A 101,541-nucleotide genomic window follows, 5' to 3' on the forward strand; every position below is an offset into this window, starting at 1 on the left:
TCGCCCTTCTCCACCACGAACGCCGAGATGCCCTTCGAACGCATCGACGGATCCGTCACCGCCATCACGGTGTAGAACTCCGACACCCCCGCGTTGGTGATCCAGCGCTTCACCCCGTTCAGCACCCAGAAGTCACCGTCCCGCACCGCACGCGTCCTCATCCCCGCCGCGTCACTGCCCGCCTCCGGCTCCGACAGGCAGTACGAGAACATCCCCTCACCCCGCGCCAGCGCCCCCAGGTACTTCGCCTTCAACTCCTCCGAACCCGACAACTGCACCGGCAGCGACCCCAGCTTGTTCACCGCCGGGATCAACGACGACGAGCCGCACACCCGCGCGACCTCCTCGATCACGATCACCGTCGCCAGCGCGTCCGCACCCGCACCCCCGTACACCTCCGGCACGTGCACCGCATGCAGATCGTTGCCCGTCAGCGCGTCCAACGCCTCCTGCGGGAACCGCCCCCGCTCATCCACCTCCGCCGCGAACGGAGCGATCTTCGCCTCGGCCAGCGAACGCACCGCCTCACGGAGCATCTGGTGCTCCTCGGAGATACGGAAGAGATCGAAGTCAGCCGCCCCTGCGCTGCCCGCCATGATGCCTGCCTCGTCGTCCAGTGACCGACGTCCGATCGACGCCTGGTCCGAGTCGAATCGCGGTTAACTACCGTTCAGTAGAGATCCTAGGGCTCCGACCTGCGACTGCCTAGCGTCCTCGGGGCCGTCCGCGGGGCGCCCCGGAAGCCCGGGCGGAATCCCTCCGGGTACGGGCGATCCCGGACGACCCGACCGGGACGGATAGCATCAGGGGCACTTCTACTGGTCGAACCCGCGACTCAAGGGGAACCCGTGACCCTCCGCATCTCCGTGATCGGCACCGGCTACCTCGGCGCCACGCATGCCGCCGCGATGGCCGAGTTCGGCTTCGAGGTGCTGGGTCTGGACATCGATCCCGAGAAGATCGCCACCCTCACCGCCGGCCGCGTCCCGATGTACGAGCCGGGCCTGTCCGAGCTGTTGCTCAAGCACGTGGCCGGGCACGAGGGCTCTACCGGGCGGCTGCGCTTCACCACCTCCGCCAAGGAGGCCGCCGAGTTCGGCGACGTCCACTTCGTGTGCGTCAACACCCCGCAGCGCAAGGGCGAGTTCGCCGCCGACATGTCGTACGTGGACACCGCGATCGACGAACTCGCGCCGCACCTGACCCGCCCGGCCCTGGTGGTCGGCAAGTCCACCGTGCCGGTCGGTTCGGCGGCCCGGCTGGCCGAGCGGCTGGCCGCGCTGGCGCCGGTCGGCGCGGAGGCCGAACTCGCCTGGAACCCGGAGTTCCTGCGCGAGGGCTTCGCCGTCCAGGACACCCTGCGGCCGGACCGGATCGTGGTCGGCGCCCAGAGCGAGCGGGCCGAGCGGCTGCTGCGCGAGGTGTACGCGGAGCCGATCGCGGCCGGGGTGCCGTTCCTGGTCACCGACTACGCGACCGCCGAGCTGGTGAAGGCCGCCGCCAACTCCTTCCTGGCCACCAAGATCTCCTTCATCAACGCGATGGCCGAGGTCTGCGAGGCGGCCGGGGCGGACGTCACGCTGCTCTCCACCGCGCTCGGCCACGACGAGCGGATCGGCCGCAAGTTCCTCAACTCGGGCCTCGGCTTCGGCGGCGGCTGCCTGCCCAAGGACATCCGCGCGTTCATGGCCCGGGCCGGCGAACTCGGCGCCGACCAGGCGCTGACCTTCCTGCGCGAGGTCGACTCGATCAACATGCGGCGCCGCTCCCGGATGGTCGAGCTGGCCCGCGAGCAGTGCGGCGGCGGCTTCCTGGGCCGCCGGGTCGCCGTCCTCGGCGCCGCCTTCAAGCCCGACTCGGACGACATCCGGGACTCCCCCGCCCTCAACGTGGCCGCCCAGATCCAGCTCCAGGGCGCCCAGGTCACCGTCTACGACCCGAAGGCCGTGGACAACGCCCGCCGGATGTTCCCCTCGCTGGCGTACGCCGACTCGGCCCTGGAGGCCGCCGAGGGCGCCCACGTGGTGCTCCACCTCACCGAGTGGGCGGAGTTCCGCAAGCTCGACCCGGCCGAGCTGGGCGCCGTGGTAGCCGAGCGCCGCCTGCTCGACGGCCGCAACGTCCTCGACGCCGACGCCTGGCGCGCGGCCGGCTGGACGTACCGCGCCCTGGGCCGCCCGAGCTGACCGGGCGGCTCCGGGCCTTCCACACCTGAGCCGCCCCGGAATCCCCGCGCCCCCGCCCGGCGTTGGCACCGAGCATGACGAACTACGGCGACGACGCGACGGTCCGCTCCATCCTCACCGGCAGCGGCGACACCTGGGCGGTGGTCGGGCTGTCCAACAACACCGCCCGGGCCGCCCACGGCGTGGCCCGGGTCCTCCAGCGCTTCGGCAAGCGGATCGTGCCGGTGCACCCGAAGGCCGAGACGGTCCTCGGCGAGCAGGGCTACGCCTCCCTGGCCGACATCCCGTTCCCGGTCAGGATGATGAGCAACCCACCTGTCACCAGTTCGCGAAGCCAAAACGGCCCGCCGGATGAACCGACGGGCCGCCATCCACAACTTCCCACGACAGCCTGACATGGCGCCGGACGCCCGACACCACCCTGGCCCGCCCTTCGGCCTTCCACGCCACCTCAGGAACTCGGGCGCTCCCAGATGACAGCGCCCGCTGACCTCACCGAAGCGGGGACGAACGGTCCATCGGACTTCACGTTCAGATGCCATCCGTTACTGAAGACCACGCGCAGTGCGCCACTCTTGAAGCCAACGGCCGACAGGACGCTTGCACCCACGACCTGCTGGATCTGCCCCTTGTCGCACTGATCGAGCGTGGCGGGACGGGCGCCCGGAGCCGTCACCGGGCCTTCTGTCCACAGAGCGTGGGAGCCAACGATGACTTCACCAGAGGGCTCAAGCGCGAAACATAGCTCATCACCCCAGGCGATATCCACCACACGATGACCCCGCAACGGGAGGATCGACCGATCCACAGGTTTACTCATTTCATTCGACATGTGCACCGCTATTCCTCGGGCAAGTGGTCAAAGACGTTCCCGATACTATCGTCCGCCGGGCTGCCGTCGGGAAGCTTCGGATACACTTCACCGGTGCTCGTATCCACGACAACGTCAGGATTCTTATTGCCACCTATACCGCGCCACTTCGAACCATTTTTTACCGCATGAATTGCGAGTTTGATGTCTTTCCGAGAATACCCCAGCTCCTCGCCAATGGCACCCTCGTTTGACTTGTAGGATCGCGGAACCCCACCACCGCCGCCACTGCCGCCACTGTCGGAGTTCATGTTGACGCGATCCGGACCAGCCGCATCCTCGGCGATGTTCGACGCGCCCATACCCATCAAGCCGACACCCGTCGCGATGGCACCTGCCGAAACCACGTTCGCGGGCACGCCAATGACGGCACCGACCCCGGTAGCATCCAGCGCAACGCCGAGCACCTCGCCGCCGGCGCCGAGGGCGGCCAGTCCAAGACCGCCGGCCATCTCTGCAACCGACCCCGGGTGGTGCACCATGGCATTGCCGACCGAGGCCAGGTCGCTCATCGCCGTCTCGCCGAAATCTTTGGCAAGATGCCCGGCATCGGAGAAGAAATCACCGATGCCGTCACCCAGCTGCGACCAGAACCCCGGTTTCGGAGGAGCCAGGTCACGTGCCTTACCTATGATGACAGCTGCGGTACTGGCAGCCCCGGCAAGTTGACTTCGGGCGTTCGCCAGCTTGTCGCGAGCGTCCTGCTGGTTCGCCTCGCCGGCGCTCCACAACCTGATGGCGTCAGTCGCCTCATTCTGCGCCCAATCCAGAGTGGACGCATAGTTGTCCAGAGCCTGAGCCGCATCATGGAAGGCGTCACCGGCCTGTAGCCATTTCCCGGGTTGGCCATGGAATACTTTATGGAAGGCATCAGCAGCCTCGCCACTCCACCCATCACTGGTGTTGATGCGACTGAGGCCTTCACCAGCGATATGAAGAAAGTCACCATACTCTCGGAGCGCCGACTCGGTGTGACCAATGGTCTCACTGTTCCCGGGTATCAGCGCCTTCGGGTCGGAGGTTTTTCCGAGATCTGCCACGGCTACTTGGCCCCCGGATCGGTCCCGTTTTGCTGCAGGATTCCGTTGAGACTGCCGTGCGCCGCCTGTTCCGCATCGTGATAGGCCTTCACGCTGGCCGATAACCTAGTCGCGATCTCCCGGCCATCTTTCGCAAGATTGTCGACACCGCGCTGCCATCGACTGAGAAAATCGCCCAATGTACCGGCCAGTTCGTGGTTGCCGATCGCCGACTCATCATGCGGGATATCGCTGACACGCTGCTTGGCGGCCTTGCCGATTGTGCCGTTCACACCTGCGGCCGCCTCCCGTAACGCATGGAGGTCAACCCGATACCCTTCAGCCATCCCCACCCCCGTGTTCGGCCGATCGAATCGTCGCACTTATCAAATCATCGACTCATCCGCCCGACAAGCACTCTGCGCACTAGACTGGTAACAGGCTTGCCGTCTGTCGAACTACGAGCACGGTCAGATCACGGCCAAGTCGGGCGGTGCCTTGAGCACTCGAGCGCCCACACCAAGTCGTGTCAGCTGGAGCGCAACTGACCCGCCCTCCACGCTCGCAACATCTAACGGAACCTGCTGGCCAGACCGAGACGGGGAATCTCGATGGCGGGGCACTTGTCCATCACCATGGCGAGCCCGGCAGCTTGCCCTCGCTCGAACGCGGCTTCGTCGATCACGCCGAGCTGGAACCAGACCGCCTTGGCGCCGATGGCGGCCGCCTCGTCCGCGACCTCACCGGCGAGGTCCGACCGGACGAAGACGTCCACGACATCGACCTTGAAGGGGATGTCCGCGAGGGACGCGTATCCCTTCTCGCCGTGCACCGTCTCCGCCTTCGGGTGCACCGGCACGATGCGCTTGCCGAAGCGCTGGAGCACCTCGGCAACGCCGTAGGCCGCCCGCCGCTGGTTGGACGAGAGGCCCACGACGGCCCAGGTGTCGCCCAGTTCGGTGAGGATCTTCCGGACCGTCTCCGGGTCGCCGTACATGCCCTGTCTCCTCGCAGCCGAGAGCCGAGAACTCACCTCACCCCAGCGCCACCGCTCCCCTGGCCATTCCCACCCGGCATCCGCGATGGTCAGCCCGCCAGGTCGATATGAAATCGAATGGCACCCGGCGTAACCGTCCCGGTCGACGTGGTGGACGTGTTCGTGAACAGCGCGCTGGCCGGGGAGGTGGCGGACCAGGCGGTGGCGGTCGGGGCGAAGGCGGTCTGGTTCCAGCTCGGGGTCGTCGACGAGGCCGCGTACGGGCGCACCCGGGACGCCGGGGTCTCGATGGTGATGGACCGGTGTCCGGCCATCGAGATCCCGCGGCTCGGCTGAGGGGCCCTGGCTCAGGCGGTGCCGTCGAGCTGGGCGATGGTCGCGATGGAGGGCCGGCGGCTGGTGCGCAGCGTGGCGGCGACCGACTCGGCGTCGCGCAGGACGCGGACGGCGTTGTGCCAGGTGAGCTTGGCCAGGTCGGCCTCCGACCAGTGGCGGCCGAGGAGTTCGGCGACCAGGTTGGGGTAGCCGGCCACCGAGTCCAGGCCGTCCGGGAGGAAGGCGGTGCCGTCGAAGTCGCCGCCGATGCCGATGTGGTCGATGCCCGCGACCTCGCGCATGTGGTCGAGGTGGTCGGCGACGGTGGCCGGGGTGGCGATCGGGCGCGGGTTGGCGGCCTCGTAGGCGTGCTGGCGCTCCATGGCCCGCGGGGTGGTGTCCAGCGGGTGGAAACCGTGGGCGCGCATGTTCTCGTCGGCGGACAGGGTCCACTCGACGGCGGCGGGGAGGATGAACTTCGGCACGAAGGTGGCCATCGCGATGCCGCCGTTGGCGGGCAACTGGGCGAGCACGTCGTCCGGGATGTTGCGCGGGTGGTCGCAGACCGCGCGCGCGGAGGAGTGCGAGAAGACCACCGGCGCCTCGGTGACCCGCAGGGCGTCCCGCATGGTGTCGGCGGAGACGTGCGAGAGGTCGACCAGCATGCCGAGCCGGTTCATCTCCCGGACGACCTCCTCGCCGAACCGGGTCAGCCCGCCGGCCACCGGCTTGTCGGTCGCGGAGTCGGCCCACGGCACGTTGTCGTTGTGGGTGAGCGTCAGGTAGCGCACCCCCAGCTCGTACAGGGCGCGCAGGGTGGCCAGCGAGCAGTCGATCGAGTGGCCGCCCTCGGCGCCCATCAGCGAGGCGATCCGGCCGTCGGCGCGGGCGGCCTCGATGTCGGCGGCGGTACGGGCCAGGCGCAGCCGGTCGGGGTAGCGCTCGACCAGGGTGTGGACGAAGTCGATCTGTTCCAGTGTGGCGCTCACCGCGTGGTCCCCGGCCAGCGCGGTCGGCACGTAGACGGACCAGAACTGCGCGCCGACCCCGCCCTCCGCGAGGCGGGCGAAGTCGGTGTGCAGGCGGCCGGCCTGGTCGGCGGTGAGGTCGAGCGCGCTGAGGTCGTAGCCGACCTGCTCGCGCATCGCCCAGGGGAGGTCGTTGTGGCCGTCCACCACGGGAGCGGTGCGCAGCAGGGCGCGGGCGCGGTCCAGCGGGGTGAGGGAGTCGGAGGTCATACGGGCTGTTCTACCCCACCCCGCCGGACGGGCTCACTTGCCGAAGCCGAAGGAGGAGGAGCCGGCCACCTTGGCCCGGAGCTTCTTGCCCTTCTCGGTGGCCTGGTTGTTCAGTTCGGCCTGGAAGTCGGTCATCTTCTCGGTGAGCTCCGGGTCGAAGGCCGCGAGCATCCGTACCGCGAGCAGGCCGGCGTTGCGCGCGCCGGCCACCGAGACGGTGGCCACCGGGACGCCGGCCGGCATCTGGACGATCGACAGCAGGCTGTCCATGCCGTCCAGGTAGCGCAGCGGCACCGGCACGCCGATGACCGGCAGCGGGGTGACGGAGGCGAGCATGCCCGGCAGGTGGGCGGCGCCGCCGGCGCCCGCGATGATCGCCTTCAGGCCGCGCCGGTGGGCGTTCTCGCCGTACGCGACCATCTCGCGGGGCATCCGGTGGGCGGAGACGACGTCCACCTCGTAGGGGATCTCGAACTCGTCCAGGGCCTGGGCGGCGGCCTCCATGACCGGCCAGTCGGAGTCCGAGCCCATCACGATGCCAACGACGGGAGAGGTCATTCGGTGATCGTTCCTCGCAGGTAGGCGGCCGCGTGGCGGGCGCGCTCGCGGACGTCGTCGAGGTCGTCCCCGAAGACGTTGACGTGGCCGACCTTGCGGCCGGGCTTCACGTCCTTCCCGTACATGTGGATCCGCAGCCCGGGGTCGCGGGCCATGCAGTGCAGGAAGGCGTGGTACATGTCCGGGTAGTCGCCGCCGAGGACGTTGACCATGACGGTCCACTTGGCGCGCGGCCGGGGGTCGCCGAGCGGGAGGTCGAGGACGGCCCGCAGGTGGTTCTCGAACTGCGAGGTGACCGCGCCGTCCTGGGTCCAGTGCCCGGAGTTGTGCGGGCGCATGGCCAGCTCGTTGACCAGGATCCGGCCGTCCCGGGTCTGGAACAGCTCGACGGCGAGGTGGCCGACGATGCCGAGGTCGCCGGCGATCCGCAGGGCGAGCTGCTGGGCCTCGTCGGACAGGGCCGGGTCGAGGTCCGGCGCGGGGGCGGTGACCTCGGCGCAGACGCCGTTCTCCTGGACGCTCTCGACCACCGGGTAGGCGACGGCCTGGCCGCTGGGCGAGCGGACCACGTTGGCGGCCAGCTCGCGGACGAAGTCGACCTTCTCCTCGGCCAGCACCGGGACGCCGGCCAGGAACGGGGCCTGGGCCTCCTGCTCGTCGTCGACGACCCAGACGCCCTTGCCGTCGTAGCCGCCGCGGACGGTCTTCAGCACGACCGGGTAGCCGGCGCCCTCGTTCGCGAAGGCGGTGACGTCGGCCGGGTCGGCGACGATCCGGTGCCGGGGGCAGGGCACCCCGATGGAGTCGAGCTTGGCCCGCATCACGCCCTTGTCCTGGGCGTTGACCAGCGCCTCCGGGCCGGGGCGGACGGCGATGCCGTCGGCCTCCAGGGCCCGCAGGTGCTCGGTGGGGACGTGCTCGTGGTCGAAGGTGATCACGTCGCAGCCGGCCGCGAAGCGGCGCAGGGTGTCGAGGTCGCGGTAGTCACCGAGGACGACGTCGGAGACCACCTGTGCGGCGGAGTCCTGGGGGGTGTCGGCGAGGAGCTTGAACCTGACCCCGAGCGGGATGCCCGCCTGGTGTGCCATGCGGGCCAGCTGCCCGCCGCCGATCATGCCCACCACTGGAAAATTCACATTGCCCGGGGAAGTCACCCCGCCAGGATATCCGGGCCGGTGGGGGGCCTTGGAGCCGCGGTGGGGCGGTGAGTAGTGGACGCGCGTAGATGTCAACCCCGGGGCAGTACGGCTGAGCCGTTCGGTGGAAGCAGGTAGCCTGGACGGCTAGGTCCTCGTCCGCGCGGTCGGATCATGTGCGTGCACGCAGGGCTCAAGGGGTGCCCCCGGCCCAGTGGGACACCCTTTTCCCGTAGGTACATGGAGGCCACCCGGTATGGCGACGACCGCAGCTTCGAACCCCTCGCTCCTGCAGAAGGTGTCGAGTGGGTTTTCCGGCGAAGTCGTGAAGTTCGGCATCGTCGGCCTGAGCGGCGTGGTGGTCAACTTCGCCGTGTTCTGGGTCTGCCTCAACGGGATGGGCCTGGCCTCACTGCGGTCCAACGTCGTCGCCACGGTGATCGCGATCGCCACCAACTACCTCGGCTACCGCTACTGGCTGTACCGGGACCGCGACGCCGCCTCCCGCAAGCGGGAGATCACGCTGTTCCTGGTGTTCAGCGGCATCGGCATGCTGATCGAGACCGGCGTGCTCGGCTTCTCCCGGTACGTGCTCGGCCTGGACACGAGCTACGAGCAGATCGGCGCCAAGGTGGTCGGCCTCGCCATCGCCACCGTGTTCCGGTTCATCTCGTACCGCACCTGGGTGTTCAAGGCCCTCCCGGAGCCCGAGCCGGCCGTCGAGGCCGCACCGACCGCCGAGGCCGCACCGACCGCCGAGGGCGCACCGGCCGTCGACGGCGCCAGCGGCCAGGAGCTGGCCGCCCAGGCCGAGCTGATGCTGGCCGCCGAGCAGATCCGCTACGCCAAGGCCGAGTAGCAGCGTTCCGGCCCGTTCGTCCGGCCGCCGCGCCCCGGTCCGCCCGGCCGCCGCATCCCCGGCCGTCAGCCGCCGCGCCCCCGGCCGTCAGTCGTCGTGGCTGCGGCCGTCAGTCGTCGTGGCTGCGGCCGAGGAAGAGCGCGAACACCGCGGGCTTCAGCGAGAGCAGCTCCAGCCGCCCGCCGTCCGCCTCCGCGAGGTCACGGGCGACGGCCAGGCCGATGCCGGTGGAGTTGCGGCCGCTGACCGCCCGCTCGAACACCCGGTTGCCGAGGTCGGCGGGCACCCCGGCGCCCTGGTCCTGGACCTCCACCACCACCGAGGTGCCGGAGGGCCGCACCCGCAGGGTGATCGTCCCGGCGCCGTGCATCAGCGAGTTCTCGATCAGGGTGGCGAGCACCTGGGCCACCGTGCCCGGGGTGCCGACCGCGGTGACCCCGTGCAGGCCCTCCAGGGACAGCACCCGGCCCCGCTCGCGCAGCGTCGGGCCCCACTCCTCCACCTGCTGCTTGATCACCTCGTCCAGGTCGAAGGCGACGGCGGTGGGACTGCGCGGGTCGCGCTGGGTGGTCAGCAGCCGCTGGACGACGTCGGTGAGCCGCTCGACCTGCTGGAGGGCGATGGTCGCCTCCTCCTTGACGGTCTCCGGCTCCTCGGCGAGGGCGGTGATCTCCTCCAGCCGCATCGACAGCGCGGTGAGCGGGGTGCGCAGCTGGTGGGAGGCGTCGGCGGCGAGCCGGCGTTCGGCGGTGAGCATCCGGGCGATCCGCTCGGCGCTGGTGTCCAGCACCTCGGCGATCCGGTCCAGTTCGGGCACCCCGTACCGGCGGTCGCGCGGGCGCGGGTCGCCGGAGCCGAGCCGTTCGGCGGTCTCGGCGAGGTCGGTGAGCGGCCGGGCGAGCCGTTTGGCCTGCCAGACGGCGAGCGCCACGGCGGCCTGGATGGCCAGCAGGGCGACCACGCCGAGCAGCAGCAGGTTGTTGGCGATCTCGTGGTCGACGTCCTCGCGGGACTGCTCGACGGTGACGATCTCGCCGCTGATGCCGTGCTCGACGGCCTTCAGCAGGTGGTTCCCGGCCGGGCGGTCGCCGGCCGAGAGCACGGGCTGGCCGGGGATCTGCACCTCGACGTAGCTGCCCTCGGTGACCTGGCTCTCGAAGACGCGCCCCTCCTTGACCGACTCACCGGCGGTGAGCCGGCTCTCGACCAGGGCGAGCACCCGGACGGCGGTCGCGTCGACCCGGTCCTGGGCCGAGTTGACGATGGTGCGCTTCTCGACCAGGGCGAGCGGCACGCAGAACACCACGACGACCACCAGGACGACGACCAGCAGCGAGTTGATCATCCGGCGTTTCACGCTGCTGCTCCCCGAGGTGTTCCGCTTCATCGGCCGCCGCCCGGCCTCGATCTCCGTACGGGGCTAATTCTTCTCGAACCGGAACCCGACTCCGCGCACGGTGGCGATGTAGCGCGGGTTCGCCGCGTCGTCGCCGAGCTTCTTGCGGAGCCAGGAGATGTGCATGTCCAGGGTCTTGGTCGAGGTCCACCAGGTGGTGTCCCAGACCTGCCGCATGATCTCCTCGCGGGTGACCACCCGGCCGGCGTCGCGGACCAGGACGCGCAGCAGCTCGAACTCCTTGGCGGAGAGGGTCAGCTCCTCCTCGCCGAGCCAGGCGCGGTGGGACTCGATGTCGATCTTCACCCCGTGCGCGCCGGTGGTGAGCTGGTCGACGTTGCCGCGCCGGAGCAGGGCCCGGACGCGGGCGAGCAGTTCGGCCAGGCGGAAGGGCTTGGTGACGTAGTCGTCGGCGCCGGCGTCCAGGCCGACCACGGTGTCCACCTCGTCGGCGCGGGCGGTGAGCACCAGCACGGGGCAGCTCTTGCCGTCGGCGCGCAGACGGCGGCAGACCTCGAGGCCGTCCATCTCGGGCAGGCCGAGGTCGAGGACGACGAGGTCGACCTCCTCGGTGAGGCCGGCGGCGAGTGCGGTCGGACCGTCCTCGCGGACGAGCACCTCATAGCCCTCGCGTCGCAGGGCCCGGGCGAGCGGTTCGGAGATCGCCGGATCGTCCTCGGCGAGCAGCACACAGGTCATGTGGTGATGGTAGTCGGCTCGGGTATGGCCGTACGCCCTGTGAGGTAGTTCACAGAGCGTGATCGTTATACACGGGGGCATCAGGGGTCAACGAGGCGCCGCCTACCGGTCGTTCGGCGAAGAATCTCCACTTGGATCTTGAAACCTAAGGGAGAGATGCCTGCCTACCATGGATAGGCCGGGAAGATCTGCCCCGAACTTTGCCATTCCCATACCTGATTCGTGGCTTTTGTCATCTGATAACGCCAAATATCGCCACGTAGAGTGGTTCAAGTTCGTCCGCCGCCACCCCCCTAGGCGGACGCGATCAGGCAAGGAACCACTACTCATGGCGTCTACGACCCTGGACACCGGCATCACGTCGGCCACTCCTGGCGGCAAGACCTTCCTCGGCCACCCCCGGGGACTCGCCACTCTCTTCATGAGCGAGATGTGGGAGCGCTTCAGCTACTACGGCATGCGTGCCCTGCTGGTGCTCTACATGACGGCCTCCATCGCGGACGGCGGCCTCGGCATGAAGGCGGCCGTCGCCGCCGCCGTGTACAGCGTTTACACGGCCATGGTCTACCTGCTGGCCCTCCCGGGCGGCTGGATCGCGGACCGCTTCCTCGGCGCTCGCAAGACCGTCGCGCTCGGCGGCACGATCATCATGATCGGCCACTTCCTGCTGGCCGTCCCGGTCAGCGCGTCGTTCTTCGTCGGCCTGGTCTTCATCGCGGTCGGCTCCGGCCTGCTGAAGGCCAACATCTCGACGATGGTCGGCCACCTCTACGAGGGACCGAACGACCCGCGCCGTGACGGTGGGTTCACGATCTTCTACATGGGGATCAACCTCGGCGCCTTCATCGCCCCGCTGGTCGTCGGCACCGTCGGCCAGAAGGTCGACTGGCACCTGGGCTTCGCCCTGGCCGGCATCGGCATGGCGCTCGGCCTGTTCCAGTTCCTGCTGGGCACCCGCCACCTGAGCCCGAAGAGCAACGTCGTCACCTCGCCGATCAGCGCGGACGAGAAGCGGAAGATCTTCACCAAGGCCGGCATCTGGCTGGCCGTCGCGGTCGTCTTCTACGCGATCGTCGGCACCACCGGCCACTTCACCATCAACTGGGCGATCTGGCCGCTGTCCATCGCCGGCCTGGCGATCCCGGTGTTCGTCTTCGCCAAGGTGAAGCGCGACAAGGACCTCGACGAGACCGAGCAGTCCCGGATGAGCGGCTACATCTGGTTCTTCGTCGCCGCCGCCGTGTTCTGGATGATCTACGACCAGTCCGGCTCGACCCTGAGCGTGTTCGCCAGCGACCACACCGCCTCGACGCTGTTCGGGTTCAACTTCCCGTCCAGCTGGTTCCAGTCGCTCAACCCGCTGTACATCATGGCGCTGGCCCCGGTCTTCGCCTGGATCTGGATCGCCCTGGCCCGCCGGTCGAAGAACCCCAGCACCACCATGAAGTTCGCCTTCGGTCTGCTGATGATCGGCGCCTCCTTCATCGTCATGATGCTGGCGATGGCCGCCGCCCACGGCGACACCAAGGTCACCCCGCTGTGGCTGGCCATGGTCTACCTGGTCCAGACCGTCGGTGAGCTCACCCTCTCCCCCGTCGGCCTGTCCGTCACCACCAAGCTGGCGCCCACCAAGTACGCCAGCCAGATGATGGGCGTCTGGTTCCTCGCCGTCACCGCCGGTGACTGCGTCGCCGCCATCTTCCAGCTGGTGCTGGGCGACAAGATCGTCGGCGGGACCGGGTACTTCGCGGTGCAGGGCGTCATGGCGATCGTGGCCGGCATCGCGCTGGCGATGTACCGCAAGAAGGTCGTCAAGCTCATGGGCGACGTCCACTGACGTCCGCCCGTTGAGGCCCCGGGGCCGCCGTGGATTCCTGAGATCCACGGCGGCCCCGGGCCTTTTGTCGCCCGTACTGCCTTCTTATTGCCTCGACGGGCCGGTACAAGGTGTGCCTATGGTCCCCGGCATGACGACCGACTCACTGCCCCGCCGGCTCGCCCGCACCCGACGGTTCACCCTGGGCGCCCCCGTCCAGCCGCAGCCCACCGCCGACGGCGCCACCGTGCTGTTCCTGCGCAGCCGGGGCGGCACCGACCCGATCGCCTGCCTCTGGGCGCTGGACACCGCGACCGGCACGGAACGGCTGGTCGCCGACCCGGCCGCGCTCGGTGCCTCCGGCGGCATCGCCTCGTACTCCACCGACACCTCGGGCTCGTGGGCCGCCTTCGCGCTGGACGGCACGCTGTGGCTGGCCGACACCGCCTCGGGTTCGGTGCGCCCGGTCGCCTCCGCCGGTGCCCCGGAGGACCCCCGCCTCGACCCGACCGGCCGCCGGATCGCCTACGTCAGCGGCGGCGCCCTGCGGGTGGTCGACACCGGCGGCACGGGCGGCACGGGCGGCACGGGCGGCGACCGGGCGCTCGCCGAGCCCGAGGCCGAGGACGTCGGCTACGGCCTCGCCGAATACGTCGCCGCCGGGGAGATGTACCGCGACCGCGGCCACTGGTGGTCCCCCGACGGCACTGGACTGCTGGTCGCCCGGGTCGACGACCGCCCGGTCACCCGCTGGTACCTCGCCGACCCCACCGACCCGCAGCAGCCCCCGCGCGCCATCCGCTACGCGCTGGCCGGCACCGCCAACGCCGAGGTCACCCTCTGGCTGCTCGGCCTCGACGGCCGCCGCACGGAGGTCCGGTGGGACCGCGCCGCGTTCGAGTACGTGACCGCCGCCGGCTGGGACGGCCACGGCCCGTACGCCGCCGTGCAGAGCCGCGACCAGCGGACCGTCCGCACCCTGGCGATCGGGGCGGACGGCACCACCCGGGTACTCGCCGAGCGCACCGACCCGCACTGGGTCGCACTCCTCCCCGGACTGCCGGTCCGGACGGCGGGCGGGGCGCTGGTCGACACCGCCGATCTCGACGACACCCGCCACCTGACCGTCGACGGCGCACCTGTCTCCCCGGCCGGGCTGCAACTGCGGTCGGTCGTCGGCGTGGAAGGCGAGCGGGTGCTGTTCACCGCCTCCGAGGAGCCGACCGACACCCACCTGTGGACGTACGAACCGAGCTTCGGCATACGGAAGTTGAGCAGCGGCCCCGGCGTGCACAGCGGGCTGGAGCGGGGCGGCACCCTGGTGCTCACCAACGGCACCCGCACCACCGTTCTGCCGACTGGCGGCCCGGCCCACCCGCTCACCTCGTACGCCGAGCCGCCCGCCGTCGACGCCCGCCCCGAACCGCTCCGCCTCGGCCCGCGCGAACTGCGCGCCCACCTCTTCCTGCCCACCGGCCACCGCCCCGACGACGGCCCGCTGCCCGTACTGCTCGACCCGTACGCCGGGCCGGCCATGCAGAAGGTCACCACCGGCGGGGCCTGGTACGAGCAGGTGTCCCAGTGGTTCGCCGACCAGGGCTTCGCGGTGCTGGTGGTGGACGGCCGCGGTACGCCGGGGCGCGGGCCGCTGTGGGAGAAGTCCATCTGGGGCGACAAGGCCGGCCCCGCCCTGGAGGACCAGATCGAGGGCTTGCAGGAGACCGCCCGGCTGCGGCCCGGCCTGCTCGACCTCGACCGGGTCGCCATCCGCGGCTGGTCCTACGGCGGCTTCCTCGCCGCCCTCGCCGTGCTGCGCCGCCCGGACGTCTTCCACGCCGCCTCGGCCGGGGCCGCGCCCACCGACCACCGGCTCTACGACACCCACTGGCAGGAACGCTTCCTCGGCCACCCCGACGAGCACCCCGAGCACTACGACTCCTGCGACCTGATCACCGAGGCCCCGAACCTGAGCCGCCCCCTGCTCCTGATCCAGGGCCTCGCCGACGACAACGTCTTCCCCGTCCACACCCTGCGGCTCTCCCACGCCCTCCTCGCCGCCGGCCGCCCGCACGAGGTCCTCCCCCTGCGCGGCGCCGGCCACCGGCCGACCGACGAGGCGACGGCTGAGAACCTGCTGCTACACGAACTGGACTTCCTCCGCCGCTCGTTGGCCGTGACCTGAGCAGGGACCCCTGAACGCGCAGGAAGTCGGCCCAGCCGACTTCCTGCGCCGGGTCACGCTTGGTCTCCCTTGGCGACGCGTTCGGGCACCGGGTTCTCCGGGGAGTCGAGCCACACGGTGTGGGCATTCGGGGTGGCCGTGAGGCCGAAGCGGTCGAAGCCGGGGCGGCCCTGGTCGTCCCACCAGCGCCAGGCGGCCTCCACCTCATCCCAGAGGCTCCGGGGGCCGGACTGGTACACCTCGTACTCGGTGCGGCCCCGCTGGTAGTCGGCGGACGCCCACGATCGGGTGTCCCGGCTGTAGAGCCAGAGGGTGTACGCGCCGTCGTCGTAGCGCTCGGCCCGCCAGAAGGCGCCGGGGACGGCGGAACCGATGACGAACTGCTCGAACCACCCGCCGGTGTCCGGCGGGGCGAGCGTCGTGGTGCTCCTCACCGCGTCGGCGGGCCACTCCTGCCCGTGGAGGTAGTCCTCGAAGGGCGGCCGGTCCGTGCGCTGTTGGCGCAGCCGCATGAACGCCGAGCTCCGGGTGAACCGGCCGCTCGCGCTGGTGCCGTCATCGTTGACGGTGAGCCGGACGATCTGCTCGCCGCCGTACTCGGTGCCGTACGGGGCAACGATGATCCCGCCGGGCGCCGTCTGCTCCAGCCATGCCGGAGGGATCTCCAGCAGGGAGCAGGTGGCGATGATCCGATCGTAGGGAGCGCCATCCGGCCAGCCCTGCCGTCCGTCGCCCTCGATCACGGCCGGCGCGAGCCCGGCCCGCTCCAGGTTCGCGCGGGCGCCGCACGCGACCTCCGGGTCGAACTCGACCGTCACCACGTTGAGGTCTCCCAGGCGGTGGGCCAGCAGGCCCGCGTTCCAGCCCGTGCCGACACCGATTTCCAGCACCCTATCCCGCGGACGCACGTCGAGGTCCTGGAGCATCGAGAAGACCATCGTCGGCATGGAGTTGGACGAGGTCGGGATCGTCCCTAGACCGTCGCCCGCGTGGTCGCCGTCGTCCCACTGCGTGGTCAACGGGATGTCGGAGTAGACCGCTCGCCGCCATGCGCCCGGGTCCTGCGACCGATGCACCACGGGGTTCTGTCGCGTGCCGTCCGCGATGCCCGGCCAGATTCGGTCCGGGACGAACAGTTCACGGGGTACGGCGTTGAAGGACGGAAGCCAGTCCGAGGAGAGTGAGCCATTGGCCACCAGCGCGGAGGCGAGCCCCTGGGGGCCCGCCTCCTTGTGCGATTCGCCAGTCACTTGCCGCCGCCCGCCGGAGACGAGCCGTCGGAGGTGTTGCCGCCCTCGTCCGACCCGCCACCGCCGTGCCCGGCGCCCTTGTTGCTGTCGTCCTGCTGCCCGCCGCCCTTGCCGTCGCCGGACCCGCCTCCGCGCTTGCCCATGTTCTTCCCTTTCCGCTGTTGGTCCGACCGAGGGGATCCCTCTGCCATCCGACTCAGGCGGACTGCGAGGGGAGCAGCCCCGCGAACGGCCCGGTACCCGACGACGAGTCCATCGTCAGGCTTCCGGCCCGGATGGTGCCCATGATCAGGGAGGCGTGTGATGTCATCGAGCGTGCCCAACTTCGCTGAACTGCTTGAACAGTGCCGCCGGTCCGCCGTCCATCTGGAACTGCGGGACTCATACGCCCCGACGGAACGCTTCGAAGCGTGGCAGCGCGGTGAACGGATCAACTGGGAGGACCGTGAGGCCTGGTGGCACCCCTATGACCAGCTGATCGCGGACACCGTGGCCCGGGGTGTGGTCATCCGTCGGGCTCGGATCGTGTCCGAGCCCGTGTCCGAGTACATCCGCTGGGAGCACTACGTCACCCACGCCAACGTCACGGCGGGCGAGGACATCCGCTGGCTGCCACGGCGGCGGGCCACGAGCATCCCCTTGCCGGGAAACGACTTCTGGCTCTTCGACGGTGCTCTGCTTCGGGTACACCACTTCTCCGGCGACGGCGCCGTGGTTGAGGACGAGATCACGGCAGACCCGGAGACCGTGGAGCTGTGCGCCAGTGCGTTCGAAGCAGTCTGGGAACGAGCGGTCCCGCATCACCAGTACGAGATCTGACGAAGGCCGGCTCCATGCCCGCGCACCCCTCCCCAAGCGTCCAGAAGGCCCGCGAGGCCCTTGCCGGCCGACTGAGCGGGATCCGGAAGGACGCGGGGATCAGCGGGCGGGAGCTGGCCGCCAAGTGCGGTTGGTCGGAATCGAAGTCATCCCGGATCGAGAACGCCAGAACACCTCCCTCCGACGCCGACATCAGGGCCTGGTGCCGAGCCTGTGACGCCGACGGCCAAGTCCCCGACCTGATCGCCGCCAATCGGCAGTCCGCCGACGCTCATGTGCGGTGGCGACAACTCCAGCGAAGCGGACTACGTCGGCTGCAAGAGTCCACCGGGGACCTGTACCGACAGACCAAGACGTTCCGGGTCTACGTCTCCGACGTGATCCCCGGATTCCTCCAGACACCCAGATACGCCGCCGCCCTGCTGTCGTCCATCGCGGACTTCCGGGGCACCCCGAACGACGTGAGTGACGCCGTGGCGGCCCGCATGAAGCGCAACACGGTGCTGAGCAATGGCGCGCGCCGGTTCTCGTTCGCGCCTTTGATCGGCTCTCACAGGGCGCAGCGCGCGGCGCCGCAGCGCGTTCCCTCGTCGCCAACGCCTTGGCCTGCCTGGATTGATACGTCGGTGTGCAGAGAGGGAGAGCTGATCATGTGGCACGGACCGAGTACTACGACGGTCCCATCGCCCCCGAGTTCACCCCCAAGTAGAACCTGAACGCGCAGGAAGTCGGCCGAGCCGACTTCCTGCGCCGGACTCAGACGGGGCGGGCATCTCCTCACCGCCCCGGCGGCGCCAGTCGTTTCACACCGTCTTGATGCCGCCGCCCTCGACGAGGTAATCAGCGCCGGTGACGCTTGCCGCGCGGTCCGAGACGAGGAACGCGACGACGGCCGCGACCTCATCGGGCTCGACCATGCGGCCGGTGGTCAGGCCCATCGCCGCGGGCACCCCGGCCACGAAGTCGCGGTGCCCGACACCGTTCGCCTCTGCGAGGCGGGCGCCGAAGCCGTCGGCGTCCTCCCACATGCCGGTGCGCGTCGGACCGGGAGAGACGGTGTTCACACGCACACCCTGGGGGCCGAACTCCTCGGACAGCGCCTTGCCGAACGCGTTGAGACCCGCCTTGGCAGCGCCGTACTCGATCGGGCCCGTACCCGGCAGGCGGGCGCTCATCGACGAGATGTTCACCACCGAACCGCGGCGCTCCAGCAGGCTCGGCAGCAGTCGGCGGGTGACCCGGACCGTGCCGAACAGGTTGACCTCGAAGCTCTGCTCCCACAGGTTGTCGTCGGTCGCGAGGAACCCGCCGAAGGTGAACGAGTCGCCGCCGCCCAGGTTGTTGACCAGGATGTCCACCCCGCCCAGTTCCGCGAGCGCCTGCGCCCCCAACTCCTCGGCGCCCTCCGGCGTGCTCAGGTCCACCGCGACCGGGTGGGCCCCGGCCTCCTTCAGCTCGGCCGTGATCGTGCGGGCCGCACCCACCACGCGGACCCCCTCGGCGATGAGCTGCCGGGTGATCGCGAGGCCCACGCCTCGGCTGGCTCCGGTGACGACCGCGGTCTTCCCGGCGAGATCGAGCTCCATGTCAGACTCCCTGAAGTATTTGAATTGTAGGTACAAAACTGGGTCGCAAAAAAGACGGCACCGACCGGTGGCATCGGACTACAACGACCCGATCGCCGCGTCCACGACCCGCCTCAACTGCGTTGCGTCCTCGGCGGTCTTCGCCAGCACGCGCATGCCGATCACCGTCGCGAGCAACCAGGCCGCCAGCGCCGCCGCATCGCGGTCACCGGCGATCTCACCGGCCCGCTGACCTTCCTCAACGGTCGCCCGCAGCGCACTCTCCGTACGCGCGAACATCCTGCGCGTCGCGTCCCTCGCTCCAGCATCCGAAGTGGCCAACTCGGCGGCGGTGTTGACCGCCATGCAGCCGCGCCGGTCCGGGTCACCCAGGTCGAGCTCGACCAGTGCCTCCAGCGCACCCCGCAGTCGATCCTTCGCCGAACCGGGGTGATCGAGAAGCGCCTCCAGCCACTCGGCCTGTGAGTCGCGGTAGCGCTTGAGCGCACGCTCGAACAAGGCGTGCTTACTGCCGAAGGTGTTGTACAGACTGCCCTTGCCGATGCCGATCCCGTCCACGAGATCCTGCGGCGTCGTCGCGGCGTATCCCTTGCGCCAGAACACGTCCATGGCGCGCTCCACCGCCACGTCCGGATCGAACTCCTTCGGCCTGCCCATGGCTCCACCGTAGCACCATTTTTGACCTGGAGGTCAAAAGAAAGTGGCGTCCAGCCCGGTTCGCGGCAGAACGCATGGGGGCCCGCAAGGCCCTCGCCCTGGGTGGGTGAGGGCCTTCGCGCGTTCAGTCGCCGTCGTCGGGTCGTTGCATCTTGAGGGTGGCGATGACGCCGAGGGCGACGGTGGTGATGGCGAGGGCGAGGAGGGCGAGGAGGATCGCGCCGACGAAGAAGTTCACGGGCGCCACGGGTCGTCGCGCTCCAGGTCGCGGAGGAGGTGGAGGAGGTTGAGGAGAGTGCTGACGGGGGCGTTGCCGAAGTCGACGAGGATGCGGCCGTCGAGGGTGGTGTCGGGGGTGCCGGCGGAGCCCCAGAGGAGTCCGTAGGGGAGGCCTCGGCGGTGCAGTTCGCCGAGGAGGGCGGTGAGTTGGGGCTTGGTGTAGTCGCGCATCCGGGGGTCGTCGGGGGCGATGGGGTCGCGGGTCACGAGTCGGGGTCCGACTCGCACTCGAACCAGGTGGTCTTGCCGCGCTGTTGGGGGTCGACGCCCCAGCGGTCGGTGAGGCCCTCGATCAGCTGGAGGCCCCGGCCGGTCTCGGTGAGGTCGGTGGGCGTGCGGGGCTGGGGCAGGGCGTCGCTCTCGTCGGAGACGGTGACCCGGAGGGTGCGGTTGAGGATGGAGAACCAGACGACGGGCGCGGGGGTGTCGGCGTGGCGCCAGGCGTTGACGATCAGCTCGCAGAGGGCGAGTTCGGCGTTGAAGACGGTGTCGGCGTCCCAGCCGCCGCTGCGGGTCATGGCGTCCCGCAGGGCCTGGCGGGAGAGGGTGAGCGAGGGGGTGTTACGGGTGCACACAGGGAACCTCCGTGAGGCTGTGGTGTGGGGAGAGGGGGTGACGTGACGGGGTCGTCGCCGTGAGCCAGGCCGGGGCGGCGGTTGCTCTTCGGTGCGCGGGCAGCAGGCGCCTACTGCCCTGAATACAGGCATTACTGACGATCCGTCGGATCGAGCTGAGAACGACGATAGCGCGCTCCGCCACAGATTTGTGGCGGAGCGCGGGAAGTTCCCTCTAACGTGGCAGTCTCTCTGCGGCAGACTGGTGCTACGACCTGCAGAGAGGACGTCATGGCGCTTCGACCGAACCCGACCCTTCGGCAACTACGGCTGGGCGCCGAGCTACGTAGGATGCGCGAACAGGCGGGCCTTGGCGGCAGTCAGCTCGCCCGTGCACTGGGCATCAATCCTGCCCATGTGACGCAGATGGAGAGCGGCAGGACCGGCATCAGCATCGAACGCCTGCGCACGATCGCGGCGTTGTGCATGTGTGCCAACGAACCACTGATCGAAGCACTGGCCGAGATCATCACGGATCGGGGCAAGAGCGCTTGGTGGGAGGAGTATCGCGGGACGCTCCCGGACGACTTCCTTGAGGTCGCCGAGGCCGAAGGCCATGCGCGCAGGCTCTCGACCTACACGATGGCCTTCATCCCTGGGCTTCTCCAGACCAACGCATATACCGGCGCTGTCTTCGATCGCTCCCTGACACCGCTCCCGCCCCACGAGGTCGGGCAGAGAACAGCCTTCCGAATGCGACGGCAGGAAATCGTGCGCTCCGGCGCAACACCATATTCGGCTTACATCCATGAGGCGGCTCTGCGCATGCAGTTCAGTGGCCCCGCGATTCAAGCCGAACAGCTTCGCAGCCTCATCGAAGACTCCGAGCGGCCTACTATCTCGATCCGAGTCGTCCTGTTCGATGTCGATGCGCTTCCGCTCAACTACGAGAACTTCACCTATGTCGAAGGGCCGATCCCGGAACTGGACACAGTGCAGACGGATTCCAGTGTCGGCAACGTGCTCTTCGATGCACCGGCCCACCTTGCCCGGTTCCGATCCATGCTCGCCCGGCTCGATTCGGCAGCCATCTCGGAAGGCGACTCCCGAGAGTTCATCCGATCCATCAAGAAGGACATGGAAAGCAAGTATGCCTAACTCCACCTGGAAGAAGTCCAGTTACTCAGGAGCGAACTCTGACTGCATCGAGGTGAGGGCCGTCGACGGGCTGGTCGAGCTCCGTGAGTCCGACGAGGGCGACGTCATCCTCCGCACCACCCGCCGCAACCTCGCCGCCTTCCTCCAGGGCGCCAAGTCCGGCGAGTTCGACTAGCAAGAAGCCCCCGCGCCCGCCACCCCGGGGGCGCGGGGGCCGTCTAAAGGTCCTAGACCTCGCGGACGCCCGCGCGCCAGACCGCCGCCGTCAGCGGCACGCCCGGGCGGTACGCCAGGTGCACGTGCGACGGGGCGTCCAGCAGCAACAAGTCCGCCCTCGCCCCCACCGCCACCGCCCCGACGTCACTGCGCCGCAGCGCGTGCGCGCCACCGGCCGTGGCCGCCCAGACCGCCTCGTCCGGCGTCATCCCCATCTCCCGCACCGCGACCGCGATGCAGAACGCCATCGAACTCGTGAAGCTGGAGCCCGGGTTGCAGTCCGTGGACAGCGCCACCACCGCGCCCGCGTCCAACAGCCGCCGCCCGCTCGGGTACTCGGCCCGCGTCGAGAACTCCGCCCCCGGCAGCAGCGTCGCGACCGTCGCCGACCCCGCCAGCGCCGCCACGTCCTCATCGGTCAGATGCGTGCAGTGGTCCGCCGAGGCCGCCCCCAGCTCCACCGCCAGCTGAACCCCCGGCCCGTACGTCAGCTGGTTGGCGTGCACCCGGGGCGTGAGGCCCCGCTCGATGCCCGCCGTCAGCACCGCCCGCGCCTGATCCCCGTCAAACGCGCCCTTCTCGCAGAACACGTCCACCCAACGGGCGTGCGGCGCACAGGCGTCCAGCATCTCGCCGGTCACCAGGTCCACATAGCCCGCCGGGTCCTCGGCGTACTCGGGCGCCACGATGTGCGCGCCCAGGTACGTCGTCTCCGGCGTGTACTGAGCCGCGATCCGCAGCGCCCGCGCCTCGTCCTCGACCGTCAACCCGTACCCGGACTTGCACTCGATGGTGGTGGTCCCCTGCCGCAGCGCCTCCCGGACGAACCCCGCCAGGTTGGCCTCCAGCTCAGCGTCCGAAGCCGCCCGGGTCGCCGCCACCGTCGTCCGGATGCCGCCCGCCGAGTACGACTGCCCGGACATCCGGGCGTTGAACTCGGCCGTACGGTCCCCCGCGAACACCAGGTGGGCGTGCGAGTCCACGAAGCCCGGCAGCAGCGCCCGGCCCTCGGCGTCGAAGCGCTCGTCCGCCGCCGGGGCCTGCGCGGCCGGGCCGACCCAGGCGACGGTGTCGCCGTCGACCACCACGGCCGCGTCGGTCAGCAGGCCGAGCGGCCCGCTGCCGTGCCCGGGGTCGTTGGTGACCAGGCTGCCGATGCCCGTGATCAAGGTGGTCCTGGTATTCAAGACAACGCCTTCCGAAGGGAGTTGGCCAAAAACTTCAGTAGTCCAGCGCGCCGATCGCGGAACGCAGCGCCCCCGGCACGTCGGCCACCAGCTGGTGCACACCGTCCCGGACGACGTGCCGCCCGCCGACCACCAGGTGCCGCACGTCCGCCGCCGAGGCCGCGAAGACGGCGATCTCGGCGCCGAGCCGGGGCGGCGGCCCGGCCGTACGGACCGAGTCCAGCGCGATCACCGTGAAGTCGGCGAGCGCCCCGGTCTCGATCCGCCCGGCCTCGGGCCAGCCGAGCGAGGCGTGCCCGTCCTCGCCGCCGGCCCGCAGCAGCGCGTTCGCTGTCCAGTGCCCGCGCGTCCGGGTCCGCAGCCGCTCGTCCAGCTCCAGCGCCCGGGCCTCCTCCCACGGGTCGATCACCGCGTGGCTGTCGCTGCCCAGGGAGATCGGGCTGCCCGCCGAGGCGAGCCGGCGGGCCGGGCCGATGCCGTCGGCGAGGTCCCGCTCGGTGGTGGGGCACATGCAGACGGTCGTACCCGAGTCCGCGAGGAGCTTGACGTCCTCGTCGGTGAGGTGGGTGGCGTGCACGGCCGAGGTGCGCGGGCCGAGCGCGCCGTGGTCGGCGAGCAGCCGGGTCGGGGTGACGCCGTGCGCGGCGAGGCAGGCGTCGTTCTCGGCGGTCTGCTCGGACAGGTGGACGTGCAGCGGCGCGCCGCGCATCGCCGACCAGTGCGCGACGGTGCCCAACTGCTCGGCGGGGACGGCCCGGACGGAGTGGATGGCGGCGCCGATCCGGGCGTGCTCGCGCGGCTTGAGCGCGTCCACCCGGGCCGCCCAGGCGTCGGCGTCGCCGTCGCTGAACCGCAGCTGCGGGTGGGTCGGTTCGGCGCCGAAGCCCGAGGACAGGTAGCAGGTGTCCAGCAGGGTGATCCGGATGCCGGCCCGGGCGGCGGCCTCGATCAGCGCCTCGCCCATCGCGTTCGGGTCGGTGTAGCGGGCGCCGCCGGGGGCGTGGTGCAGGTAGTGGAACTCGCCGACGGCGCTGATCCCGGCGAGCGCCATCTCGGCGTAGACGGCGGTGGCGAGCGCCAGGTAGCTGTCCGGGTCGAGCGCGCCGGCGAACCGGTACATGGTGTCGCGCCAGGTCCAGAAGGTCCCGGAGCCGACCTGGACGTGCCCGCGCAGCGCCCGGTGGAAGGCGTGCGAGTGGGCGTTCGCCTGGCCGGGCAGCAGCAGCCCGTCCAGCCGGACGGCGCCGGGCGGGCAGGGCCCGCTGTCCGGCTCCACCCGGGCGATCCGACCGTCGGCGCCGAGGGTGATCAGCACGTCCGGCTCGACCACCGGCCCGTTGTGGTGCGGCAGCCAGGCGTACTGAGCCCAGCAGCTCACCGGAAGGGTCAGCGACACGCGAGGTCCTCCAGTACGTCGGCGAGGGCGGCGACCCCGGCCAGGCAGTCGGCCACCTCGGCGTGCTCGGCCGGGGAGTGCGAGACGCCGGTGGGGTTGCGCACGAACAGCATGGCGGTGGGGATCGCGGACGCCAGGATCCCGGCGTCGTGTCCGGCGCCGGTGGGCAGCACCGGGGCGTCCAGCAGCTTGGCGAGCCGGTCGCGCAGCGGGCCGTCGAAGTCCACCACCGGGGTGTAGGACTCGCGGGTCAGCTCGACCCGGACGCCGTCGCGCTCGCCGCGCTCGGCGGCGGCCCGCTCGATCTCGGCGACCAGCTCGGTCAGGGTGCGCTCGTCGGCGGCCCGGGAGTCCAGCCAGCCGCGCACCAGCGAGGCGATCGCATTGGTGCCGTTGGGCTCGACCGCGACCTTGCCGAAGGTGGCCAGCGCGCCCGCCAGCTTCGCCTTCTTGCGGGCGGCGAGCACCGTGTTGGCGTAGGTCAGCATCGGGTCGCGGCGGTCCTCGATCCGGGTGGTCCCGGCGTGGTTGGCCTCGCCGTGGAAGTCGAACCGCCAGCGGCCGTGCGGCCAGATCGCGCCCGCCACGCCGACCGGCTGCCCCTCGGCGAGGCAGCGGCCCTGCTCGACGTGGAGTTCGACGAAGGCGCCGATCCGGGACAGCCGCTCGTCGTCCGCGCCGAGCGCGGTCGGGTCGTAGCCGGCCTTCTCCATCGCGTCGGGCAGCCGCCGGCCGTCGGCGTCGCGCAGCTCGTACGCGGCCTCGCGGGAGAGCACCCCGGCGGTCAGCCGGGAGCCGATGCAGGCCACGCCGAACCGGGCGCCCTCCTCGTCACCGAAGTTGACGATCGCCAGCGGCTTGGTGAACTCGCTCCCCCGGGCGCGCAGTTCGTCCAGCGCGGCGAAGGAGGAGACCACCCCGAGCGGGCCGTCGTAGGCGCCGCCGTCCGGGACGGAGTCCAGGTGCGAGCCGGTGACGATCGCGCCCTGACCGTGCGGATCGCCCAGCCAGGCCCACTGGTTGCCGTTGCGGTCCAGCTCGTACGTCAGACCGCGGTCGCGGGCCTGCTGCTCGAACCAGGCGCGGCACTCGGCGTCGGCGGAGTTCCAGGCGAAGCGGCGGTAGCCGCCGGAGGCGGCGGAGCGGCCCACGGGGAGCAGCTCCGCCCACATCTCTTCGAAACTCAAGGTCACAGCTCGCTCATCGGGACGCGGACCCCACGCTCGGCGGCGACCTCGGTGGCCCGGTCGTACCCGGCGTCCACGTGCCGGATGACGCCCATGCCCGGGTCGTTGGTGAGCACCCGGCGGATCTTCTCGCCCGCCAGCGCCGTACCGTCGGCCACGGTGACCTGGCCGGCGTGGATCGAGCGGCCGATGCCGACGCCGCCGCCGTGGTGGATGGACACCCAGGAGGCGCCGGAGGCCACGTTGACCATGGCGTTGAGCAGCGGCCAGTCGGCGATGGCGTCCGAGCCGTCCAGCATCGCCTCGGTCTCGCGGTACGGGGAGGCGACCGAGCCGCAGTCCAGGTGGTCGCGGCCGATCACGATCGGCGCGGACAGCTCGCCGGAGGCGACCATGTCGTTGAAGCGCTCGCCGGCCTTGTCGCGCTCGCCGTAGCCGAGCCAGCAGATGCGGGCGGGCAGGCCCTGGAAGTGCACCTTCTCCTGGGCCATCTTGATCCAGCGGTGCAGCGACTCGTTCTCCGGGAAGAGGTCGAGGACGGCCTTGTCGGTCTTGTGGATGTCCTGCGGGTCGCCGGACAGCGCGGCCCAGCGGAACGGGCCCTTGCCCTCGCAGAACAGCGGCCGGATGTACGCCGGGACGAAGCCGGGGAAGGCGAAGGCCCGGTCGTAGCCGGCCAGCTGGGCCTCGCCGCGGATCGAGTTGCCGTAGTCGAAGACCTCGGCGCCGCGGTCCAGGAAGCCGACCATCGCCTCGACGTGCGCGGCCATCGCCTCGCGGGCGCGCTGGGTGAACTCGGCGGGCTTGGCGGCCGCGTAGTCGGCCATGTCGTCGAAGGCGACGCCGACCGGCAGGTAGGCCAGCGGGTCGTGGGCGCTGGTCTGGTCGGTGACGATGTCGATCGGCGCGTCCATCGCGAGCAGCTGCGGGACCAGCTCGGCGGCGTTGCCCAGCACGCCGATGGAGAGCGGCTGCCGCTTGTCGCGGGCGGCGGTGGCCAGCTCCAGCGCGTGGGAGAGGTCCTTGGCCTCGACGTCCAGGTAGCGGTGCTCGATCCGGCGGGCGATCCGGGACGGGTCGCAGTCGATGCAGATCGCCACGCCGCCGTTCATGGTGACGGCCAGCGGCTGGGCGCCGCCCATCCCGCCGAGGCCGGCGGTGAGGGTGATGGTGCCCTCCAGCGTGCCGTTGAACCGCTTGTTGGCGACGGCGGCGAAGGTCTCGTAGGTGCCCTGGAGGATGCCCTGGGTGCCGATGTAGATCCACGAGCCGGCGGTCATCTGGCCGTACATGGTGAGCCCGAGGCTCTCCAGCCGACGGAACTCCTCCCAGTTGGCCCAATCGCCGACCAGGTTGGAGTTGGCGATCAGCACGCGCGGCGCCCACTCGTGGGTCTGCATCACGCCGACCGGCCGCCCGGACTGGACCAGCATGGTCTCGTCCTGCTTCAGCCCCTGCAGCGTCTTCACCATCGCGTCGAAGGAGCGCCAGTCACGCGCCGCCTTGCCGGTGCCGCCGTACACCACCAGCTTCGACGGGTGCTCGGCCACCTCGGGGTCGAGGTTGTTCATCAGCATCCGCAGGGCGGCCTCCTGCGGCCACCCCTGCGTCATGAGCCCCGTCCCGCGCGCCGCACGCACCTCACGCGGTCCGCTCGCCTGCTGCTGCACCATGTCCCGGCCTCTCTGCGGATGGATTCATTCAAGCCTGCTCTGGCTGAATATAACTAAACAACCAGCTTTCGACCAGACCCCGGAGCAATCCGACCAGCCACGCCATCGGCCGACTTGGCGCGCTAGCCTGAACCCGGCGAACACCAGCCACTCGGCCCAGCAGAGGACGCGATGGCAACCATCCCGGTACGACCCGGAAAGCTTCGCGATGCGGCGGAAGCGATCGAGCGGAGTTCCGGACTGCGCGTCGAGATCATCGGAGGCGTCCTGATGATGTCGCCACCCCGGCGTGGCAAACACGCCGGAACGGTGCGACACCTGCGCGAACGACTCGCCCCCGGCCTGCCGGGCTTCGGCGCATACGAGGCGTCGTCCATCGCCCTGCCTGGTGACGAGGACGATTACGCTACCCCCGACCTGTCCGTACTGCCCGTCGGGTGGGAGGAGCAGGACGACTGGCTCGCCGATCCTCGCGATGTCGCCCTTGCCGCCGAGGTGACTCCCGGCCCCTCACCCGTCGACCACGTCGGCGCCAAGGCCGCCTGGTACGCCGCCGCAGATGTGGCGGCATTCCTCGTGCTCGACCCCCGCAACGGCACCTGGACGCTCTACACCCACCCCCGCGACGGCGAATACCGAGGCGTCCTGCACGGCAAGTACGGCGAGCCCGTCCCGCTGCCTGCTCCTCTCCCCGCCGCGCTGGACACCTCCGACCTCCCGCTGTACGCCCCCCGCGCCTGAATCCCGGGTCAGGCGGCCGCGCCGCCGTCCCAGTCGATGCCGATCTCGGCCAGCCAGCGGCGGTCGGCGGCGTCCGGGGCGGGCGGGGTGGGCGGGCGGGGGACGTTCTGGACGGGGCCGAGGCCGTACTTCTCGGCAGCCGCGGCGGCGTCGTCGGGTTCGATGACGCCCACGTGGACGGCGGACTCGTCGCCCGGGTCGAGGACGGTCAGTTCGGGTTCGGGCAGGCGCCGCAGGGTGACGCGGCGTCCGCAGGCGGGGCAGGACCATTCGTCGGCACCCGAGGTCAGGCGGGCGACGAACTTCATCTCGTGGATCACGCGCATGGGTGGCACCCCCTGCCATAGGGGATGCCCGGGTTCCTGGCGAGTACTCCCCCGGCCTTATTCCAGGCCGTGCCTACTCCAAGAACAGCCCGCGGGCCGCCGCCGACTGCTCGATCGCCTCCAACCTGGCCTCCGCGCCCGGCATTTCGTCGCACATGCTCTGCAATAGCACCCGGCCGAGCATCATCGGCGCGCAGGCGGTGTCGAAGACCAGCCCGGTGCCGACGGCGGCCGGCAGCATCAGGTCGGAGAGCTTGGCGACCGGCGAGAAGGCGCTGTCGGCCACGGTGAGCACGGTCAGCCCGCACTGCCGGGCGACGACCAGGGCATCCATCAACTCCCGCGGGTAGCGCGGCAGTGCGAAGCACAGCAGGGCGGTCGCGCCCGCCGCGGTGGCCTGTTCCAGTCGGTCGGCGAGCATGCTGCCGCCCTCGTCGAGCAGCCGGATGTCGGGGTGCACCTTGGCCGCGAAGTAGGCGAAGCCCCGGGCCTGCGCCGAGGCGGCCCGCAGTCCGAGCACCGGCAGCGGGCGGGACGCGGCGAGCAGCCGGGCGGCCCGGATGATCGGCTCGGGGTCGGCGAGGAGTTCGGCGAGGTGGCGCAGGTGCTCGATCTCGGCGAGCACGGCCTGCTGGTGCTCGTTGCGCACCGCGTCGTCCGGGGTCTCGGGCGCGGCCGGTTCGCCCGCGCCGAGTTCGCGCAGCTGCCGGCGCAGCGCCGGGTAGCCGTCGTAGCCGAGCGCGACGGCGAAGCGGGTGACGGAGGGCTGGCTGACGCCGGCGAGTTCGGCGACCTCGACGCTGGACAGGAACGGCGCCTCGGTGGCGTGCCGGACCAGGGAGTGCGCGATCCGCCGCTGGGTGGGCGTCAGCCGGTGCCCTTCGAACAGCTGGAGCAGCCGGGCGGAGGGGCCGACGGTACCGGCCTCGTCGGTGGCGGTCATCAGCTCTACCTCCGGATGCGAGCGTTCGAAACGACGACTGTGCAGCAGCTCGCCGCGCCTGGCAAAGACGTCTCGTACGGCGGGACGCCGGATGAGACGTCCCAATGATCGGACACCAGGACGGACACCGGGGCGGACACCGGAGTACAGCCCTCGGGGTAACCCTGATTTCTCCCTGAGCCCGCCCGGATTCCCCCCGCGAACGGATGGACCGGGTGGCGCGGCGGCCCCACGCTACTGGCATGGACACTCGCCAGGACGACCTGCGGCGCGACCTCGACGCCACCCTTCAGGCCCGCAAGGAGCTCGGCAAGGAGTACGAGGAGGAGCTCGTCGACTCGTTCATCAAGCGCCTCGACGCCCGCCTGGACGCCCGGGTGGAGCGCTCGGTGGCCGCGCGGCTGGACGACTACGAGCCGTCCCGCCACCACCGGGACCGCGGCCCCCGCCGCGGCTGGGCCCCCAACCGCTCCGGCAACAAGCTGGCAGTGGTCTCGCTGGCCCTGGGCATCCCGCTGACCGCGATCGCGAGCAACCCCGCCGGCGGCGGCTTCGCCGGGCTGCTGGCCTGCTGGGCGGGCATCGTCGGGGTCAACTTCGCCGCGGCGCTGGGCAACCGCCGCGACCGGGAGGAGCGCCGGCCGCGGGGCGACTGGGACTGAGACCGGTCGGTCTGAGGCGTGCCGCGCGGATCCCGGTCGGACCCGCACGGCACACCCCGGCCGACGGCCGCCCCGCACCGGGGGCACGTCAGGCCAGCGGTCCGGTGACCCGCTCCACCGCCCGCACCAGGTCGCCGGTGGCGACCAGCGCGGCGGCGGCCTCCAGGTCCGGCGAGAGGAAGCGGTCCCGGCCGGCGCCGCCGACCCCCGCCTCGCGGGCGGCGGCCATCGCGGCCGCGGTGGCCGGAGCGATCCGGACGGCCGAGTCGGCCTGCTGACGGATCTCCAGCGCGCGGGCCGAGGCGGTGAGTTCGACGGCCAGGATGCGGCCGAGGTTGTCGACGGCCTGGCGCAGCTTGCGGGCGGCCGACCAGCCCATCGACACGTGGTCCTCCTGCATCGCGGAGGACGGGATCGAGTCGACCGAAGCCGGGACGGCGAGCCGCTTGTTCTCGCTGACCAGCGCCGCCTGGGTGTACTGGGCGATCATCAGCCCGGAGTCCACGCCCGGGTCGTCGGCCAGGAAGGCGGGCAGGCCGTGCGAACGGGCCTGGTCGAGCAGCCGGTCGGTGCGGCGCTCCGAGATCGAGCCGAGGTCGGCGGCGGCGATGGCGAGGAAGTCCAGCACGTACGCGACCGGCGCGCCGTGGAAGTTGCCGTTGGACTCCACGCGTCCGTCCGGCAGCACCACCGGGTTGTCCACCGAGGCGGCGAGCTCGCGCGAGGCGACCAGCTGGGCGTGCGCCAGGGTGTCCCGGCCGGCGCCGGCGACCTGCGGGGCGCAGCGGATCGAGTAGGCGTCCTGGACCCGCGGCGCGTCGTCGTGGTGGTGGCCGGTGAGGCCGGAGTCCTTGAGCACGGCGAGCATGTTGGCGGCGCTCAGCGCCTGGCCGGGGTGCGGGCGGATCGGGGCGTGCAGCTCGGGGGCGAGCACCTTCTCGGCGCCGAGCAGCGCCTCCAGGGTCATCGCGGCGGTGATGTCGGCGGTGGTGAACAGCCGCTGCAGGTCGGCTATGGCCATCACGAGCATGCCGAGCATGCCGTCGGTGCCGTTGATGAGGGCCAGGCCCTCCTTCTCCAGCAGCTCGACCGGCTCGATGCCGGCGGCGGCGAGCAGCTCGGCGACCGGCCGCTCCACGCCGTCGGGGCCGGTGGCGGTACCCTCGCCCATCAGCACCAGCGCACAGTGCGACAGCGGCGCGAGGTCGCCGGAGCAGCCGAGCGAGCCGAACTCGCGGACGACCGGGGTGATGCCGGCGTTGAGCAGGGCGGCCATGGTCTGCGCGACCAGCGGGCGGACGCCGGTGCGGCCGGAGGCCAGCGTCTTCATCCGCAGGAACATCAGCGCGCGGACCACCTCGCGCTCGACGGCCGGGCCCATGCCGGCCGCGTGCGAACGCACCAGCGAGCGCTGCAGCTGGGCGCGCAGCTCGGGGCTGATGTGCCGGACGGCGAGGGCGCCGAAGCCGGTCGACACGCCGTAGACGGGGCGCGGCTCGGCCGCGAGGGCGTCGATCCGGGCGCGGGCGGCCGCCATCTCGGCGAGCGCGTCGGGGCCGATCTCGACCCGGGCGTTGCCCCGGGCGACGGCGAGGACGTCCTCCGCGCTGACGTCGGCCTTGCCGACCTGGACCAGCGGAGCGTCGGGGACCACAGCACTGTGCATATCCATATACACAATCACACCAGGTGAATGAAGATATGACAACAGCTGCTCGCCATCCGGATTCTCGGACGCCCCGATCCGAGCCGCTCCCCGGGGGTCCGCCTCAACCGACCCCCGGGGCCCACCCTCCCCCATAACCCCGGGGCTCACCCCTTCAACTCGGCCTCGATGAGGTCCGCCGCCCGCGCGGTGCCGCCCTCGGCCCGGCCGGCCGCGGCGAGCACCGACAGCCGCTCGGCCACCCCGGCGTCCCCGACCAGCTCCAGCAGCGCGCCGCGCAGCGCCTCCGGGGTGGCCGCGTCGGCGTCCACCCGCCGGGCCACACCGAGACCGACCAGGGCGTCCGCGTTGGCGAACTGGTCCACGCCCTGCGGCACCGCGATCATCGGCACGGCGTGGAACAGCCCCTCGCTGGAGCCGCCCATGCCGGCATGGGTGACGAAGGCGTCCGCCTGGGCGAGCACCGACAGCTGCGGCACCCAGCGGTGCACCTCCACCGAGTCCGGCACCTCGCCCAGCTCCGCCAGATCGGTGTGCCGACCGACCTGCAGCACGGTGTGCCAGCCGGGCAGATCGCCGAACGCCTCGATGCAGGCCCGGTAGAACGCGGGCTGGTTGGTGTAGGCGGAGCCCAGCGAGACCAGCAGCACCTTCCCGGCGCCGGCCGGCCGCTGCCAGGTGCCCTGGTGGCCGCGGTCCGAGAGGCAGGGCCCGACGAAGGTGACCCGCCGCTCGTCCACCCGGTCCGCGTTCGGCTGCAGGGCGCGCGGGATGAGCGCGACGGCGCGCTCCGGGCGGCCCTTGAAGGCCTCCACGTCCCGCTGCACGGCCCCGGCCTCGGCCAGCCAGTCGGCGTACCGCCGGTAGTGCTCGGGCCCGCCGGGAGCGGTGCGGATCGCCTCGAAGACCTCCGGGTAGTCCTCCTCGAAGCCCTCCCAGCCGACGTAGGTCGGCGACAGCTGCACCACCGGCACACCCAGCCGCTCACCGAGCGCTCGCCCGGCGAAGCCCGCGATGTCGCAGAGCACCAGGTCGGGGCGGTCCGCACCGTCGCCGAAGCGCTGCAGCAGCACGGGCCACATGGCGAGCGCGTCGTCCAGGAACAACTCCTGGAGCGCCACCGGGTCCGTCGCCCAGCCGGCCGGGTCGTCGGTGAGCGGCAGCGTCGACGGGTACGGGACGAACGCGGCACCGGTGGACTCGACGGTCCCCCGGAAGGAGTCGTCGTTGACGTAGCTGACCCGGTGACCCCGGGCGACCAGCTCGGTGACCACGGCCAGGCTGGGGTTGACGTGCCCGTGGGCCGGGATGGAGACCATCAGAACGTGGGCGGAACGAGTCATGCGCACCTCCGGAGAACGAAAACGAGACGAGACGACCCGTCTCGCCAACTCCCAAGACGATACGTCCCGTCTCGCGTTCGCGCATACAATTTCCGGCATGGCCCCCAGAACCGCCCCCGACCCCGCCCGGCGCAGCGAACGCGCCCGCGCCGCCGTCCTCACCGCCACCACCGAACTCGTCACCGAGATCGGCTACAGCAAGCTGACCATCGAGGCGATCGCCGCCCGGGCCGGCGTCGGCAAGCAGACCATCTACCGGTGGTGGCCCTCGAAGGGCGCCGTCGTCTTCGACGCCTTCCTCGCCGTCAACCAGCACGACGGCGGCCTCACCCTCCCCGACACCGGCGACCTCGCCGCCGACCTGAGGGCCGTCCTACGCCCCACCAGCGACGAGCTCACCGACCCGGGCGCCGACCGCACCTACCGCGCCATCATCGCCGAGATCCTCAACGACCCGGCGCTGCACGCCGAATACCGCACCCGCCTGCTGGACCCCCTGTTGGAGATCACCCGCAGCCGCCTCCGCACCGCCCGCGAAGCCGGCCGGCTCGCCCCCGACGCCGACCTCGACCTCGCCGTCGAACTGCTCTACGGCCCGCTCTACTACCGCTGGCAGTACCGGCTCGGCCCCCTCACCCACGACCACGCCGACCGCCTCGTCGACGCCTTCCTGCGCGCCCTCGCCCCCACCACGACCAAGCCGTAGGGCCCGTCTTCAAACCCTCGTCTGCGGGGCGACGCCCCCCCAGCCTTCGGCCGGGAGGTACCCCCAGGGCACAAGCGCACCTCGCCGCGTTGTCGTCGGTCGCCAATGCGCTGCATTGGGCTCGCTCCTCCGCCTTGCGATGCACGCACCCCAACGCCGCCCCGCCCGCCCTCCGGGCGAACGACGAGGGTTTGAAGACGGGCCCTAGCGTCCGCTCCGGCGCCTGAGCGCGACCACCACCAGCACCGCCACCAACAGCACCACCAGCACGACGAACACGACCCGGCCGAACACCGCGTCCAGCGCCCGGCCGACCACGCTGCGCCGAACCGTACGGGTGCGGCGCGAGGCCGTGTGATCGGTGATCTGGTGCGCCCGCAGCCCGGCCCGCACCTGCTTCCCCCGCGCCGGCGCCGTCCGCACGGCCGCCTGCCCGGTCGCCCCCGAAGACACCACCCCCGAATGGCCCGCCACCCGCACCACCGGCACCGCCGCCGCCGGACCGGCCGCCACCACCCCACCGCCGAGCACCAGCACCCCGGCCACCACCGCACCCACCAACCGTCCGGCCACCGCCGACCCCCCACTCCCCGATCCGCCCCCGCCACCTTCCCACCACCCACCCCACCCCGACACCCCACCCACCCGACCGCGACCTACCCGCGACACCCCGGTCACCGAACCAGCACATCACCAGCCCCCGCACCCCACCCCTCCCAGCGAACGCGCAGGGCAAAGCCCCCCACAACACCCCCCAACCCCACCCCGCCAACCACCCCCCAACCCGCACCCACCCACCCCCAGCAACCCCAACCCTCCCCCTCACCCGACCCAGGCGAGAGGGACGCGCTGCGGGAGGGGGCGGTGGAGGGGGTGGGTGCGGAGAGGGGCGTGACGGGTGATTTTCAGACCGCCCACGGCGAGCACCCCCCACGATGAGAGTCGGCGGTCCGAAAATCACCCAGCCCCCGGAGCGCCCACCCCCGGAACCGCCCCCGGCGCCACCCACCCTCCCGAAAGCCCACCCCCACAACACCAGCCCCGCGCAGCGGCCCTCACAACCCCGGAGGCGACCCCGCCCCCGCCAACCCCACCGCCACCAGAGCCCGCATCGCATACGCGACCTGCCCGAGCGGCAGAGTCGCGTCGTCGGCGAAGAGCTCCACCAGCCACCCACCCGCCGCGTTCTGCCCGCCCGCCGCGACCATCCCGCGGTAGCCGGAGACGACCAGCATCGCCTCCTCCGCCGGGTCGTTGCCCGCCGCGCCCGCGCGCAGCGAGAAGGAGCCGCCGCGGACGGCCCGGCGGGTCATCGGGTAGTGGCGGAGGTCGAAGACGGCGTCGGGGGCCTCGATCTGGGCGCGCTGGGTCTCGGCACGGCTGCTGCTGGGCCCGCTGGTCATCCGGTAGACGGCGTGCTGGGCGGTGCGCATCAGCTGGGAGCCGGGCGGGACGTACGAGACCCACCAGCCGACCGCGTCGAGCAGCCGGGCGGAGGTCTCGGCGACGACCACCAGTTTGCCGAGGGTGTCGGCCGGGTGGACGGCCCGGGCGGCCGCGGCCTGGTCGAGGGCGGCGAGGACGGCGGTGAGCAGCTGTCCCGGGTCGGCGCTGTGGGCGGCGCCGCGGAACCGCCGCCGGTCGCCGGTGCCGGCCCGGCCGGCGGGCCCGCGGCGCCCGTCGGCGCGGTGGTGCGGGTCGGCGGCGTCGGCGAGCAGCACGGTGGGGTCGGGTGCGAAGCCGGGGCCGTGGCTGCGTCCGGCGACGACGGGGTGGGCGGCGCGGGCGGCCTTGGCCCGGTACTGGGCGGCGTCGGCGAGCCGGAAGAGCCGGTCGGGGGTGGTGACCGGTCCGATGGAGTCGCCGGTGGAGGCGACCCCGCAGGCGACCCCCTCGCCCTCGGCGAGCGCGAGGGCCCGTGCGCAGAGTTCCTCGGCGACGGCGACCACCTCGTCGGCTTTCTGACCCTCCGCGAGCAGGCAGAACTCGTCGCCGCCGAGCCGGGCGGCGAGGCTGCCGGGCAGTTTGGCGGCGGCCAGGGACAGCTGGTGGGCGAAGCGTTCGAGGAGCCGGTCGCCCATCTCGTGGCCGAGCTGGTCGTTGACCCGCTTCAGTCCGTTGACGTCGCAGACCACCAGCGAGACCACGGTGTTGTCGCGGTTGTGGGCCTCCAGCGCGCTCTCCAGCCGGGCGTCGACGGCGCGCCGGTTGGCGAGGCCGGTGAGCGGGTCGGAGAAGGCGAGTTTGCGCAGGTCGGCGAGGCGTTCGGTCTGGGCGAGGCCGGCCGAGACCTGGGCGGCGAGCAGGGTCGCGTAGTCGGCGTCGGCGTCGGTGAAGGCGGGCATGCCGGTGGACCGGGCGAGGTACAGCTCGCCCCAGGCCTGTCCGTGCAGCACGATCGGCGCGACCACGCAGCAGGCCCGGCCGCGCCGGCGCAGCGCGGCGGCGCGTTCCTGGCAGTACGCGCCGGCGGTCGGGTGGACGTGCCCGGTGCGCGGTTCGGCGTTCTCGGCGGTCTGCAGCCAGGCGCGCGGCAGGCGCCCGGTGGTCCAGCGCTCCTCCAGGTAGGTGACGATCTCCGGGAAGTCCGCGACGGGGTACGACTCGTCCTCCGGCAGTTCCTCCTCGCCGGGCGCGAGTTCGCCGTGGTTGACCAGCACCCGCAGCCGGCCGGATTCGCGGTCCCAGACCGAGACGGCGGCCATGGTGGCGCCGAGCGCCTCGGTGGCCCGGGTGGCGGCGGCCTGGACGGCCTCCAGCGGGGTGAGCGCCCCGGCCATGTCCTGGGCGAGTTCGACCACCGACTGCAGTCGCAGGTCGGGCAGCGGGTCGCAGTGGTGCGGGCTCTCGCAGTCGCAGCCGCGGTCCGTCATGATCGCCTCACTGCTCACCGGATCGCCTCGCTCCCTGTGCCCGGCCCTGCCGGGCCCCCACCGGTCGGCCGCACCCGTCCGGCCGCTTGCACCAAGACTATGGCGAGTTCGTTCGGTTATGCCCCGTTTGCCCGGATGGAACCCCACCGAACCGTACGATCTTCAACCGTTCGGCACCCGTCCGAGCGGCCCACCGCCGGAGCTTGGGGCCCGGCCGCTGCTCCGGCTTCAGCTACTCCGGCTTCAGCTCCTCCGGCGTCATCTACTCCGGCTTCATCCGCCGTGACAGCAGCCAGGGCTCCACCAGTCCCAGCCCCCGCACCGGCCGGCGCCACATCGGCTGGAGGTGGAACCGCGCCCCCGCGTCCGGCCCCGGCACCGGCAGCCCGGAGGCCGGCATCCCGGCCGCCACCGACAGGGCCTCCGCCAGGCCGGGCCCCTCCGAGTCGGCCGGGGCGACGCTGCCGTTCTGCTCCAGCGCCGCGGCGAACTCGCCGTCGATCAGCACCGCGTCCTTGGGCGCGATCGAGGTGAGCCGGCTGGCCAGGTTCACCGTGGTGCCGAAGACGTCGCCCATCCGCTGGGTGACCGTCCCGAAGGCCATGCCGACCCGCAGCGCCGGGATGCTGTCGTCCTCGGCGAGCGCGTCGATCAGGCTGAGCGCGATCTCGGCGGCGGTGGCCGGGTCCTCGGAGACGTAGAGGATCTCGTCGCCGAGGGTCTTGATCACCCGGCCGCCCTGGCCGGCGATCAGGTCGGAGCAGGTGTTCTCGAAGGTCTCGACCAGCTCGCCGAGTTCCTCCTCCTCCAGCCGCCGGGACAGCCGGGTGAAGCCGACCAGGTCCGCGAAGCCGACCGCGAGCCGGCCGCTGGTGATCTCGTGGTCCTCGGCGGCCTGCACCACCCGGCCGGTGACGGCGGCCAGCTGGCGCCGCCAGACGTACACCAGGAACTGCTCCAGCTCCGGCAGCAGCAGCTCGACCAGCGGGTAGGCGACGTCGGCGCGGGTGAGGCCGGGCTCGACGGCCTGGGTGAGGTTCTCCAGGAAGGTGTCCATCTGCCAGCCGGCCAGCCGGGCCGTGGTCTGGCCGGTGGAGCGGGCGACCTGGATCGCCATCGACTCGCTGAGCAGTCCGGACTCGACCAGGCCGGCCAGGCGCCGCAGCGCGATCACGTCGCCGTCGGTGAGGGCCCGGGACTGGCCGATGTCGGGGAAGCCCATGGCGCGCCAGAAGCGGGTGGCCAGCTCCATCGGGACGTCGGCGGCGCGCGCGGCCTGGTACGGGGTGTAGCGGCGTGGCGCGTCCAGGATCAGGCGTTCCAGTTCGAGCGCGACCGTGGGGTCGTGGTTGCCCGCCGCCGCTCCGCTGCCGTCCTCTGCCACCGGTCCGTCCCCGTGCGGTTGCCGCACTTGCCTCGTGTCCTACCTGTCCGGGCGCACCGCCCGCCACCCGGGCGGACAGTGGCGCGCCTCACACCTGCCAGGTGGAATGTTCGCACGGAATCGCGTGATCCGGAGCATCCGCCCGAGTCAAGGAGAGGTGAAGAGTGCCGTTCAGCGCGGCTCGGGGCGGACGTGGACCACGTCCCCCGCGCCGACCGCCCGGCGTGCGCCGTCGGCGGTGCGCACCACCAGGCGCCCGTCCCCGTCGATCGCCACCGCCTCGCCGACCAGTTCGCGGTCGCCGGGCAGGTGAACCTTCACCCGGCGGCCGAGCGTGCTGCAGCGGTCCACGTACGCGCGCAGCAGGTCGCTGGTGTGCGGGTCCCCGGCGGCGGCCGTCCACTCCCGGTACAGCCCGGCGAACTCGCGCAGCAGGGCGCGCAGCAGGACGGAGCGGTCGGTGGTGGTGGCGCCGGCCAGCGCGAGCGAGGCGGCGGTGGGGACGGGCAGTTCGGCGGCGCGCAGCGAGACGTTGAGGCCCATCCCGACCACCACGGCGCCGCCGCTCAGTTCGGTGAGGATGCCGCCGAGCTTGCGCTCCGCGCCGTCGATCTCGGTCTGGAGGTCGTTGGGCCACTTCAGCCCGACCTCGACCCCGGCCACCCGGTCGAGGGTGCTGGCGACGGCCACCCCGACCAGGATCGGCAGCCAGCCGTACCGCTCGACCGGCACCTCCTCGGGGCGCAGCAGGAAGGACGTGAACAGCCCGGAGCGGGCCGGGGCGGTCCACTGCCGGTCCAGCCGGCCGCGGGCGGCGCTCTGCGCCTCGGCGATCAGCACGGTGCCCTGCGGGGCGCCGGCGCGGGCCCGTTCGGCGAGGTCGCTGTTGGTCGAGCCGGTCTCGGCGACGACGTCCAGCGAGGTCCAGAGCCCGCCCGGGACGACCAGTTCGCGGCGCAGCGCCGCCTGGTCCAGCGGCGGCCGGTCCAGGTCGGTCCAGGGGGACGGTCCGGTGCGGCCGAAGCCGCGCAGTCCGCTGCGGCGGGGGGTCTCGGGTGCGGTCATGGTGGCCACCCTAGGACCAGGACGGGCCCGCGGCAGGACGGACCACAGAGGCGCAGTCCGCCCCATCGTCCCGCAGAACACTCGTTAACACACTGTGTCGATGGCCATAACGCCAGGACATGCCGTATTGCCCTTCGCGCTGGCTACGCTACGCAGCGGTAGTTCGCAGCGCCGCCCTGCCCTCGTGCGCGAGCCCCCGATCCCGGCCCGCGCGCACTCGAACAGGTCGCGGCCGATGATCAGGGAGAGCCACCGGATGACCGAGGCGCCGTACGACCCCCACACCACCGCCGGCAAGCTCGCCGACCTGCGGCGCAGGCTGGACGAGGCGGTGCACTCCGGCTCGTCCAAGGCCGTGGAGAAGCAACACGCCAAGGGCAAGCAGACCGCGCGCGAGCGGGTCCTGGAGCTGCTGGACGAGGACTCCTTCGTGGAGTTCGACGAGTTCGCCCGGCACCGCTCGACCAACTTCGGGCAGGAGAAGACCCGCCCGTACGGCGACGGCGTGGTGACCGGCTACGGCACCGTCGACGGCCGTCAGGTCGCCGTCTTCGCCCAGGACTTCACCGTCTTCGGCGGCTCGCTCGGCGAGGTCTTCGGCGAGAAGATCGTCAAGGTGATGGACTTCGCGCTGAAGACCGGCTGCCCGGTCATCGGCATCAACGACTCCGGTGGCGCCCGGATCCAGGAGGGCGTGGTCTCGCTCGGCCTGTACGGCGAGATCTTCCGCCGCAACGTGCACGCCTCGGGCGTCATCCCGCAGATCTCGCTGATCATGGGCCCCTGCGCGGGCGGCGCGGTCTACTCCCCGGCGATCACCGACTTCGTGGTGATGGCCGACCAGACCTCGCACATGTTCATCACCGGCCCGGACGTGATCAAGACGGTGACCGGCGAGGACGTCGGCATGGAGGAGCTGGGCGGCGCCCGCACCCACAACACCAAGTCCGGCAACGCCCACTACCTGGCCACGGACGAGAAGGAGGCGATCGAGTACGTCAAGAGCCTGCTGTCGTACCTGCCCTCCAACAACCTCAGCGACCCGCCGTCCTACCCCGACCAGGCGGACCTCACGGTCACCGACGAGGACCTCGAACTCGACGCCATCGTGCCGGACTCGGCGAACCAGCCGTACGACATGCGCAAGGTGATCGAGCACATCGTCGACGACGGCGAGTTCCTGGAGACCCAGCCGCTGTACGCGGGCAACATCATCACCGGCTTCGGCCGGGTCGAGGGCCACGCGGTCGGCGTCGTCGGCAACCAGCCGATGGACCTGGCCGGCTGCCTGGACATCAACGCCAGCGAGAAGGCCGCGCGCTTCATCCGCACCTGCGACTCCTTCAACATCCCGGTGCTGACCTTCGTGGACGTGCCCGGCTTCCTGCCCGGCACCGAGCAGGAGTGGGACGGCATCATCCGCCGCGGCGCCAAGCTGATCTACGCCTACGCCGAGGCGACCGTCCCGCTGATCACCGTGATCACCCGCAAGGCCTTCGGCGGCGCGTACGACGTGATGGGCTCCAAGCACCTGGGCGCCGACCTCAACCTGGCCTGGCCGACCGCGCAGATCGCGGTGATGGGCGCCCAGGGCGCGGTCAACATCCTGCACCGCCGGGAGATCGCCGAGGCCCAGGCGGCCGGCACCGTCGACGAGAAGCGGGCCGAGCTGATCGCCTCGTACGAGGACACCCTGCTGAACCCGTACCTGGCCGCCGAGCGCGGCTACGTCGACGCGGTGATCGCCCCGAGCGAGACCCGCCGGCACATCGTCCGGGGCCTGCGGGCGCTGCGCGGCAAGCGCGAGGTGCTGCCGCCCAAGAAGCACGGCAACATCCCCCTGTAGGCACCACCCTCTCGGGAGAGAACCAGCCATGTCCCCGATCCACGTGCTGCACGGGCAGCCGACCCCCGAGGAGCTCGCCACCGTCCTGGCGGTGGTCCAGGCCCGGGCCGCCGCCGCGCAGGCCGCCGCCGAGGCGGCGCGCCTGGCCGGTGCCGGCCCGGCCTCCCCCTGGAACGACCGCTCCCGCCTGCTCCGCCCCGCGATCCACCCGGGCGTCAACGCCTGGCGGACCTCGGGCTGGGCGCACTAGCTCCGTCTCCGGTGGCGGAGCGGGAAGTCGGCCCGTCCGACGTCCCGCTCCGCCACCCGCTCCGCCGCCTGCCACGCCCGAAACCTGAGTACGGATACTCAGGCGGCCTGGCCCACTGGCACCGCACTCTGGACGGGTGCTCTGGTCAGACCCCGAGGACGGGCCCTCGCCCGAGGCCCGTCGCATGCAGGAACGGATGCAGCGGGCCGGCAAGGTGCTCGCCGCCATCGTGCTGGTGGGCTCCGTCCTGATCATGGTCACCCGGTACTTCACCTGACCCGTTCACCCGAACAGCCCACACCGGCACCCCCTACCCTGGTGGGCATGACCGACCAGCGCGCCCTCGTCCTCGCCTCCGCCTCCCCCGCCCGCCTCGGACTGCTGCGCCAGGCGGGGCTCGACCCGCGCGTGGTGGTCAGCGGCGTCGACGAGGACGCCGTCACCGCCGCCACCCCCGGCGAACTCGCCCTCGTCCTGGCCGAGGCCAAGGCGAAGGCCGTCGCCGCCGAACTGACCGGCGGCGAGCTGGTGATCGGCTGCGACTCCGTCCTGGAGCTGGACGGCCTCGCCCTCGGCAAGCCCGCCGACGCCGCCGAGGCGCTGGCCCGCTGGCAGTCCATGCGCGGCCGCGCCGGGGTGCTGCGCACCGGCCACTGCGTGATCGACACCGCGACCGGCCGGCAGTCCTCGGCCACCGCCTCCACCACCGTCCGCTTCGGCACCCCGGACGACGCGGAGGTGGCCGCCTACGTCGCCTCCGGCGAACCGCTGTACGTGGCCGGGGCGTTCACCCTGGACGGCCGCTCGGCACCGTTCATCGACGGCATCGACGGCGACCCGGGCAACGTCATCGGCCTCTCCCTGCCGCTGCTGCGCCGGCTGCTCGCCGACCTCGGCGTCCGCATCACGGATCTGTGGGCCAACTGACCTGCCGCAGCGAGCAGTCCTGCCCCTAAGCTGACCGGCGTTCGAACCGGGAGGGGAACGCGGCGATGACCGACAACGTGCTCAACGTGGTGCTCGGCCTGGTGGCCAGTGCCATCAGCGCCGGACTCGGCTGGCTGGCCCAGGCCCTGCGGCGGCGCCGGAAGGTCGAGCGGGTACGGGAGTTCTTCGGACTGCCGACCGGCAGCGAGTGCCTGATCGTGGTTCCGCGCAGCGTCGGGGCGGGCTCGCACGCCAACACCGTGACCCGCCGGGACGCCTACGCCCTGATGTGGCTGGCCGGGCTGGTCGAGGAGTGCGGCGCCCGGCCCGAACTGGTCGCCCACGACTCCGCGCACCGCGGCCTGGGCACCAAGACCGAGCTGTGCCTGGGCGGTCCGGTCAGCAACGAGCGGATGGCCGCCCACCTGGCGTGGGGCCTGCCCGGGGTGCTGATCACCTCCGGCCCCGGCCCGGGCAGCAACGTGCTCGCGGTGGGCGGCCGGGACTTCGCCGTCGAACCCGACCGCACCCACGTCCTGCTGGCCCGGATCGCCACCCCGGAGGGCGGCCGCCCGGTGTTCCTGATCTCCGGCCAGACCGGCACCGCCAACCAGGCCGGCGTCCGCTACCTGGTCTCGCACCACCGCGAACTCGCCCGCAAGCACGGCCGGAACGGCACCTTCGCGCTCGTCCTGCGGGTGGTCAACCCGGGGGCGTACGGACCGGACATGGTCGAGCCGGTCGCCGACGTCACGGCCGAGGCGCTGCGCCGCCCCCCGGCCGCCGCGACCGCCGCGACCGCTCCGACGGCCACTTCGGCGACTCCGGCCACCGGTACGACCACGGGTACGACCACCGGCACGACCGTGGCTTGAGCGGGCCGCGGCAGGGTGTGTTGCATGCCACCGACCCGCCACGCCGCCCCCCGGTCACCCACCGTCGACCGGGTCGGTACGACCGCACCGGCCGCGACCTGCGAAGTCGCCGTCGGCCCCGTCGGACGGGCCCGGAATCCCATCACCGAGCGTGTGGGATAGTTCACAACCTGGGGCTACTCGCCGGTACCGCCCAGGAATCCATAAACTCAACGAGGTTCAAGAAGGGAGCCACAGTGCGCAAGGTGCTCATCGCCAACCGCGGGGAAATCGCCGTCCGCGTCGCCCGGGCCTGCTCGGACGCCGGTATCGCCAGCGTCGCCGTCTACGCCGAGCCGGACCGGGATGCGCTGCACGTCCGCGCGGCCGACGAGGCTTATGCGCTGGGCGGTGACACCCCCGGCACCAGTTACCTGGACATCGCCAAGGTCTTGAAGGCCGCCGAGGACTCCGGCGCCGACGCCGTCCACCCCGGTTACGGGTTCCTGTCGGAGAACGCCGAGTTCGCCCAGGCCGTGATCGACGCGGGCCTGACCTGGATCGGCCCGCCGCCGCAGGCCATCCGCGACCTCGGTGACAAGGTCACCGCCCGTCACGTCGCCCAGCGCGCCGGCGCCCCGCTGGTGGCCGGCACCCCGGACCCGGTCTCCGGGGCCGACGAGGTCGTCGAGTTCGCCCGGGAGCACGGCCTGCCGGTCGCCATCAAGGCGGCGTTCGGCGGCGGCGGTCGCGGCCTGAAGGTCGCCCGCAACCTGGAGGAGATCCCGGAGCTGTACGAGTCCGCGGTGCGCGAGGCGGTCGCCGCCTTCGGGCGCGGCGAGTGCTTCGTCGAGCGCTACCTGGACAACCCGCGGCACGTGGAGACCCAGTGCCTCGCGGACAAGCACGGCAACGTGGTGGTCGTCTCCACCCGTGACTGCTCGCTGCAGCGCCGGCACCAGAAGCTGGTCGAGGAGGCGCCCGCGCCGTTCCTGACCGCGGAGCAGAACGCCGAGCTGTACCGCGCCTCCAAGGCCATCCTCAAGGAGGCCGGCTACGAGGGCGCCGGGACCTGCGAGTTCCTGGTCGCGCTGGACGGCACGATCTCCTTCCTGGAGGTCAACACCCGTCTGCAGGTGGAGCACCCGGTCACCGAGGAGGTCACCGGGATCGACCTGGTCCGCGAGATGTTCCGGATCGCCGACGGCGAGGAGCTCGGCTACGGCGACCCCGAGGTGCGCGGCCACTCCTTCGAGTTCCGCATCAACGGCGAGGACCCGGGCCGCAACTTCCTGCCCGCGCCCGGCACCGTGACGCTGTTCGCGCCGCCGTCCGGCCCGGGTGTGCGCCTGGACTCCGGCGTGGAGACCGGCTCGGTCATCGGCCCGGCCTGGGACTCCCTGCTGGCCAAGCTGATCGTCTCCGGCCGCGACCGCAAGCAGGCGCTGGAGCGGGCCCGGCGCGCGCTGAGCGAGTTCAAGGTCGAGGGCATGGCCACCGCCATCCCGTTCCACCGGGCGGTCGTCACCGACCCGGCGTTCGCGCCCGAGGTGCACGGCAGCGACGAGCCGTTCACGATCTACACCCGCTGGATCGAGACCGACTTCGACAACACCATCCCGCCGTTCGCGGGCTCGGCCGGCGAGGCCGAGGAGGCGGAGACCCGGGAGACCGTGGTCGTCGAGGTCGGCGGCAAGCGGATCGAGGTCTCGCTGCCGTCCTCGCTGGGCGTCGCGGCGGCCCCGGCGGCCGGTGCGACGGGCGCCGCGAAGGCCAAGCGACGGGTGGGTGCCAAGAAGGCCGGCTCGGCCGTCAGCGGTGACACCCTGGCCTCGCCGATGCAGGGCACCATCGTCAAGGTCGCCGTCGAGGAGGGCCAGGTCGTCGCCGAGGGCGAGCTGATCGTGGTCCTGGAGGCGATGAAGATGGAGCAGCCGCTGAACGCCCACAAGGCGGGCACCGTGGTCGGCCTCAAGGCCGAGGTGGGCGCGAGCGTCAGCAGCGGCGCCGCGCTGTGCGAGATCAAGGACTGATCCGGACCGGCGGCTGACGCCGGGTCCGTCAATCCTCGACCGGTCCGTACTCCCTTCGAGGGGGTACGGACCGGTCGTGTTTCCAGGGTCTGCTCGCCCGCTGTGATTCGCCGCCGGGCTCAGCGCCCGCGCGGCAGGCCCATCTCGGCCAGTCGGACCGGCATCCCGCCCGGGCCGACCGGCCCGCCGTGCGCCCCGGGGCGGCGCTGGCCGGGCAGCGGGGCGCCGCCCGGCGGGGCGGGACGGCGGCCCAGCGGGCCGGGCTGGGTCTGGTGCACCGGGCCGCTGCCGGTGCCGTGCACCGGGGCGTCCCCGCTGGGTGCGGCCCCGAGCGGCGCCAGGTCGATCTGCACCCCGCAGTCGGCGAGCGCGTCCAGCTCGCGGGCGGTGGCGTCGTCGGCGGTGGCCTGCTCGTCGGTGACCAGCCGGGTGATGGTCTCGGTGGCGACGGTCTGGAACATGCCGGCCGCGCCGAGCTTGGTGTGGTCGGCGAGGACGATGACCTCGGCGGCCGCCAGCACCATTGCCCGGTCCACGCTCGCGGACAGCATGTTCGCGGTCGACAGCCCGCGCTCGGCGGTCAGCCCACTGCCGGAGATGAAGGCCTTGGTGACCCGCAGCCCCTGCAGTGACTGCTCCGCACCGCTGCCCACCAGGGCGTAGTTGGAGCCGCGCAGGGTGCCGCCGGTCATCACCACCTCGACCCGGTTGGCGTGCGCCAGCGCCTGGGCGACCAGCAGGGAGTTGGTGACCACCGTCAGCCCGGGCACCCGGGCCAGCCGGCGGGCCAGTTCCTGGGTGGTGGTGCCGGCGCCGACCACCACCGCGTCGCCCTCCTCCACCAGGCCGGCGGCGAGGTCCGCGATGGCGCTCTTCTCCGCCGCGGACAGGTGGGTCTTCTGCGGGTAACCGGGTTCGCGGCTGAAGCCGCCGGGGAGCACCGCGCCGCCGTGCCGGCGGTCGAGGAGCCCTTCTGCCTCCAGCGCCCGCACGTCCCGGCGCACGGTCACTTCGGAGGTCTGGACGACGCGGGCCAACTCCCGGAGCGAGACCGCTCCGTTGGCGCGCACCATTTCGAGGATCAACTGGCGACGTTCTGCTGCAAACACAGAACCGACGGTAACCTGCGTGACCGTCTGCTTTCAGGCGTTTGCAGCTGGTAGCGGGAATTGCTCACGCAAGAGCGGCGCGTGACCGTACAATACGCGCCGTCAACAACCCGGAACTGCGCCCGCCGTCCGGGTGACGATCATGCCTGCGCGAAGGGCGGCCGCCGATCGGCAGCCGCCCTCAACTGTGCGCCTTGAGCTCAGGATTCGCCGTCGACCCGCTTGCGGATGTGCAGCTGCCGGGCGGCCTCGGCGGTCGAGCCGGAGACGGACGGGTAGACGGTGAACGCGCTGGCCACCTGTTCGACCGTCAGATTGGCGTCCACCGCGAGCGCGATCGGGTGGATCAGTTCGCTGGCCCGGGGGGCGACGACCACGCCGCCGACCACGATGCCGGTGCCCGGGCGGCAGAACAGCTTCACGAAGCCGTCCCGGATGCCCTGCATCTTCGCCCGCGGGTTGCCGCGCAGCGGCAGCTTGACCACGACGGCGTCCATCTTGCCGCACTCCACGTCGGCGGCGGTGTAGCCGACGGTGGCGATCTCCGGGTCGGTGAAGACGTTGGAGGCCACGGTCTTGAGGTTCAGCGGCTGCACCGCGTCGCCGAGCGCGTGGTACATCGCGATCCGGCCCTGCATGGCCGCCACCGAGGCGAGCATGAAGACGCCGGTGCAGTCGCCGGCCGCGTAGACGCCGGGGGCGCTGGTGCGGGAGACCCGGTCGACCTGGATCTGGCCCCAGTCGTTGAGCTTGACCCCGGCCTCCTCCAGGCCCATCTCCGCGGTGTTGGGGATCGAGCCGACCGCCATCAGGCAGTGGGTGCCCCCGATCACCTTGCCGTCGGAGAGGGTCACCTCGACCCGGTCGCCGATCCGCTTGGCGCTCTCGGCCCTCGTCCGGCTCATCACGTTCATGCCGCGGCGGCGGAAGACGTCCTCCAGCACCTCGGCGGCGTCCGGGTCCTCGCCCGGCAGAACCCGGTCGCGGCTGGAGACCAGGGTGACCTTGGAGCCGAGCGCCTGGTACGCGCCGGCGAACTCGGCGCCGGTGACGCCGGAGCCGACCACGATCAGCTCACGGGGCAGCTCCTCCAGGTCGTACACCTGGGTCCAGGTGAGGATCCGCTCGCCGTCCGGCTGGGCGTCCGGCACCTCGCGCGGGTGGGCGCCGGTGGCGATCAGCACCGCGTCGGCGCGCAGCGACTGCACGCTGCCGTCGGGGCCGTCCACCAGCACCTCGCGGGAGCCGTCCACGGCCTGCCCGCCGGCGCCGAGCCGGCCGCGGCCGCGCAGCACGGTGACCCCGGCGCGGGTGACGGACTGGGTGATGTCGTGGGACTGCGCGATCGCCAGGCGCTTCACACGGCGGTTGACCTTGCCCAGGTCCACCCCGATGACCTTCCGGTCCTCGGCGACGCCCTCCTGGTCGACCGTGATGCCCAGCTCCTCGTACGAGCTGTCGAAGGTGGTCATCACCTCCGCGGTCGCGATCAGGGTCTTCGACGGAACGCAGTCCGTGAGCACCGCCGATCCGCCCAGACCGTCGCGGTCGACGACGGTCACCTCCGCGCCGAGCTGAGCGGCCACCAGGGCCGCCTCGTAGCCGCCGGGTCCGCCACCGATGATCACGATCCGAGTCACGTACCCCATTGTCCCGCACGCCGGGAGCGGCGCCACAACGGGGTCCACGCTCGTAGCTTCGTCCACTGGCCCCGCCCCGTGCGCCGACCGGGCTACTCTGCACCCATGCCCCTTTACGCCGCGTATGCCACCAACCTCGATGCCCGGCAGATGACCCGCCGAGCCCCGCACTCCCCGCACCGCGGCACGGGGTGGCTGGACGGCTGGCGGCTCACCTTCGGTGGCGAGCAGCTCGGTTGGGAGGGCTCGCTGGCCACGGTCGTCGAGGACGAGAAGGAGCAGGTCTTCGTCTCCCTCTACGACGTCGCGCCGATGGACGAGGAGGGCCTGGACCGCTGGGAGGGGGTCCAGCTCGGCATCTACCGCAAGATCAAGCTGCGGGCGCAGACCCTGGACGGCGACATCCAGGTCTGGACGTACGTGCTCAACGACTACGAGGGCGGCCTGCCGGCGGCGCGCTACCTCGGTCTGATCGCCGACGCCGCCGAGAGCGCCGGGGCCCCGCACGACTACGTGATGGACCTGCGCCGCCGGCCGTGCTGATCACCGACCTGATTTCCGTACGTATCAACAAAGCCGGTCACCCGAAGAGGGCCACCGAGCTGTGTTTTCGGGTCAACCGGGTAACGATCCGGCACGCCGCAGCTGAATTTCTACGCGCGTAGCCGAAACCCGTCTATCCTCGGACCCGTGAACGCTTCTCCTCAGTCGGTCGTCTCCGCCGACCCCTACGCCGCCGCCCAGGCCGCCGCCGAGCGCCTGCGCGAGCTGACCGGTGCCGAGCGGCACGACGTCGCCCTGGTGATGGGCTCCGGCTGGGTGCCGGCCGCCGACGCCCTGGGCGAGACCGTGGCCGAGTTCCCGGTCACCGACCTCCCGGGCTTCCCCGCCCCCGCCGTGGCCGGCCACGCCGGCAAGATCCGCTCGGTGAAGATCGGCGACAAGCGCGCCCTGATCTTCCTGGGCCGCAACCACTACTACGAGGGCCACGGCGTGGCCACCGTCGTCCACGGCGTGCGCACCGCCGCCGCGGCCGGCTGCGGCATCATCGTCCTGACCAACGGCTGCGGTGGTCTGCGCCAGGGCTGGACCCCGGGCCAGCCGGTCCTGATCAGCGACCACATCAACCTGACCGCGGACTCCCCGATCGTCGGCGCGAACTTCGTCGACCTCACCGACCTCTACTCCAAGCGCCTGCGCGAGCTGTGCCGCGAGGTCGACCCGAGCCTGGACGAGGCCGTCTACGTCCAGTTCCGCGGCCCGCACTACGAGACCCCGGCCGAGGTCCACATGGCCCGGGTGATCGGCGGCGAGCTGGTCGGCATGTCCACCACCCTGGAGGCCATCGCCGCCCGCGAGGCCGGCTCCGAGGTGCTCGGCATCTCCCTGGTCACCAACCTGGCCGCCGGCATGACCGGCGAGCCGCTCAACCACGAAGAGGTCCTGGAGGCCGGCAAGGCCTCCGCCGAGCGCATGGGCGAGCTGCTGGCGAAGGTCCTGGAGCGGATCTGACGCCTGCCGGCACAGAATCATGAACGACGGGGCCCACGGGCGGCGTGATCCGCTGATCACGCCCTCCGGCGGGCCCCGTCCGCATGTGCGCACCCCTTCTCCACCCCCTTCGCGCGGAACCCTCCGGCCGACACCCCGACGCACTCCCGATGGAGCAGCCAACATGACGCAGGCACTCAACCCCGACCTCCTCGCCCGGGCCCGGACCTGGCTGGCCGAGGACCCCGACCCGCAGACCCGCGAGGAGCTGACCGCCCTGCTGGCCCTGGCCGAGGGCCCGGACGCCGAGACGGACAGCAAGCTCGCCTGGTCGGACCTCGCCGAGCGCTTCGCCGACCGCCTCCAGTTCGGCACCGCCGGCCTGCGCGGCGAACTCGGCGCCGGCCCGATGCGGATGAACCGCGCCGTGGTGATCCGGGCCGCCGCCGGCCTGGTCGCGTACGTGAAGGAGCAGGGCCTCGGCGACCTCGTGGTGATCGGCTACGACGCCCGGCACAAGTCGTACGACTTCGCCCGGGACACCGCCGCCGTGGTGGTCGGCGCCGGCCTGCGCGCCGCGCTGCTGCCGCGCCCGCTGCCCACCCCGGTGCTCGCCTTCGCGATCCGCCACCTGGGCGCGGCCGCCGGCGTGACCGTCACCGCCAGCCACAACCCGCCGCAGGACAACGGCTACAAGGTCTACCTGGGCGACGGCTCGCAGATCGTCCCGCCGGCCGACGCCGGGATCGCCGCCGAGATCGACGCGATCGGCTCGCTGGACGACGTCCCGCGCGCCGAGGAGGGCTGGGAGGTGCTCGGCGAGGACGTCATCGAGGCCTACCTGGACCGCGCCGTCGGCATCCTCGACGCGCACAGCCCGCGCGAGCTGGACGTGGTGTACACCCCGATGCACGGCGTCGGCCGCGACACCCTGGTCGCCGCCTTCCGCCGGGCCGGCTTCCCCGCGCCGACCGTGGTCGCCGAGCAGGCCGAGCCCGACCCGGACTTCCCGACCGTGGCCTTCCCCAACCCGGAGGAGCCGGGGGCGATGGACCTCGCCTTCCGCACCGCCGCCGCGGCCGGCCCGGACATCGTGATCGCCAACGACCCGGACGCGGACCGCTGCGCGGTGGCCGTCCCGGTCCACGGCAACGCGGCGGGCAGCGGCAACGGCACCTCCGGCTGGCGGATGCTGCGCGGCGACGAGGTCGGCGCGCTGCTGGGCTCCGCGCTGGTCGCCAAGAAGGCCGAGGGCACCTTCGCCACCACCATCGTCTCCGCCACCCTGCTCGGCCGGATCGCCGAGGCCGCGGGCCTGGGCTACGAGGAGACGCTGACCGGCTTCAAGTGGATCTCCCGCGCCGAGGGCCTGCGCTACGGCTACGAGGAGGCGCTCGGCTACTGCGTCGACCCGCAGGGCGTCCGCGACAAGGACGGCATCACCGCCGCCCTGCTGGTCGCCGAACTCGCGGCCACGCTCAAGCGGTCCGGCCGCACGCTCAGCGACCTGCTGGACGACCTGGCGCTGGAGCACGGCCTGCACGCCACCGACCAGCTGTCCGTCCGGGTCCAGGACCTCTCGCTGATCGCCGACGCCATGCGCCGGCTGCGCGAGCAGCCGCCGACCGTGCTGGCCGGGCTGGCCGTCACCCGCGCCGACGACCTCGCGGCCGGCTCCGCCGAGCTGCCGCCCACCGACGGCCTGCGCTACTACCTGGCCGGCGAGGCCGTCCGTTCGGCCCGGATCGTGGTCCGCCCCTCCGGCACCGAGCCCAAGCTCAAGTGCTACCTGGAGGTCGTCCTCCCGGTCGCGAGCGCCGCCGACCTGGCCGGCGCCCGCGAGCGCGCCGCCGAGCTGCTCGCCGCCGTCAAGCGCGACCTCGCCGAGGCCGCGGGCATCTAAGACCGACCGGCACATGGTGGGCGGCGTCGCGACGCCCGGGCTGTCGCCTGGACTGCGTTGTCGTCGGTCGCCGCAGCTCCGCTGCTACTCCCTCCTCCGCCTTGCCAGACTCGGCCCGGACGCCGCTCCGTCCTCCACCCACCATGTGCCGGTCGGTCTAACCCCGCCGCCGTACGCACGAGGGCCCGCCGGTTCGTGACCAGCGGGCCCTCGTGCGTGTCTCCCGGGTCCGGAGCGGAGCGCGTGCTCCCGGCTCAGACCGCGATCACCGTGATCAGGGCGACGAGGCCGGCCAGGGCGGGGGCGATGACCCACCAGCACCAGCGGACGACCACCGGGCCGGCCGCGTCCGGGCTGGTGCGGTTGCGCTCGGCCATCTCCTGGAGGACGTCGGTCACCTGGTCGGACCAGGCGCGGGTCGGGTCCGGGGAGCCCTGGACGACCGGGTTGGTCCGGGCGGCCAGGCCCATTCCCAGGCCGGTCCGGGAGGCGTGCTCGGCGTTGCCGCGGCTCTGCGCCCGGGTGGCGCGCTTGCGCTGGCGCAGCGACACCGGGACGGCCCACACCTGGTACTTCTTCTCGCCGGACAGCAGCTCGACCGAGTAGCCCGCGCGCAGCGCGTCGACCGAGGCCCAGGGGGCGGTGACGGTGCGCCACGGGTTGCGGACGACCAGGCGGCTGCGGCCGGCGAACACCGCCGGGCGCAGCGTGTAGGCGATCACCGGGAAGGCGAACACCGGCACCGCCGCGAGCGCGACGTACGGGGTCTTGCCGGTGCCGGTCACCACCGCGTCGCCGATCAGCCAGCCGGCGACGGCCAGCAGGAACACTCCGGAGATCACGCCGGGGATGGAGCGGTACACGCGGTCCGCGTACTCGGGCTCCCCGCCGGGGGCGGCCGGGCCCTGGTGGGGCTTGCCGTCGGATTCGGTCATGGCGTCGATTCTGCCCCATGCACCCCTCACCAGCGGGTCTCGGTCCGGCCACGAATGGCGGGCCCCAGCGGGACCGGCGGGCGGGCGGTGCCCCAGGTATCGGTCCGGCCACGAAAGCGGGCCGGAAAGGTGGGCGCTCTAGCGGTCGGCTACGCGCGTAGATATGCTGGTCTGGTGACTATGTCCACTGTTGCAGCCAATGCCCCCGGCGTTGCGGGCAGCGGCCTCGCGGACGTTGCGGCGTCCGAGGCCTCGCTCCGCCGCTTCCTGCACGGCCTGCCCGGCGTCGACCAGGTCGGCCTTGAGGCGCGAGCCGCCACCCTCGGTACCCGCTCGATCAAGACCACGGCGAAGGCCTATGCCATCGACCTGGCGATCTCCATGATCGACCTGACCACGCTGGAAGGCGCGGACACGGTCGGCAAGGTGCGCTCCCTGTGCGCCAAGGGCAGGACCCCCGACCCGACCGACCCGACCACCCCGCGCGTCGCCGCCATCTGTGTCTACCCGGACATGGTCGCCACCGCGAAGGACGCCCTGCGCGGCACCGACATCCAGGTCGCCTCGGTCGCCACCGCCTTCCCGGCCGGCCGCGCCGCCCTCCCGGTGAAGCTCGCCGACACCGCCGACGCGGTGGCCGCGGGCGCCGACGAGATCGACATGGTGATCGACCGCGGCGCCTTCCTCTCCGGCCGCTACTTCGACGTCTACAACGAGATCGTCGCCGTCAAGGAGGCGTGCAAGCGCGCCGACGGCAGCTACGCCCACCTCAAGGTGATCTTCGAGACCGGCGAGCTGCAGACCTACGACAACGTCCGCCGGGTCTCCTGGCTGGCGATGCTGGCCGGCGCCGACTTCATCAAGACCTCCACCGGCAAGGTCGCCGTCAACGCGACCCCGCCGGTCACCCTGCTGATGCTGGAGGCGGTCCGCGACTTCCGCGCCGCCACCGGCGTCCAGGTCGGTGTGAAGCCCGCCGGTGGCATCAAGACCACCAAGGACGCCATGAAGTACCTGGTGATGGTCAACGAGACGCTCGGCGACGACTGGCTGACCCCGCACTGGTTCCGCTTCGGCGCCTCCAGCCTGCTCAACGACCTGCTGATGCAGCGCCAGAAGCTGGCCACCGGCCGCTACTCCGGCCCCGACTACGTGACGGTGGACTGATCACCATGGCCAAGAAGAAGAACATCGAGGAGCCCGCGGCCAAGCCGGCCGGAGGCCTCTTCGGCTACGCCCCGGCCCCGGAGTCCCCCGCCGCCGCGGGCGACATCGCCACCTCGTACGGCCACTTCATCGGCGGCGAGTTCGTCGACTCCTCCGGCAGCGAGGCCCTGAAGACGGTCAACCCGGCCACCGAGCAGGTGCTCGCCGAGTTCGCCCAGGGCACCGACGAGGACGTGGACCGCGCCGTCGCCGCCGCCCGCAGGGCCTTCGCCGACTGGTCGGCGCTGCCGGGCAGCGAGCGCGCCAAGTACCTGTTCCGGATCGCCCGGATCATCCAGGAGCGCGCCCGCGAGCTGGCCGTGCTGGAGTCGATGGACAACGGCAAGCCGATCCGCGAGACCCGCGACTTCGACATCCCGACCGTCGCCGCGTGGTTCTTCTACTACGCGGGCTGGGCGGACAAGCTGGACTACGCCGGCTTCGGCGCCAACCCGCGCCCGCTGGGCGTGGCCGGCCAGATCATCCCGTGGAACTTCCCGCTGATGATGCTGGCGTGGAAGATCGCGCCCGCGCTGGCGACCGGCAACACGGTCGTCCTGAAGCCGGCCGAGACCACCCCGCTGACCGCGCTGCGCTTCGCCGAGATCTGCCGCCAGGCCGGTCTGCCGAAGGGCGTCGTCAACATCGTCACCGGCGACGGCCGCACCGGCGCGGCGCTCACCGCGCACCCGGACGTCAACAAGGTCGCCTTCACCGGCTCCACCCCGGTCGGCCGGGCGATCGCCAAGCAGCTCGCCGGCAGCCGCAAGAAGCTGTCGTTGGAGCTGGGCGGCAAGGCCGCCAACATCGTCTTCGACGACGCGCCGATCGACCAGGCGGTCGAGGGCATCGTCAACGGCATCTTCTTCAACCAGGGCCACGTCTGCTGCGCCGGTTCGCGCCTGCTGGTCCAGGAGTCCGTCCAGGACGAGGTGCTGGACGCCCTGAAGCGCCGGATGGCCACCCTGCGGGTCGGCGACCCGCTGGACAAGAACACCGACATCGGCGCGATCAACTCGGCCGCCCAGCTGGCCCGGATCACCGAGCTGACCGACGCCGGCGAGGCCGAGGGTGCGGACCGCTGGTCGCCGGAGTGCGAACTCCCCGGCACCGGCTTCTGGTTCAGGCCGACCCTGTTCACCGGCGTCAGCCAGGCCCACCGGATCGCCCAGGAGGAGATCTTCGGCCCGGTGCTGTCGGTGCTGACCTTCCGGACCCCCGAAGAGGCGGTCCAGAAGGCCAACAACACCCCGTACGGCCTCTCCGCCGGCATCTGGACGGAGAAGGGCTCGCGCATCCTCTGGATGGCCAACCGGCTCAAGGCCGGCGTGGTCTGGGCCAACACCTTCAACAAGTTCGACCCGACCTCGCCGTTCGGCGGCTTCAAGGAGTCGGGTTACGGCCGCGAGGGTGGCCGCCACGGTCTGGAGCCCTACCTGAATGTCGAGGCCCGAGATGTCTGATGTCGCAACGCGTCTTGACGTCCTCAAGACCTACAAGCTGTACGTCGGCGGGAAGTTCCCGCGCTCCGAGAGCGGACGGGTGTACGAGGTGACCAAGGCGACATCTGCCGCTGACGCGGCGGGGAAGCGCGAGTGGCTCGCCAACGCCCCGCTGGGCACCCGCAAGGACACCCGTGACGCCGTCCTGGCCGCCCGCGCGGCGGTCAAGGGCTGGGCCGGCACCACCGCGTACAACCGCGGCCAGGTGCTGTACCGGGTGGCCGAGATGCTGCAGGGACGGCGCGAGCAGTTCGCCGCCGAGGTGTCCCTCTCCGAGGGCATCGGCCCGAAGAAGGCCGCCGCGCTGGTGGACGCCGCGATCGACCGCTGGGTCTGGTACGCGGGCTGGACGGACAAGGTCGCCCAGATCGCGGGCGGCGCCAACCCGGTCGCCGGGCCGTACTTCAACCTCTCCACCCCGGAGCCGACCGGCGTGGTCGGGATCGTCGCCCCGCAGGCCGGGTACGGGCACTCGCTGCTCGGCCTGGTCTCGGTGATCGCCCCGGCGATCGCCACCGGCAACACGGTCGTGGTCGCGGCCGCCGCGGACGCCCCGCTGCCCGCGCTGTCCCTGGGCGAGGTGCTGGCCACCTCGGACGTCCCCGGCGGCGTGGTCAACATCATCTCGGGGAAGACCGCGGACATCGCCCCCACCCTGGCCTCGCACCAGGACGTCAACGCGCTGGACCTCACCGGTGCCATCGCCGCCGACGGCCCCGGCGCGGCGCCCGCCCTGGAAGCCGCCGCCGCGGATACCCTCAAGCGAGTGGTCCGTCCGGAGCTGGACCCGTTCGCCCGGGACTGGACCGATGCGCCCGGTACCAACCGGCTACTCTCCTTCCTGGAGACGAAGACGGTCTGGCACCCGATGGGGATCTGATCCTCCGTCACCACCGAGTAACAACTCCACAGACTGGCCGTCCCCAGTGCCCTCTCCCCCCCAGGGCCCGGACGGTCATTGGACGGACCCGCGCCTCTCCCCCCCTGGCGCGGGTCCGTCGACTTTCGTCACCGTCCCCGCCGACTTTCGGCGCTCGCCGTGCGTATGCGTCCGGACCAGAATCCTGGTACCGACACCACCGAGGGGGCGCCGTGGGAGACTTGATCGCCGAGCTGATGCCGCTGTTCGCGGACGGCTTCGTCCGCAGGTGGCACGTGGCCCGGGTCCGCCGGCGGCTGGCCGCCGGGAAGGCCGTACGGGTGCCCTGTTCCGCCCGGTCGGACCGGCCCGGCTGGCAACGCGCCTACGTCAACGGGAAGTTGGGCATCACCCCGGGCGCCGCCACCGTCACCTTCCGCACCCGCGGGGCCGACCCGGTCGAGCTGCCGGCCGGGGGCACCTTCCACGAGCCCGAGCCGGACACCTGGCACTCCCAGGACTGGGCCGCCACCGGCTACCAGCCGCCCGGCGGCGGCCGCCAGGTGTACCTCCAGGTCGACACCCGCTACCTGCCGATGATCCACGTCGCCCTCGCCGACCCCGACTCCCAGAAGGTGTGAGCCGACCGGTTTCGGCAACCGGCCGGGATGCGTCAGACTGGTGTCCCGTGAGTGACTCCCCCATGAATCCCGCGCCGACGGCCCACGCCCGAGTGATCCTGCTCTCCGGGCCCTCCGGATCGGGGAAGTCCTCGCTGGCCGAACGCAGCGGCCTGCCGGTGCTCCAGCTGGACGACTTCTACAAGGACGGGGACGACCCCACCCTCCCCCGGCTGCCGGACGGCGCCGTGGACTGGGACTCCCCGCTCGCCTGGCACCGCGACCAGGCCGTCGCCGCCATCCGCGCGCTCCACGGGCGGGGGCGCACCGACGTGCCGGTGTACTCGATCCCGGACAACGGCCGGATCTCCACCCGCACCCTGGACCTGGACGGCGCCGGCGCGTTCATCGCCGAGGGCATCTTCGCCGCCGAGATCGTCGCCCAGTGCGCCGCCGAGGGCCTGCTCGGCGACGCCCTGTGCCTGCGCAACGGCGCGCTCACCACCGCCTGGCGCCGGCTGCGCCGGGACGTCCGCGAGGGCCGCAAGTCGCTGCCGGTGCTGCTGCGCCGGGGCCTGCGGCTGATGCGGGCCGAGCGCGCCATCGTCGAGCGGCAGGTCGAGCTGGGCTCGCACCCGTGCGCCGGGGCGGAGGCCGAGCGGCGGGTCCGCGCGGCGGCCGGCCCCCGGGAGCTGTCGGCGGCCTGAGCCACTCCGGAACGGACGAACGACGACGGGCCCGGTGCGTCTCCCCCGCACCGGGCCCGTCGCCTTCCGAACGGCCTCGGCTCCCCACAGGCACCGCTCCCCCGAGCCGGCGCCCCCGAACCGTAACCGTCCGCTACCCGTCCCCCGACGGGAGTCCTGTCCCCGATCCCTACGCGACCAGCTCGCCGAACGCCCGGGCGGTGTCGCCCGACTTGTTCAGGTGCTCGTCGTCGCGCAGCCGGCGCAGCGCGCGCCAGATGCTGCTCTTGACCGTGCCGACGCTGATCCCCAGCACGTCGGCGATCTCCGGGTCGGTCTTGCCCTCGTAGTACCGCAGCACCAGCATGGTCCGCTGGTTCTCCGGCAGCTTCGCCAGCGCCTGCCAGAGCACGGCGCGCAGCTCGGTGCCGCCCATCGCGTCGGTGTCGCCGGCCGTCTCCGGCAGCTCCTCGGTCGGGTACTCGTTGACCTTGCGGCGCCGCCAGGCGGAGATGTGCAGGTTGGTCATGGTGCGGCGGAGGTAGCCCCCCACCGCGGCCTTGTCGGTGATCCGGCCCCAGGCGCGGTAGGTGCTGAAGAGCGCGCTCTGCAGCAGGTCCTCGGCCTCGTAGCGGTCACCGGTGAGGTGGTACGCCGTGGCGTACAGGGAGGCGCGGCGCTCGCGCACGTACGCGGTGAACTCCGTGATGTGGTCCTCCGCGACGGCCGGGTGCTCCCCCTGCGCGTCTCCCTGTCCCGCCTCGGTGGTGCGGGCCGGTGCGGGGTTCAGCCGCAGCAGCGTCGCACCGGCGGCCTCGCGGCCGGTCTGTTCCCCCGAACCGACCGTCCGCAGACCGTTGTTCCCCCGGTCGCCCCCCCGGGCGTCCGTGCCCTCGACGCGGACGGGGAGGATCCCCCGCAGCGTGAGGGTGGTGGCGGAGTCGACCGCACTCCCCAGTCGGCCGATCCCGTACAGCTCCCCCGTCCTGCCGCCGCCGCTCACCCGGCGGGCGACAGGGTTTCCACCGGTGCTGTGCGCGCACCCCCGTACGGTCACGGCACCGGAGTTCTCGTCGGTCCTGATCTCGTACCGGGTCCGGTGGGTGGCGGCTGAGGAACGCGCGGTGCGGACAGCCGGGTTGGTCCGGGTCTGAAGCATGGCGTTCATCGTGCGCCCCCTTGGTTCGGTACGAGCGGTTCCTGTTGCCGCCCTCCAGCCGGCCCTTGCGGCCCGCTGTCCTGCGGCGACATGGAAAATCCTGCCCGCCGGTTGTGATGGCGCTGTCCGCCGACTGTCACAGGGGTGTCACAGGGGCGGGCCGTACGAACCGGTCCACCTCCCTCCGTACCGGACGCCGATGGCCCTCCTTCCGGTTCCCATACGGGCGGTGACCGGTCCGGGGGGTGATTCGACGCTCCCGGTGGGCCAAAATGGGGCCGTGCCTTTCCTCCTATTGATCGAGGACGACGACGCCATCCGGACCGGCCTCGAACTCGCCCTCACCCGCCAGGGCCACCGTGTGGCCACCGCCGCCTCCGGCGAAGACGGACTGAGGCTCTTCAAGGAGCAGCGGCCCGACCTGATCGTGCTGGACGTGATGCTGCCCGGAATCGACGGCTTCGAGGTCTGCCGTCGGATCCGCCGCACCGACCAGCTGCCGATCATCCTGCTCACCGCGCGCTCGGACGACATCGACGTGGTGGTCGGCCTGGAGTCCGGAGCGGACGACTACGTGGTGAAGCCGGTCCAGCCGCGTGTCCTGGACGCCCGGATCCGCGCCGTGCTGCGGCGCGGCGAACGGGAGAGCTCGGACTCCTCCGCCTACGGCAGCGTGGTGATCGACCGGGCCGCCATGACCGTCACCAAGGACGGCCAGGACCTCCAGCTCACCCCGACCGAGCTACGGCTGCTGCTGGAGCTCAGCCGCCGCCCCGGCCAGGCGCTCTCCCGCCAGCAGCTGCTGCGGCTGGTCTGGGAGCACGACTACCTCGGCGACTCCCGCCTGGTGGACGCCTGTGTGCAGCGGCTGCGGGCCAAGGTCGAGGACGTGCCGTCCGCACCGACCCTGATCCGCACCGTCCGCGGTGTGGGCTACCGGCTGGACCCGCCTGCCTGAACCCGGCCCGTTGCCCGCTTTGTCCCTGAACTCCCGTATCACGACAGGCTCTTGTGACTGACCATCAGCAGACTGCCCGGCGGTTCTCGTCCGGCCCGTGGCGGCGGCTGCGCTCCCTGCGGGTGCGGCTGATCGCGGTGTTCGCGGCTGTCGCGCTGCTCGCCGCCGTCTCGGCCTCCGGCATCGCGTACTGGCTGAACCGCGACGCGGTGCTCAAGCGCGCCCAGGACACCGCGCTGAACGACTTCCGGGTCTCGCTCAGCCGCAACGTCTCCGACCTGCCGCTGAACGCCAGTTGTCCGGACCTCGCCGCGCTGGCCGCCAACGTGGCGAGTTCCGGGCTGAGTTACGACGTGGTCGTGGTCGACCCGGCGCACCCCGAGTGCCCGGCCTCCTCCGACCCGACGAAGTTCACCCTGGCCGACGTCCCGGCACCGCTGCAGTCCACCGTCGCCAAGCCGCGTGAGGTCACCGAGAGCAACCCGTACCCGTACCACCTGTACTGGCAGCGGCAGAACCTGGCCGGCCGGCCGTTCGTGATCGGCGGCACCAAGGTGGTGCCCAACGGGCCGACGGCGTACATGTTCAAGTCGCTGGAGAACGAGCGGGCCGACCTCAACACCCTGGGCTGGTCGCTGGCCATCGCGACCCTGCTCGCGCTGATCGGCTCGGCCCTGCTCGCCCAGGCCGCCTCGGCGACCGTGCTGCGGCCGGTCAAGCGGCTCGGCGAGGCCGCCAAGCGGCTCGGCGAGGGCCACCTGGACACCCGACTGGAGGTCGACGGCTCGGACGAACTCGCCGACCTGGCGCGGACCTTCAACCGGGCCGCGGAATCGCTGCACGAACAGGTCGAGGAGCTGAGCGCGCGCGAGGCGCAGAGCCGGCGGTTCGTCGCCGACATGTCGCACGAGCTGCGCACCCCGCTGACCGCGATGACCGCGGTGACCGACATCCTGGAGGACGAGGCCGAGTCGCTGGACCCGATGATCGAGCCGGCCGTCCGGCTCGTGGTGAGCGAGACCCGGCGGCTGTCCGACCTGGTGGAGAACCTGATGGAGGTCACCCGCTTCGACGCCGGGACCGCCAAGCTGGTCGCCGACGAGGTGGACGTCGCCGACCTGATCATGTCCTGCATCGACGGCCGGGCCTGGTACGACGCGGTCGAACTGGACGCCCCGCGCGGCATCCTGGCCGTGGTCGACCCGCGCCGGCTCGACGTGGTCTTCGCCAACCTGATCGGCAACGCCCTCAAGCACGGCGGCTCACCGGTGCGGGTCAAGGTCCGGCAGACCGAGGACTCGGTCGTGGTCGAGGTCTCCGACAGCGGCCCCGGCATCCCCGAGGACGTCCTGCCGCACGTCTTCGACCGCTTCTACAAGGCCGACCGCGGGCGGGCCCGCTCCGAGGGCAGCGGCCTGGGGCTGTCCATCGCGATGGCCAACGCCCAGATCCACGGGGGGACGATCACGGCGGCGAACGGGGAGGTCGGCGCGGTGTTCACCCTGACCCTGCCGCTGACCCCACCGCCGCCGCCGTCCGCGGGCGGGGCCGAGCACGGCCCGGCCGGCGACGACGAGCACAAGGACGCCACGTGACCTCCCCCACCCGCACCACCCTGCGCCGCACCGCCGGCGTACTGCTGCTGCTCGCACTGGCCTCCGGCTGCGGCATCCGGCCGACCGCCGTACCGGTCGACGCCGGCGCGCCCGCCAGCCGGACGGCCTGCCCGAGCACCCCGCACATACCGACCGCGCTGGCCACCCCGCCAGGACCGGCCCCGGCCGTCACCCCGGCCCGCGGCGCGGCCAAGACCGCCGCGAGCCCGAGCCCCTCACCCACGCCGGTGGCCCCGGGCTCGCCGCCGCCGGACAACGCGTTCAGCGCGGTGCCGACGCCCGCGCCCTGCCGCTGAGGCGGGCCCGGGCCGGTAGCGCGGGCCCGCGCCGCTGGCCCGGGCCGCCGTGGCGAGAGGGAACGGGGGCGAGGTCCGGAATGTTCACGCCCGGTGTGGAACCGCCGCGCCACCGGCCCACGTCCTTCCCCCCGTGCAGCGAGATGGCACCAGGACACGCGACGAGCGTTCCGGCGCACGGACCCAGACCAGGCCGGCGGCGGGCGTCCACCGTCCCTTCCGGCTGGCAGGACTGGCGGGCCTGGCCCTCCACCTGACGCTGGTGCTGTGGCTGGTGCTCAGACCGCTACCGGTGGCCTGGGTGTACGACGCCAACCTGACGCCGCTGGCCTCGCTCCGGTCCTCCACCCCCTGGCAGGTGGTCGGCGAGTTCCTGCTGCTCGCCCCGCTCGGCCTGCTGCTCCCGCTGGCCGGCGGCCGGCTCCGGGCTCCCTGGCTGCCGTCCTTCCTGCGCACCACCGGCGTCTCCGCGCTGCTGGCGACCGGCCTGGAGTTCCTCTCCTCCTGGACGCCCGGACACGTGCTCAACGTGGACCACATACTGTTCGCCGTGCTCGGCGTGGTGGCCACCCACCTCGCCCTCGTCCCCGCCCTGCGCCGACTGCTGCGGGACCACCGCGTTAAGCCCCGGACCCCGCGGATCGCCGCCGTCCTGACCGTCCCGGCGGTGGCCGTCACCGTCACCCCGACGGTGACGGTGGCGCCCACGGCCCGTCCGCGCGCCTACGCGGAACCGACCCCGCCCGGCCGCTGACCCGCCACCGGCACCACCCGGCCGCCGACCTCGACCAGCCCGTCCGGACGGGGGCCGGCCAGCAGCTGCGAACCCCGGCCCTGAGTGACGGTCAGCGCCCGTCCGAGCCGCGCGGCCAGCAGCAGGGCCGCCGCGCCGGTCGCCTCGTCCTCGTCGATCCCGTCGCCCCGGCCCGGGAAGGCCCGCGCCCGGACCGTACCGGCCGCCTCGTCCTGCCAGGCCCAGGCGTAGATCCACTCCCCCGGCGGCGGCACCTCCAGCGCCTCCACCTCGGCCGCCGAACCGTACTGCCGCAAGGTCCGACCCGGGGCCCACTCGGGCCGGGCGCCGATCAGGGTCAGCCCGCCCTCGCGCCGCACCGCCACCGTCCCGGCCGCGGTGACCAGCCGGTCCGCGCCGAGCAGCCAGGCGGCACCCACGCACGGGTGGCCGGCGAAGGGCAGGCGCACGCTCGGGGTGTAGATGTCGATCTCCCCGCGCTCCGGGTCGTCGACGAAGACCGTCTCGCTGAAGCCGAGTTCCCGGGCGAGGGCCTGCCGGTCCGCCCGCTCCGGCACGGCGGCGCCGTCGCGCACCACGCCGAGCTCGTTCCCGTGCCGCCCGTCCGGTCCGCAAAAGACCCGCAGCACCTCATAGCCAGTCATTTTCCACCTCGTCAATTACCGCTCCGGCGCGGCGCCGACACAGCGCAACGACACCGTGATGAAAAGGCGAGGACGGATGTCGGTCGCCTCCAGTACTGTGCGCTTTCGTCCCGGACGGTTCCCGTCGTTTTTCTCCTCCCACAGGAAACCCCCTTGAACAATCTCGACTTCAGCGCCGAGCCCCTTTTCTCCTGGTACGTCGTCCTGCTGGCGCTCAGCGGCCTCATCATGGTGGTCCTCGGCGTGCTGCCGCTCGCCGGGCTGAAGGTCGGCCTGCGCATCCTCAACGTCGTGGTCGGCGTCGCGTTCATCGGTTACGCCTACTACCTCGCGTTCGTCTTCGAGGGCGGCACCTACCGGATCTTCTTCCAGGCGCTGATCCTGCCGGTCGCGATGATCGTCGCCACCGTGAAGGCGGTCGTCGAGCGCAGCAACGCGAAGAACCAGCCGACCCCGCCGGCCGGGGCGTTCAACCCGAACGCGCCGTACAACCCCAACGCGGCGTACAACCCGAACGCCGCCGGGTTCAACCCGAACGCGCCGCAGGCCGGCCAGCCGGGTCAGCCCGCCCAGCCGGGCCTGCCCGCACAGCCCGGTCAGCCGGTGCCGCCGCAGGGTGCGGTGCCGTACCAGCCGGCGGCGCCGGCCCAGCCGGTGGCGGACAACCCGTACGCCCAGCCCGCCCAGCCGCAGCCGCCGCAGCAGCCGGCCGGCTGAGCCCCGGAACACCGCACGGCCCGTCCGTCCCCGCCTTCGAGCGGGGACGGACGGGCCTCGTGCTGTCCGGGGTCAGTTCCCGGCGCCCTGGGCCCCCTTGCGGCGGCGCGCCACGACCAGGGTGCCGATGCCGAGGGCGATGGCGGTCGCGCCGGTGATCGCCATCGGGGCGGCCGAGGAGCCGCCGCCGGTGGAGGCCAGCCGGGTCTCGGTGGCGGCGAGCGGGGCCTCGGCGGCGGGCGCGGCGTCGCCGGTCTGCCCGGTGGTGCCGGCGGCCGGGCTCGGCGCTCCGGTGGTCACCTGCGCGGCCGGGACGGCGGCGGTGGTGGACGGGTCGGTGGTGGCCGGGTCGGTGGTGACCGGGGTGGTGGCCGGCGAGGTCGGCGCCGGGGTGCCGGTGGTGCCGGCGGCGGCCTCGATCCTGAAGCCCACCGTGGGGCTGGAGATGCCGTTGTTCTGCTCCCCCGGGCCGGGCAGGCTGTACCCGTTGGCGAAGACCGACCCGCCGCCCACCGGCGCGTCCTTGGTCCAGGCGAGCCGCAGGTTGACCGTTCGGCTCTCGCCGTCGGGCAGCGGGATGACGTCGGCGTCCTTGCTGCCGCTGCGAAGGTCCACCCCCAGCTGGGTGCTGGCGAGGTCCCCGAGCGGCGCCGGCGTGCCGGCCAGCCACTGGCCCTGCTGCGTCTGGAACTCCAGCTTGACCACTGCGGGGAGGAACGCGTTCTCGCTCTGGAGGATGACCGCCGGGACGATCCTGAGGTCCTTGCCGGTGTGGTTGGTGTACACCACCTTGAACGGCTTCGCCTCGCCCCCGGCGGTGAAGGAGGCGGGCACGTCATCGACCTTCACGTCCGGCAGTCCCGCCCGGGCCGGGGTGGTCGGGCCACCGGCTCCGACGATGGTGAAGTACGGGATGCGGCCCCAGGCCTGGCCGAACCGCTGCTCCGGGGGCAGGGTCGGGTCCGTGACCATCGCGTTGAGGCTGCCGGTGGCCTGGCCGCCCGGAGCGTCGGCGGCGAAGGTCAGACGCAGCTGGTAGGTGGCCGAGCCGCCGGCCGGCAGGTGCAGCTCGGTGGCGAAGGGATCGAGCTCCCACCAGGCGCCGGTGTTCGACCCCGGACGGAGCTTGGCGTCCTGCCACTGCGTACTACCGGGCTTCTGGACCTGCAGCTTGAGCTGGGTCTCCTTGACGCCGGTGCCGATGGTCGCGATGACGAAGTCCGTCATGACGTCCATCTGGTGGTCGGCGGTGTTCTTGAGGGTCGAGCTGAACTCGACCGTGCTGCCGGCCGTCACGCTGGCGGGGAAGCCGCTGGTGGTGACCACGACCGGCGAGGCCTGGTCCTGCGGGGCGGGAGCCGTCGGGCCCGACGTCGGGCCCGACGTCGGGGCCGCGAGGGCGGCCGGGGCCGAGGCCAGGGCGGCGCCGGAGACCAGGGCCGCAGCGGCGGCCGCGGCGAGGAGTCTGCGGGGCTGATTGCGCAATGGAACCTCACGGAGAGAATTCGGGCATAGCCCGATAAAAGTGCGAAATCGCAGGCGTGAGGGGCCTATTGAGGCCGTGAAGGCGCCGCCGGAATGCCCCCCACCATCAGCGACCGCGAGATCATATCCCCTGGGTGGGACCGGTTCGCGAACGGGTTTTCCGCATTCGCACTCTCCGGGGCATCCCTGAGGCGACCCCGACTCGGGTCTCCGCCTTCCCGGTGAGCCGACGGGGTCGGGGATCGCCTGGTGGGCGGAGGTTTTCGGGCCCGCGCCGGCGGAGCATGGAAGTACGCCCGCCGGACCGCCCGGCCGGGCCACCGGCCCAAGGAGTCCCCATGAGCGCGCGTCTCGCCCGTCCCCGCCACAACCGCGTCATCGCCGGCGTCTGCGCCGGGATCGCCGAGCGCTTCGGCCTCACCCCGTGGACCGTCCGCCTGATCTTCCTGCTCTCCTGCCTGCTGCCCGGCCCGCAGTTCCTGGTCTACCTCGCGCTCTGGGTGCTGCTCCCCCAGGAGCCGTGAGGCCGTACGGGCGGGCACGGCGACGGGCCGCCCGCCCCCGGGGTTTCCTCCGGGGGCGGGCGGCCCGTCGTCGTGCGGTGCGGGTCGGATCAGCCCAGCGGGAGGCCCGGCAGGGCGCCGGCCAGTCCGCCGACCGGGGTCTTGTCCAGGCCGGGGACGCCCGGGAGGGCGCCGGCCCGCTGCTGGGTGACGCCGGCGATCGGGGCGGCGTCGGCGGCGGGCGCGGGCGCGGCCTGACCGGCGGTCGGCGCCAGGGTGCCGAGGGTGCCGGCGACCTTGTCGCCGCCGGGCAGCTTGGCGGCGGTGTCGGTGACCGCACCGGTCACCGCGGGGTTCGTCACCGCGCCGGTGGGCAGCCCGAGGCCGCCGGCCGCCTGGCCGGCCGCCGCGGAGGCGGTGCCGGCGCCGACCGCCGCGATGGCGATGCCGAGCGCCGCGGTGCCGGCGGCCTTGAGAGCCTGCTTCATGGTTCGTCCCCTTGGGTCTTCGTCGGTGGCCGACATCGCGCGGGGCGGCGTACGGGCGACCGTCGCCCCGGCCTGTCAGCAATGACTGGCACACCGTAGTGACAGGGACTCGCGAGATCCAAAGGGCGTTCACTCACCCGAGTGAGTAGTCGGATGAACGCCAACTTCCGTGCCCGGAAGCCGCGTTCATCCGACCGCAGGGGCCGCCCGGACTCAGCGGCCGCCGGCGCCCGCGCTGAACAGCCACTCCGCCTTGAGCTCGGCGTAGCCCGGCTTGATCACGTCACTGATCATCGCCAGCCGCTCGTCGAAGGGCAGGAACGCGGACTTCATCGCGTTCACCGTGAACCACTCCATGTCGCCCAGCGTGTAGCCGAAGGCGTCCACCAGGTGGCCGAACTCCTGGCTCATGCTGGTGCCGCTCATCAGCCGGTTGTCGGTGTTCACGGTGACCCGGAACTTCAGCCGGCTGAGCAGCCCGATCGGGTGCTCGGCGTACGAAGTGGCCGCCGCCGTCTGGAGGTTGGAGGTCGGGCACATCTCCAGCGGGATGCGCTTGTCGCGCACGTACGCGGCCAGCCGGCCCAGCTCGACGCTGCCGTCCTCGTTCACCGTGATGTCGTCGACGATCCGCACGCCGTGGCCGAGCCGGTCGGCGCCGCAGCACTGCAGGGCCTCCCAGATCGACGGCAGGCCGAAGGCCTCGCCCGCGTGGATGGTGAAGTGGTTGTTCTCGCCCTTGAGGTAGTCGAAGGCGGCCTGGTGGCGGGTGGGAGGGTAGCCGGCCTCGGCGCCCGCGATGTCGAAGCCGACGACGCCCCGGTCGCGGTGGCGGTTCGCCAGCTCGGCGATCTCCTGCGAGCGGGCGGCGTGCCGCATCGCGGTGATCAGGGTGCCGACCCGGATCCGGTGGCCGGCCGCGCGGGCGTTGGCCTCACCGAGGCGGAAGCCCTCCTGGACGGCCTCGACGACCTCGTCCAGGGACAGGCCGCCCTCCAGGTGCTGCTCGGGGGCGTAGCGGACCTCGGCGTACACCACGCCGTCGGCGGCCAGGTCCTCGGCGCAGTCGGCGGCGACCTTGATCAGGGACTCGCGGGTCTGCATGACGGCGCAGGTGTGCGCGAAGGTCTCCAGGTAGCGGACCAGCGAGCCGGAGTCGGCGGCCTCGCGGAACCACTCGCCGAGCTCCTTGGCGTCGGTGGTCGGGAGCCCCTGGTAGCCGGTCGCCGCGGCGAGCTCGACGATGGTCTCCGGGCGCAGCCCGCCGTCGAGGTGGTCGTGCAGCAGGACCTTCGGCGCGCGGCGGATCTGGTCGGGGGTGGGAATGCGCGGGCCGGTGCCCGCGGTGGTGACGGGGATCTGCTTCTCCATTGCGGAAATATAGCCCCTACGCGCGTAGACCGACCACCGGTAACAGCACCGAATGGTCCAAACCGAACCCGGAATTCCACCGCCCGGTCCATAGGATCCGCCAAAGGAGCCGAGGGTGGGCCAAGGCCTCAGTCGTGGTGCAGCAGGCGCCCCCGCCGGGACAGCACGAAGTCCCGGAACGCCGCCACCGGCGGCGTCAGCGGCCGCCCCGCCGCCCAGGCCAGCCCGATCGCCCGGCGGGTCCGCGGTGCCGTCACCTCCAGCTCCACCACCCCGGGCCGCGGCACCAGCGCCGGCGGCAGCAGCGCCACCCCCAGCCCGGCCGCCACCAGCCCGCGCAGGGTCTCGGTCTCCTCCCCCTCGAAGGCCAGCCGGGGCACGAACCCGGCCTGCGCGCAGAAACCGTCCGTGATCATGCGCAGCCCGTACCCGTCCTCCAGCCCGACGAAGGGCTCCTCGGCCACCTCCGCCAGCCGGATCCGCCGCCGCCCGGCCAGCCGGTGGTCGGCCGGCACGGCCAGGTGCAGCCGCTGCTCGTCCAGCGGCCGGGCGGTGAAGGCCGGGTCGTCCGGCAGCGGCGCGACCAGGCAGAGGTCCAGCTCGCCCGCCCGCAGCCGCTCCAGCATCGCCATGCCGTAGTCCTGCACCAGCTGGAACCGCACCTGCGGGTGCGCCGCCCGGAAGCCGCGCAGCAGCGCCGGCACGGCGTCCGGGCCCATCGTGTGCAGGAAGCCGAAGGCCACCCGTCCCACCGCCGGATCCGCCTCCGCCCGGGCCGCCTCCGCGCCGCGCTCCAGCTCCGCCAACGCCCGCTCCACCGAGGCCAGCAGCAGCCGGCCCGCCCTGGTCAGCCGGACCGCCCGGCCCTGACGGGCCAGCAGGTCCACCCCCAGCTCCTCCTCCAATCGGGCCACCGCGCGCGACAGCGTCGGCTGCGGCACCCCGAGCAGCGCCGCCGCCTGGGTCACGTGCTCCAGCCGGGCCACCGCGGCGAACTGCGCCAGCCTGGGCGCCAGCCGGACGGCCGGCTCATCCGGCCCCAACTCGGCCGCCCGGTACCGCTGCTCTGCTCCGTCCGACAGATCCGCCACAGTCATCCCGTCCCACCTCGACCCATACGCCAGTGCATCGATCATCCACTCTTCATGCATTGGACGCATCAAGCGCGCCGGGCCTACCGTCGATGCCATGCAGCCCTCCGATACCAGGGCATCCGTGCCCGCCCCGGATGCCTCGACCGAGCACACCCCCGACCAGGACGACCGCCACCGCCCCGGCCGACCCGGCTTCCGCCGCGCCAACCTCGCCCTGTTCGCCGCCGGGGTCGCCACCTTCGTCCTGCTCTACTCCACCCAGGGCCTGCTGCCGGTCCTCTCGGCCGACCTCGACCTCACCCCCGGGCAGGCCAGCTGGACGGCCTCCGCCGCCACCCTCGGCCTCGCCCTCGGGCTGCTCCCCGCCAGCGCGCTCTCCGACAAGTACGGCCGCACCGCGGTGATGACGGCCTCCGTCCTCGCCGCCTCCGCCCTCGCCGCCGCCCTGCCCTTCGCCCCCGGCCTGACCACCCTGGTGGCGCTGCGCGTCCTCCAGGGCGCCGCCCTCGCCGGACTCCCCGCCACCGCGATGGCCTACCTCGCCGAAGAGGTCCACCCCAGTGCGCTGGCCTCCGCGATCGGCCTGTACGTGGCCGGCAACAGCATCGGCGGCATGGGCGGCCGGCTCGTCTCCGGCTGGACCGCCGCCGCCCTCGGCTGGCGCTGGGGCCTGGCCGCCTCCGCCGCCCTCGCGCTGCTCGCCGCACTCGCCTTCCGGCTGCTGGTCCCCGCCGCCCGGCACTTCACCCCGGCCCCGGTGGACGCCCGCGCCCTCGCCCGCACCGTCGGCCGGCACCTGCGCAACCCGCTGCTGGTGCGGCTGTACGCGCTCGCGATGCTGTTCATGGCGGTGTTCGGCGCGGTCTACAACACCGTCGGCTACCGGCTGATCGCCGCGCCCTTCCACCTGCCGGAGTCGATCGCCGCCTCGATCTTCGTGGTCTACCTGGTCGGCACCGGCACCTCCGCCGCGGCCGGCCGCCTCTCCGGCCGGCTCGGCCGCCGCGGCGCCCTCTACGTCGCCATCGGCGTCACCGCCGCCGGCCTGCTGCTCTCACTCGCCGACTCCCTGGTCTGCGCGCTGCTCGGCCTGGTGCTGATCACCGCCGGCTTCTTCGCCGGCCACGCCACCGCCTCCTCCGCCGTCAGCCGCACCGCCACCGAGGGCCGCGCCCAGGCCTCCGCCCTCTACCTGATCGCCTACTACCTCGGCAACAGCCTCGGCGGCACTCTCGGCGCCGACGCCTACCACGCCACCGGCTGGCCCGGCGCCGCCACCGTCGGCCTCACCGCCATGACCCTCGCCGCCGCCGTCACCCTCTACGCCACCCACCAGGCGCATACCACGAGGCGGATGCCCTCGGTACGCTCCGGAGCATGAGCACCACTCAGAGCGAATACCTGGAGCTACGCCGGATCGCCGACTGCTGGTCAGGAGTTCCGGGCGTCGGGCGGATCGAGGTAACGGAGGGCCACGTCGTCGTATCCCTGCCGCCTGTCGAGCGTCACCGACTGGCGATCGAGCAGATCGCTCAGCAGGTAGCGGCGCAACTGCACCGGACCCACCCCGGGTTCATCGCCAGGTCGGACTCGCGCCTGGAGAGCGTCGGGATGGGCAAACTCATCGGCCCGGACCTACTGGTCTTCCCCGACATTGCCGACGGCCGTGTGATCCCGCCCCATGTCGTCCTCCTGGCCGTCGAAGTCGTCTCGCAATCCAATCCCCGGCGCGACTACCACGGCAAGGTCCACGACTACTCGGCCATGGGCATTCCTCTCTACCTCCTGGTCGACCCCCGCAAGGGCACCGGAATCATCCACGATGGTCCCGGCTACACCTCCCGCGAGGAGTTCAACTTCGGCGACAAGATCACCGTCGGCCCCTGGACCCTCGACACCAGCGTCCTGCGGACGTACGCCTGAGCGCATGTGAAGGAGCCCGTACCCGGTCGACCGGGTACGGGCTCCTTCCGGCACCTCAGGCAGCCGGCGCCTGAAAACGGACGGTGGCCTCGGTGTCGGGCGTGACGTGGATGTCCAGCTCCGCCTCCAGCGCCCCCGCCAGCCGCTGCAGCAGGGGGAGCGTGGGCACGGTGCCGGCTTCCTCGATGCACTCGATCTCGTCCACCGTCATCGCCGCGCGTCGGGCGACCTCGGCCTGCGAGAGGCCGAGAGCCGTGCGGCGGTCGTAGAGAGCCTGCCCGAACGCCATCGAGTACCGGATCTCCAGCCGGTACGCGGCCATCTCGGGACTGTCCTCCACCTGCTCGCCCAGCAGCTCGCGCGTGCGGCGGGTCTTCCACTGTGCGTGGTTCACCACTGCTCTCCTTACCTGACGATCCGGCTGGACTCTTCGCGCACCGGCCCGTCCAGATGTCGCGAATGAGGCTCGTCGAGCGTGGTCGGATACTCGGCCAGATGGTCTACGCGCTCCTCGACCAGGGCGTAGTGCCTCGGCGGAAGCGCGATGAGCCAGTCACGGACTTCCGGTTCGATCTCGACCGTGTAGCGGTCGACTCCCATGCGCGGCAGCGTAAACCACGCTGCCGCGCATGGAGTAATCGGATGACTACGCGATGCGGTCGAGGACGATCGGGTTCGGGGTGAACGCCGTGCCCTCGGGGGCGACCGTGATGCCGTCCTTCAGGGCCTCGATCGCGTAGTCGTAGCGCTCCGGGGTGTCGGTGTGGAGGGTCAGCAGGGGCTGGCCGGCCACGACGGTGTCACCGGGCTTGGCGTGCATCTCGACGCCGGCGCCGGCCTGGACCGGGTCCTCCTTGCGGGCGCGGCCGGCGCCCAGGCGCCAGGCGCAGACGCCGATCGCGTAGGCGTCCAGCTCGGTGAGCACGCCGGAGGCGGGCGCGGGGATGACGTGCTGCTCGCGGGCGACCGGGAGCGGGGCGTCGACGTCGCCGCCCTGGGCGGCGATCATGCGGCGCCAGTGGTCCATCGCGGAGCCGTCCCGCAGCGCGTCGGCCGGGTCCTTGCCGTGCACGCCGGCCGCGGCGAGCATCTCGCGGGCCAGCGCGAGGGTGAGCTCGACGACGTCGGCCGGGCCGCCGCCGGCCAGCACCTCGACGGACTCGCGGACCTCCAGCGCGTTGCCCGCGGTGAGGCCGAGCGGGGTGGACATGTCGGTGAGCAGGGCGACGGTGTTGACCCCGGCGGTGGTGCCCAGGCCGACCATGGTGCGGGCGAGTTCGCGGGCGTCGTCCAGGTTCTTCATGAAGGCGCCGGAGCCGACCTTGACGTCGAGCACCAGCGCGCCGGTGCCCTCGGCGATCTTCTTCGACATGATCGAGGAGGCGATCAGCGGGATGGCCTCGACGGTGCCGGTGACGTCGCGCAGCGCGTACAGCTTCTTGTCGGCGGGGGCGAGGCCGTCGCCGGCCGCGCAGATGACGGCGCCGGCGTCGCGCAGGACGTCCATCATCTCGTCGTTGGAGAGCAGGGCGCGCCAGCCGGGGATGGACTCCAGCTTGTCCAGGGTGCCGCCGGTGTGGCCGAGGCCGCGGCCGGACAGCTGCGGGACGGCGGCGCCGCAGGCGGCGACCAGCGGGGCGAGCGGGAGGGTGATCTTGTCGCCGACGCCGCCGGTGGAGTGCTTGTCGCTGGTGGGCAGCGGCAGCGAGGAGAAGTCCATCCGGACGCCGGAGCGGATCATGGCGTCGGTCCAGCGGCTGATCTCGTGCGGCTTCATGCCGTTCAGCAGGATCGCCATGGCCAGCGCGGACATCTGCTCGTCGGCGACCTCGCCACGGGTGTAGGCGTCGATGACCCAGTCGATCTGAGCGTCGCTCAGCTCTCCGCGGTCGCGCTTGGTCCTGATGACGGAGATGGCGTCCATGCGTGCTCCAAGAGGGGTTTCAGATGCGTCAAAAAGCGTAGAGTGCCGCGAGATGACCGGGTTCCGGCCCACTCGCGACACTCTACGCGCGTAACAAAAGCAGATGCTAGAGCCGCTCCGGCCCGAACGCCTCGGGCAGGACCTCGCTCATCGGCTTCACGCCGGAGGCCAGGTCGACCAGCAGCCCGGGCCCTCCGTGCTCGTACAGCAGCTGGCGGCAGCGCCCGCACGGCATCAGCAGCTCGCCCGCGCCGTCGACGCAGGTGAAGGCGACCAGCCGGCCGCCGCCGGAGGCGTGCAGCGCGGACACCAGCCCGCACTCGGCGCACAGCCCGAGCCCGTACGAGGCGTTCTCCACGTTGCAGCCGCTGACCAGCCGGCCGTCGTCCACCAACGCCGCCGCGCCGACCGGGAACCTGCTGTACGGGGCGTACGCGTGGCTCATCGCCTCGCGTGCCGCCGCGCGCAGCCGCTCCCAGTCGATCGCGGAGGCCGCCGAGGCCTCGGCGGCCGTCACTTGCCCTGGCCCTTGCGGTAGATCTGGCCGTCGGCCTTGGGCATCCGCAGTCGCTGCGAGGCCAGCGCGAGCACCACCAGGGTGATCAGGTACGGCGTGGCGACGATCAGCGGACGCTGCACCTCGTCGGTCAGCGCGTACCAGGCGCCCAGACCGCCGGCCACCACGAAGGAGATCACCGTCGCGGTGAACTTGCGGCGGTACAGCTGCCACAGGGCGAGCAGCGCCATCGCGATCGCGATGATCAGGATCAGCACGTGCACCGACTCCGGGTCCCGCAGCTGGAGGCTGTCGGTGAAGCCGAACAGGCCGGCGCCGACGGCGAGGCCACCGGGCATCCAGTTGCCGAAGATCATCGCCGCGAGGCCGATGAAGCCGCGGCCCAGGGTCTGGCCGTCCTTGTAGAAGTGCGCGGCGACCAGCGAGAGGTACGCACCGCCGAGGCCCGCGAAGGCGCCCGAGGCGATGACCGCCAGGTACTTGTACTTGTAGACGTTGACGCCCAGCGACTCGGCGGCGGTCGGGTTCTCACCGCAGGAGCGCAGCCGCAGGCCGAACACCGTGCGCCAGAGCAGGAAGTAGCTGGCCACGATCAGCGCGGCGGCCAGCACCACGACCACCGAGAGGTTGGTGACCAGGCCGCCGAGCACGCCCGCGACGTCGGAGACCAGGAACCAGTGGTGGTTCTCGATGCTCTTCAGGCCCGAGGACAGCCCCGGCACGGTGATGTACGGCAGCGGGTCCGCCGGCGGGGACTGGTTCTGGCCGGCACCGGCCGAGATGTAGTCCTTGTAGTAGATCCGGTTGACGTACGCGCAGATGCCGGGGATCAGCAGGTTGATGCCGACGCCGGAGACGATGTGGTCGACGCCGAAGGTGACGGTGATGATCGCGTGCAGCAGACCGCCGAGCGCACCGCCGGCCATGCCGGCCAGCAGACCGACCCACGGGTTGACCAGGTAGCCCGCCCAGGCACCGCAGAAGGTGCCGGCGACCATCATGCCTTCGAGGCCGATGTTGACCACGCCGGCCCGCTCGGACCAGAGACCGCCCAGACCGGCCATGCCGATCGGCACGGCGGCGCTGAGCGCGGCGGTGATCTGCCCGGAGGAGGTCAGCGAGTGGTTGCCGGTGGCCATGCCCACGGCGGAGAACAGGACCAGGGCGCCCGCGATCAGGAGCAGGACGACCGGCCAGGACAGCTTGCGCTTCTTCGCGGGCGCGCCCGGCGCCTTCGGACGAGCGGCGGTGGCCGTACTCATGCCGACACCTCCTTCTTCTCAGTGGCCGCGAGCTGGGCGGCGAGCTGCGCGCCGACCTTCTGCTGCTGGCGCTTCAGGCCGTACCGGCGCACGAGCTCGTACGCCACGACGACGCAGATGACGATGGTGCCCTGCATGACCGTGACGATCTCGAACGGGAAGCCGCCCTGCAGCGGCAGCACCGAACCGGTGACGTCCAGGAAGGCGAACAGCAGCGCCGCGAAGGCCATGCCGATCGGGCTGTTGCGGCCGAGCAGGGCGATCGAGATGCCCAGGAAGCCCAGGTTCTGCTGGAAGGTCTGGCCGAAGTAGTACGAGTTCTGCAGCAGCTCGGGCAGACCGATCAGACCGGCGATCGCGCCGGAGACCGCCATCGAGATGATCACCATCTTCTTGACGTTCACGCCGGAGGCCGTCGCGGCGGACTCCGAGCGGCCGGTGGCGCGCAGGTCGAAGCCGAACCGGGTGCGGGTCAGCACGAACTGGAAGACCACGCCGACCAGGACGGCGACGAAGATGAAGCCCCAGAGCGGGCCACCCGCCGTGTCGAGGCTGAAGAAGTGGCTGGACTGCGAGACCGGGCTGGTCTGGATCGAGTTGCTGGTGCCGCTGACCTTCGGGGCGAAGACGCCGGGGACGAGCAGCAGGCCGATGATCGCGAGCGCGATCGAGTTCAGCATGATGGTCGAGATGACCTCGCTGACACCGCGGAAGACCTTCAGCAGACCGGCGATGCTCGCGTACAGACCGCCGACCAGCATGGCGGTGACCAGCAGCAGCGGGATCTGGATGAACGACGGCAGGTCGACCTGGGCGCCGATGTAGGCCGCGAACAGCGCCGCGACCTTGTACTGGCCCTCGACGCCGATGTTGAACAGGTTCATCCGGAACCCGAACGCGGCGGCCGCGGCGGCCAGGTAGTAGGTGGTGGTCCGGTTGAGGATGTTCACCTGGCCGTCCGACTTGCTGGCGAACGTGAGCATCACGTTCCACGCGTCGAACGGGTTCTTGCCCGAGGTCGCCAGCAGGACGGAACAGATCGCGACCGAGAGCAGGACGGCGAGCACGGGCGCCGCCAGGGCGAGCACGATCCGCTCACCGCTGATCCGCTGCGCCAGGCTGCGCTTGGCGGCGGGGTTGGGACTGGTCATGGGTTACTCCCCCGCCTGCGGGTCGTCGGCGGTGTCGGTGTGCGGGTGCTCGGCCGCGGCCTCGGTGCCCTCGGCGGCGATCGCCTGTGCCTCGGCGACGTCCTCCGGAGCGGACTCCAGGTGGCCGGCGGCGGCACCGGTCATCGCGGTGCCGAGGTCCTCGGCGGTGACGGTGGCCGGGTCGGCGTCGGCGACCAGGCGGCCGCGGTAGATGACCCGGATGGTGTCGGAGAGACCGATCAGCTCGTCCAGGTCGGCCGAGATCAGCAGGACGGCCAGGCCCTCGCGCTGGGCGGTCCGGATGTGCTCCCAGATCTGCGCCTGCGCACCGACGTCCACCCCGCGGGTCGGGTGGGCGGCGATCAGCAGCTTGGGCTGGTGGCTCATCTCGCGGCCGATGATCAGCTTCTGCTGGTTGCCGCCGGAGAGCGAGGCCGCGGTGACCTCGATGCCGGGGGTGCGGACGTCGTACTGCTCGACGATCCGCCAGGTGTCCTCGCGGGCGGCGGCCGGCTTGAGCAGCACACCGCTGGAGTTGGGCGCCTCGGTGACGTGGCCGAGGATCCGGTTCTCCCAGAGCGGGGCCTCCAGCAGCAGGCCGTGCTTGTGGCGGTCCTCGGGGATGTAGCCGATGCCGGCCTCGCGGCGGGCCCGGGTCAGGGTGCCGGAGAGGTCCTTGCCGTCCAGGACGACGGTGCCGCCGTCCAGCGGCAGCATGCCCATGATGGCCTCGACCAGTTCGGCCTGGCCGTTGCCCTCGACCCCGGCGATGCCGAGGATCTCGCCCTTGTGGATCCGCAGCGAGATGTCGTCCAGGACGACGCGCTCGATGCCCTCGGAGTCGGTCTTGGCGATCCGCAGGTCCTTGACGTCGAGCATCTCGGCGGTGGTGACGGTCGACTCGCGGCTCTCCGGAGAGGGCAGCTCGGCGCCGACCATCAGCTCGGCCAGCTGGCGCGCGGTGACGGCCTTCGGGTCGGCGTCGCCGACCGTGGTGCCGCGCCGGATGACGCTGATCGCGTCGGCCACCGCGAGCACCTCGTGCAGCTTGTGCGAGATGAAGATGACGGTGACGCCCTCGGCCTTGAGGTCGCGCAGGTTGTCGAACAGCGCGTCGACCTCCTGCGGGACGAGCACGGCCGTGGGCTCGTCGAGGATCAGGATCTTGGCGCCGCGGTACAGCACCTTGAGGATCTCGACGCGCTGGCGGTCGGCGACGCCGAGGTCCTCGACGAGCGCGTCCGGGCGCACGCCCAGGCCGTACTGGTCGGAGATCTCCTTGATCTTCGCCTTCGCCTTGGCCCCGATGCCGTGGAGCTTCTCGCCGCCGAGGACGACGTTCTCCAGCACGGTGAGGTTGTCGGCGAGCATGAAGTGCTGGTGCACCATGCCGATGCCGCGGGCGATGGCGTCGCCCGGGGTGTGGAACTCGCACACCTCGCCGTTGATCGCGATGGTGCCCTCGTCCGGCTTCTGCATGCCGTAGAGGATCTTCATCAGCGTCGACTTGCCGGCGCCGTTCTCGCCCATCAGGGCGTGCACGGTACCGGTGCGGACGGTGAGGTTGATGTCGTGGTTGGCCACGACTCCGGGGAAGCGCTTGGTGATGCCGCGCAGTTCGACGGCCGGTGTCGCCGTCCCCGCGCTGGGGGTGCCGTCCTTGCGCAGGGGGACGGGATCTGATGCGGTGATGGCGGTCTCCTGGTGGTCTGGAGGCGCGTCGTTGCGCTCGGAGGGCCAAGGGGGGAAACGGGGAGACGGAACGGGGCCCGGGGGTACGCGTTGAGCGCACCCTTCCGGGCCCCTCCCGTGAACTGTGTCGATCATCGCCCGGCCGGGCAGGCGGCGGGCGCAGGTCGCGTCCGAGACGCGCGGGCCTTACTGGGCCGGCGCGGTCGGGATGGTGGTGGCACCGCTGGTGATGGAGTCGGCGGCGGCCTTCAGCTTGTCCTGGATGTCGTCGATCTTGCCGCCGGTGGTGGCGAGCGAGACACCGTTGGCCTTCAGATCGAAGAGCTTGATGCCGGTGAACGGCGTGCCCTTCTTGACCGAGTCGATGTACGAATACACCGCGGTGTCGACGTTCTTGACCATCGAGGTCAGGATGCTGTTCTTGAACTTCGACAGGGCCGGCTGGCTGGCCTGGTCGGAGTCGACGCCGATGGCGAGCTTGCCCGCGTTGGCGACGGCCTCGATGGCACCGGCGCCGGAGGAGCCGGCGGCGGAGTAGATGACGTCCGCGCCCTTGTCGAGCTGACCCTGCGCGGCTTCCTTGCCCTTGTCGGGCGCGCTGAAGCCGGTGAAGTCCGGCGGCGTGGTCAGGTAGGTGGTCTCGATCTGGATGTTCGGGTCGGCGAACTTGGCGCCCGCCTTGTAACCGGCCTCGAACTTCTTGATCAGCTCGGACTGGACACCACCGATGAAGCCGATGTGGTGGGTCTTCGACTTGTTCGCCGCGGCGACACCGGCCAGGTACGAACCCTCCTGCTCGGCGAAGAGCAGCGAGGTGACGTTGGACGGCTGGTCCTTGTCGTTCGAGTCGATGATCGCGAACTTGACGTTCGGGTTGTCCTTGGCGACCTTGTTGACCGCCGGCTGGTAGACGAAGCCGACCGCGATGACGGTCTTGTAGCCGGCGTCGACCAGGTTCTTGAGGCGGGTCTCCTTGTCGGCCTCGGCCTCGCCCGGCTTGGCCTCGGCCTCGGTGACGGCGACGCCCAGGTCGGACTTGGCCTTGTCGAGACCACGCGCGGCGGAGTCGTTGAAGGACTGGTCGCCACGGCCGCCGATGTCGTAGGCCATGCCGACCTTGAGAGCATCGGACGAACCCGAAGAAGCGTTACTGTCAGTGCTCTTTGCGCCGCAAGCGGCGAGCGAGGCCATGCCCAGGGAACCCGAGAGCACAACCGCGGCGAGCTTCATTGAACGGCGCAAGGGAGTATCTCCTTCTCACACGCACCCGTTTAGCGTGGTCGGACGCCACCGTAACGCGCGTAGAACACGGTTGTGTTACGGGGTGCCAGAGCATTCGGGTTGTTATCAAACCGTGGTCTGAAGGCCTTCCGAAGGCTCTATTTCCCGTACGCGGACGGTGATCCGAGATTGGTCCGGCCCAGTTTACGGAACGGTTCGTAACCCCGGATCTCAACGACCTGATCACGGGAGGGCCACATACCCCCAGGAATCGGTCAGATTCGGTCGCCCTCCAGGGCCAGCGCCGCGAAGAGTTCCACGCCCACGCCGATCGCCCGCTCGTCCACGTCGAACCGGCCCTGGTGCAGGTCACGGATGGTGACGTCACCGGGGGTGCGGACGCCCAGCCGGGCCAGTGCGCCCGGGGCGTGCTCCAGGTACCAGGAGAAGTCCTCGCCGCCCAGGCTCTGTTCGGTCCCCTCCACCACCTGGGCGCCGCCCTGTCCGAACCGGGCGGTCATCGTCTCCTCCAGCCGCGCGACCGAGACCGCCTCGTTGACCACCGGCGGCACCCCGCGGTGGTAGTCCAGCGTCCACTTGGCCCGGTAGGTCTCGGCGACCTTGGCGATCAACTCGTGCAGCAGGTCCGGCGCCTCCCGCCAGCCGTCCAGCTCCAGGCAGCGGACGGTGCCCTCCAGCTCGGCGTGCTGCGGGATGACGTTGGCCGCGGAGCCGGAGGCGATCCGGCCCCAGACCAGGCTGACGCCCCAGCGCGGGTCCATCCGGCGGGCCAGCGCGGCCGGGAGGTCGGCGGCCATCCGCGCGATCGCGGTCACCAGGTCGGTGGTCAGGTGCGGGCGGGCGGTGTGCCCACCGGGGCCGTCCAGGTGCAGCACCAGCCGGTCGCAGGCCGAGGTGATCGCCCCGACCCGCAGGGCGATCCGGCCGACCTCCACCTTCGGGTCGCAGTGCACCGCGAAGATCCGGCCGACGCCGTCCATCCCCCCGGCGTTGATGACGTCCAGCGCCCCGCCCGGCATGACCTCCTCGGCCGGCTGGAACACCAGCCGGACCGGGCGGCGCAGCTCACCGGAGCGGACGGCCTCGGCCAGCACCAGGCCGGTGCCGAGCACCACCGAGGTGTGCACGTCGTGACCGCAGGCGTGGGCCCGGCCGGGGACGGTCGAGCGGTACGGCACGTCGGTCTTGGCGTCGTCGATGGGCAGCGCGTCGATGTCGGCGCGGAAGGCCAGGAACTCCGTCCCCGGGGCGGTGCCGGCCGGGACGATGTCGACCAGCAGGCCGGTGCCGCCGGGCAGCACCCGCGGCTCCAGGCCCGCCGCCGCCAGCCGGTCGCGCAGCAGGTCGGTGGTGCGGAACTCCTGGCGGCCGAGCTCCGGGTGCCGGTGCAGATCACGGCGGAAGGCGATCAGCTCGGGCTCCAGCGTCCGGACCCGGTCGCGCAGTTCGGCGGCGGGGCGTGCGACGGCGGGAGTGGCGCCCGGCTGAGCGGGCTCAGGACGGTTCATCTCCCCAAGAATAGGCCCGTTGGGGGGATTTGGCCCGACTTCCGGAAAATTAGTCCCCGGATGGGTGCATACCGGCCGGACAGGTGGGTATGACATCTCGTTTCTGCCGCCTTCCCCGGATTGCTTGCCCTGTGCAACGATCACCCGGGCCGGTGGTCACGGCCCCCACCGCCTTGACGGCCGACCCGCCATGAGGGCAGCTCAGTTCGTCAATCCCGTGCGCCGGTTCAACCGGTTCGGCTGGTTCGGCCGGGTCAGAAACGCTCCACCGGAACGTACGTCCCCCAGACCCCGCGCAGCGCGTCACAGACCTCGCCGACGGTGGCCCGGGCGGCCAGCGCCTCCTTCATCGGGTACAGCACGTTCGCCGAGCCCTCCGCCGCACGGCGCAGCGCGTCCAGCCCCCGGGTGACGGCCGGGCCGGAGCGCTCGGCCCGCAGCCGGGCCAGCCGGGCGGCCTGCTGCCGCTCGATCGCCGGGTCCACCCGCAGCGGCTGGTACGGCTCCTCCTCGTCCAGCCGGAACCGGTTGACACCGACCACCGTGCGCTCGCCGGAGTCGGTCTGCTGCTGGATCCGGTAGGCGCTGCGCTCGATCTCGCCCTTCTGGAAGCCCCGTTCGATCGCGGCCACCGCGCCGCCCTGCTCCTCGACCCGGGCCATCAGCGCCAGCACCGCCTCCTCGACGGCGTCGGTCAGCGACTCGACCGCGTAGGAGCCGGCGAAGGGGTCGATCGTGGCGGTCACGTCGGTCTCGTGGGCGAGCACCTGCTGGGTGCGCAGGGCGAGCCGGGCGGCCTTCTCGGTGGGCAGCGCGATCGCCTCGTCGAAGGAGTTGGTGTGCAGCGACTGGGTGCCGCCGAGCACCGCCGCCAGCGCCTGCACCGAGACCCGGACCAGGTTCACCTCGGGCTGCTGGGCGGTGAGCTGCACCCCGGCGGTCTGGGTGTGGAAGCGCAGCATCTGCGAACGGGGGTCCTTCGCGCCGAACTCCTCGCGCATGATCCTGGCCCAGATCCGGCGCGCGGCACGGAACTTGGCCACCTCCTCGAGCAGCGTGGTGCGGGCCACGAAGAAGAAGGAGAGCCGGGGCGCGAAGTCGTCCACGGCCATCCCGGCGGCGAGCGCGGTCCGGACGTAGGCGATCCCGTTGGCCAGGGTGAAGGCGACCTCCTGCGCCGGATCGGCCCCGGCCTCGGCCATGTGGTAGCCGGAGACGGAGATGGTGTTCCAGCGCGGGATCTCGGCCCGGCAGTACCGGAACACGTCGGCGGCCAACCGCAGCGAGGGCTCCGGCGGGAAGATGTACGTGCCCCGGGCGATGTACTCCTTCAGCACGTCGTTCTGCACCGTGCCGGTGAGCGCCGCGGGCGCCACCCCCTGTGCCTCACCGACCAGTTGGTACAGCAGCAGGAGTACGGCGGCGGGCGCGTTGATGGTCATCGAGGTGGACACCGCGCCGAGCGGGATGCCGTCGAAGAGCACCGCCATGTCCTCGACGCCGTCCACCGCCACGCCCACCTTGCCGACCTCCCCGGCGGCGAGCGGCGCGTCCGAGTCGTAGCCCATCTGGGTGGGCAGGTCGAAGGCCACCGAGAGGCCGGTGCCGCCGCCCTCGATCAGCCGGCGGTAGCGGGCGTTGGACTCGGCGGCGGTGCCGAAGCCCGCGTACTGGCGCATCGTCCACGGCCGGCCGGTGTACATCGTCGGGTGGACGCCCCGGGTGTACGGGTACTCCCCCGGCCGGCCCAGCCGGGCCGCCGGGTCCCACCCGGCCAGCGCCTCGGGACCGTACAGCGGCTCGATCCCGAAACCGGATTCTGCGGCAGCCATGGCTCTCTCCACGGGGTCGGCGGACGGGGGCCTCTCCTGCGGGAGTCGGTCCTCGCGGGGAGTCGGTTCTCGCAGGGAGTCGGTCCTCGCAATCTAGGGCCCGACCGGGCGGCGGGCGCGCGGAGGCGGTTGAGATGATCGGGTGAACGACCGGATGAGCCCCAGGGAGTGGCAATGACCGAGCAGAAGGTGGCCGTGGTCACCGGTGCCAGCAGCGGAATCGGCGCGGCGACCGCCCGCCGGCTGGCCGCCGAGGGCTTCGAGGTGGTGCTGACCGCCCGCCGGACCGAGCGGATCGAGGCGCTGGCCAAGGAGATCGGCGGGCGCGGCGGTTCGGCGAGAGCGGTCACCCTGGACGTCACCGACCGGGCCGCGGTGGACGCCTTCGCGGCCGAGGTCGGCCGGGTGGACGTCCTGGTGAACAACGCCGGCGGCGCGATCGGCGCCGAGACCGTCGAGCACGGCGACCCGGCCGACTGGCGGGCCATGTACGAGGTGAACGTGCTCGGCGTGCTGCACGTGACCCAGGCGCTGCTGCCCGCCCTGCGCGCGACCGGCGACGGCACCGTGCTGGTGCTCTCCTCGACCGCCGCGCTGGCCGCGTACGAGGGCGGCGGCGGCTACGTCGCGGCCAAGCACGCCGCGCACACCATCGCGGCGACGCTGCGGCTGGAGCTGTGCGGGGAGCCGATCCGGGTGATCGAGATCGCGCCCGGGATGGTGAAGTCCGAGGGCTTCGCGGTCACCCGCTTCCGCGGTGACGAGGAGAAGGCCGCCGCCGTCTACGCGGGCGTGGCCGAGCCGCTGACCTCGGAGGACATCGCGGACACCGTGGCCTGGGCGGTCACCCGGCCCTCGCACGTGAACATCGACCTGCTGGTGGTCCGCCCCCGGGCCCAGGCCGCCAACCACAAGGTCCACCGCGGCTGATCCGGCACCCGTCGCGGCGGAGCGGCCCGGCACCCCGATCGAACACGTGTCGTACACGAGTGGTACACACATGCGATGACGATCTTCCGGGCCGCCCGCCCACGGGTCCTGCTGACCGCCGTGGCGGCAGGCGCCCTCCTGCTCACCTCCGCCTGCGACGACACCGCCACGACGGCCCAGGACAAGGCCTCCGGCAACACCGCGCCCGCCCCCGCGAGCCCCACGGCCACCCCGACCCCGAAGCCCAAGGGCGAGGCCGACCCGGCGCTCAAGGCCTTCTACGGCCAGCAGATCACCTGGGCGGACTGCCCGGCCGACCCCAAGGCCGAGCAGGCGAAGATCGACACCTCCGGCATGCAGTGCGGCAAGCTGCACGTCCCGCTCGACTACGCCGACCCCGCCGCCGACGCGATCGACCTGGCGCTGATCAAGTACCGGGCCGGCGACCGGAGCCAGCGGATCGGCTCGCTGATGGTCAACCCCGGCGGCCCCGGCGCCTCCGGCGTCGAGATGGTCGAGTACGGCGCCAAGGACTTCGCCGGCACCCTGCACGACCGCTTCGACGTGATCGGCTTCGACCCGCGCGGCACCGGCGACAGCTCCCCCGTGGTCTGCTACGACGACAAGCAGCTCGACGCCGTCAACCAGCTGGACTCCCCGGACGACCCCGCCGAGCGCAAGGCCGCCCACGTCAAGCAGTCCACCGACCACGCCGCCGCCTGCCAGGCCAAGTCCGGCAAGCTGCTGCCCTTCGTCGGCACCCGCAACACCGCCCGCGACCTGGACGTGCTGCGCGCCGTCGTCGGCGACCGGAAGCTCAACTACCTGGGCATCTCCTACGGCACCTACCTCGGCGCCCTGTACGCCGAGGAGTTCCCGCAGAACACCGGCCGGCTGATCCTGGACGGCGCCGTCGACCCGGCCCAGGACACCCTCGACCACGGCGTCGACCAGCAGGTCGGCTTCGAGAAGTCCTTCGAGCGCTTCGCCGCCGACTGCGTGGACAACCACGCCGACGAGTGCCCGCTCGGCACCGACCGGACCAAGGCCGCCAAGAAGGCCGCCGACTTCCTGGACGGCCTCCACGACAAGCCGCTGACCACCAAGGACGGCCGCAAGCTCGGCCGCGATCTGGCCTGGACCGGCGTCGTCTCACTGCTCTACGGCGACGAGAAGACCTCCTGGCAGTACCTGCGGAACAGCCTCGGCTGGGCGATGAAGCGCGGCAAGGGCGACTACCTGATGGCCTCCGCCGACGACTACAACGGTCGCGACGAGAACGGCCACTACAGCCCGATGGACGAGGCCGACGGCGCGATCAGCTGCGCCGACGCGGCCCGCCCCGCGCCGACCCCCGAGCACGCCCGGCAGGCGGTCGACCGGCTGCTCGCCGAGGCGCCGCTGCTCTCCAAGGGCGTCACGGTGGACGACTACACCGAGCCCGGCTGCGCCTACTGGCCGTTCAAGACCCAGGAGAAGCCGCACACCATCCGCGCCGAGGGCGCCGCCCCGATCCTGGTGGTCGGCACCACCGGGGACCCGGCCACCCCGTACTCCTCCGCCGAGAAGCTGGCCCAGGGCTTCGCCAAGGCCACCCTGCTCACCCGGGTGGGCGAGGGCCACGGCGCCTTCGGCAAGGGCAACGCCTGCATCGACCAGGCCATGGCCGCCTACCTGACCGACGGCACCATGCCGGCCGAGGGCACCCGCTGCGGCTGAACCCGCCCGGCGACGGGCCCCGGCGGGCCCGTCGCCACGACCCGTCGCCACGACCCGTCGCCACGACCCGCCACTAGCGGACCCGGGCGGGGCGGACGGTGACACGAAGGTGTCAACGTCACAACTTGATAGCTCGTCCGGATGAATTCCGCGCGCGCCCTCCCCAACTGATGACCGCTCAACTACCTTTGGGGGGCTGCCAGAAAGGCGCCGTACGCCCCCTCCGCAGCCCCATACTCCTGCTGCTCCACCCCACCCCACCGGCCTTCCCGCCCTCCCGAGGAGGACCCGCTGGCCAGCGACATCCCGTCACAGCGGCCCGACGCCAGCACCGAGCCGACCCTCCTGGGGCTGCACCGCTTCAACGAAGCGGACGCCGGCGCCGCCGAGGAGGCCCTGCTGGCCTGCTGCGGCAGCCACCGCTGGGCCCTGCGACTCACCGCCCACCGCCCCTACCCCGACATAGGGTCCCTGCTGGCCGCCGCCAGCGAGGCCTCCTACGACCTCCGCCCGGCCGACCTCGCCGAGGCCCTCGCCGACGAGAGCTGGATGCCGCAGCCCCTGCTCGGCATGCGCGCCCCCGGCAGCCAGGCCGCGCACACCGCGCTGCGGGCGGCCCACGCCGCCTACGAGGCCCGGTTCGGCCACGTCTTCGTGGTCTGCCTGGACGGCGTCGCCCCGGAGGAGATGCTCGACACCGTGCTCTCCTCCATCCGCACCCGGCTGGCCAACGACCCGGACGAGGAGCGGCTGATCGCGGCGGACGAACTCCGGCGGATCGCCCTCACCCGGCTGGAGCACCTGGTCGCCACCCACTCGGAGGCCGGGGCGCGCTGACGCGGGACCCGCCCCGGCGCACGGCCGGCCCGGCGCGCCGGGCCGGCCGAACCCGATTCATCCGTCAGGATGAACCCGATCACCCGTTCGGCCCCCAGGGGCGGACCACCGGGGCATCACAGCGGAGCCAAGCCATCACCCAGCGTGACAAGTGGCGGCCCGGTTCCCGCCCCACTAGGCCAGAAGTGCCTGATTGATCACACCTGGGGACCCCGGAGGCGGTTCCCGACACGGCGTCGATAGGATGCTGGCGGCCGGTGGACCGTACCCGGCCGGGCTGACCGACACCGAAGCCGGCCGAGCCCCCAATCGCTTCCGGAGGGTTTTTCCGTGCCGGCTGGAACGCTGTACCGCGGCCGGGAAGGCATGTGGAGCTGGGTGGCTCATCGAGTCACCGGCGTCCTCATCTTCTTCTTCCTGTTCGCCCACGTCCTGGACACCGCCCTGGTGCGAGTGTCGCCGGAGTCCTACGACACCGTCATCCAGACGTACAAGACTCCGCTCGTGAACCTGATGGAGTACGGCCTGGTGGCCGCCATCCTGTTCCACGCGCTCAACGGCCTGCGCGTCGTCGCGGTGGACTTCTGGTCCAAGGGCCCGAAGTACCAGAAGCAGATGCTGTGGACCGTCGTAGGGGTCTGGGTCGTCCTGATGGCCGGCTCCTTCTACGGCATCCTGCAGCACACGCTGATCTCCTGGTTCGGGAAGTGAGCTGACTGATGTCCACGGATTACTCCGACGCGATCGTCGTCCCCTCCAAGCAGGCGCACACCGGCAAGGGCCTCGGCACCGGCAACCCCGCCGACGCCTTCGTCATCGAGCCGCCGCGCAAGCGGACCGCGAAGACCCCGCGCCGCACCCGCACCAACTTCGAGATGCTGGCCTGGCTCTTCATGCGCCTGTCCGGTGTCGTCCTGGTCGTGCTGATCCTCGGTCACCTGCTGATCATGCTGGTGCTCGACGGCGGCGTCTCCAAGATCGGGTTCGCCTTCGTGGCCGGCCGCTGGGCCTCGCCGTTCTGGCAGGGCTGGGACCTCCTGATGCTCTGGCTCGCCATGCTGCACGGCGCCAACGGCATGCGTCAGGTCATCAACGACTACGCCGAGAAGGACTCGACCCGGCTCTGGCTCAAGGGGCTCATGGGGACCGCCACGGTGTTCACCGTGCTGCTCGGGACCCTGGTGATCTTCACCTTCGACCCCAACATCTGAGCCGCGAGCACCATCGACCATCGGCAGAGGCCAGAGGCGAGTTAACCCCCCATGCAGATTCACCAGTACGACACCGTCATCGTCGGCGCCGGCGGCGCCGGCATGCGCGCGGCCATCGAGTCGACGCAGCGCAGCCGCACCGCCGTCCTGACCAAGCTCTACCCGACCCGGTCCCACACCGGCGCGGCCCAGGGCGGCATGTGCGCCGCCCTGGCCAACGTCGAGGAGGACAACTGGGAGTGGCACACCTTCGACACGGTCAAGGGTGGTGACTACCTGGTCGACCAGGACGCCGCCGAGATCATGTGCAAGGAGGCCATCGACGCCGTCCTCGACCTGGAGAAGATGGGCCTCCCCTTCTCCCGCACCGAGCAGGGCCGGATCGACCAGCGCCGCTTCGGCGGTCACTCCCGCAACCACGGCGAGGCCCCGGTCCGCCGCTCGTGCTACGCGGCCGACCGCACCGGTCACATGATCCTCCAGACGCTGTTCCAGAACTGCGTCAAGCACGGCGTCGAGTTCTTCAACGAGTTCTACGTCCTCGACCTGCTGCTCAACGAGGGCAAGACGGCCGGCGTCGTCGCCTACGAGCTGGCCACCGGCGAGATCCACGTCTTCCAGGCCAAGTCGGTCGTGTTCGCCTCCGGCGGCACCGGCAAGTTCTTCAAGGTCTCCTCGAACGCCCACACCCTCACCGGTGACGGCCAGGCGGTGGCCTACCGCCGCGGCCTGCCGCTGGAGGACATGGAGTTCTTCCAGTTCCACCCGACCGGCATCTGGCGCATGGGCATCCTGCTCACCGAGGGCGCCCGCGGCGAGGGCGGCATCCTGCGCAACAAGGACGGCGAGCGCTTCATGGAGCGCTACGCCCCCGTCATGAAGGACCTCGCGTCCCGTGACGTCTGCTCCCGCGCGATCTACACCGAGATCCGCGAAGGCCGCGGCTGCGGTCCGGACGGCGACCACGTCTACCTGGACCTCACCCACCTGCCGCCGGAGCAGCTGGACGCCAAGCTCCCGGACATCACCGAGTTCGCGCGCACCTACCTCGGCATCGAGCCCTACACGGACCCGATCCCGATCCAGCCCACCGCGCACTACGCCATGGGCGGCATCCCGACCAACGTCGAGGGTGAGGTCCTGCGCAACAACACCGACGTCGTCCCGGGCCTGTACGCGGCCGGCGAGGTCGCCTGCGTGTCCGTGCACGGCGCCAACCGCCTCGGCACCAACTCGCTGCTGGACATCAACGTGTTCGGCCGTCGCGCGGGCATCGCCGCCGCCGACTACGCCAACGCCAACGAGTTCGTCCCGCTCCCGGAGGACCCGGAGACGCTGGTCCAGGGCATGGTCGACAAGCTCCGCGAGTCGACCGGCACCGAGTCCGTGGCGCAGATCCGCAAGGAGCTGCAGGAGACCATGGACGCCAACGCGATGGTGTACCGCACCGGCGCCACCCTGAAGCAGGCGGTCGAGGACATCGCCGCGCTGCGGGAGCGCTACAAGCACGTCTCCATCCAGGACAAGGGCTTCCGGTACAACACGGACCTGCTGGAGGCCATCGAGCTGGGCAACCTGCTCGACCTGGCCGAGGTGCTGGCCGTCTCCGCGCTGGCCCGCGAGGAGTCCCGCGGCGGCCACTACCGCGAGGACTTCCCGACCCGTGACGACGTGAAGTTCATGCAGCACACCATGGCGTACCAGGAGGTCGCCGCCGACGGCAGCACCTCCATCCGCCTCGACTACAAGCCGGTCGTCACGACCCGCTACCAGCCGATGGAGCGTAAGTACTGATGAGCACTCCGACTGTGGAGCACTCGGCCGCTCTGGACGCGGTCGAGGCCGGTGGCGTACAGCTGATCACCGTCACCTTCCGGATCCGCCGGTTCAACCCGGAGGAGCACCCGGACCCGGTGTGGGTCGACTACCAGCTGACGATGGACCCGAAGGAGCGCGTCCTGGACGCGCTCAACAAGATCAAGTGGGAGCAGGACGGCACCCTCACCTACCGCCGTTCCTGCGCGCACGGCATCTGCGGCTCCGACGCCATGCGGATCAACGGCCGCAACCGGCTGGCGTGCAAGACCCTGATCAAGGACGTCGACCCGGAGAAGCCGATCACGATCGAGGCCATCAAGGGCCTGACGGTCCTCAAGGACCTGGTCGTGGACATGGACCCGTTCTTCCAGGCGTACAAGGACGTCATGCCGTTCCTCATCACCAAGGGGAACGACCCGACCCGCGAGCGCCTGCAGTCCGCCGAGGACCGTGAGCGCTTCGACGACACCACCAAGTGCATCCTGTGCGCCGCGTGCACGTCGTCCTGCCCGGTGTTCTGGAACGACGGCCAGTACTTCGGCCCGGCCGCCATCGTCAACGCGCACCGCTTCATCTTCGACTCGCGCGACGAGGGTGCCGAGCAGCGCCTGGAGATCCTCAACGACCGCGAGGGCGTGTGGCGCTGCCGCACCACCTTCAACTGCTCCGAGGCCTGCCCGCGTGGCATCGAGGTCACCAAGGCGATCCAGGAAGTGAAGCGGGCGCTGGTCACCCGCCGCTTCTGATCCCCGCCTGACAGTACGGAGGCCCCCGCCCGATCCTCGGATCGGGCGGGGGCCTCCGCGCGTCCGGGCCCGGCGCGGCGTCAACGGGGTCGAGCGGTCAGTCGGTGGCCGGGGTGCGGCGGGTGGCGCGGAGGCCGCGGAGGCCGATGGTGCCGACGGCGATGCCGAGGAGGAAGGAGGTGACGGCGAGGAGGAGGTGGATCCAGAAGAAGGCGGTGGGCTGGGAGTGGTCGCCGTTGACGAAGGCCTGGCCGCCGGAGTCCTTCCACAGGTTCTTGACGAAGGTGGTCCAGATGATCATCGACCAGACGCCGAAGGCGGTCAGGAACCAGGAGGTGCGGCGGCTGAGCTTCATGGGGCGGTCCTCGGCAGGGTGGCGGCGGTGTGCCTCCCCAGTATGCGCGGGCCGCCGATCGGCCTAGGGCGGGCCCCTCGTGCGGAGGACCCGTCCGGTGTGGCGGACGGCGGGGCGCCGCGATGGGTACGGTCAGCTGGTGTCCACACCCCGTCATTCCTTCGCGCAGCTGTTCGCCGCGGTCGCCGCGGCCCTCCCGGTCCTGCTCGCCGCTCCGGCGGCGGTCGCGGCTCCGCAGGCGCCGCCCCCGTCGACCGCGGTCGGCGGTGAGCGGCTCGGGCTCCCCGGGGTCCAGGTCAATCCGCTGGCGGGGGCGCCGGCGCTGCCGACGGACCTCACCGGCCAGTCCTGGATAGTCTCCGACGTCGCGTCGGGCGAGGTGCTGGCGGCCTACAACCCGCACCTCCGGCTGCCCCCGGCGAGCACCCTGAAGATCCTCTTCGCGGACACCGTGCTGCCCAAGTTCGACCGCAACGCGGTGCACCGGGTCGCCGACGAGGAGATCCAGAACATCGGCCCCGGCAGCAGCCTGGTCGGCATCAAGGAGAACCTGGACTACCGGGTCGAGGACCTGTGGCGCGGGGTGTTCCTCAGTTCGGGCAACGACGCCGTGCACGTCCTGTCGCACATGAACGGCGGCATCCAGCCGACCGTCAACGAGATGCAGGCCCGCGCCGACGCGCTGCAGGCCCGGGACACCAAGGTGATCTCCCCGGACGGCTACGACATGGACGGCCAGGTGTCCTCGGCGTACGACCTGTCGCTGTTCGCCCGTTCCGGCCTGGGCAACGCGGACTTCCGGATGTACTGCGCGACCCGGGACGCGATGTTCCCCGGGGCCGTCGACAAGAACACCGGCCAGCGCGGCAGTTTCGGGATCGCCAACACCGACCGGCTGCTGGGCAAGTACCCCGGCCTGATCGGGGTGAAGAACGGCACCACCACCAACGCCGGCTCGACCTTCGTCGGCGCCGCCGAGCGGGGCGGGCGGACCCTGCTGGTGACGGTGATGCACCCGGCCAGCTACCAGCGGGTGTACGACGAGACGGCCGAGCTGCTGGACTGGGGCTTCGCCGCGGCGGGCAAGGTGCGGCCGGTCGGTCGGCTGGTCGACGAGAAGCCGGCCGGCGGCGAGGAGCCGACCGGTCAGGCGGGCGGCGCCGCGGGGTCCCCCGCCCCGCCGCCGCACCCCTCGGCCGGGCCGGGCCGCCCCGCGGCGGCGGCCGGGGACGACGGGCTCGGCCTGGGCGGCTGGTCGGCGGTGGTGGCCGGGGCCGTGGTGGCGGTGGGTGCCGTGGTGGTCGTGCGGCGCCGGTCGGCGGGCCGTACCTGGGGGTGATCCCCGGTGCGCGGGCCCGGCCTCAGTCCTGGGGCCGGGCCTTAGCCGTCTCCGCGCCCCGGGCCTCGGACTCGTCGGCCGCGGCCAGCAGGGCCCGGCCGTGCGCCCTGGTGCGCTCCCGGGCGTCCGCCGGGTCGGCCGTCGCCGTCCAGGCCACGCAGTACATCAGCAGCCGGCTGACGAAGTTGATCCAGAGCAGCAGCGCCACCGGAGTGGCGAAGGCGCCGTACAGGCTCCGCCCGGCGACCGAGCCGAGGTAGGAGGCGAGCAGCAGTTTCAGCAGTTCGAAGCCGACCGCGCCGATCAGCGCGCCGGTGAGGAGGTCCCGGCGGTGCTGGCCGGTGATCCCGGGGAAGGGCGCCAGCAGGTAGGCGAAGAGCAGCATGTCGCACGCTATGGCGATCAGCACCCCGACCGCGGTGAGCAGGTAGCCGCTGTCGAAGCCGCTGGCGTGGGCGATCCGCCCGGCGAGCGTGGTGCCGGCCGCCGAGGCGGCCAGCGAGAAGAGCGACACCAGGCCGAGGCCGGCCAGCACCACGACGTCCCAGGCCTTGCGCAGCACCGGGTTGCCCTTCTCGTCGGGCAGTTGCCAGAGGTCCCGGATCGAGGTGCGCATGGTGTCCACCCAGCCGAGGCCGGAGACCAGCAGCAGGGCGCCGCTGACCAGCCCGAGGGCACCCGCGTTGGCGACCAGGGAGGGCAGGTTGAGCGCGTCCGACAGGCCCGGCAGCTGGTCGGAGATGCGGTGCTGGAGGTCGTCCACCTGACTGCCGTTCAGCGTCGCGACGGCGATCGCCAGCCCGACGGTGAGCAGCGGGAACAGGGCCAGGAAGCCGAAGAAGGTGACGGCTCCGGCCAGCCGGTTGCCACGGGCGGCGGAGAAGTACTCGTACACCCGGTACGGGCGGCTGCGCAGCACCCGGGCCACGAGCGGGCCCAGGACCGGAAGGCGGGTCAGGAAGTCCACCCGTCCGGTTATACCGGCCCGTCCCCCGAACGGCCGACAGGCGCGGGCCGGATCCCCGGGCCGGTTCCGGCGGGCGGGCCCGCCCGGCGGGCCCCCGGGCTCAGCGGTTGACCAGCCGGCGGGCCTTCGCCAGCGCGCGGACGGCCTGGTACGCGGTGTAGCGGCCCTGTCCGAGCAGCTCGGTGCGCACGCCGTCCGCACCGGCCGGCGGGCGGTAGCCGGCCGGGCGCAGCCGGGCGCAGTGCTCGGCGGCGCGGCGGAAGTACTCGCGGCGGTCGCCGGGCGGGACCCGGCCGGGCTTGGCGACCACGGTGTTGAGGTGGTTGAGCATCTTGCCGTAGACGACGGGGCGCCACCGGTCCAGGTCGGGGCGGCGGTCGAGGAAGGCGAAGACCAGGTCGTACTGGGCGAACACGTCGAAGTGCTTGCGGCTGGCGGTGGCCAGGATGTTGCCGCCCTCCTGGCGCTGGCGGTAGTGCACGCCGACCCGGTCCAGCAGGGTGATGGAAGCGGCGGCGAGCAGCGCCGGGTACGTCCAGGGGGTGTCCTCGTAGTAGCCGGCCGGGAACTCCAGCCGCTGCTCGGTGATGAACCCGCGGCGGTAGGCCTTGTTCCAGACGACCTGGAGCAGGTCGAGCAGGTCGGGGCGGGCGGCGAGGTCGAAGACGTCCGGGGAGGCGGCGCCGAAGACGTGCCCGGCGGCGGCCCGGGTGATCCGGCCGTCGGCGTAGCCACGGGCGTAGTCGTAGACCAGGACGTCCGGGTCGCCGGTGGCGGCGAGGCGCTCGTCGACGGCCCGGAGCAGGTCGGGGGTGAGGGTGTCGTCGCTGTCGAGGAAGACCACGTAGTCGCCGGTGGCGACCTCCAGGCCGGCGTTGCGGGCCCGGCCGAGGCCGAGGTTCTCCGGCAGGTGGAGCACCCGGACCCGGGGGTCGGCCGCCGCCGCTTCGTCCAGCAGGGCGCCGCAGCCGTCCGGCGAGCGGTCGTCCACCGCGATCAGTTCGAAGTCCGGTCCGTCCTGTCCGAGGACCGATTCGAGGCACTCGGCGAGGTAGTCCTGGACCTGGTACACGGGGACGATGACACTGAAGCGGGGCACGGGGCCCAGCGTAGTGGGCCCGGGGGCGACCGGGCCCCGGAGGTAGGATCGGGGCGCACGTACGCACCGATCCCTTGTGCGGCAAGGCCCCCACGGGGCTGCCACGCTCCTCCCGAGAAAGGCCTGCGTAGCCGATGGCTCCCCGCCTCTCCATCGTCGTTCCGATCTACAACGTCGAGCGTTACCTCGTCGAGTGCCTCGACTCGATCGCCGCCCAGACCTTCACGGACTTCGAGTGCGTCATGGTCGACGACGGTTCCAAGGACGGCAGCGCGGCGCTCGCCGAGGCCTACGCGGCCCGGGACTCCCGGTTCCGGCTGGTCCGGCAGGTGAACAAGGGCCTCGGCGCGGCCCGCAACACCGGCATCCGGCACATCGACCCGGACTCCGAGTTCCTGTGCTTCGTGGACAGTGACGACTCGATGCCGCCGAGCGCCTACGAGCTGATGATCAACACGCTGGAGGAGACCGGCTCGGACTTCTGCACCGGCAACGTGCTGCGGTTCCGGGCGGTGGGCTACTACCAGTCCGGCGGGCACGTGAAGCCGTTCAAGGAGACCCGGCTCAAGACCCACATCACCGAGCTCCCGGCGCTGGTCACCGACCGCACCGCGTGGAACAAGGTGTACCGCCGGTCCTTCTTCGACGCCGCCGACCTGCTGTACCCCGAGGGCATCCTGTACGAGGACGCGCCGGTCAGCGTGCCGCACCACTACCTCGCCAAGAGCGTGGACGTGCTCTCCGAGCCGATCTACCACTGGCGCGAGCGCGAGGTCGGCGAGATGTCGATCACCCAGATGCGCACCAACCCCAAGGGCCTGGTCGACCGGGTCGCCTCGGTCGAGCTGGTCCGCGGCTGGCTGAAGAAGCAGACCGAGCCGCGCTTCGCCGAGTACCTGCGCTCCTACGACGAGAACACCCTCGTCGAGGAGATCCCGATGTTCTTCTGGTCCGTCGTGGACGGCGACAAGGAGTACCGGGACGCCTACGTCCAGCACGTCAGCCGGCTGCTCCGCTCGATCGGCCAGGAGCAGGTCCGCAAGCTGCGCGCGCCGCTGCGGCTGAAGTACCACCTGACCCTGCAGAACCGCGTGGACGAGCTGGTCGAGCAGATCAAGTACGAGGGCGACAGCGGCGGCGGCGTGCAGGCCCGCGGCCTGCTGCGGCCGTACGCGGACTACCCGTTCCTGCGCGGCGGGCGCAAGAGCGTGCCGTCCGGCGTGCTGAAGCTGGACAACTCGCTGGTCATGCGCAGCCGGCTGTACCAGAGCGCCTGGGTCGGCGGGAAGCTGGAGCTGACCGGGCACGCCTACCCGGAGCAGCTGGGCGCGGCCAACAAGCACGACATGGTCCGCACCCTGGTGCTGCGCGAGGCCAAGGGCCGCCGGGTCGTCGCGGTGCCGATGAAGACCCAGTACAGCCCCGAGGCCACCGCCAGCTGCAACCACGACCTGTACAGCTGCGACTGGTCCGGCTTCACCGTCGCCCTGGACCCGAAGAAGCTCAAGCACCGCGGCCAGTGGAAGGACGGCCACTGGCGCGTCCTGGTGGCCGGCGCAGGCAAGGGCGGGATCTACAAGGGCCGGATCTCGGCGGGCTGGAGCGACACCGCCGAGTCGATCCCGCTGCACTGGGTCGAGCCCGACGTGCGGATCGTGCCGTGGGTCCGGGACAACTTCGTCTACCTGCAGGTGGAGACCGTCAAGGCCCGGGTGACCGGCCTGGCCGCGCAGGACGGCCGGATCGAGGTCTCCGGCGCGGCCCGCTCCGGGGCGAGCTTCGTCGGGGCCCGGCTGCGGCTCACCCACGTCGAGTCGGACCGCGAGCTGACCTTCCCGCTGGAGCTGGGCGCTCCGGTCGGCACCCTGCAGCCGTTCACCTCCGCCGTCGAGGTGGCCGAGCTGACCGCCGTCCGCGAGGCCTGGGCCGAACTGGACCCGGTCGCCGCCGAGCGGGTGCGGGACCGCTGGGACAGCGCGCTGGTGCTGGCCGACGGCGGCGTCCTGCCGCTGGTCTGGGACGACCGCAACGCGCCCGAGCAGCTGCACCTGCCGCTGGACCCGCAGGCGCCCGTCGAGCAGCGCCGGGCGATCTACACCAAGCCCTCCCCCAGCGGGCACCTGCAGTTCTCCGACCAGCTGCTGCAGCCGGTGGTGGACGAGGTGTCCGCGCGCGGCGCCGACGGCTTCCTGCTGAGCGGCTCGTTCCCGCTGCCCGGCGCGCACCGCTGGGAGCTGGTGGTCCGGCACCACTGGCGCGAGGAGGAGCACGTCTACCCGGTGGAGATCTCGGACGGCCGGTTCCGCACCGCGCTGCCCGCCGTGCCGACCGCCTCCTTCGCCGGGCGGGTCCCGCTCGCCCACGGCACCTGGCGGGTCTTCTTCCGTCCGGTCGGCGTGCCCGGCGTCGACCTGCCGAACGGCTACGTGCAGATCGCCCCGGGCTGCTTCGGCTCCCTGCCGGTGGAGGTGGAGTCCCGCGGCAAGCGGATCGCGCTGGAGCGCCGCCAGCACGACTGCCTGTCGCTGGAGTCGCACGCGGCGCTGATGCCCGAGGAGCGGGCCGGCTTCCGCCAGCGCCAGATCCGCAGCGTCGACTACCCGGCCGCCCGTCGCCTGCCGGTGCGCGACACCGTGCTGTACAACGCCGGGAACAACAGCGTCTACGCCGACTCCCCGAAGGCGATCCACGAGGAGCTGGTCCGCCGGGGCCTGCCGCTGGAGCACCTGTGGGGCAACGACGACCTGCAGGCCGACCTGCCGCGCACCGCGCAGGCGATCCGGCTCTGGAGCCCGGAGTGGTTCGAGGCGCTGGCGACGGCCAAGTACATCGTCACCAGCACCCACCTGCCCGACTTCTTCGTCCGTCGCCCCGGCCAGGTGGTCGTGCAGACCTGGCAGGGCAGCCCGCTGAAGCAGGTCGGCTTCGACTTCGAGAAGGTCTGGTTCACCGACTCCCGGTACCTCAAGAGCCTGGCCCGCGAGGTGCCGAACTGGAGCCTGCTGGTGGCCGGCAACAGCTGGTCGGCCCCGGTGCTGCGGCGCGCGTTCGACTACCAGGGCGAGATCCTGGAGAGCGGTTCGCCGCGGAACGACCTGCTCTTCGCGGCCGACCGGGAGAAGACCGCGGAACAGGTCCGCGAGCGGCTCGGCCTGCCCGAGGGCAAGAAGGTCGTGCTGTACGCGCCGACCTGGCGCGAGGACCGGCGCCGGCCGAACGGCGGCTACCAGATCGACCTGCGGATCGACCTGGAGGCGGCCAAGGCCGCGCTCGGCGACGACCAGGTGCTGCTGGTGCGCCGGCACAGCCTGATGTGCGGCCAGATCCCGGGCGCCGGCAACGGCTACGTCTGGGACGTCGGCACCTACCCCGACATGGCGGAGCTGCTGCTGATCGCCGACGTGCTGGTCACCGACTACTCGTCGAGCGTCTTCGACTTCGCCAACACCGGCAAGCCGATGTTCTTCTTCACCCACGACCTGGAGCACTACCGCGACAACCTGCGCGGCTTCAGCCTGAACTTCGAGGCCGAGGCCCCCGGTCCGCTGCTGGCCAGCTCCACCGAACTGGTCGACGCGCTCGGCCGGGTGGAAGAGGTCGCCGCCGAGTACGCGGACAAGGCGGCCGCGTTCCGCGAGGCGTACTGCGACCTGGACGACGGCAAGGCCGCCGCCCGGGTGGTCGACGCGATGCTCCGCAAGGAGTAGCCACCGGCACGCCGCGAGGCGCCCGGCGCGATCCGCGCCGGGCGCCTCCGTGTTTTCTGGGAATTTCCTGGGAAGTGTCGGCCCTTTACGTGTATTTTGCACTCGAACTGATGTTTTGTCGACGAATTTCAAAGGATATTCTGCGAACCCCGCAGTTGACCCGGGGTGCCTTCCCGGTATGGGATATCAATTCGGCCCCGGTCCGGTCGACACCGGAACGCGGCCCTCCCGGCCACCGCCACCGCCGGGATGACGTCCCCCCGAAGGGTCCCCGCACCATGTCTGCGCTCACCCGGTTAGTCCTGCCGCACGCCGCCCCGTGGGTGAGCACGGGCCGGTCGGCCGACGACGAGAACGTGGTGTTCGGGCTGCTGCGCGCCCGCTGGCACAGCCGCGGACTGGAGCTCACCGGCTTCGGCCGCCCGCTGGACCTGGACACGGGCCGCCCCGGCTCGGCCTGGACCTGGCTGACCCTGCGCCACGAGCGCGGGACGGTGCCGCCGCTCCACCTGCGCTCCCGGCCCCGCCGGCTGCCCGAGGTCACCGACGACAGCGCCCAGCCCGAACACAACCACGACTGGTCCGGCTTCACCGCCCTGGTGGAACCCTCCCGGCTGCGCCAGGACGACCGCTGGCAGCTCGGCGACTGGCAGGTCGAGACCACCCTCTTCACCCGCCCCCGCCCCACCCGGCTGCGCCGCCAGTACGGCGCCCTCGCCCCCCACTGGTGCGGCTCCGGCGAATACCCGCCCGCCCGCTGGGTGGACCGCGAGGTACGCCTCCAGCCGTACTTCGAGGACGGCCGACTGCGGCTGCGGCTGGAGCGCCCCGGCGTCCGGCTCGACCACGCCGGGCCCACCCCCGACGGCCTCCGGCTGGCCGGCACCGCCGACCACTGCCCCGGCGGCACCGTCCTGCGGCTGCGGCACCGGCAGAGCGACGCGGTGATCGAACGGCCGCTCACCCGCACCGGCAACACCTTCGCCGTCGACCTGCCGTACCGGCCGTTCACCGCCGACGGGCGCGGCCGCGGCGAACTGGAGCACTGGGACGCCGAACTGCTGCGCCCCGACGGCGGCACCGACCAGCTCTGCCTGGACGAGCGCAGCGGCCCGGTGGCCGGCCAGCACCCGCTGCCGGACACCCCGGACCGGGTGCTCTACCTCAAGCACCTCGCCGACGGCCGGCTCCAGGTCTGCGTCCAGCCCGCGGCCGGGATCGTCGACCGGATCGCCGTCCACTTCGGCGGCTTCGAACTGTCCGGCCACTGCCCGGACCCGGCCGCCGACCGGCTGGAACTGGTCCTGCGGCACGGCGGCACCGCCGGCGAGGTCCGCGCGCCGGTCGAGCCCGAGCCGGACGGCCGCTTCCGGGTCCGGGTGCCCGCCACCCGCACCGGCTCGGACGGCGCCGTGCTGCCGCTGCGCAAGGGCGTCTGGGAGGCCGCCCTGGAGCCGGCCGACGGCTCCGGCCCGGCCCGGCCGCTGCTCGCCGCCGCGGCCGTCCTGCCCGCCCTGCCCGCCACCGCGACCACCGGCGGCAAGGACGTCCTGCTGCAGCGCCGCTGGCACGACACCCTGCTGGTGGACTCCACCCCGGTGCTCGACGCCGCCGAGCGCAGCGCCTGGACCCAGGCCCGGCTGCGCACCGGGCACTACCCGGCCGCCCGCCGCGAGCCGCTGCGCGAGGCGGTGCTGTACGACGTCTTCGGCGGCCGCGGCTACGCCGACTCCCCGCGCGCGGTGCACGCCGAACTCGTCCGCCGCGGCGAGCGGTTGGAGCACCTGTGGGTGGTCGACGACGGCCAGGCCGAGCTGCCGCCCGGGGTCGTCCCGATCCGGATCTGGAGCCCGCAGTGGTACCGCGCGCTGGCCACCTGCCGGTACCTGGTCGGCAACACCCACTTCCCGGACTTCCTGGAGCGCCGCGCGGGCCAGGTCGTGGTGCAGACCTGGCACGGCTCGCTACTGAAGCGGATCGCCCACGACGTCGACAACCCCTGGCTGGCCGACCACGGCTACCTGGAGGCGCTCGACCGGGAGACCCCGCAGTGGAGCCTGCTGCTCTCCCCCAGTGCCTTCGCCACCCCGATCCTCCGGCGCGCCTTCCGCTACGACGGCGAGGTCCTGGAGTCCGGCTACCCGCGCGGCGACGTGCTGGCCCGGCCCGAACCGCGGACCGCCGCGGCCGTCCGCCGCCGGCTCGGCGTCCCCGAGGGCAAGCGGGTCGTGCTGTACGCGCCGACCTGGCGCGAGGACCAGCGGCGCGGCGACGGCGAGGGCTTCCGGCTCGACCTGCGGCTGGACCTCGACCACGCGCGCCGGCTGCTCGGCGAGGACCACGTGCTGCTGGTCCGCCCGCACTCGCACGTGCGCGACCCGCTACCGGGCGCCGGCGACGGCTTCCTGTTCGACTGCGGGGACTTCCCCGACCCGCAGGAACTGCTGCTGATCGCGGACGTGCTGGTGACCGACTACTCGTCGATCATGTTCGACTTCGCGATCACCGGCCGCCCGATGTACTTCTTCACCTACGACCTGGAGCACTACCGCGACACCCTGCGCGGCTTCTACTTCGACTTCGAGCGGGACGCCCCCGGCCCGCTGGTGCCCGACTCGGCCGAACTGCTCGCCGCACTGCGCGAACTCGCCGACGGCGGGGCAGGGCTGCCGCCCGGCTACGCCGAGCGCTACCGGCGCTTCCGGGCCGGGCACTGCGCCCTGGACGACGGCGGCGCGGCCCGGCGGGTGGTCGACCGGATGCTCGAACTCGGCCGCACCGAGCGGTAGTTCAGCCGCGACTCAGGAGCGGCGCCGGTCCAGGAGTGGTGTCGGTGCAGGAGTGGTGTCGGTGCAGGAGCAGTGCCGGTTCAGGAGCGGCGCCGGTTTCAGGAGAAGTGGTAGTCCCGCCAGGGCCGCCAGACCTCGTCCGCGTCGAACCGGGAGAGCGAGAACCCCGGCACCAGGAAGGCCGCCCGGAACCCGCGCGCCTGCTCGTACGCCTGGTCCAGCACGTCGTCCGGCAGGCCGTGGGCGACCGTCACGTGCGGGTGGTACGGGAAGGCCAGCTCGCGGGCCAGCGGGCCGGAGCGGACGTCCGCCTCCAGCAGCCGGCACTCCTGCGCGCCCTCCTCGACCCGGACGAACACCACCGGGGAGACCGGGCGGAAGGTGCCGCCACCGCGCAGCAGCATCCGGAACGGCCGGTGCGCGGCCGCCACCGACGCCAGGTGCTCCTCGATCTTCGGCAGCGCCTCGGCCGGCACCTCGGTGGGCGGCAGCAGGGTGACGTGCGTCGGTATCGAGCGGGCCTGCGGGTCCCCGAGGCCGGCCCGGGCGTCCTGGATCCGTGCGCCGTGCGGGTCCGGGACGCTCACGGACACACCGATGGTGAGGAGCTCCGGGAGCCCCTCACCACCGGGCAGACGGGTGAGCGGAGTCACCGCTTGGCGGCCGGGAGGAAGCCGATCCGGTCGTACACGGTCGCCAGCGTCTCGGAGGCCACCGCGCGGGCCTTCTCGGCGCCGATCGCCAGCACCCGGTCCAGCTCGGCCGGGTCGTCCAGGAAGGCGCTGGTGCGCTCCTGGAAGGGGGTGACCCACTCGGTGTACAGCTCGGCCAGCTCGGTCTTCAGGGCGCCGTACATCTTGCCCTCGAAGTGCGCGACCAGCTGCTCGACCGACTGGCCGCTGAGCGCGGAGTGGATCCGCAGCAGGTTGGAGACGCCCGGCTTCTGCTCCTCGTCGTAGGAGACCACGGTGCCGGTGTCGGTGACGGCGCTCTTGAACTTCTTGGCGCTGGCCTTGGCGTCGTCCAGCAGGCTGACCAGGCCCTTGGCCGAGGAGGCCGACTTGCTCATCTTGATGCCCGGGTCCTGGAGGTCCATGATCTTCGCCGTCTCCTTGAGGATGTACGGCTTCGGGATCGTGAACACCGGCGCGTAGCGCGAGTTGAAGCGCTCCGCGATGTCGCGGGTGATCTCCACGTGCTGGCGCTGGTCCTCGCCGACCGGGACGGCGTCCGCCTGGTAGAGCAGGATGTCCGCGATCTGCAGGATCGGGTAGGTGAACAGGCCGACGGTGGTGCTGTCGGCGCCGTACCGGGAGGACTTGTCCTTGAACTGGGTCATCCGGGAGGCCTCGCCGAAGCCGGTGAGGCAGTTCATCACCCAGGCGAGCTGCGCGTGCTCGGGCACGTGCGACTGGACGAACAGCGTGCAGTGCTCAGGGTCCAGCCCGGCGCCGAGCAGCTGGGCCGCCGAGACCCGGGTGTTCTGGCGCAGGGTCACCGGGTCCTGCGGCACGGTGATCGCGTGCAGGTCGACGACCATGTAGAAGGCGTCGTTCTCCTTCTGCAGGTCGACCCACTGACGCACGGCGCCCAGGTAGTTGCCGAGGTGGAACGAGCCGGAGGTGGGCTGGATGCCGGAGAGCACCCGGGGACGGTCCTTGACCGGACCAGTGACCGCTGCGTTGACCATGCGGGCCATTGTTCCAGTTCCCCCGGTCGCTCAGGAAACCTCTGCCCCAGGAGGCTCCTCCGGTGTGACCGCACTCACCCTCACCCGGGCGATCCGCCGGCCCTCCACCTTGGCCACCGTCAGCAGCACCTCCCCGCCGCCCTCGACCGGCACCCGGGCCTGGTCGCCGTCCCGGGGCAGCCGGCCGAGCGAGGCGACCAGGCAGCCGGCCACCGTCTCGTACGGGCCCTCGGGCAGGGTGACGCCGGTCTCCTCCTCGAAGTCGCCGAGGTTCAGCAGGCCGTCCAGTTCCGTGCCGCCGCCGGCCAGCCGGCGGGTGGGGGCGGACTCCGGCCGGTCGTACTCGTCCCGGATCTCGCCGACCACCTCCTCGACCAGGTCCTCCAGGGTGACGATGCCGGCCGTGCCGCCGTACTCGTCCACCACGATGGCCAGGTGGTGGCCCTCCCGGCGCATCTCGCCCATCGCCTCCAGCACCCGCTTGGTGCCGGGCAGCAGCTTGACCGGACGGGCCAGGTCGCGGACCTTGACGGCCTGCTCGCCGCGGGCGCCGTAGAGGTCCCGGACGTGGACGAAGCCGACCACCGCGTCGGCGCTGCCCTCGACCACCGGGTAGCGCGAGTGCGGGGAGGTCTCCGCCTGGTGGCGCACGGCGGCCAGCGGACGCTCGGCGTCCAGGAAGGTCACCTCGGTGCGCGGGACCATCACCTCGCGCAGCTGGCGCTCCCCGGCGGCGAACACATCCGCGATCAACGCCCTTTCGTCGCTTCCCAGTTCGGTGTTGGAGGCGACCAGTCCGCGCAGTTCCTCGGAGCTCATCGAGCCGCGCCCGGCCGCCGGGTCGCCGCCGAACAGCCTGACCATCAGGTTGGTGGAGTGGCCCAGCAGCCAGATCACCGGGCGCAGCGCCACCGACATCACGTCCACCACCGGGGCGGCGGCCACCGCGATGGACTCGGCGCGCTGCAGGCCGATCCGCTTGGGGGTGAGCTCGCCGAGCACCAGCGAGACGTAGCTGATCACCAGGGTGAGGCCGACCAGGGCGATCGCGTCCGCCACCCCCTGGGACACTCCGGCCCGGACGAACAGCGGGGCCACCTTGCCGGACAGGGTGTCCGCGCCGAACGCGGCGGACAGGAAGCCCATGCAGGTCACGCCGACCTGCACGGCGGCCAGGAAGCGGTTCGGGTCCGCGGCCAGGTGCGCGGCCCGGGCCGAGCGCCGGGTGCCGCGCGCCTCCAGCGCCCGGATCTGGCCCTCGCGCAGCGAGATCAGCGAGATCTCGGCGACGTTGAACAGCCCGCCCAGCAGGATGAAGACGAGGACGAGCGCGGCGTCCCCGAGGGTTTCGTTCACAGCGGGCCAGTGTAGGCGGCCGAGGCGTCCCGGCCCGG

Annotated in this window: 95 protein-coding genes and 4 pseudogenes; 45 read left to right on the forward strand and 54 right to left on the reverse strand. The window is 71.9% G+C overall.

The genetic code is table 11. The annotated features are described in order from the left end of the window. Nucleotides 1-596: acyl-CoA dehydrogenase family protein (locus ACZ47G_RS00005; protein ID WP_465739200.1), on the reverse strand; the 596-nt coding region annotated here is incomplete at its 3' end. 252 nt (nt 597-848) lie between these two features. Here ACZ47G_RS00005 and ACZ47G_RS00010 point away from each other — a divergent pair. Then, on the forward strand, nt 849-2,186 hold the full coding sequence (locus tag ACZ47G_RS00010) for a UDP-glucose dehydrogenase family protein (RefSeq protein WP_465739201.1): 1,338 nt from the start codon (nt 849-851) through the stop codon (nt 2,184-2,186). Between the two features lie 74 nt (nt 2,187-2,260). After that, nucleotides 2,261-2,482 (forward strand): annotated as a pseudogene (locus ACZ47G_RS00015) (CoA-binding protein); the annotation flags it as partial. A gap of 155 nt (nt 2,483-2,637) precedes the next feature. On the opposite strand, the gene ACZ47G_RS00020 reads toward ACZ47G_RS00015, so the two are convergent. From ACZ47G_RS00020 to ACZ47G_RS00035, 4 genes are all read right to left on the reverse strand, one after another. After that, a complete protein-coding gene (locus tag ACZ47G_RS00020; RefSeq protein WP_465739202.1) occupies nt 2,638-3,018 on the reverse strand; it encodes a DUF6188 family protein in 381 nt (126 codons plus the stop codon). Between the two features lie 8 nt (nt 3,019-3,026). Continuing rightward, nucleotides 3,027-4,097 (reverse strand): putative T7SS-secreted protein, encoded by a 1,071-nt coding sequence (locus tag ACZ47G_RS00025; protein ID WP_465739203.1) that lies wholly within the window; start codon nt 4,095-4,097, stop codon nt 3,027-3,029. A gap of 2 nt (nt 4,098-4,099) precedes the next feature. Then, nucleotides 4,100-4,459: a hypothetical protein gene (locus ACZ47G_RS00030; RefSeq protein ID WP_465739204.1), complete on the reverse strand. Its 360-nt coding sequence runs from the start codon at nt 4,457-4,459 to the stop codon at nt 4,100-4,102. Nucleotides 4,460-4,647: 188 nt separating this feature from the next. Beyond that, the gene (locus ACZ47G_RS00035; protein WP_465739205.1) at nt 4,648-5,073 is read right to left on the reverse strand and encodes a CoA-binding protein; all 426 of its coding nucleotides are present in this window, start codon (nt 5,071-5,073) and stop codon (nt 4,648-4,650) included. A 141-nt stretch (nt 5,074-5,214) separates the two neighbouring features. Here ACZ47G_RS00035 and ACZ47G_RS00040 point away from each other — a divergent pair. Continuing rightward, a pseudogene (locus tag ACZ47G_RS00040) lies at nt 5,215-5,409 on the forward strand (CoA-binding protein); the annotation flags it as partial. 11 nt (nt 5,410-5,420) lie between these two features. Here ACZ47G_RS00040 and ACZ47G_RS00045 read toward each other — a convergent pair. Genes ACZ47G_RS00045 through ACZ47G_RS00055 form a run of 3 tightly spaced genes read right to left on the reverse strand, consistent with a single transcriptional unit; the run spans nt 5,421 to nt 8,320 of the window. After that, nucleotides 5,421-6,626, reverse strand: a complete 1,206-nt coding sequence (locus ACZ47G_RS00045; RefSeq protein ID WP_465739206.1) for a dipeptidase — start codon at nt 6,624-6,626, stop codon at nt 5,421-5,423. Nucleotides 6,627-6,659: 33 nt separating this feature from the next. Beyond that, on the reverse strand, nt 6,660-7,184 hold the full coding sequence (gene purE / locus ACZ47G_RS00050; protein WP_465739207.1) for a 5-(carboxyamino)imidazole ribonucleotide mutase: 525 nt from the start codon (nt 7,182-7,184) through the stop codon (nt 6,660-6,662). Next, complete coding sequence (locus tag ACZ47G_RS00055; RefSeq protein WP_465739208.1) at nt 7,181-8,320, reverse strand: 5-(carboxyamino)imidazole ribonucleotide synthase; 1,140 nt, start codon at nt 8,318-8,320, stop codon at nt 7,181-7,183. The genes purE and ACZ47G_RS00055 overlap by 4 nt, the downstream gene beginning before the upstream one ends. 256 nt (nt 8,321-8,576) lie before the next feature. Between ACZ47G_RS00055 and ACZ47G_RS00060 the strand changes: the two genes are divergently transcribed. Then, complete coding sequence (locus tag ACZ47G_RS00060) at nt 8,577-9,179, forward strand: GtrA family protein (protein ID WP_465739209.1); 603 nt, start codon at nt 8,577-8,579, stop codon at nt 9,177-9,179. Nucleotides 9,180-9,288: 109 nt separating this feature from the next. On the opposite strand, the gene ACZ47G_RS00065 is transcribed toward ACZ47G_RS00060, so the two are convergent. Continuing rightward, nucleotides 9,289-10,536, reverse strand: a complete 1,248-nt coding sequence (locus ACZ47G_RS00065) for an ATP-binding protein (protein WP_380461343.1) — start codon at nt 10,534-10,536, stop codon at nt 9,289-9,291. Between the two features lie 63 nt (nt 10,537-10,599). Beyond that, a complete protein-coding gene (locus tag ACZ47G_RS00070) occupies nt 10,600-11,274 on the reverse strand; it encodes a response regulator transcription factor (protein ID WP_030290974.1) in 675 nt (224 codons plus the stop codon). Between the two features lie 328 nt (nt 11,275-11,602). Here ACZ47G_RS00070 and ACZ47G_RS00075 point away from each other — a divergent pair, with 328 nt between their 5' ends. Both ACZ47G_RS00075 and ACZ47G_RS00080 read left to right on the forward strand, forming a co-directional pair. Then, the gene (locus ACZ47G_RS00075) at nt 11,603-13,111 is read left to right on the forward strand and encodes a peptide MFS transporter (protein WP_465739210.1); all 1,509 of its coding nucleotides are present in this window, start codon (nt 11,603-11,605) and stop codon (nt 13,109-13,111) included. A 130-nt stretch (nt 13,112-13,241) separates the two neighbouring features. Continuing rightward, nucleotides 13,242-15,272: a prolyl oligopeptidase family serine peptidase gene (locus tag ACZ47G_RS00080; RefSeq protein WP_465739212.1), complete on the forward strand. Its 2,031-nt coding sequence runs from the start codon at nt 13,242-13,244 to the stop codon at nt 15,270-15,272. Between the two features lie 53 nt (nt 15,273-15,325). Here the strand turns inward: ACZ47G_RS00080 and ACZ47G_RS00085 are convergent, their stop codons facing one another. Both ACZ47G_RS00085 and ACZ47G_RS00090 read right to left on the reverse strand, forming a co-directional pair. After that, nucleotides 15,326-16,522, reverse strand: a complete 1,197-nt coding sequence (locus tag ACZ47G_RS00085; protein ID WP_465739213.1) for a methyltransferase domain-containing protein — start codon at nt 16,520-16,522, stop codon at nt 15,326-15,328. Beyond that, entirely contained in the window at nt 16,519-16,665 is a 147-nt protein-coding gene (locus tag ACZ47G_RS00090) for a hypothetical protein (RefSeq protein ID WP_380461339.1), read from the reverse strand. The genes ACZ47G_RS00085 and ACZ47G_RS00090 overlap by 4 nt, the downstream gene beginning before the upstream one ends. Before the next feature lie 160 nt (nt 16,666-16,825). Between ACZ47G_RS00090 and ACZ47G_RS00095 the strand changes: the two genes are divergently transcribed. Both ACZ47G_RS00095 and ACZ47G_RS00100 read left to right on the forward strand, forming a co-directional pair. Then, on the forward strand, nt 16,826-17,341 hold the full coding sequence (locus tag ACZ47G_RS00095; RefSeq protein WP_465739214.1) for a DUF6879 family protein: 516 nt from the start codon (nt 16,826-16,828) through the stop codon (nt 17,339-17,341). Nucleotides 17,342-17,355: 14 nt separating this feature from the next. Continuing rightward, nucleotides 17,356-17,874, forward strand: a pseudogene (locus ACZ47G_RS00100) (Scr1 family TA system antitoxin-like transcriptional regulator); the annotation flags it as partial. A 270-nt stretch (nt 17,875-18,144) separates the two neighbouring features. Here ACZ47G_RS00100 and ACZ47G_RS00105 read toward each other — a convergent pair. From ACZ47G_RS00105 to ACZ47G_RS00125, 5 genes are all read right to left on the reverse strand, one after another. Next, a complete protein-coding gene (locus ACZ47G_RS00105; protein ID WP_465739215.1) occupies nt 18,145-18,927 on the reverse strand; it encodes an oxidoreductase in 783 nt (260 codons plus the stop codon). A gap of 78 nt (nt 18,928-19,005) precedes the next feature. After that, nucleotides 19,006-19,584, reverse strand: coding sequence for a TetR/AcrR family transcriptional regulator (locus tag ACZ47G_RS00110; protein WP_465739216.1), 579 nt, complete (start codon nt 19,582-19,584; stop codon nt 19,006-19,008). A 124-nt stretch (nt 19,585-19,708) separates the two neighbouring features. Next, nucleotides 19,709-19,831 (reverse strand): hypothetical protein, encoded by a 123-nt coding sequence (locus tag ACZ47G_RS00115; protein WP_465739217.1) that lies wholly within the window; start codon nt 19,829-19,831, stop codon nt 19,709-19,711. Continuing rightward, nucleotides 19,819-20,070, reverse strand: coding sequence for a hypothetical protein (locus ACZ47G_RS00120; protein WP_465739218.1), 252 nt, complete (start codon nt 20,068-20,070; stop codon nt 19,819-19,821). Before ACZ47G_RS00120 ends, ACZ47G_RS00115 begins: the two co-directional genes overlap by 13 nt. Beyond that, nucleotides 20,067-20,438: an ATP-binding protein gene (locus tag ACZ47G_RS00125; RefSeq protein ID WP_465739219.1), complete on the reverse strand. Its 372-nt coding sequence runs from the start codon at nt 20,436-20,438 to the stop codon at nt 20,067-20,069. The genes ACZ47G_RS00120 and ACZ47G_RS00125 overlap by 4 nt, the downstream gene beginning before the upstream one ends. A 270-nt stretch (nt 20,439-20,708) precedes the next feature. On the opposite strand from ACZ47G_RS00125, the gene ACZ47G_RS00130 reads away from it, so the two are divergent. Both ACZ47G_RS00130 and ACZ47G_RS00135 read left to right on the forward strand, forming a co-directional pair. Next, a complete protein-coding gene (locus ACZ47G_RS00130; RefSeq protein ID WP_465739220.1) occupies nt 20,709-21,575 on the forward strand; it encodes a helix-turn-helix domain-containing protein in 867 nt (288 codons plus the stop codon). Beyond that, nucleotides 21,568-21,750: a DUF397 domain-containing protein gene (locus ACZ47G_RS00135; protein ID WP_465739221.1), complete on the forward strand. Its 183-nt coding sequence runs from the start codon at nt 21,568-21,570 to the stop codon at nt 21,748-21,750. The genes ACZ47G_RS00130 and ACZ47G_RS00135 overlap by 8 nt, the downstream gene beginning before the upstream one ends. A gap of 52 nt (nt 21,751-21,802) precedes the next feature. Here the strand turns inward: ACZ47G_RS00135 and hutI are convergent, their stop codons facing one another. The 4 genes from hutI to hutU are packed head-to-tail and all read right to left on the reverse strand — an operon-like array spanning nt 21,803 to nt 27,234. Then, nucleotides 21,803-22,978, reverse strand: a complete 1,176-nt coding sequence (hutI, locus tag ACZ47G_RS00140) for an imidazolonepropionase (protein ID WP_465739222.1) — start codon at nt 22,976-22,978, stop codon at nt 21,803-21,805. Between the two features lie 34 nt (nt 22,979-23,012). Beyond that, complete coding sequence (locus ACZ47G_RS00145) at nt 23,013-24,374, reverse strand: formimidoylglutamate deiminase (protein WP_465739223.1); 1,362 nt, start codon at nt 24,372-24,374, stop codon at nt 23,013-23,015. After that, nucleotides 24,365-25,546, reverse strand: a complete 1,182-nt coding sequence (locus ACZ47G_RS00150) for an allantoate amidohydrolase (protein WP_465740002.1) — start codon at nt 25,544-25,546, stop codon at nt 24,365-24,367. The genes ACZ47G_RS00145 and ACZ47G_RS00150 overlap by 10 nt, the downstream gene beginning before the upstream one ends. 17 nt (nt 25,547-25,563) lie before the next feature. After that, nucleotides 25,564-27,234: a urocanate hydratase gene (hutU, locus tag ACZ47G_RS00155; RefSeq protein ID WP_465739224.1), complete on the reverse strand. Its 1,671-nt coding sequence runs from the start codon at nt 27,232-27,234 to the stop codon at nt 25,564-25,566. 171 nt (nt 27,235-27,405) lie between these two features. Here hutU and ACZ47G_RS00160 point away from each other — a divergent pair, with 171 nt between their 5' ends. Then, complete coding sequence (locus tag ACZ47G_RS00160) at nt 27,406-27,975, forward strand: Uma2 family endonuclease (protein WP_465739225.1); 570 nt, start codon at nt 27,406-27,408, stop codon at nt 27,973-27,975. Nucleotides 27,976-27,983: 8 nt separating this feature from the next. On the opposite strand, the gene ACZ47G_RS00165 is transcribed toward ACZ47G_RS00160, so the two are convergent. Beyond that, a complete protein-coding gene (locus tag ACZ47G_RS00165; RefSeq protein WP_465739226.1) occupies nt 27,984-28,301 on the reverse strand; it encodes a hypothetical protein in 318 nt (105 codons plus the stop codon). A gap of 73 nt (nt 28,302-28,374) precedes the next feature. Then, a complete protein-coding gene (locus ACZ47G_RS00170) occupies nt 28,375-29,244 on the reverse strand; it encodes a MurR/RpiR family transcriptional regulator (protein WP_465739227.1) in 870 nt (289 codons plus the stop codon). Between the two features lie 242 nt (nt 29,245-29,486). Between ACZ47G_RS00170 and ACZ47G_RS00175 the strand changes: the two genes are divergently transcribed. Next, nucleotides 29,487-29,906, forward strand: a complete 420-nt coding sequence (locus ACZ47G_RS00175) for a hypothetical protein (protein ID WP_465739228.1) — start codon at nt 29,487-29,489, stop codon at nt 29,904-29,906. Nucleotides 29,907-29,994: 88 nt separating this feature from the next. On the opposite strand, the gene hutH is transcribed toward ACZ47G_RS00175, so the two are convergent. Then, nucleotides 29,995-31,572, reverse strand: coding sequence for a histidine ammonia-lyase (gene hutH, locus ACZ47G_RS00180; RefSeq protein WP_465740003.1), 1,578 nt, complete (start codon nt 31,570-31,572; stop codon nt 29,995-29,997). A 146-nt stretch (nt 31,573-31,718) separates the two neighbouring features. Further along, nucleotides 31,719-32,915 (reverse strand): macrolide family glycosyltransferase, encoded by a 1,197-nt coding sequence (locus tag ACZ47G_RS00185; RefSeq protein ID WP_465739229.1) that lies wholly within the window; start codon nt 32,913-32,915, stop codon nt 31,719-31,721. Nucleotides 32,916-33,012: 97 nt separating this feature from the next. Here ACZ47G_RS00185 and ACZ47G_RS00190 point away from each other — a divergent pair, with 97 nt between their 5' ends. Beyond that, entirely contained in the window at nt 33,013-33,621 is a 609-nt protein-coding gene (locus tag ACZ47G_RS00190; RefSeq protein WP_465739230.1) for a TetR/AcrR family transcriptional regulator, read from the forward strand. 204 nt (nt 33,622-33,825) lie between these two features. On the opposite strand, the gene ACZ47G_RS00195 is transcribed toward ACZ47G_RS00190, so the two are convergent. From ACZ47G_RS00195 to ACZ47G_RS00210, 4 genes and pseudogenes are all read right to left on the reverse strand, one after another. Further along, nucleotides 33,826-34,194, reverse strand: a complete 369-nt coding sequence (locus tag ACZ47G_RS00195; RefSeq protein ID WP_465739231.1) for a hypothetical protein — start codon at nt 34,192-34,194, stop codon at nt 33,826-33,828. A gap of 1,067 nt (nt 34,195-35,261) precedes the next feature. Beyond that, a pseudogene (locus tag ACZ47G_RS00200) lies at nt 35,262-36,494 on the reverse strand (GGDEF domain-containing protein); the annotation flags it as partial. Nucleotides 36,495-36,756: 262 nt separating this feature from the next. After that, complete coding sequence (locus ACZ47G_RS00205; RefSeq protein WP_465739232.1) at nt 36,757-37,878, reverse strand: adenylate/guanylate cyclase domain-containing protein; 1,122 nt, start codon at nt 37,876-37,878, stop codon at nt 36,757-36,759. A 171-nt stretch (nt 37,879-38,049) separates the two neighbouring features. Further along, complete coding sequence (locus ACZ47G_RS00210) at nt 38,050-38,943, reverse strand: biotin--[acetyl-CoA-carboxylase] ligase (RefSeq protein ID WP_465739233.1); 894 nt, start codon at nt 38,941-38,943, stop codon at nt 38,050-38,052. Between the two features lie 235 nt (nt 38,944-39,178). Here ACZ47G_RS00210 and ACZ47G_RS00215 point away from each other — a divergent pair, with 235 nt between their 5' ends. The 6 genes from ACZ47G_RS00215 (at nt 39,179) to ACZ47G_RS00240 (ending at nt 44,853) form a co-directional block, all read left to right on the forward strand. Continuing rightward, a complete protein-coding gene (locus ACZ47G_RS00215) occupies nt 39,179-40,789 on the forward strand; it encodes an acyl-CoA carboxylase subunit beta (protein WP_465739234.1) in 1,611 nt (536 codons plus the stop codon). Nucleotides 40,790-40,817: 28 nt separating this feature from the next. After that, complete coding sequence (locus tag ACZ47G_RS00220; protein WP_465739235.1) at nt 40,818-41,039, forward strand: acyl-CoA carboxylase epsilon subunit; 222 nt, start codon at nt 40,818-40,820, stop codon at nt 41,037-41,039. Nucleotides 41,040-41,175: 136 nt separating this feature from the next. Then, entirely contained in the window at nt 41,176-41,316 is a 141-nt protein-coding gene (gene mmpB, locus ACZ47G_RS00225) for a morphogenic membrane protein MmpB (protein ID WP_380458019.1), read from the forward strand. A 47-nt stretch (nt 41,317-41,363) separates the two neighbouring features. After that, complete coding sequence (locus tag ACZ47G_RS00230) at nt 41,364-41,966, forward strand: nucleoside triphosphate pyrophosphatase (RefSeq protein ID WP_465739236.1); 603 nt, start codon at nt 41,364-41,366, stop codon at nt 41,964-41,966. A 65-nt stretch (nt 41,967-42,031) separates the two neighbouring features. Continuing rightward, nucleotides 42,032-42,841 carry a hypothetical protein gene (locus ACZ47G_RS00235; RefSeq protein ID WP_465739237.1) on the forward strand — a complete coding sequence of 270 codons (810 nt, stop codon included), beginning with the start codon at nt 42,032-42,034 and terminating at the stop codon, nt 42,839-42,841. A 236-nt stretch (nt 42,842-43,077) separates the two neighbouring features. Further along, nucleotides 43,078-44,853, forward strand: a complete 1,776-nt coding sequence (locus ACZ47G_RS00240) for an acetyl/propionyl/methylcrotonyl-CoA carboxylase subunit alpha (protein ID WP_465739238.1) — start codon at nt 43,078-43,080, stop codon at nt 44,851-44,853. Between the two features lie 119 nt (nt 44,854-44,972). On the opposite strand, the gene ACZ47G_RS00245 is transcribed toward ACZ47G_RS00240, so the two are convergent. Next, the gene (locus ACZ47G_RS00245) at nt 44,973-45,926 is read right to left on the reverse strand and encodes a DeoR/GlpR family DNA-binding transcription regulator (RefSeq protein ID WP_465740004.1); all 954 of its coding nucleotides are present in this window, start codon (nt 45,924-45,926) and stop codon (nt 44,973-44,975) included. A gap of 236 nt (nt 45,927-46,162) precedes the next feature. Continuing rightward, nucleotides 46,163-47,611 carry an NAD(P)H-quinone dehydrogenase gene (locus tag ACZ47G_RS00250; RefSeq protein WP_465739239.1) on the reverse strand — a complete coding sequence of 483 codons (1,449 nt, stop codon included), beginning with the start codon at nt 47,609-47,611 and terminating at the stop codon, nt 46,163-46,165. A gap of 96 nt (nt 47,612-47,707) precedes the next feature. Between ACZ47G_RS00250 and ACZ47G_RS00255 the strand changes: the two genes are divergently transcribed. From ACZ47G_RS00255 to ACZ47G_RS00265, 3 genes are all read left to right on the forward strand, one after another. Continuing rightward, nucleotides 47,708-48,145 carry a gamma-glutamylcyclotransferase family protein gene (locus ACZ47G_RS00255; RefSeq protein WP_380458010.1) on the forward strand — a complete coding sequence of 146 codons (438 nt, stop codon included), beginning with the start codon at nt 47,708-47,710 and terminating at the stop codon, nt 48,143-48,145. A 147-nt stretch (nt 48,146-48,292) separates the two neighbouring features. After that, the gene (locus ACZ47G_RS00260) at nt 48,293-49,114 is read left to right on the forward strand and encodes a purine-nucleoside phosphorylase (RefSeq protein WP_380458008.1); all 822 of its coding nucleotides are present in this window, start codon (nt 48,293-48,295) and stop codon (nt 49,112-49,114) included. 163 nt (nt 49,115-49,277) lie between these two features. Then, nucleotides 49,278-50,996, forward strand: coding sequence for a phospho-sugar mutase (locus tag ACZ47G_RS00265; protein ID WP_465739240.1), 1,719 nt, complete (start codon nt 49,278-49,280; stop codon nt 50,994-50,996). A gap of 254 nt (nt 50,997-51,250) precedes the next feature. On the opposite strand, the gene ACZ47G_RS00270 is transcribed toward ACZ47G_RS00265, so the two are convergent. Next, nucleotides 51,251-51,931, reverse strand: coding sequence for a PH domain-containing protein (locus ACZ47G_RS00270; protein WP_465739241.1), 681 nt, complete (start codon nt 51,929-51,931; stop codon nt 51,251-51,253). Between the two features lie 180 nt (nt 51,932-52,111). On the opposite strand from ACZ47G_RS00270, the gene deoC reads away from it, so the two are divergent. The 5 genes from deoC to ACZ47G_RS00295 all read left to right on the forward strand — a co-directional run bounded on the left by deoC (nt 52,112) and on the right by ACZ47G_RS00295 (nt 56,825). Beyond that, nucleotides 52,112-53,098 (forward strand): deoxyribose-phosphate aldolase, encoded by a 987-nt coding sequence (gene deoC / locus ACZ47G_RS00275; protein ID WP_465739242.1) that lies wholly within the window; start codon nt 52,112-52,114, stop codon nt 53,096-53,098. A 5-nt stretch (nt 53,099-53,103) separates the two neighbouring features. Then, on the forward strand, nt 53,104-54,600 hold the full coding sequence (locus ACZ47G_RS00280) for an aldehyde dehydrogenase family protein (protein WP_465739243.1): 1,497 nt from the start codon (nt 53,104-53,106) through the stop codon (nt 54,598-54,600). Continuing rightward, nucleotides 54,593-55,519 carry an aldehyde dehydrogenase family protein gene (locus ACZ47G_RS00285; RefSeq protein WP_465739244.1) on the forward strand — a complete coding sequence of 309 codons (927 nt, stop codon included), beginning with the start codon at nt 54,593-54,595 and terminating at the stop codon, nt 55,517-55,519. Before ACZ47G_RS00280 ends, ACZ47G_RS00285 begins: the two co-directional genes overlap by 8 nt. 212 nt (nt 55,520-55,731) lie before the next feature. Continuing rightward, nucleotides 55,732-56,139 carry a hypothetical protein gene (locus tag ACZ47G_RS00290; protein ID WP_465739245.1) on the forward strand — a complete coding sequence of 136 codons (408 nt, stop codon included), beginning with the start codon at nt 55,732-55,734 and terminating at the stop codon, nt 56,137-56,139. Between the two features lie 47 nt (nt 56,140-56,186). Further along, a complete protein-coding gene (locus tag ACZ47G_RS00295) occupies nt 56,187-56,825 on the forward strand; it encodes an ATP-binding protein (RefSeq protein WP_465739247.1) in 639 nt (212 codons plus the stop codon). A 169-nt stretch (nt 56,826-56,994) separates the two neighbouring features. On the opposite strand, the gene ACZ47G_RS00300 is transcribed toward ACZ47G_RS00295, so the two are convergent. Further along, a complete protein-coding gene (locus ACZ47G_RS00300) occupies nt 56,995-57,963 on the reverse strand; it encodes a SigE family RNA polymerase sigma factor (RefSeq protein WP_380458025.1) in 969 nt (322 codons plus the stop codon). A 280-nt stretch (nt 57,964-58,243) separates the two neighbouring features. Here ACZ47G_RS00300 and ACZ47G_RS00305 point away from each other — a divergent pair, with 280 nt between their 5' ends. The 4 genes from ACZ47G_RS00305 to ACZ47G_RS00320 all read left to right on the forward strand — a co-directional run bounded on the left by ACZ47G_RS00305 (nt 58,244) and on the right by ACZ47G_RS00320 (nt 61,587). Then, nucleotides 58,244-58,921, forward strand: a complete 678-nt coding sequence (locus tag ACZ47G_RS00305) for a response regulator transcription factor (protein ID WP_030257458.1) — start codon at nt 58,244-58,246, stop codon at nt 58,919-58,921. 53 nt (nt 58,922-58,974) lie between these two features. After that, nucleotides 58,975-60,516, forward strand: a complete 1,542-nt coding sequence (locus ACZ47G_RS00310; RefSeq protein WP_465739248.1) for an ATP-binding protein — start codon at nt 58,975-58,977, stop codon at nt 60,514-60,516. Further along, nucleotides 60,513-60,833 carry a hypothetical protein gene (locus tag ACZ47G_RS00315; RefSeq protein WP_465739249.1) on the forward strand — a complete coding sequence of 107 codons (321 nt, stop codon included), beginning with the start codon at nt 60,513-60,515 and terminating at the stop codon, nt 60,831-60,833. The genes ACZ47G_RS00310 and ACZ47G_RS00315 overlap by 4 nt, the downstream gene beginning before the upstream one ends. Nucleotides 60,834-60,966: 133 nt before the next feature. Then, the gene (locus ACZ47G_RS00320; protein WP_465739250.1) at nt 60,967-61,587 is read left to right on the forward strand and encodes a VanZ family protein; all 621 of its coding nucleotides are present in this window, start codon (nt 60,967-60,969) and stop codon (nt 61,585-61,587) included. On the opposite strand, the gene ACZ47G_RS00325 is transcribed toward ACZ47G_RS00320, so the two are convergent. Next, nucleotides 61,557-62,231 (reverse strand): PhzF family phenazine biosynthesis protein, encoded by a 675-nt coding sequence (locus ACZ47G_RS00325; protein WP_465739251.1) that lies wholly within the window; start codon nt 62,229-62,231, stop codon nt 61,557-61,559. The genes ACZ47G_RS00320 and ACZ47G_RS00325 overlap by 31 nt on opposite strands. A 153-nt stretch (nt 62,232-62,384) precedes the next feature. Here ACZ47G_RS00325 and ACZ47G_RS00330 point away from each other — a divergent pair, with 153 nt between their 5' ends. Continuing rightward, the gene (locus ACZ47G_RS00330) at nt 62,385-62,948 is read left to right on the forward strand and encodes a hypothetical protein (RefSeq protein WP_465739252.1); all 564 of its coding nucleotides are present in this window, start codon (nt 62,385-62,387) and stop codon (nt 62,946-62,948) included. 72 nt (nt 62,949-63,020) lie between these two features. On the opposite strand, the gene ACZ47G_RS00335 is transcribed toward ACZ47G_RS00330, so the two are convergent. Then, nucleotides 63,021-64,433, reverse strand: a complete 1,413-nt coding sequence (locus tag ACZ47G_RS00335; protein WP_465739253.1) for a hypothetical protein — start codon at nt 64,431-64,433, stop codon at nt 63,021-63,023. Nucleotides 64,434-64,771: 338 nt separating this feature from the next. Between ACZ47G_RS00335 and ACZ47G_RS00340 the strand changes: the two genes are divergently transcribed. Next, a complete protein-coding gene (locus ACZ47G_RS00340) occupies nt 64,772-64,957 on the forward strand; it encodes a PspC domain-containing protein (protein ID WP_188308551.1) in 186 nt (61 codons plus the stop codon). A gap of 89 nt (nt 64,958-65,046) precedes the next feature. On the opposite strand, the gene ACZ47G_RS00345 is transcribed toward ACZ47G_RS00340, so the two are convergent. The 3 genes from ACZ47G_RS00345 to ACZ47G_RS00355 form a co-directional block, all read right to left on the reverse strand. Next, a complete protein-coding gene (locus ACZ47G_RS00345; protein ID WP_465739254.1) occupies nt 65,047-65,424 on the reverse strand; it encodes an ATP-binding protein in 378 nt (125 codons plus the stop codon). A 213-nt stretch (nt 65,425-65,637) separates the two neighbouring features. Then, a complete protein-coding gene (locus tag ACZ47G_RS00350; protein ID WP_465739255.1) occupies nt 65,638-66,795 on the reverse strand; it encodes an adenosine deaminase in 1,158 nt (385 codons plus the stop codon). 128 nt (nt 66,796-66,923) lie between these two features. Beyond that, a complete protein-coding gene (locus ACZ47G_RS00355; RefSeq protein ID WP_465739256.1) occupies nt 66,924-67,892 on the reverse strand; it encodes a LysR family transcriptional regulator in 969 nt (322 codons plus the stop codon). A gap of 91 nt (nt 67,893-67,983) precedes the next feature. On the opposite strand from ACZ47G_RS00355, the gene ACZ47G_RS00360 reads away from it, so the two are divergent. Beyond that, a complete protein-coding gene (locus ACZ47G_RS00360; protein WP_465739257.1) occupies nt 67,984-69,270 on the forward strand; it encodes an MFS transporter in 1,287 nt (428 codons plus the stop codon). After that, nucleotides 69,267-69,812 carry a Uma2 family endonuclease gene (locus ACZ47G_RS00365; RefSeq protein ID WP_465739258.1) on the forward strand — a complete coding sequence of 182 codons (546 nt, stop codon included), beginning with the start codon at nt 69,267-69,269 and terminating at the stop codon, nt 69,810-69,812. The genes ACZ47G_RS00360 and ACZ47G_RS00365 overlap by 4 nt, the downstream gene beginning before the upstream one ends. 55 nt (nt 69,813-69,867) lie before the next feature. Here the strand turns inward: ACZ47G_RS00365 and ACZ47G_RS00370 are convergent, their stop codons facing one another. From ACZ47G_RS00370 to ACZ47G_RS00415, 10 genes are all read right to left on the reverse strand, one after another. Then, the gene (locus ACZ47G_RS00370) at nt 69,868-70,206 is read right to left on the reverse strand and encodes a helix-turn-helix domain-containing protein (protein WP_465739259.1); all 339 of its coding nucleotides are present in this window, start codon (nt 70,204-70,206) and stop codon (nt 69,868-69,870) included. Between the two features lie 11 nt (nt 70,207-70,217). Then, a complete protein-coding gene (locus tag ACZ47G_RS00375) occupies nt 70,218-70,412 on the reverse strand; it encodes a hypothetical protein (RefSeq protein WP_465739260.1) in 195 nt (64 codons plus the stop codon). Between the two features lie 46 nt (nt 70,413-70,458). After that, a complete protein-coding gene (locus ACZ47G_RS00380) occupies nt 70,459-71,736 on the reverse strand; it encodes a thymidine phosphorylase (protein WP_465739261.1) in 1,278 nt (425 codons plus the stop codon). Nucleotides 71,737-71,842: 106 nt separating this feature from the next. Further along, on the reverse strand, nt 71,843-72,253 hold the full coding sequence (locus ACZ47G_RS00385) for a cytidine deaminase (RefSeq protein WP_465739262.1): 411 nt from the start codon (nt 72,251-72,253) through the stop codon (nt 71,843-71,845). Then, nucleotides 72,250-73,515 carry an ABC transporter permease gene (locus ACZ47G_RS00390; RefSeq protein ID WP_465739263.1) on the reverse strand — a complete coding sequence of 422 codons (1,266 nt, stop codon included), beginning with the start codon at nt 73,513-73,515 and terminating at the stop codon, nt 72,250-72,252. The genes ACZ47G_RS00385 and ACZ47G_RS00390 overlap by 4 nt, the downstream gene beginning before the upstream one ends. Continuing rightward, nucleotides 73,512-74,666, reverse strand: a complete 1,155-nt coding sequence (locus ACZ47G_RS00395; RefSeq protein ID WP_465739264.1) for an ABC transporter permease — start codon at nt 74,664-74,666, stop codon at nt 73,512-73,514. Before ACZ47G_RS00395 ends, ACZ47G_RS00390 begins: the two co-directional genes overlap by 4 nt. A gap of 3 nt (nt 74,667-74,669) precedes the next feature. Next, nucleotides 74,670-76,196 (reverse strand): ABC transporter ATP-binding protein, encoded by a 1,527-nt coding sequence (locus ACZ47G_RS00400; protein ID WP_465740005.1) that lies wholly within the window; start codon nt 76,194-76,196, stop codon nt 74,670-74,672. Nucleotides 76,197-76,544: 348 nt separating this feature from the next. Beyond that, entirely contained in the window at nt 76,545-77,600 is a 1,056-nt protein-coding gene (locus ACZ47G_RS00405) for a BMP family lipoprotein (protein ID WP_465739265.1), read from the reverse strand. Nucleotides 77,601-77,854: 254 nt separating this feature from the next. Next, entirely contained in the window at nt 77,855-79,108 is a 1,254-nt protein-coding gene (locus tag ACZ47G_RS00410) for an amidohydrolase (RefSeq protein WP_465739266.1), read from the reverse strand. 254 nt (nt 79,109-79,362) lie between these two features. Next, nucleotides 79,363-80,940 carry an acyl-CoA mutase large subunit family protein gene (locus ACZ47G_RS00415; protein WP_465739267.1) on the reverse strand — a complete coding sequence of 526 codons (1,578 nt, stop codon included), beginning with the start codon at nt 80,938-80,940 and terminating at the stop codon, nt 79,363-79,365. A 174-nt stretch (nt 80,941-81,114) separates the two neighbouring features. On the opposite strand from ACZ47G_RS00415, the gene ACZ47G_RS00420 reads away from it, so the two are divergent. The 7 genes from ACZ47G_RS00420 to ACZ47G_RS00450 all read left to right on the forward strand — a co-directional run bounded on the left by ACZ47G_RS00420 (nt 81,115) and on the right by ACZ47G_RS00450 (nt 88,201). Then, nucleotides 81,115-81,870: an SDR family oxidoreductase gene (locus ACZ47G_RS00420; protein WP_465739268.1), complete on the forward strand. Its 756-nt coding sequence runs from the start codon at nt 81,115-81,117 to the stop codon at nt 81,868-81,870. A 75-nt stretch (nt 81,871-81,945) separates the two neighbouring features. After that, the gene (locus ACZ47G_RS00425; protein WP_465739269.1) at nt 81,946-83,589 is read left to right on the forward strand and encodes an alpha/beta hydrolase; all 1,644 of its coding nucleotides are present in this window, start codon (nt 81,946-81,948) and stop codon (nt 83,587-83,589) included. Nucleotides 83,590-83,892: 303 nt separating this feature from the next. Further along, nucleotides 83,893-84,426, forward strand: a complete 534-nt coding sequence (locus tag ACZ47G_RS00430; protein ID WP_380458021.1) for a 2-oxo-4-hydroxy-4-carboxy-5-ureidoimidazoline decarboxylase — start codon at nt 83,893-83,895, stop codon at nt 84,424-84,426. Between the two features lie 330 nt (nt 84,427-84,756). Next, a complete protein-coding gene (sdhC, locus tag ACZ47G_RS00435; protein ID WP_033332398.1) occupies nt 84,757-85,137 on the forward strand; it encodes a succinate dehydrogenase, cytochrome b556 subunit in 381 nt (126 codons plus the stop codon). Between the two features lie 8 nt (nt 85,138-85,145). Beyond that, nucleotides 85,146-85,637, forward strand: a complete 492-nt coding sequence (gene sdhD / locus ACZ47G_RS00440) for a succinate dehydrogenase, hydrophobic membrane anchor protein (RefSeq protein ID WP_380457955.1) — start codon at nt 85,146-85,148, stop codon at nt 85,635-85,637. 51 nt (nt 85,638-85,688) lie between these two features. Next, nucleotides 85,689-87,431, forward strand: a complete 1,743-nt coding sequence (gene sdhA / locus ACZ47G_RS00445) for a succinate dehydrogenase flavoprotein subunit (protein ID WP_380457953.1) — start codon at nt 85,689-85,691, stop codon at nt 87,429-87,431. After that, complete coding sequence (locus ACZ47G_RS00450) at nt 87,431-88,201, forward strand: succinate dehydrogenase iron-sulfur subunit (RefSeq protein WP_465739270.1); 771 nt, start codon at nt 87,431-87,433, stop codon at nt 88,199-88,201. The genes sdhA and ACZ47G_RS00450 overlap by 1 nt, the downstream gene beginning before the upstream one ends. Nucleotides 88,202-88,298: 97 nt before the next feature. Here the strand turns inward: ACZ47G_RS00450 and ACZ47G_RS00455 are convergent, their stop codons facing one another. Further along, nucleotides 88,299-88,556 (reverse strand): SCO4848 family membrane protein, encoded by a 258-nt coding sequence (locus ACZ47G_RS00455; RefSeq protein ID WP_380457949.1) that lies wholly within the window; start codon nt 88,554-88,556, stop codon nt 88,299-88,301. A gap of 139 nt (nt 88,557-88,695) precedes the next feature. Between ACZ47G_RS00455 and ACZ47G_RS00460 the strand changes: the two genes are divergently transcribed. Next, nucleotides 88,696-89,895, forward strand: a complete 1,200-nt coding sequence (locus tag ACZ47G_RS00460; protein ID WP_465739272.1) for a D-alanyl-D-alanine carboxypeptidase family protein — start codon at nt 88,696-88,698, stop codon at nt 89,893-89,895. 22 nt (nt 89,896-89,917) lie between these two features. Here ACZ47G_RS00460 and ACZ47G_RS00465 read toward each other — a convergent pair whose 3' ends face one another. Together ACZ47G_RS00465 and ACZ47G_RS00470 are read right to left on the reverse strand one after the other, a co-directional pair. Beyond that, on the reverse strand, nt 89,918-90,862 hold the full coding sequence (locus ACZ47G_RS00465; protein ID WP_465739273.1) for a YihY/virulence factor BrkB family protein: 945 nt from the start codon (nt 90,860-90,862) through the stop codon (nt 89,918-89,920). A gap of 100 nt (nt 90,863-90,962) precedes the next feature. Further along, complete coding sequence (locus tag ACZ47G_RS00470) at nt 90,963-91,961, reverse strand: glycosyltransferase family 2 protein (RefSeq protein WP_465739274.1); 999 nt, start codon at nt 91,959-91,961, stop codon at nt 90,963-90,965. Nucleotides 91,962-92,095: 134 nt separating this feature from the next. Here ACZ47G_RS00470 and ACZ47G_RS00475 point away from each other — a divergent pair, with 134 nt between their 5' ends. Both ACZ47G_RS00475 and ACZ47G_RS00480 read left to right on the forward strand, forming a co-directional pair. Continuing rightward, entirely contained in the window at nt 92,096-95,668 is a 3,573-nt protein-coding gene (locus tag ACZ47G_RS00475; protein WP_465739275.1) for a bifunctional glycosyltransferase/CDP-glycerol:glycerophosphate glycerophosphotransferase, read from the forward strand. A gap of 278 nt (nt 95,669-95,946) precedes the next feature. Beyond that, complete coding sequence (locus tag ACZ47G_RS00480) at nt 95,947-98,457, forward strand: CDP-glycerol glycerophosphotransferase family protein (RefSeq protein ID WP_465739276.1); 2,511 nt, start codon at nt 95,947-95,949, stop codon at nt 98,455-98,457. Nucleotides 98,458-98,555: 98 nt separating this feature from the next. On the opposite strand, the gene ACZ47G_RS00485 is transcribed toward ACZ47G_RS00480, so the two are convergent. The 3 genes from ACZ47G_RS00485 to ACZ47G_RS00495 form a co-directional block, all read right to left on the reverse strand. Continuing rightward, nucleotides 98,556-99,044, reverse strand: a complete 489-nt coding sequence (locus ACZ47G_RS00485; protein WP_465739277.1) for a 2'-5' RNA ligase family protein — start codon at nt 99,042-99,044, stop codon at nt 98,556-98,558. 62 nt (nt 99,045-99,106) lie between these two features. Then, nucleotides 99,107-100,147, reverse strand: coding sequence for a tryptophan--tRNA ligase (gene trpS / locus ACZ47G_RS00490; RefSeq protein WP_380457935.1), 1,041 nt, complete (start codon nt 100,145-100,147; stop codon nt 99,107-99,109). Nucleotides 100,148-100,177: 30 nt separating this feature from the next. Beyond that, nucleotides 100,178-101,503, reverse strand: coding sequence for a hemolysin family protein (locus ACZ47G_RS00495; RefSeq protein WP_380457933.1), 1,326 nt, complete (start codon nt 101,501-101,503; stop codon nt 100,178-100,180). Between the last annotated feature and the right edge of the window lie 38 nt (nt 101,504-101,541).

The sequence above is a fragment of the Kitasatospora sp. NPDC030952 genome (assembly GCF_055571335.1).

Bases quoted from the DNA above. Each gene is read 5' to 3' on its own strand.
- ACZ47G_RS00235 (WP_465739237.1), top strand. From the start codon at position 42,032: ATGACCGACAACGTGCTCAACGTGGTGCTCGGCCTGGTGGCCAGTGCC.
- ACZ47G_RS00075 (WP_465739210.1), top strand. From the start codon at position 11,603: ATGGCGTCTACGACCCTGGACACCGGCATCACGTCGGCCACTCCTGGC.
- ACZ47G_RS00080 (WP_465739212.1), top strand. From the start codon at position 13,242: ATGACGACCGACTCACTGCCCCGCCGGCTCGCCCGCACCCGACGGTTC.
- ACZ47G_RS00220 (WP_465739235.1), top strand. From the start codon at position 40,818: ATGTCCCCGATCCACGTGCTGCACGGGCAGCCGACCCCCGAGGAGCTC.
- deoC (WP_465739242.1), top strand. From the start codon at position 52,112: ATGTCCACTGTTGCAGCCAATGCCCCCGGCGTTGCGGGCAGCGGCCTC.
- ACZ47G_RS00265 (WP_465739240.1), top strand. From the start codon at position 49,278: ATGACGCAGGCACTCAACCCCGACCTCCTCGCCCGGGCCCGGACCTGG.
- ACZ47G_RS00190 (WP_465739230.1), top strand. From the start codon at position 33,013: ATGGCCCCCAGAACCGCCCCCGACCCCGCCCGGCGCAGCGAACGCGCC.
- ACZ47G_RS00400 (WP_465740005.1), bottom strand. From the start codon at position 76,196: ATGGGCGAGAACGGCGCCGGCAAGTCGACGCTGATGAAGATCCTCTAC.
- ACZ47G_RS00250 (WP_465739239.1), bottom strand. From the start codon at position 47,611: ATGGGGTACGTGACTCGGATCGTGATCATCGGTGGCGGACCCGGCGGC.
- ACZ47G_RS00285 (WP_465739244.1), top strand. From the start codon at position 54,593: ATGTCTGATGTCGCAACGCGTCTTGACGTCCTCAAGACCTACAAGCTG.
- ACZ47G_RS00300 (WP_380458025.1), bottom strand. From the start codon at position 57,963: ATGCTTCAGACCCGGACCAACCCGGCTGTCCGCACCGCGCGTTCCTCA.
- ACZ47G_RS00350 (WP_465739255.1), bottom strand. From the start codon at position 66,795: ATGGAGAAGCAGATCCCCGTCACCACCGCGGGCACCGGCCCGCGCATT.
- ACZ47G_RS00175 (WP_465739228.1), top strand. From the start codon at position 29,487: ATGGACACTCGCCAGGACGACCTGCGGCGCGACCTCGACGCCACCCTT.
- ACZ47G_RS00415 (WP_465739267.1), bottom strand. From the start codon at position 80,940: ATGGCTGCCGCAGAATCCGGTTTCGGGATCGAGCCGCTGTACGGTCCC.
- ACZ47G_RS00280 (WP_465739243.1), top strand. From the start codon at position 53,104: ATGGCCAAGAAGAAGAACATCGAGGAGCCCGCGGCCAAGCCGGCCGGA.
- ACZ47G_RS00355 (WP_465739256.1), bottom strand. From the start codon at position 67,892: ATGACTGTGGCGGATCTGTCGGACGGAGCAGAGCAGCGGTACCGGGCG.
- purE (WP_465739207.1), bottom strand. From the start codon at position 7,184: ATGACCTCTCCCGTCGTTGGCATCGTGATGGGCTCGGACTCCGACTGG.
- ACZ47G_RS00170 (WP_465739227.1), bottom strand. From the start codon at position 29,244: ATGACCGCCACCGACGAGGCCGGTACCGTCGGCCCCTCCGCCCGGCTG.
- ACZ47G_RS00420 (WP_465739268.1), top strand. From the start codon at position 81,115: ATGACCGAGCAGAAGGTGGCCGTGGTCACCGGTGCCAGCAGCGGAATC.
- ACZ47G_RS00060 (WP_465739209.1), top strand. From the start codon at position 8,577: ATGGCGACGACCGCAGCTTCGAACCCCTCGCTCCTGCAGAAGGTGTCG.
- ACZ47G_RS00480 (WP_465739276.1), top strand. From the start codon at position 95,947: ATGTCTGCGCTCACCCGGTTAGTCCTGCCGCACGCCGCCCCGTGGGTG.
- ACZ47G_RS00070 (WP_030290974.1), bottom strand. From the start codon at position 11,274: ATGACCTGTGTGCTGCTCGCCGAGGACGATCCGGCGATCTCCGAACCG.
- ACZ47G_RS00410 (WP_465739266.1), bottom strand. From the start codon at position 79,108: ATGAACCGTCCTGAGCCCGCTCAGCCGGGCGCCACTCCCGCCGTCGCA.
- ACZ47G_RS00360 (WP_465739257.1), top strand. From the start codon at position 67,984: ATGCAGCCCTCCGATACCAGGGCATCCGTGCCCGCCCCGGATGCCTCG.
- ACZ47G_RS00425 (WP_465739269.1), top strand. From the start codon at position 81,946: ATGACGATCTTCCGGGCCGCCCGCCCACGGGTCCTGCTGACCGCCGTG.
- ACZ47G_RS00380 (WP_465739261.1), bottom strand. From the start codon at position 71,736: ATGGACGCCATCTCCGTCATCAGGACCAAGCGCGACCGCGGAGAGCTG.
- ACZ47G_RS00375 (WP_465739260.1), bottom strand. From the start codon at position 70,412: ATGGGAGTCGACCGCTACACGGTCGAGATCGAACCGGAAGTCCGTGAC.
- ACZ47G_RS00160 (WP_465739225.1), top strand. From the start codon at position 27,406: ATGGCAACCATCCCGGTACGACCCGGAAAGCTTCGCGATGCGGCGGAA.
- ACZ47G_RS00135 (WP_465739221.1), top strand. From the start codon at position 21,568: ATGCCTAACTCCACCTGGAAGAAGTCCAGTTACTCAGGAGCGAACTCT.
- ACZ47G_RS00390 (WP_465739263.1), bottom strand. From the start codon at position 73,515: ATGAGTACGGCCACCGCCGCTCGTCCGAAGGCGCCGGGCGCGCCCGCG.
- ACZ47G_RS00395 (WP_465739264.1), bottom strand. From the start codon at position 74,666: ATGACCAGTCCCAACCCCGCCGCCAAGCGCAGCCTGGCGCAGCGGATC.
- ACZ47G_RS00215 (WP_465739234.1), top strand. From the start codon at position 39,179: ATGATCAGGGAGAGCCACCGGATGACCGAGGCGCCGTACGACCCCCAC.
- ACZ47G_RS00345 (WP_465739254.1), bottom strand. From the start codon at position 65,424: ATGAAGCAGGCTCTCAAGGCCGCCGGCACCGCGGCGCTCGGCATCGCC.
- ACZ47G_RS00365 (WP_465739258.1), top strand. From the start codon at position 69,267: ATGAGCACCACTCAGAGCGAATACCTGGAGCTACGCCGGATCGCCGAC.
- ACZ47G_RS00475 (WP_465739275.1), top strand. From the start codon at position 92,096: ATGGCTCCCCGCCTCTCCATCGTCGTTCCGATCTACAACGTCGAGCGT.
- ACZ47G_RS00270 (WP_465739241.1), bottom strand. From the start codon at position 51,931: ATGACCGAATCCGACGGCAAGCCCCACCAGGGCCCGGCCGCCCCCGGC.
- ACZ47G_RS00165 (WP_465739226.1), bottom strand. From the start codon at position 28,301: ATGCGCGTGATCCACGAGATGAAGTTCGTCGCCCGCCTGACCTCGGGT.
- ACZ47G_RS00110 (WP_465739216.1), bottom strand. From the start codon at position 19,584: ATGGGCAGGCCGAAGGAGTTCGATCCGGACGTGGCGGTGGAGCGCGCC.
- hutU (WP_465739224.1), bottom strand. From the start codon at position 27,234: ATGGTGCAGCAGCAGGCGAGCGGACCGCGTGAGGTGCGTGCGGCGCGC.
- sdhD (WP_380457955.1), top strand. From the start codon at position 85,146: ATGTCCACGGATTACTCCGACGCGATCGTCGTCCCCTCCAAGCAGGCG.
- ACZ47G_RS00045 (WP_465739206.1), bottom strand. From the start codon at position 6,626: ATGACCTCCGACTCCCTCACCCCGCTGGACCGCGCCCGCGCCCTGCTG.
- ACZ47G_RS00255 (WP_380458010.1), top strand. From the start codon at position 47,708: ATGCCCCTTTACGCCGCGTATGCCACCAACCTCGATGCCCGGCAGATG.
- ACZ47G_RS00230 (WP_465739236.1), top strand. From the start codon at position 41,364: ATGACCGACCAGCGCGCCCTCGTCCTCGCCTCCGCCTCCCCCGCCCGC.
- ACZ47G_RS00450 (WP_465739270.1), top strand. From the start codon at position 87,431: ATGAGCACTCCGACTGTGGAGCACTCGGCCGCTCTGGACGCGGTCGAG.
- ACZ47G_RS00210 (WP_465739233.1), bottom strand. From the start codon at position 38,943: ATGACCGCACCCGAGACCCCCCGCCGCAGCGGACTGCGCGGCTTCGGC.
- ACZ47G_RS00020 (WP_465739202.1), bottom strand. From the start codon at position 3,018: ATGTCGAATGAAATGAGTAAACCTGTGGATCGGTCGATCCTCCCGTTG.
- sdhA (WP_380457953.1), top strand. From the start codon at position 85,689: ATGCAGATTCACCAGTACGACACCGTCATCGTCGGCGCCGGCGGCGCC.
- ACZ47G_RS00130 (WP_465739220.1), top strand. From the start codon at position 20,709: ATGGCGCTTCGACCGAACCCGACCCTTCGGCAACTACGGCTGGGCGCC.
- hutH (WP_465740003.1), bottom strand. From the start codon at position 31,572: ATGCACAGTGCTGTGGTCCCCGACGCTCCGCTGGTCCAGGTCGGCAAG.
- ACZ47G_RS00185 (WP_465739229.1), bottom strand. From the start codon at position 32,915: ATGACTCGTTCCGCCCACGTTCTGATGGTCTCCATCCCGGCCCACGGG.
- ACZ47G_RS00150 (WP_465740002.1), bottom strand. From the start codon at position 25,546: ATGTGGGCGGAGCTGCTCCCCGTGGGCCGCTCCGCCGCCTCCGGCGGC.
- ACZ47G_RS00090 (WP_380461339.1), bottom strand. From the start codon at position 16,665: ATGGGCAAGCGCGGAGGCGGGTCCGGCGACGGCAAGGGCGGCGGGCAG.
- ACZ47G_RS00245 (WP_465740004.1), bottom strand. From the start codon at position 45,926: ATGGTGCGCGCCAACGGAGCGGTCTCGCTCCGGGAGTTGGCCCGCGTC.
- ACZ47G_RS00340 (WP_188308551.1), top strand. From the start codon at position 64,772: ATGAGCGCGCGTCTCGCCCGTCCCCGCCACAACCGCGTCATCGCCGGC.
- ACZ47G_RS00095 (WP_465739214.1), top strand. From the start codon at position 16,826: ATGTCATCGAGCGTGCCCAACTTCGCTGAACTGCTTGAACAGTGCCGC.
- ACZ47G_RS00035 (WP_465739205.1), bottom strand. From the start codon at position 5,073: ATGTACGGCGACCCGGAGACGGTCCGGAAGATCCTCACCGAACTGGGC.
- ACZ47G_RS00455 (WP_380457949.1), bottom strand. From the start codon at position 88,556: ATGAAGCTCAGCCGCCGCACCTCCTGGTTCCTGACCGCCTTCGGCGTC.
- ACZ47G_RS00325 (WP_465739251.1), bottom strand. From the start codon at position 62,231: ATGACTGGCTATGAGGTGCTGCGGGTCTTTTGCGGACCGGACGGGCGG.
- trpS (WP_380457935.1), bottom strand. From the start codon at position 100,147: ATGGTCAACGCAGCGGTCACTGGTCCGGTCAAGGACCGTCCCCGGGTG.
- ACZ47G_RS00105 (WP_465739215.1), bottom strand. From the start codon at position 18,927: ATGGAGCTCGATCTCGCCGGGAAGACCGCGGTCGTCACCGGAGCCAGC.